Origin of the sequence: Klebsiella sp. R390, assembly GCF_051131745.1 — a bacterium.
GTDB lineage: Bacteria > Pseudomonadota > Gammaproteobacteria > Enterobacterales > Enterobacteriaceae > Klebsiella.
This window is the reverse complement of record NZ_CP180445.1, coordinates 742686-856576: the sequence shown is the minus strand read 5'-3', so window position 1 is coordinate 856576 and position 113891 is coordinate 742686. Positions and strand designations below refer to the sequence as shown.

106 protein-coding genes, 1 tRNA gene and 3 pseudogenes (2 of these 110 cut by a window edge) are annotated in these 113891 nt (G+C 56.4%); 63 read left to right on the top strand and 47 right to left on the bottom strand.

The window, feature by feature from the left end; genetic code table 11:
* Positions 1–82 carry the beginning of a 23S rRNA (cytosine(1962)-C(5))-methyltransferase RlmI gene (rlmI, locus tag ACMYSP_RS04015; protein ID WP_434585687.1) on the bottom strand. Its footprint begins 1121 nt before the window's first position, so the window shows 82 of its 1203 coding nt (coding positions 1–82); the start codon lies at positions 80–82; its stop codon lies off the left edge, out of view.
* Between the two features lie 190 nt (positions 83–272).
* Here rlmI and ACMYSP_RS04010 point away from each other — a divergent pair, with 190 nt between their 5' ends.
* The 3 genes from ACMYSP_RS04010 to yccX are packed head-to-tail and all read left to right on the top strand — an operon-like array spanning position 273 to position 1979.
* Complete coding sequence (locus ACMYSP_RS04010; protein WP_434585686.1) at positions 273–827, top strand: kinase inhibitor; 555 nt, start codon at positions 273–275, stop codon at positions 825–827.
* A gap of 30 nt (positions 828–857) precedes the next feature.
* Positions 858–1646, top strand: a complete 789-nt coding sequence (locus tag ACMYSP_RS04005) for a helix-turn-helix transcriptional regulator (RefSeq protein WP_434585685.1) — start codon at positions 858–860, stop codon at positions 1644–1646.
* Between the two features lie 51 nt (positions 1647–1697).
* A complete protein-coding gene (gene yccX, locus ACMYSP_RS04000) occupies positions 1698–1979 on the top strand; it encodes an acylphosphatase (RefSeq protein ID WP_434585684.1) in 282 nt (93 codons plus the stop codon).
* On the opposite strand, the gene tusE is transcribed toward yccX, so the two are convergent.
* Together tusE and yccA are read right to left on the bottom strand one after the other, a co-directional pair.
* Positions 1976–2305: a sulfurtransferase TusE gene (gene tusE, locus ACMYSP_RS03995; protein WP_434585683.1), complete on the bottom strand. Its 330-nt coding sequence runs from the start codon at positions 2303–2305 to the stop codon at positions 1976–1978. The two genes, yccX and tusE, sit on opposite strands and share 4 nt — an antisense overlap.
* A gap of 88 nt (positions 2306–2393) precedes the next feature.
* The gene (gene yccA / locus ACMYSP_RS03990) at positions 2394–3053 is read right to left on the bottom strand and encodes an FtsH protease modulator YccA (protein ID WP_123753653.1); all 660 of its coding nucleotides are present in this window, start codon (positions 3051–3053) and stop codon (positions 2394–2396) included.
* A 268-nt stretch (positions 3054–3321) separates the two neighbouring features.
* Here yccA and ACMYSP_RS03985 point away from each other — a divergent pair, with 268 nt between their 5' ends.
* From ACMYSP_RS03985 to ACMYSP_RS03970, 4 genes and pseudogenes are all read left to right on the top strand, one after another.
* A complete protein-coding gene (locus tag ACMYSP_RS03985) occupies positions 3322–4950 on the top strand; it encodes an ABC transporter substrate-binding protein (protein WP_434585682.1) in 1629 nt (542 codons plus the stop codon).
* A 144-nt stretch (positions 4951–5094) separates the two neighbouring features.
* Positions 5095–5182 (top strand) — tRNA-Ser (locus tag ACMYSP_RS03980).
* Positions 5183–5292: 110 nt separating this feature from the next.
* Positions 5293–5904, top strand: a pseudogene (locus ACMYSP_RS03975) (SDR family NAD(P)-dependent oxidoreductase); the annotation flags it as partial.
* Positions 5905–5910: 6 nt separating this feature from the next.
* Positions 5911–6111, top strand: coding sequence for a hypothetical protein (locus ACMYSP_RS03970; RefSeq protein WP_434587009.1), 201 nt, complete (start codon positions 5911–5913; stop codon positions 6109–6111).
* Between the two features lie 93 nt (positions 6112–6204).
* Here the strand turns inward: ACMYSP_RS03970 and ACMYSP_RS03965 are convergent, their stop codons facing one another.
* The 5 genes from ACMYSP_RS03965 to ACMYSP_RS03945 all read right to left on the bottom strand — a co-directional run bounded on the left by ACMYSP_RS03965 (position 6205) and on the right by ACMYSP_RS03945 (position 10839).
* Positions 6205–6480 carry a putative quinol monooxygenase gene (locus ACMYSP_RS03965; protein ID WP_434585681.1) on the bottom strand — a complete coding sequence of 92 codons (276 nt, stop codon included), beginning with the start codon at positions 6478–6480 and terminating at the stop codon, positions 6205–6207.
* A 27-nt stretch (positions 6481–6507) separates the two neighbouring features.
* Positions 6508–7746 (bottom strand): cytosine deaminase, encoded by a 1239-nt coding sequence (codA, locus tag ACMYSP_RS03960; protein ID WP_434585680.1) that lies wholly within the window; start codon positions 7744–7746, stop codon positions 6508–6510.
* Positions 7743–8978, bottom strand: a complete 1236-nt coding sequence (locus ACMYSP_RS03955; RefSeq protein WP_434585679.1) for a PucR family transcriptional regulator — start codon at positions 8976–8978, stop codon at positions 7743–7745. The genes codA and ACMYSP_RS03955 overlap by 4 nt, the downstream gene beginning before the upstream one ends.
* Positions 8979–8980: 2 nt before the next feature.
* Positions 8981–10243: a cytosine permease gene (codB, locus tag ACMYSP_RS03950; RefSeq protein WP_434585678.1), complete on the bottom strand. Its 1263-nt coding sequence runs from the start codon at positions 10241–10243 to the stop codon at positions 8981–8983.
* A gap of 197 nt (positions 10244–10440) precedes the next feature.
* Positions 10441–10839: a winged helix-turn-helix transcriptional regulator gene (locus ACMYSP_RS03945; protein WP_434585677.1), complete on the bottom strand. Its 399-nt coding sequence runs from the start codon at positions 10837–10839 to the stop codon at positions 10441–10443.
* 102 nt (positions 10840–10941) lie between these two features.
* On the opposite strand from ACMYSP_RS03945, the gene ACMYSP_RS03940 reads away from it, so the two are divergent.
* Positions 10942–11991: an NAD(P)-dependent alcohol dehydrogenase gene (locus tag ACMYSP_RS03940; RefSeq protein WP_434585676.1), complete on the top strand. Its 1050-nt coding sequence runs from the start codon at positions 10942–10944 to the stop codon at positions 11989–11991.
* Here the strand turns inward: ACMYSP_RS03940 and ACMYSP_RS03935 are convergent.
* Positions 11988–12224: a hypothetical protein gene (locus tag ACMYSP_RS03935; protein ID WP_434585675.1), complete on the bottom strand. Its 237-nt coding sequence runs from the start codon at positions 12222–12224 to the stop codon at positions 11988–11990. The two genes, ACMYSP_RS03940 and ACMYSP_RS03935, sit on opposite strands and share 4 nt — an antisense overlap.
* A 144-nt stretch (positions 12225–12368) precedes the next feature.
* Here ACMYSP_RS03935 and ACMYSP_RS03930 point away from each other — a divergent pair, with 144 nt between their 5' ends.
* From ACMYSP_RS03930 to ACMYSP_RS03920, 3 genes are read left to right on the top strand one after another with little or no spacing between them, the layout of a single operon-like run.
* Entirely contained in the window at positions 12369–12977 is a 609-nt protein-coding gene (locus ACMYSP_RS03930) for a methylthioribulose 1-phosphate dehydratase (RefSeq protein ID WP_434585674.1), read from the top strand.
* A gap of 51 nt (positions 12978–13028) precedes the next feature.
* A complete protein-coding gene (locus tag ACMYSP_RS03925; protein ID WP_434585673.1) occupies positions 13029–14510 on the top strand; it encodes an FGGY-family carbohydrate kinase in 1482 nt (493 codons plus the stop codon).
* Between the two features lie 11 nt (positions 14511–14521).
* A complete protein-coding gene (locus tag ACMYSP_RS03920; protein WP_434585672.1) occupies positions 14522–15550 on the top strand; it encodes a 2-hydroxyacid dehydrogenase in 1029 nt (342 codons plus the stop codon).
* Between the two features lie 41 nt (positions 15551–15591).
* On the opposite strand, the gene ACMYSP_RS03915 is transcribed toward ACMYSP_RS03920, so the two are convergent.
* The 5 genes from ACMYSP_RS03915 to ACMYSP_RS03895 are packed head-to-tail and all read right to left on the bottom strand — an operon-like array spanning position 15592 to position 21059.
* Positions 15592–16533: a carbohydrate kinase family protein gene (locus tag ACMYSP_RS03915; RefSeq protein WP_434585671.1), complete on the bottom strand. Its 942-nt coding sequence runs from the start codon at positions 16531–16533 to the stop codon at positions 15592–15594.
* An 11-nt stretch (positions 16534–16544) separates the two neighbouring features.
* Positions 16545–17546: an ABC transporter permease gene (locus ACMYSP_RS03910; protein WP_434585670.1), complete on the bottom strand. Its 1002-nt coding sequence runs from the start codon at positions 17544–17546 to the stop codon at positions 16545–16547.
* Positions 17546–18532, bottom strand: a complete 987-nt coding sequence (locus ACMYSP_RS03905) for an ABC transporter permease (RefSeq protein ID WP_434585669.1) — start codon at positions 18530–18532, stop codon at positions 17546–17548. Before ACMYSP_RS03905 ends, ACMYSP_RS03910 begins: the two co-directional genes overlap by 1 nt.
* Positions 18529–20034: a sugar ABC transporter ATP-binding protein gene (locus tag ACMYSP_RS03900; RefSeq protein WP_434587008.1), complete on the bottom strand. Its 1506-nt coding sequence runs from the start codon at positions 20032–20034 to the stop codon at positions 18529–18531. The genes ACMYSP_RS03905 and ACMYSP_RS03900 overlap by 4 nt, the downstream gene beginning before the upstream one ends.
* A gap of 44 nt (positions 20035–20078) precedes the next feature.
* Positions 20079–21059 carry a sugar ABC transporter substrate-binding protein gene (locus tag ACMYSP_RS03895; protein ID WP_174508535.1) on the bottom strand — a complete coding sequence of 327 codons (981 nt, stop codon included), beginning with the start codon at positions 21057–21059 and terminating at the stop codon, positions 20079–20081.
* Between the two features lie 413 nt (positions 21060–21472).
* Here ACMYSP_RS03895 and ACMYSP_RS03890 point away from each other — a divergent pair, with 413 nt between their 5' ends.
* Entirely contained in the window at positions 21473–23782 is a 2310-nt protein-coding gene (locus ACMYSP_RS03890) for a molybdopterin-dependent oxidoreductase (protein ID WP_434585668.1), read from the top strand.
* A gap of 223 nt (positions 23783–24005) precedes the next feature.
* Here the strand turns inward: ACMYSP_RS03890 and ACMYSP_RS03885 are convergent, their stop codons facing one another.
* Positions 24006–24860 carry a hypothetical protein gene (locus tag ACMYSP_RS03885; RefSeq protein ID WP_434585667.1) on the bottom strand — a complete coding sequence of 285 codons (855 nt, stop codon included), beginning with the start codon at positions 24858–24860 and terminating at the stop codon, positions 24006–24008.
* Positions 24861–25190: 330 nt separating this feature from the next.
* Positions 25191–26087 carry a LysR family transcriptional regulator gene (locus ACMYSP_RS03880; protein WP_434585666.1) on the bottom strand — a complete coding sequence of 299 codons (897 nt, stop codon included), beginning with the start codon at positions 26085–26087 and terminating at the stop codon, positions 25191–25193.
* 97 nt (positions 26088–26184) lie between these two features.
* Between ACMYSP_RS03880 and ACMYSP_RS03875 the strand changes: the two genes are divergently transcribed.
* Positions 26185–27243: an SDR family oxidoreductase gene (locus tag ACMYSP_RS03875; RefSeq protein ID WP_434585665.1), complete on the top strand. Its 1059-nt coding sequence runs from the start codon at positions 26185–26187 to the stop codon at positions 27241–27243.
* 26 nt (positions 27244–27269) lie between these two features.
* Here ACMYSP_RS03875 and ACMYSP_RS03870 read toward each other — a convergent pair whose 3' ends face one another.
* From ACMYSP_RS03870 to ACMYSP_RS03860, 3 genes are all read right to left on the bottom strand, one after another.
* Positions 27270–27833, bottom strand: coding sequence for an RNA polymerase sigma factor (locus ACMYSP_RS03870; protein ID WP_434585664.1), 564 nt, complete (start codon positions 27831–27833; stop codon positions 27270–27272).
* 5 nt (positions 27834–27838) lie between these two features.
* Positions 27839–28324 (bottom strand): hypothetical protein, encoded by a 486-nt coding sequence (locus ACMYSP_RS03865; protein WP_434585663.1) that lies wholly within the window; start codon positions 28322–28324, stop codon positions 27839–27841.
* A gap of 89 nt (positions 28325–28413) precedes the next feature.
* A complete protein-coding gene (locus ACMYSP_RS03860; protein WP_434585662.1) occupies positions 28414–29310 on the bottom strand; it encodes an AraC family transcriptional regulator in 897 nt (298 codons plus the stop codon).
* Between the two features lie 118 nt (positions 29311–29428).
* Between ACMYSP_RS03860 and ACMYSP_RS03855 the strand changes: the two genes are divergently transcribed.
* Positions 29429–30325, top strand: coding sequence for an SDR family oxidoreductase (locus tag ACMYSP_RS03855; protein WP_434585661.1), 897 nt, complete (start codon positions 29429–29431; stop codon positions 30323–30325).
* 224 nt (positions 30326–30549) lie between these two features.
* Entirely contained in the window at positions 30550–31173 is a 624-nt protein-coding gene (locus tag ACMYSP_RS03850; protein WP_434585660.1) for a TetR/AcrR family transcriptional regulator, read from the top strand.
* Positions 31174–31221: 48 nt separating this feature from the next.
* On the opposite strand, the gene ACMYSP_RS03845 is transcribed toward ACMYSP_RS03850, so the two are convergent.
* The 7 genes from ACMYSP_RS03845 to ACMYSP_RS03815 all read right to left on the bottom strand — a co-directional run bounded on the left by ACMYSP_RS03845 (position 31222) and on the right by ACMYSP_RS03815 (position 38029).
* On the bottom strand, positions 31222–31827 hold the full coding sequence (locus tag ACMYSP_RS03845; RefSeq protein WP_434585659.1) for a PqiC family protein: 606 nt from the start codon (positions 31825–31827) through the stop codon (positions 31222–31224).
* Entirely contained in the window at positions 31824–33458 is a 1635-nt protein-coding gene (locus ACMYSP_RS03840) for an intermembrane transport protein PqiB (protein ID WP_434585658.1), read from the bottom strand. The genes ACMYSP_RS03845 and ACMYSP_RS03840 overlap by 4 nt, the downstream gene beginning before the upstream one ends.
* Complete coding sequence (locus ACMYSP_RS03835; RefSeq protein WP_434585657.1) at positions 33455–34078, bottom strand: paraquat-inducible protein A; 624 nt, start codon at positions 34076–34078, stop codon at positions 33455–33457. Before ACMYSP_RS03835 ends, ACMYSP_RS03840 begins: the two co-directional genes overlap by 4 nt.
* Positions 34068–34694, bottom strand: coding sequence for a paraquat-inducible protein A (locus tag ACMYSP_RS03830; protein ID WP_434585656.1), 627 nt, complete (start codon positions 34692–34694; stop codon positions 34068–34070). Before ACMYSP_RS03830 ends, ACMYSP_RS03835 begins: the two co-directional genes overlap by 11 nt.
* A gap of 87 nt (positions 34695–34781) precedes the next feature.
* On the bottom strand, positions 34782–35444 hold the full coding sequence (locus ACMYSP_RS03825; protein ID WP_434585655.1) for a DUF3313 domain-containing protein: 663 nt from the start codon (positions 35442–35444) through the stop codon (positions 34782–34784).
* Positions 35445–35771: 327 nt separating this feature from the next.
* Positions 35772–36989 carry a M24 family metallopeptidase gene (locus ACMYSP_RS03820; RefSeq protein WP_434585654.1) on the bottom strand — a complete coding sequence of 406 codons (1218 nt, stop codon included), beginning with the start codon at positions 36987–36989 and terminating at the stop codon, positions 35772–35774.
* Between the two features lie 86 nt (positions 36990–37075).
* On the bottom strand, positions 37076–38029 hold the full coding sequence (locus tag ACMYSP_RS03815; protein ID WP_434585653.1) for a LysR substrate-binding domain-containing protein: 954 nt from the start codon (positions 38027–38029) through the stop codon (positions 37076–37078).
* Positions 38030–38185: 156 nt separating this feature from the next.
* Here ACMYSP_RS03815 and ACMYSP_RS03810 point away from each other — a divergent pair, with 156 nt between their 5' ends.
* From ACMYSP_RS03810 to ACMYSP_RS03765, 10 genes are all read left to right on the top strand, one after another.
* Positions 38186–39034 carry a transporter substrate-binding domain-containing protein gene (locus tag ACMYSP_RS03810; protein WP_434585652.1) on the top strand — a complete coding sequence of 283 codons (849 nt, stop codon included), beginning with the start codon at positions 38186–38188 and terminating at the stop codon, positions 39032–39034.
* Positions 39035–39057: 23 nt separating this feature from the next.
* Positions 39058–39729, top strand: a complete 672-nt coding sequence (locus ACMYSP_RS03805) for an amino acid ABC transporter permease (RefSeq protein WP_434585651.1) — start codon at positions 39058–39060, stop codon at positions 39727–39729.
* Positions 39726–40388, top strand: coding sequence for an amino acid ABC transporter permease (locus ACMYSP_RS03800; RefSeq protein ID WP_434585650.1), 663 nt, complete (start codon positions 39726–39728; stop codon positions 40386–40388). Before ACMYSP_RS03805 ends, ACMYSP_RS03800 begins: the two co-directional genes overlap by 4 nt.
* A 4-nt stretch (positions 40389–40392) precedes the next feature.
* Positions 40393–41211 carry an amino acid ABC transporter ATP-binding protein gene (locus tag ACMYSP_RS03795; RefSeq protein ID WP_434585649.1) on the top strand — a complete coding sequence of 273 codons (819 nt, stop codon included), beginning with the start codon at positions 40393–40395 and terminating at the stop codon, positions 41209–41211.
* Positions 41208–42152 carry a DMT family transporter gene (locus tag ACMYSP_RS03790; RefSeq protein ID WP_434585648.1) on the top strand — a complete coding sequence of 315 codons (945 nt, stop codon included), beginning with the start codon at positions 41208–41210 and terminating at the stop codon, positions 42150–42152. The genes ACMYSP_RS03795 and ACMYSP_RS03790 overlap by 4 nt, the downstream gene beginning before the upstream one ends.
* Positions 42153–42293: 141 nt before the next feature.
* A complete protein-coding gene (locus ACMYSP_RS03785; protein WP_434585647.1) occupies positions 42294–43148 on the top strand; it encodes an HNH endonuclease in 855 nt (284 codons plus the stop codon).
* A gap of 71 nt (positions 43149–43219) precedes the next feature.
* On the top strand, positions 43220–43567 hold the full coding sequence (locus ACMYSP_RS03780) for a DUF6404 family protein (RefSeq protein ID WP_434585646.1): 348 nt from the start codon (positions 43220–43222) through the stop codon (positions 43565–43567).
* 185 nt (positions 43568–43752) lie between these two features.
* Positions 43753–44232 carry an RrF2 family transcriptional regulator gene (locus tag ACMYSP_RS03775; protein ID WP_434585645.1) on the top strand — a complete coding sequence of 160 codons (480 nt, stop codon included), beginning with the start codon at positions 43753–43755 and terminating at the stop codon, positions 44230–44232.
* Between the two features lie 315 nt (positions 44233–44547).
* Positions 44548–45111, top strand: coding sequence for an RNA polymerase sigma factor (locus tag ACMYSP_RS03770; protein WP_434585644.1), 564 nt, complete (start codon positions 44548–44550; stop codon positions 45109–45111).
* 1 nt (position 45112) lies between these two features.
* The gene (locus ACMYSP_RS03765; protein WP_434585643.1) at positions 45113–45670 is read left to right on the top strand and encodes a carboxymuconolactone decarboxylase family protein; all 558 of its coding nucleotides are present in this window, start codon (positions 45113–45115) and stop codon (positions 45668–45670) included.
* Positions 45671–45799: 129 nt separating this feature from the next.
* Here the strand turns inward: ACMYSP_RS03765 and oqxB are convergent, their stop codons facing one another.
* Both oqxB and ACMYSP_RS03755 read right to left on the bottom strand, forming a co-directional pair.
* Positions 45800–48952, bottom strand: a complete 3153-nt coding sequence (gene oqxB, locus ACMYSP_RS03760; RefSeq protein ID WP_434585642.1) for a multidrug efflux RND transporter permease subunit OqxB — start codon at positions 48950–48952, stop codon at positions 45800–45802.
* A gap of 23 nt (positions 48953–48975) precedes the next feature.
* Positions 48976–50151, bottom strand: coding sequence for an efflux RND transporter periplasmic adaptor subunit (locus tag ACMYSP_RS03755; RefSeq protein ID WP_434585641.1), 1176 nt, complete (start codon positions 50149–50151; stop codon positions 48976–48978).
* An 850-nt stretch (positions 50152–51001) separates the two neighbouring features.
* On the opposite strand from ACMYSP_RS03755, the gene ACMYSP_RS03750 reads away from it, so the two are divergent.
* The 8 genes from ACMYSP_RS03750 to ACMYSP_RS03715 all read left to right on the top strand — a co-directional run bounded on the left by ACMYSP_RS03750 (position 51002) and on the right by ACMYSP_RS03715 (position 57246).
* Positions 51002–51358, top strand: a complete 357-nt coding sequence (locus ACMYSP_RS03750) for a helix-turn-helix domain-containing protein (RefSeq protein WP_434585640.1) — start codon at positions 51002–51004, stop codon at positions 51356–51358.
* Positions 51359–51668: 310 nt separating this feature from the next.
* A complete protein-coding gene (locus ACMYSP_RS03745) occupies positions 51669–52526 on the top strand; it encodes a transporter substrate-binding domain-containing protein (protein WP_434585639.1) in 858 nt (285 codons plus the stop codon).
* 10 nt (positions 52527–52536) lie between these two features.
* Positions 52537–53196: an amino acid ABC transporter permease gene (locus tag ACMYSP_RS03740; RefSeq protein ID WP_434585638.1), complete on the top strand. Its 660-nt coding sequence runs from the start codon at positions 52537–52539 to the stop codon at positions 53194–53196.
* Positions 53193–53834 carry an amino acid ABC transporter permease gene (locus ACMYSP_RS03735; protein WP_434585637.1) on the top strand — a complete coding sequence of 214 codons (642 nt, stop codon included), beginning with the start codon at positions 53193–53195 and terminating at the stop codon, positions 53832–53834. Before ACMYSP_RS03740 ends, ACMYSP_RS03735 begins: the two co-directional genes overlap by 4 nt.
* Before the next feature lie 31 nt (positions 53835–53865).
* Positions 53866–54651, top strand: coding sequence for an amino acid ABC transporter ATP-binding protein (locus ACMYSP_RS03730; RefSeq protein ID WP_434587007.1), 786 nt, complete (start codon positions 53866–53868; stop codon positions 54649–54651).
* The gene (locus tag ACMYSP_RS03725; protein WP_434585636.1) at positions 54648–55895 is read left to right on the top strand and encodes a M20 family metallo-hydrolase; all 1248 of its coding nucleotides are present in this window, start codon (positions 54648–54650) and stop codon (positions 55893–55895) included. The genes ACMYSP_RS03730 and ACMYSP_RS03725 overlap by 4 nt, the downstream gene beginning before the upstream one ends.
* A 2-nt stretch (positions 55896–55897) precedes the next feature.
* Entirely contained in the window at positions 55898–56599 is a 702-nt protein-coding gene (locus ACMYSP_RS03720) for a DUF1989 domain-containing protein (RefSeq protein ID WP_434585635.1), read from the top strand.
* A gap of 59 nt (positions 56600–56658) precedes the next feature.
* Entirely contained in the window at positions 56659–57246 is a 588-nt protein-coding gene (locus tag ACMYSP_RS03715) for a cupin domain-containing protein (protein WP_434585634.1), read from the top strand.
* A gap of 60 nt (positions 57247–57306) precedes the next feature.
* Here the strand turns inward: ACMYSP_RS03715 and ACMYSP_RS03710 are convergent, their stop codons facing one another.
* Together ACMYSP_RS03710 and ACMYSP_RS03705 are read right to left on the bottom strand one after the other, a co-directional pair.
* Positions 57307–57783 carry a nucleoside deaminase gene (locus ACMYSP_RS03710; protein WP_434585633.1) on the bottom strand — a complete coding sequence of 159 codons (477 nt, stop codon included), beginning with the start codon at positions 57781–57783 and terminating at the stop codon, positions 57307–57309.
* The gene (locus ACMYSP_RS03705; protein ID WP_434585632.1) at positions 57780–59099 is read right to left on the bottom strand and encodes a nucleobase:cation symporter-2 family protein; all 1320 of its coding nucleotides are present in this window, start codon (positions 59097–59099) and stop codon (positions 57780–57782) included. Before ACMYSP_RS03705 ends, ACMYSP_RS03710 begins: the two co-directional genes overlap by 4 nt.
* A 106-nt stretch (positions 59100–59205) precedes the next feature.
* On the opposite strand from ACMYSP_RS03705, the gene ACMYSP_RS03700 reads away from it, so the two are divergent.
* Entirely contained in the window at positions 59206–60120 is a 915-nt protein-coding gene (locus ACMYSP_RS03700) for a LysR family transcriptional regulator (protein ID WP_434585631.1), read from the top strand.
* A gap of 33 nt (positions 60121–60153) precedes the next feature.
* Here the strand turns inward: ACMYSP_RS03700 and ACMYSP_RS03695 are convergent, their stop codons facing one another.
* Both ACMYSP_RS03695 and ACMYSP_RS03690 read right to left on the bottom strand, forming a co-directional pair.
* Positions 60154–61653 (bottom strand): glycoside hydrolase 5 family protein, encoded by a 1500-nt coding sequence (locus tag ACMYSP_RS03695; RefSeq protein ID WP_434585630.1) that lies wholly within the window; start codon positions 61651–61653, stop codon positions 60154–60156.
* 85 nt (positions 61654–61738) lie between these two features.
* A complete protein-coding gene (locus ACMYSP_RS03690; RefSeq protein WP_434585629.1) occupies positions 61739–62338 on the bottom strand; it encodes a hypothetical protein in 600 nt (199 codons plus the stop codon).
* Positions 62339–62886: 548 nt separating this feature from the next.
* Between ACMYSP_RS03690 and ACMYSP_RS03685 the strand changes: the two genes are divergently transcribed.
* The 5 genes from ACMYSP_RS03685 (at position 62887) to ACMYSP_RS03665 (ending at position 74087) form a co-directional block, all read left to right on the top strand.
* Positions 62887–64125, top strand: a complete 1239-nt coding sequence (locus ACMYSP_RS03685) for an efflux RND transporter periplasmic adaptor subunit (protein ID WP_434585628.1) — start codon at positions 62887–62889, stop codon at positions 64123–64125.
* Positions 64122–67334 (top strand): efflux RND transporter permease subunit, encoded by a 3213-nt coding sequence (locus ACMYSP_RS03680; RefSeq protein ID WP_434585627.1) that lies wholly within the window; start codon positions 64122–64124, stop codon positions 67332–67334. Before ACMYSP_RS03685 ends, ACMYSP_RS03680 begins: the two co-directional genes overlap by 4 nt.
* Positions 67331–70432: a multidrug efflux RND transporter permease subunit gene (locus ACMYSP_RS03675; protein ID WP_434585626.1), complete on the top strand. Its 3102-nt coding sequence runs from the start codon at positions 67331–67333 to the stop codon at positions 70430–70432. Before ACMYSP_RS03680 ends, ACMYSP_RS03675 begins: the two co-directional genes overlap by 4 nt.
* 3 nt (positions 70433–70435) lie before the next feature.
* On the top strand, positions 70436–71821 hold the full coding sequence (locus tag ACMYSP_RS03670; protein WP_434585625.1) for an efflux transporter outer membrane subunit: 1386 nt from the start codon (positions 70436–70438) through the stop codon (positions 71819–71821).
* Between the two features lie 634 nt (positions 71822–72455).
* Positions 72456–74087, top strand: a complete 1632-nt coding sequence (locus tag ACMYSP_RS03665; protein WP_434585624.1) for a carbohydrate porin — start codon at positions 72456–72458, stop codon at positions 74085–74087.
* A 154-nt stretch (positions 74088–74241) separates the two neighbouring features.
* Here ACMYSP_RS03665 and ACMYSP_RS03660 read toward each other — a convergent pair whose 3' ends face one another.
* Positions 74242–75270 (bottom strand): AraC family transcriptional regulator, encoded by a 1029-nt coding sequence (locus ACMYSP_RS03660; RefSeq protein ID WP_434585623.1) that lies wholly within the window; start codon positions 75268–75270, stop codon positions 74242–74244.
* Positions 75271–75440: 170 nt separating this feature from the next.
* Between ACMYSP_RS03660 and ACMYSP_RS03655 the strand changes: the two are divergent.
* The 3 genes and pseudogenes from ACMYSP_RS03655 to ACMYSP_RS03645 form a co-directional block, all read left to right on the top strand.
* Positions 75441–75515 (top strand): annotated as a pseudogene (locus ACMYSP_RS03655) (hypothetical protein); the annotation flags it as partial.
* 33 nt (positions 75516–75548) lie between these two features.
* A complete protein-coding gene (locus tag ACMYSP_RS03650; protein ID WP_434587006.1) occupies positions 75549–76850 on the top strand; it encodes a PTS transporter subunit EIIC in 1302 nt (433 codons plus the stop codon).
* Positions 76847–78310, top strand: coding sequence for a glycoside hydrolase family 1 protein (locus ACMYSP_RS03645; RefSeq protein WP_434585622.1), 1464 nt, complete (start codon positions 76847–76849; stop codon positions 78308–78310). Before ACMYSP_RS03650 ends, ACMYSP_RS03645 begins: the two co-directional genes overlap by 4 nt.
* A gap of 206 nt (positions 78311–78516) precedes the next feature.
* On the opposite strand, the gene ACMYSP_RS03640 is transcribed toward ACMYSP_RS03645, so the two are convergent.
* Positions 78517–78729 carry a hypothetical protein gene (locus ACMYSP_RS03640; protein ID WP_434585621.1) on the bottom strand — a complete coding sequence of 71 codons (213 nt, stop codon included), beginning with the start codon at positions 78727–78729 and terminating at the stop codon, positions 78517–78519.
* Between the two features lie 222 nt (positions 78730–78951).
* Positions 78952–80274: a PTS sugar transporter subunit IIC gene (locus ACMYSP_RS03635; protein ID WP_434585620.1), complete on the bottom strand. Its 1323-nt coding sequence runs from the start codon at positions 80272–80274 to the stop codon at positions 78952–78954.
* Between the two features lie 527 nt (positions 80275–80801).
* Here ACMYSP_RS03635 and ACMYSP_RS03630 point away from each other — a divergent pair.
* The 7 genes from ACMYSP_RS03630 to ACMYSP_RS03600 all read left to right on the top strand — a co-directional run bounded on the left by ACMYSP_RS03630 (position 80802) and on the right by ACMYSP_RS03600 (position 89271).
* The gene (locus tag ACMYSP_RS03630) at positions 80802–82139 is read left to right on the top strand and encodes a maltoporin (protein WP_434585619.1); all 1338 of its coding nucleotides are present in this window, start codon (positions 80802–80804) and stop codon (positions 82137–82139) included.
* Between the two features lie 11 nt (positions 82140–82150).
* Positions 82151–84346 (top strand): CBM35 domain-containing protein, encoded by a 2196-nt coding sequence (locus ACMYSP_RS03625; protein ID WP_434585618.1) that lies wholly within the window; start codon positions 82151–82153, stop codon positions 84344–84346.
* A 148-nt stretch (positions 84347–84494) separates the two neighbouring features.
* Positions 84495–85664 (top strand): mannose-6-phosphate isomerase, class I, encoded by a 1170-nt coding sequence (manA, locus tag ACMYSP_RS03620; RefSeq protein WP_434585617.1) that lies wholly within the window; start codon positions 84495–84497, stop codon positions 85662–85664.
* Positions 85665–86444: 780 nt separating this feature from the next.
* Positions 86445–86840 carry a hypothetical protein gene (locus ACMYSP_RS03615; RefSeq protein ID WP_434585616.1) on the top strand — a complete coding sequence of 132 codons (396 nt, stop codon included), beginning with the start codon at positions 86445–86447 and terminating at the stop codon, positions 86838–86840.
* Between the two features lie 102 nt (positions 86841–86942).
* Complete coding sequence (locus tag ACMYSP_RS03610) at positions 86943–87224, top strand: hypothetical protein (RefSeq protein WP_434585615.1); 282 nt, start codon at positions 86943–86945, stop codon at positions 87222–87224.
* Positions 87225–87583: 359 nt separating this feature from the next.
* Entirely contained in the window at positions 87584–88003 is a 420-nt protein-coding gene (locus ACMYSP_RS03605; RefSeq protein ID WP_434585614.1) for a translesion error-prone DNA polymerase V autoproteolytic subunit, read from the top strand.
* 2 nt (positions 88004–88005) lie between these two features.
* Positions 88006–89271 carry a Y-family DNA polymerase gene (locus ACMYSP_RS03600; RefSeq protein ID WP_434585613.1) on the top strand — a complete coding sequence of 422 codons (1266 nt, stop codon included), beginning with the start codon at positions 88006–88008 and terminating at the stop codon, positions 89269–89271.
* A 101-nt stretch (positions 89272–89372) separates the two neighbouring features.
* Here the strand turns inward: ACMYSP_RS03600 and ACMYSP_RS03595 are convergent, their stop codons facing one another.
* Positions 89373–89864 (bottom strand): cold-shock protein, encoded by a 492-nt coding sequence (locus ACMYSP_RS03595; protein WP_154143332.1) that lies wholly within the window; start codon positions 89862–89864, stop codon positions 89373–89375.
* A gap of 213 nt (positions 89865–90077) precedes the next feature.
* Complete coding sequence (locus ACMYSP_RS03590; RefSeq protein ID WP_434585612.1) at positions 90078–90617, bottom strand: DUF2058 domain-containing protein; 540 nt, start codon at positions 90615–90617, stop codon at positions 90078–90080.
* 415 nt (positions 90618–91032) lie between these two features.
* On the opposite strand from ACMYSP_RS03590, the gene ACMYSP_RS03585 reads away from it, so the two are divergent.
* The 7 genes from ACMYSP_RS03585 to ACMYSP_RS03555 all read left to right on the top strand — a co-directional run bounded on the left by ACMYSP_RS03585 (position 91033) and on the right by ACMYSP_RS03555 (position 97512).
* Positions 91033–92049 carry an iron ABC transporter substrate-binding protein gene (locus tag ACMYSP_RS03585; RefSeq protein ID WP_434585611.1) on the top strand — a complete coding sequence of 339 codons (1017 nt, stop codon included), beginning with the start codon at positions 91033–91035 and terminating at the stop codon, positions 92047–92049.
* Between the two features lie 22 nt (positions 92050–92071).
* Positions 92072–93646 carry an ABC transporter permease gene (locus ACMYSP_RS03580; protein WP_434585610.1) on the top strand — a complete coding sequence of 525 codons (1575 nt, stop codon included), beginning with the start codon at positions 92072–92074 and terminating at the stop codon, positions 93644–93646.
* Position 93647: 1 nt separating this feature from the next.
* Entirely contained in the window at positions 93648–94679 is a 1032-nt protein-coding gene (locus ACMYSP_RS03575; RefSeq protein WP_434585609.1) for an ABC transporter ATP-binding protein, read from the top strand.
* Positions 94680–95152: 473 nt separating this feature from the next.
* Positions 95153–96205, top strand: a complete 1053-nt coding sequence (locus ACMYSP_RS03570; RefSeq protein ID WP_434585608.1) for a DarT ssDNA thymidine ADP-ribosyltransferase family protein — start codon at positions 95153–95155, stop codon at positions 96203–96205.
* Between the two features lie 56 nt (positions 96206–96261).
* Complete coding sequence (locus ACMYSP_RS03565) at positions 96262–96939, top strand: DarT1-associated NADAR antitoxin family protein (protein ID WP_434585607.1); 678 nt, start codon at positions 96262–96264, stop codon at positions 96937–96939.
* 14 nt (positions 96940–96953) lie between these two features.
* A complete protein-coding gene (locus ACMYSP_RS03560; protein ID WP_434585606.1) occupies positions 96954–97199 on the top strand; it encodes a hypothetical protein in 246 nt (81 codons plus the stop codon).
* Positions 97192–97512: a hypothetical protein gene (locus ACMYSP_RS03555; protein ID WP_434585605.1), complete on the top strand. Its 321-nt coding sequence runs from the start codon at positions 97192–97194 to the stop codon at positions 97510–97512. Before ACMYSP_RS03560 ends, ACMYSP_RS03555 begins: the two co-directional genes overlap by 8 nt.
* Positions 97513–97801: 289 nt before the next feature.
* Here the strand turns inward: ACMYSP_RS03555 and ACMYSP_RS03550 are convergent, their stop codons facing one another.
* The 3 genes from ACMYSP_RS03550 to hpxD form a co-directional block, all read right to left on the bottom strand.
* Complete coding sequence (locus tag ACMYSP_RS03550; protein ID WP_434585604.1) at positions 97802–98146, bottom strand: hypothetical protein; 345 nt, start codon at positions 98144–98146, stop codon at positions 97802–97804.
* 217 nt (positions 98147–98363) lie between these two features.
* Positions 98364–99338 (bottom strand): PDR/VanB family oxidoreductase, encoded by a 975-nt coding sequence (locus ACMYSP_RS03545; protein ID WP_434585603.1) that lies wholly within the window; start codon positions 99336–99338, stop codon positions 98364–98366.
* Positions 99339–99351: 13 nt separating this feature from the next.
* Positions 99352–100389 carry a molybdenum cofactor-independent xanthine hydroxylase subunit HpxD gene (gene hpxD, locus ACMYSP_RS03540; protein WP_123753723.1) on the bottom strand — a complete coding sequence of 346 codons (1038 nt, stop codon included), beginning with the start codon at positions 100387–100389 and terminating at the stop codon, positions 99352–99354.
* 127 nt (positions 100390–100516) lie between these two features.
* Between hpxD and hpxR the strand changes: the two genes are divergently transcribed.
* The gene (gene hpxR / locus ACMYSP_RS03535; RefSeq protein WP_434585602.1) at positions 100517–101425 is read left to right on the top strand and encodes a LysR family hpxDE operon transcriptional regulator HpxR; all 909 of its coding nucleotides are present in this window, start codon (positions 100517–100519) and stop codon (positions 101423–101425) included.
* Here hpxR and hpxO read toward each other — a convergent pair.
* Positions 101422–102576 (bottom strand): FAD-dependent urate hydroxylase HpxO, encoded by a 1155-nt coding sequence (gene hpxO, locus ACMYSP_RS03530; RefSeq protein ID WP_434585601.1) that lies wholly within the window; start codon positions 102574–102576, stop codon positions 101422–101424. The genes hpxR and hpxO overlap by 4 nt on opposite strands.
* Positions 102577–102976: 400 nt before the next feature.
* Here hpxO and uraD point away from each other — a divergent pair, with 400 nt between their 5' ends.
* The gene (gene uraD / locus ACMYSP_RS03525) at positions 102977–103477 is read left to right on the top strand and encodes a 2-oxo-4-hydroxy-4-carboxy-5-ureidoimidazoline decarboxylase (RefSeq protein ID WP_434585600.1); all 501 of its coding nucleotides are present in this window, start codon (positions 102977–102979) and stop codon (positions 103475–103477) included.
* Positions 103474–103800, top strand: a complete 327-nt coding sequence (gene uraH, locus ACMYSP_RS03520; RefSeq protein ID WP_434585599.1) for a hydroxyisourate hydrolase — start codon at positions 103474–103476, stop codon at positions 103798–103800. The genes uraD and uraH overlap by 4 nt, the downstream gene beginning before the upstream one ends.
* Before the next feature lie 40 nt (positions 103801–103840).
* Here the strand turns inward: uraH and guaD are convergent, their stop codons facing one another.
* Entirely contained in the window at positions 103841–105154 is a 1314-nt protein-coding gene (guaD, locus tag ACMYSP_RS03515) for a guanine deaminase (protein WP_434585598.1), read from the bottom strand.
* Positions 105155–105266: 112 nt separating this feature from the next.
* A complete protein-coding gene (locus ACMYSP_RS03510) occupies positions 105267–106760 on the bottom strand; it encodes an NCS1 family nucleobase:cation symporter-1 (RefSeq protein WP_434585597.1) in 1494 nt (497 codons plus the stop codon).
* A 144-nt stretch (positions 106761–106904) separates the two neighbouring features.
* Here ACMYSP_RS03510 and ACMYSP_RS03505 point away from each other — a divergent pair, with 144 nt between their 5' ends.
* The 3 genes and pseudogenes from ACMYSP_RS03505 to puuE all read left to right on the top strand — a co-directional run bounded on the left by ACMYSP_RS03505 (position 106905) and on the right by puuE (position 109312).
* On the top strand, positions 106905–107621 hold the full coding sequence (locus ACMYSP_RS03505; RefSeq protein ID WP_434585596.1) for a GntR family transcriptional regulator: 717 nt from the start codon (positions 106905–106907) through the stop codon (positions 107619–107621).
* Positions 107621–108495 (top strand): annotated as a pseudogene (gene hpxA, locus ACMYSP_RS03500) (allantoin racemase). Before ACMYSP_RS03505 ends, hpxA begins: the two are co-directional and overlap by 1 nt.
* Positions 108380–109312, top strand: a complete 933-nt coding sequence (puuE, locus tag ACMYSP_RS03495; RefSeq protein WP_434585595.1) for an allantoinase PuuE — start codon at positions 108380–108382, stop codon at positions 109310–109312. Before hpxA ends, puuE begins: the two are co-directional and overlap by 116 nt.
* Before the next feature lie 124 nt (positions 109313–109436).
* Here the strand turns inward: puuE and hpxZ are convergent, their stop codons facing one another.
* From hpxZ to hpxW, 4 genes are read right to left on the bottom strand one after another with little or no spacing between them, the layout of a single operon-like run.
* Positions 109437–109823 (bottom strand): oxalurate catabolism protein HpxZ, encoded by a 387-nt coding sequence (hpxZ, locus tag ACMYSP_RS03490; protein ID WP_434585594.1) that lies wholly within the window; start codon positions 109821–109823, stop codon positions 109437–109439.
* The gene (locus tag ACMYSP_RS03485) at positions 109820–111217 is read right to left on the bottom strand and encodes an AtzE family amidohydrolase (protein WP_434585593.1); all 1398 of its coding nucleotides are present in this window, start codon (positions 111215–111217) and stop codon (positions 109820–109822) included. The genes hpxZ and ACMYSP_RS03485 overlap by 4 nt, the downstream gene beginning before the upstream one ends.
* Entirely contained in the window at positions 111214–111402 is a 189-nt protein-coding gene (gene hpxX, locus ACMYSP_RS03480) for an oxalurate catabolism protein HpxX (protein WP_434585592.1), read from the bottom strand. Before hpxX ends, ACMYSP_RS03485 begins: the two co-directional genes overlap by 4 nt.
* A gap of 9 nt (positions 111403–111411) precedes the next feature.
* The gene (gene hpxW, locus ACMYSP_RS03475; protein ID WP_434585591.1) at positions 111412–112995 is read right to left on the bottom strand and encodes an oxamate amidohydrolase; all 1584 of its coding nucleotides are present in this window, start codon (positions 112993–112995) and stop codon (positions 111412–111414) included.
* Between the two features lie 288 nt (positions 112996–113283).
* Between hpxW and hpxU the strand changes: the two genes are divergently transcribed.
* Positions 113284–113891, top strand: the 5' portion of a protein-coding gene (gene hpxU, locus ACMYSP_RS03470; RefSeq protein WP_434585590.1) for a MurR/RpiR family transcriptional regulator HpxU. 232 nt of this gene lie beyond the right edge of the window; 608 of the gene's 840 nt are visible here — the first part of the coding sequence; it begins with the start codon at positions 113284–113286; the stop codon falls past the right edge of the window.

Genomic DNA, 113891 nt, shown 5'->3' with positions numbered 1-113891 from the left:
AGAACACCCAGGGATGGCGACGCAGCAGGGATTTCTCGCGTCCTTTGGATAACACTAAGCGGGGGAAAATGGAATCTGTCATGGGGCTACCTTTAAGCAACGGGAATGTCGGCACCGAAAAATGGCGCGTAGGTTAGCACAAGTGGCTGGCGCAAGCATCTTTCCACCGGTGGCGACAGCTGAGCGTTTCGGCACAAAATGCAGACGCTTCGGCACAATAAAAAACCGCGGTCGATCTTACAGTGTTTCCTCACCCAATGGAGGACAATACGATGAAAACAGGATCCCGGTTAGCAGCAATGTTGATAGTGGCTATCAGTGCCAGCGCAGCGGCAGCACCATTTCGCGTTACCAGCAGTGATATGCGCGAAGGTAATAGCCTGGCGGCGACTCAGTTGTTTCAGGGCTTTGGCTGTTCAGGAGGGAATATTTCGCCCCAGTTGGCCTGGGAAAATGCGCCTTCAGGCACCCGCAGTTTCGCGATAACCGCCTACGACCCGGATGCGCCCAGCGGCAGCGGCTGGTGGCACTGGACGGTGGTGAATATCCCTGCGGCGGTTTCTCACCTGCCTGCTGGTGCCGGAGATAAAAATAACGCTAAACTGCCAACTGGTGCGGTACAGGGCCGAAATGATTTTGGTTATGCCGGATTTGGCGGCGCCTGCCCGCCAGCCGGCGATAAACCTCACCGTTATCGTTTTACGGTGTGGGCGCTGGACACGCCAGCGTTACCCATCGATGCCCAGGCCAGCGGCGCGTTAGTCGGGTTTATGGTTCGCAGCCATGTTATTGCCAGCGCGCAGCTGACGGCAATGTCGGGGCGCTAAACGACAGAAAGCGATTTACAGAGAGTCCAGATGCGCAATATTCACTTTCAGCATAATGCATTGTCGGCGGCGGAAATAACCTCCCGTCGGCTCTATAAACTGCACCGCGTCAGGCTGTTTTCGCCGGCGCTGTGTCGGGTAAACCGTGGGAGCAAGATCATCGTGCAGGGTGCCAGCCAGATGCTGGCGACGCCGCAGCAACTGATCATCCTGCCCGCTGACATTGAGCTCGAAGTGATTAATCAGCCGGAGAACGGCTTATTTTGTTCCGATTTGCTCTCTTTGACGCCTGAGCTGTTGGCCGATTTTAAAGCGCGTTATCTGAGCGAGCCACCATCGGGTCGGCTGACGTCGCTATGTGCGCCGGTGACGCCGGAATTATCGTTTATGTGGCAGAACGTCCTGCAGGCGGTTCGCGGTGGATTATCGACGGAGCTGCAATATCATCAGGCGATGGGCCTGCTGCTGGCGTTGCAGCAGGCGGGGTACGCCGGGCCATTATTGCATGAGCGGCAACAGGATCTGACGGGCCAGGTACGGCAAATTATTATGCTGTCACCGGCGGACGAGTGGAGCGTGCCTCGGGTGGCGAAAATGCTGTTTCTTGGCGAATCGACGCTACGCCGCCGTTTACAGCTGGAGTCGCAAAGTTTTCGCCTGATTGTTGAGGAGGTGCGAATGGCTTTCGCATTAGGCCAGCTGCAATCGACTTCTCTGCCAATCGGCGAGATCGCTCGCAACAGCGGCTATCAGTCTGGTTCTCGTTTTACCGCACGTTTTCGTCAGCACTATGGCCTGCTGCCTAAGCATGTGCGTTAGCAAAAGTTTGCTATTCTCAGCATCAAGGGTAGCCACAAAAGGAGAGTAATCATGGCGACAATCTGCACCATGGCGTGGGTCTATGGTTCCGTACAGGGCGTGGGGTTTCGCTACTCGACGCAGCGGGAAGCGCTACGCTTAGGGCTGACGGGCTATGCGCGTAATCTTGACGATGGCAGCGTGGAAGTGTTGGCCTGCGGCGAGGACGAACAGGTGACGGCGTTAATAGCGTGGTTACAGGCGGGCGGGCCGCGTAGTGCGCGGGTCGACAGGGTGAATACTGAACCTCATCAACCCACCAGAGAATGGCAAAAGTTTGCCATTCTCTATTAGATGCATTTCACCGGTTTAGGCAGGCCAGCAACTTTAGTTGCCTGTTTGGCCGGGCCTTTCGGGAACAGACGGTAGAGATAGCGGCTGTTGCCTTTCTCTTCGCCAAACTTATTGGCCATCGCCTTCACCAACATGCGTATAGCGGGTGAGGTGTTAAATTCCAGATAAAAATCGCGCACGAAGCGCACCACTTCCCAGTGTTCAACGGAGAGGGTGATGCCTTCCTGTTCGGCGATAACCTCCGCCATTGCCTCGTTCCACAGCGTGGTATCTTTCAGATAGCCTTCGCTATCGGTCTCTATTTCATTGCCTTCAAAGATAAACATAATTCTTCACATACCGTCCAGACTGGCGGCAGTTTACCAAAAAATAAGGCCCCGCATAAGCAGGGCCTGTGAACTACGGTGGGAGAGGTTAGTCTCTGCTTGCGAAGCCAAGGATGCTCAGCAGGCTGATGAAGATGTTGTACAGCGACACGTAAAGGCTCACGGTAGCGCGGATATAGTTGGTTTCGCCGCCGCGGATGATGTTGCTGGTTTCAAACAGGATTGCCCCTGAAGAAATCAGGATAAACACCGCGCTGATTGCCAGGTGCAGAGCCGGCAGCTGCAGGAAGATGTTGGCCACCATACCGATAAGCACCACCACTACGCCGGCCATCAGCATACCGCCGAGGAAGGACATGTCTTTACGCGTGGTCAGCACGTAGGCCGAGCAGCAGAAGAACACCAGTGCGGTACCGCCCAGCGCCAGGCCGATCAGGTCACCCATGCCCGCGGACAGGTAGGCATTCAGCATCGGGCCAAGGATATATCCCAGGAAGCCGGTAAAGGCGAACGCCGCCAGAATCCCGGTCGGCTTGTTGGCCAGTTTATAGGTCAGGAACATCAGACCATACATCCCGACCAGCGTCAGAATCAGCCCCGGAGAGGGCAGCATCAGTACCGTACTGGCCGTCGCTGTGATAGCGGAAAATGCCAGTGTCAGACTGAGGAGGAAATAGGTGTTCCGCAGAACTTTGTGCGTGCTGAGCAGCGATGAACGGTCACGCGACGACGTAATTATACGATCCATGAGTCACTCTCTTATGACAGATGTAATTAATAACGAAGCATAAAAAAACCACGCCAGAAGCCATAGTGCTTTTACCCATCTTTACTTTGCCTTCCAGCGCAATGTCATAGCATTTTATTCTAATAAATGATGCTAAAGCGGTGCGTTTGTGCGTTTGGCATCAGGAACCAGATCGGAATCTGATAGGTTACTGAAAAATATTGCGTTATTGCCATTCTGTGGCTAAGTGTGGAGAGGGTACAAACGAAGCACACTAAAGGCAAGGGATATGAAATCACAAAATTATAATCACATCACACAAGCATTACTGGCTATCGGTTTACTTTGCTCGACGGCAACGGCTGTCGCCGCCCAGGTACCACCGGGTACGGTACTGGCAGAAAAGCAGGAACTGGTCAGAAATAACGGCAGCGAGCCGGCGTCGCTGGACCCGCATAAAGTCGAAAGCGATGTTGAGTTTAATATCATCAGCGATCTGTTCGAAGGGCTGGTTAGCGTCTCGCCAACAGGTGAGATTCAGCCGCGGCTGGCGGAGAAATGGGATAATAAAGATAACACCGTCTGGACCTTCCATTTACGTCCTGGCATCACCTGGTCTGACGGGACCGCCATCACCGCACAGGATATTGTCTGGAGCTGGCAACGTCTGGTGTCGCCGCTGACCGCGTCGCCGTACGCCAGCTATCCCGGTAATATGCACATCGTGAATGCGCAGGAGATTGCCGAGGGGAAAAAAGCGCCGGAGACGTTGGGCGTGAAAGCAATTGATGATGACACCTTTGAAGTAACATTGACGCAGCCTAACGCTGCGTTTCTGGCGATGCTGGCGCATCCTTCGCTGGTCCCGATTGATAAAGTGCTGGTAAACCGTTTTGGCGAGCAGTGGACCAAACCGCAGCATATGGTGACCAGCGGTCCCTATAAGCTTTCTGCGTGGGTGGTCAACGAGCGCATCGTCGCTGAACGTAACCCGCGCTATTGGGATAACGCGCATACCGTTATCAACAAAGTCACCTATCTGCCGATTCATTCGGAAGCGGCCGACGTCAACCGTTATAAAGCCGGCGAAATCGACATTGTCTATACGGTGCCGATCAACCAGTTTGCCCAGCTTAAAAAAACCATGGGCGATCAGCTGGACGTTTCGCCGCAGCTGGCGACCTACTACTACGAGTTCAATACGACCAAACCACCGTTTAACGATCCGCGCGTCCGCCTGGCGCTGAATATGGCGTTGGACAAAGACATCATCGCTGAAAAAGTGTTGGGGCAGGGGCAGCGTCCGGCCTGGTTGATCAGTCAGCCTGATATTGGGGGCGTAAAACTACAAAACCCGGATTACGCCAGCTGGCCGCGGGATAAACGGATTGCCGAGGCTAAAAAGCTGCTGACTGAGGCCGGGTACAGCGATACGCATCCGCTGGTGTTTAATCTGCTGTACAACACGTCAGAATCGCACCAGCGCGTAGCAATTGCTGCCAGTTCGATGTGGAAGAAAAACCTCGGCGTGGAAGCGAAGCTGCAAAATCAGGAATGGAAGACGATGCTCGACACTATGCACACGCATACTTTTGATGCGGTGCGCTACGCGTGGATTGCCGATTACGATGATGCAGCTACGTTCCTGAATAACTTCCGCACCGGCGATAGTGAAAACACCAGCCAGTACAGCAATCCCGCCTATGACGAGGCGTTGAAGAACGCAGCCAAAGCGCCGGATGTTGTCGCTCGCGGCAAGTTCTACCAGCAGGCAGAGGATTTACTGGGGAAAGAGGTGCCCGCGATCCCGGTCTATCACTATGTCAGGACGCATCTGGTGAAGCCGTGGGTCGGCGGATTTACACCGGATAAGCTGGGGTACTACTTCACGAAAGATATGTACATCAAAAAACATTGACCGTAGCCGGCCCGATTTGCGTATTTTTTTTATGCAATATGCCTATATTTCAGACGAATAACGCATTTTTGTTTGTTTTTGCGGCAGTTGAACAAAATCGGGCTTTACAGCCTACGCAGAGGTGTTTATAGTGCGCCCCATACCGGAAGCGTGGCCGAGCGGTTGAAGGCACCGGTCTTGAAAACCGGCGACCCGAAAGGGTTCTAGAGTTCGAATCTCTACGCTTCCGCCAAATATAAAACCCCAGGATAGTTAATATCCTGGGGTTTTTTCATTTCTGACATTTACCCATCCCCAGAAACACAGACAAGCAGACAAGCAGCGTTTTATATCGCGCGATAAATGGCACTAACTGGAAGATGTCACCCCGCCGCCTCATGCTATATATCCCCCGATACATACACATCGCAAAAAGGAAGCATGACTATGCTGAAGGGTAAAAGGGCGGTTATCACTGGTGGGGGCGGGGGATTTGGTCAGGCATTGTGCGTGTGGTTGGCGCGAGAGGGGGTCGACGTGGAGTTTAGCGCGCGGCGCATTGCTGATATTGAAAAAACCTGCAGCATCATTACAGCGGAAGGTGGTCATGCAAAAGGGTATATCTGTGATTTAACCCAGCCTGAATCTATTGCTCAGTTTGCGTCCCAACTCTTACATTCAGACAAGCCCATAGACATTTTAATCCTTAATGCTGCTCAGTGGTTGTCAGGGACAATAGACGAGCAACCGGACACTGAAATCCTCAATACCATCAGTTCAGGCCTGACGGGCTCAATACTACTCACACAGGCGTTGCTCCCAGGAGTAAGGCGCTCGGACCGCGCTGACATCGTTGCGATTATATCTGTATGCGGTATTGCGAATTTCACAGATTCCATTGCCCATCCTGCATTTTTTGCCAGTAAACATGGGCTTAGCGGTTTTACTACTAAACTGTCAAAACAATTATCCAAAGAAAACATCCGGGTAACCGGTTTGTATCCACCGGATTTTGAACTGACTGGGTTAGATGCGCCTGGCGATGAACAATGCAGAATGGGGGAGCGGATAATGAACGGCCGTTCTGTCTGGGAAACGATTCGTTTTGTGCTGACGCAACCTCGTCACTGCCATATTAGTAGCATCTACTTCCAGGGACCGACTCGCGAAGACTTGCAATAACAGGGGCTGAAATTCTACTGAGGAAGTTTAACTTCGCTGCAGGTGTAAAAAGCCGCCATGGGCGGCTTGTTGAAAAGAGCATCAGCGGTACGGCTATTCAACCTCTGAGATGTCATATTCCCGGGCAATCGCGCGGGTTTCACTTCCCCAGACTGAAGCCCTGGTTCTTGTCTGATGGGTGTCGAAGGCCGCCTGGTTGGTAAAAAGCTCTTCGACGTTCCAGATTAAAGGATCCGCCGTTTCCGTGACTTCAAATGACACGCATCCGTTTTCTTTCTTCGTCAGTGCCTTGTGCTCAGGAAGGTACTGGCGAACAAGCGCCGCCTCGTCGGCATTTTTACACACTAAACGGCCCGTCAGCTTAATCATTTTCATCCCTTTTGTTATGAACTTTTATCAGTTTGAATAGCAAACCTGCTCCGGCTGGCGCTGCATAATGATGTTGCCGTGACGAATGGAGGTCAGCACTTTAGCCTGGCGGCATACCGCATCATAATCATTTTCTGCATCAAGGATCAGCAGGTTCGCTGGACGCCCCTCGGCAATACCGTAGTTATCTCCCAGGCACAGCGCCCGGGCGCTGTTATCGGTAATGAGGTCGAGGCAGCGCTGCAAATCTTCATACCCCAGCATATGGCAGATATGCAGGCCGGCATCAAGAATGCGCATAATGTTGCCGTTACCCAGCGGGTACCATGGATCCTGAATGGAATCCTGGGCAAAGCAGACGTTAATCCCGGCGCGATCCAGCTCCGCCACCCGCGTCACGCCGCGGCGTTTTGGCCAGGTATCGAAGCGCCCCTGCAGGTGGATGCTTTCGGTCGGGCAGGAGATAAAGTTGATGCCCGACGCCTTTAACAGGCGGAACAGCTTCGAACAGTAAGCGTTGTCGTAGGAGCCCATCGCACAAGTATGGCTGGCGGTAACCTGCGCGCCCATGCCGCGAACCCGGGCCTCTTCTGCCAGGACTTCCAGGAAGCGCGACTGCGGGTCGTCGATTTCATCGCAGTGAACATCCACCAGGCAGCCGTGGCGCTGGGCCAGGTCCATCAGAAATACCAGCGAGCTGACTCCCTTATCGCGGGTGTTTTCGTAATGCGGAATACCGCCTACCACGTCGGCACCCATCTCAATGGCGCGGGTCATCAGCTCACGCCCGCCGGGGAAGGATTCGATGCCCTCCTGCGGGAAAGCCACGATTTGCAGGTCGATAAGATGGGCTGCCTCTTTTTTCACCTGCAGCATCGCTTCCAGCGCCGTCAGAGACGGATCGGTCACATCAATGTGAGTGCGCACGTGCTGCACGCCGTTATCGCGCAGCATGCCAATCGTTTTCAGCGCGCGCTGGCGCGTATCTTCCACCGTGACGCTCGCTTTACGCTGGCTCCAGCGGGTGATGCCCTCAAACAGCGTACCGCTCATATTCCACTCCGGTTCGCCTGCGGTCAGAGTGGCGTCGAGATGGATATGCGGCTCGACGAACGGCGGGATCACCAGCTTTTGCTGCGCGTCGATATCGCTGGCGCCAGCTGCCTGGACTGCGGATTGCGAAACGATGCTGCTAATGACACCATCCTGTAACTCAAGGGTATACAGCGCTGCTTTGTGGCGCAGGCGCGCGTTGATAATTTTCATGGTTGTTCCCGTAAATGGTTTTGCGACATACGCCAGATCGCTAAGGCGACAGAGGCGTTGAGATGAAATTGCGGATGACTGACCGGATAGCCGGTCAGTTTTTCAATGCGTTGGATACGCTGATGCAGCGTATTGCGATGAATACCTAACCGCTCGGCGGCCCTGACCACGTTGCCGTTCTCCTGAAGCAGCGTTTCCAGCGTCTCCATTAACAGCCACGGGCTTTTGCGGTCGGGTTCGATCAGGCAGCCGAGGGTGTCATGCATAAAATCGCTCAGCAGCGTAGGATCGCTGACGGCGGAAAGCAGTTTGATAAAGCCCAGTTGCTGATAGTCGCTGATGCGCTGGGCCGGGCGCAGGTTATCGCTGAGATCCAGCGCCTGGCGCGCCTGCGAGAGCGCGCGCTGATATCCCTGTAGCTGCTGTACTGGTGCGGAAAGGCCGCACAGCAGCGACAGCCCGTCATTGCCTTGTGCCAGCGCGAGCAACCACTGCTCTAGCCATTTTTTCTGTTGATAAAACTCGCCTTCCTCGTCCGGCAGCAGGAACAGAAACATATTGCTGCGCTCCACCAGCGGGAAAGGGTTGCCCTGCTGATTGAGCTGCTGCTGCAATCGCTGACGCACGGTGCGACGGGCCTGCTGTAGCCAGGCTTCGGCCTGCTCAGGCGGAGACTGGCGAAACAGCCGCTGTATTCCCTCCAGGCGCAGCGCCGCGACCCGAAACGGGCGGGTAAAATCCAGCTGCTGGTGGAGCGCGCGCTGGTGCAGGATTTGCAGGTCGGGATAATCGCCGGTGAGCAGCTGCATCAGAATATCGCGCTGTGATTGCAGGGCATTCTCGCTACGTACCAACGCGGTGCCGATGCGTTCCGTCACAATCACCATCTTCAGCAGATAGGGCTGTTCGATCAGCGGAATACCGAGTTCGTCGGCGAGGGCGATCAGGCGCGGCGGGATCGCCTGAATATAGGCGTCGCCGGTGAGGATCACCATCCCGGCGATCCCGCGCTGCTTGCCCTCCATCAGCAAATGGATCAGGTTGTCCTCATCGCGGGGATGGTTGATCCCGGTGATAAACACCAGTTCCCCGCCCATGATCCACTCGGCGATATTTTCATTTTCCGCCACGTAATACCAGCGAACCGCCAGCTGTAGCCCCTGTTTGCCTGCTCGCAGGCGCATGGCGGAGAGGCCGTCAAGGGCGAGAATTTCGCTGACCGTCAGGCTCATGGTTACTGCTCCGCGACGGAATCAGCGGCGGGTTGACGCTTGCTCAGACGAGTCAGGGCGATGTAGACCAGCGCGGAAACGGTAATGCCCACCAGTGGCGCAATCCACGGCGACAGGTAAGCCACCACCGCACCCACGGCGTAGGCGCCAAGCCCCAGCCAGTTAAAGCGCGGTAAACGGGCGCTGTGCAGCAGAGGGTAGCGACCGCCGCGATAAAACCAATAGTCGGCGAGGATCACGCCGCCGATAGGCGGAATAATGCTGCCCAGCAGGACCAGGAAAGGGATCAGCATTTCATACATACCGCCAATGGCCAGCAGAATACCGACGCCAGCGGCGGCGACGGTCAGCGTACGGCGGCGCTCGCTGCGTAGCAGATGGCAGGCGGCGGCAGAGACGTTATAGATTGTCGGTCCCTGAATCGTCAGCAGGTTGAGGCACAGCATCACCACCGCGGCAACGGAAAGCCCCTGCAAAATCAGCACTTCGACGATATCGGCCTGCTGATAGACGATGGCGCACCAGGCCCCGGCGACAATCATCAGCCCGTTACCGACGAGGAAGCTGCTCATGCTGGCGATAATGGCGGTGCGGCTGGAATTAGCCAGCCGGGTCCAGTTCGTCGCCTGGGTCGCGCCGCTGGCGAAGGTGCCGAACACCATGGTGATAGCGGCCGACCAGGTCATGGTTTCGCTCGGTTCGATTTGGGTCATCGCCTGCCAGCCACCGGCATGATGGGCGGCCAGGTACATCGACACCACCAGCAGAATAAACATCAGCGGCACCGAAATACGCGACAGCGCGTCCAGCCCCTTATAGCCCACCAGCGCGGTCACGCAGAACAGGATCCCGAACAGGATCATTAGCGGAATGGTCGCGACCTCGGGCAGGGCGAGGATTTTGACCAGTGAGATAGCGACCGTTGCCGTCCCCCAGGCGTACCAGCCCAGCTCGGCGAAGCCGAGAATAAAATCAGCAAGCTTGCTGCCGATTTCTCCGAAGCAAAAGCGGCCCATCAGTACGGTGTTCAGCCCGCTGCGCGCGGCGATCCAGCCGAGCGATGCGGCGTACAGGGCCAGCAGAAAGTTACCGATAACCGCAATCCACAGCAGATTTACGATGGAAAAAGAGACGCCAAGCTTGCCGCCTGCGAACATCGTGCCGGTAAAAAAAGTAAAGCTGAACAGGACCATGGAGATCGAAAATACGCCCTTGCGCCCGGCGGCAGGCGCTTCGACGAGCGGAAAATCATTGCTGTTTGACATAGTGGAACCTCTGAGTGGCTATCCGAATGGCGATGCAAAGGGGTAGCAAGAGGTATGCCAATAAAATCGGGGCAGGGTTAACACAATGCGTTGTGCACAGTGCACATAAAAAAGCGAAAACCCACAGGTGTTTGCCAGAATAGTGTGCACAGTGCAAAGTTTTGCACCGTCGTGGAGCAATTGCGGAGTGGCGATTTTCAGGACGACGCGCTTTTTTCCGTTGCCGCTTGGTAATGTGCTTCCATCTCATCCAGCGCGGCCTGATTCTCCAGCCCCCACTGATACATCTGCTCAATCGGCTGGGCGAAGGTTTTGCCCAAATCGGTCAGCGTATATTCCACCTTTGGCGGCACCACAGGGTAAACATGACGGCTAATCAAGCCGCGCATCTCCAGCTCGCGCAGGGTCTGGATCAGCATCTTTTTTGAGATCCCCTGCAGGCTGCGCTGAAGTTCAGCGGTGCGGCAGCGGTGGTTCGGCCAGTGCCACAGCGCGTGCAGCACCATGGAGGACCACTTTAGCGAAAAAAGATCCATCAACCTGCGCGGGGCGGAATCGGCATAGAAATAGAGTTTCCCCTCGACGATAACCGGCATTTTTGCTCCTCTTTTTTATGGTTACCAAATGGTAACTACTACCAATATGGAAACCTCCTGTCTATAGTGTGCGGCCTTTTTAAAGCCAGACCTGAGGTACAGATGAAGATTCGTGGAATGATGGCCACCGCTGCCGACCAGCCGCTGCGGGTGGGGGAAATGTCTCTGCGCGATGTTCAGGATAACGATGTGCTGATCGATATTCTCTACTGCGGCGTGTGCCACTCCGATCTGCATATGGCGCGCAATGAATGGGGCGTCAGCCAGTATCCGCTGGTGCCGGGCCACGAAGTTGTGGGGCGGGTTCGCCAGAGCGGTAAGGCGGCAACGCGCTTTTCGCCGGGTCAACTGGTGGGAGTGGGGGTGATGGTCGACTCCTGCGGGCAGTGTACCTTTTGCCTGCAGCAGGAAGAGCAATATTGCGACAGCGGTTTTACGCCGACCTATAACGGTAAAGACCGCTATACCGGCGAGCTGACTCGCGGCGGCTATGCGCAGAATATCGTCGTTGACCAGCGCTTTGTGGTGAGCGTTCCCGAAAACCTTGACCCGGCTGGCGTTGCGCCGCTGCTGTGTGCCGGCGTGACCGTCTGGTCGCCACTGCGCTACTTCGACGTGAAACCGGGAGACCGGGTCGGGGTGATCGGCCTTGGCGGCCTGGGGCATATGGCGGTCAAGCTGGCCCGCGCGTTGGGGGCGGAGGTGACGCTGTTCACCACCTCGCCGGAAAAAGGTGCAGACGCGCGGCGTCTCGGGGCAAGCCGGGTGGTTATTTCCCGCGATAGCCAACAGATGGCAGCCAGTGTCGCCAGCCTTGATATTATTCTCGATTGTGTTGCCGCGCCGCACGACCTTGACCCCTATCTGGCGGCCCTGAAGACCAACGGCCGCCTGGTGCTGGTGGGGATCCCCGACAGTCCTCACCCATCACCGGATGTCACGCCGTTAGTGTTCCGTCGCCTGAGCATCAGCGGCACTTCCATCGGTAGCATCCGGGAGACCCAGCAGATGCTGGATTTCTGCGGCCAGCACAACATTACCGCGGACATCGAGATGATTCGCGGCGAGGAGGTCGAAGCGGCATTCAGCCGGATGCTGAAAGGGGAGGTAAAATACCGCTTTGTGATTGATATGGCCGCCACGGCGCTCTAACCGCGACTGCGCCCGATTTCTGCGGGCGCATCCTGTTTCTTTCTTGCAGAACGATCCTCCATGGTTGCCGGTCGCTGATAGCGGGTAATGTTGGCTCCATGAAACCGACTAGTTGTATCGTTGTTGAAATTGATAATTTCATATGCATTTCTGATATAACCATTATCAATGTCAGTCTTTCCTGAAATATTGTTCACGTCAGCGAGCGGTGTTAGTATCGGATAAATAGCCATTTAGACGGCTAAAGAACCTTTCATCAGGCTATTTCATTGGCCATTTTGGACCAGGGCCGCGCGCTGTCGGTGTCCAAACTGCCTGCAACCATAGTGCCTGACCGTGAAGGTTCTCAAATCAACATCGCTAACTAAGGAACTGCTATGTGGCAAGAAAGACTCGCGCAACTGGTCACCACCTGTCATTGGATCGGCGCGAAAGGCTGGGCACCGGCTACCGGCGGCAATATGTCGGTGCGTCAGGATGAGACCTGGTGCTGGCTCAGCGAGTCAGGACGCGATAAGGGCAGCCTGACGACGGAAGATTTCCTCCAGGTTGAGATCGCCAGCAATAAAGCCCCTTCCGGGCGTAAACCTTCCGCTGAAACCGGCCTGCATACCCTGGTATATCGCCTGTTCCCGGAGGCCAACGTGGTGCTACACGTGCATACCGTCAACGCCACCGTGCTGTCGCGCATTGAAAAAAGCGGCACCCTGGCGCTGCAGGGCTATGAAATGCAGAAAACCCTGACCGGCCAGCACAGCCACCTCGATACCGTACCGGTGGCGATTTTCGATAACGACCAGGACATCGACGCCCTGGCGGCGCGCATTGAAGATTACGCGCAGACCAACCCGCTGCGTTACGGCTTCCTGCTGCGCGGCCACGGGTTGACCTGCTGGGGCAAAGATATTAACGAGGCCCGTCGCCAGCTGGAAGGGCTGGAGTTTTTGTTCGAGTGCGAGCTGATGCGTCGCCGCTACGAGCCGTGACCGGAGCCAGCACTATTAGGTTCTAAATCTCTCTCCACCAACGGGTCAGGCATGGATTTTTATCTCGGAATCGATATCGGCACCTCACGCGTTAAAGCGGTGCTGTTTGATGAATATTTTCAGGCGTGCGCCAGCGCGGCGCAGAATACCGGCCCACGACTGTCGGCCAACGGCTACGCCGAACAGGACATGGCCCAGCTGTGGCAGTCGGTGGTGGCGATCCTGCGCGATATTGCCCAGCATCCGGCGCTGCAAAACGGGCGTTTACGCGCGATTGGTCTGGCCGGGCAGGGCGAAGGTGTCTGGCTCAGCGATGCCGAAGGTGAACCGGTCGGGCCGGGGATCTTGTGGAGCGATACCCGCAGCCGCGAACTGATGAGCGAGCTGCTCAGGCGCCCCGGTTTTGACCGTCGTTTCTTCGACGATACCGGCACCCACCTGCAACCCTGCAACACCAGTATGCAGCTGTGCTGGCTTAAACATCATCAGCCAGAGCGGCTGGCGGCGGCCCGCTATCTGTTTTTTGCGAAGGACTGGATCCGCTTTCGCCTCACCGGCGTCGCGGCGCTGGATCTCACCGATGCCAGCACCTCTTTGCTCAATCAACACAGCGGGACGTTATCCACGGTGGTGCTGAATGAGATGGGGCTCGCGGATTTACAGCCGCTGTTCCCGCCGCTGCTGGCGCCGGATGCCCAGGCCGGTACGCTGCGAGAAGAGGTCGCCTTGCTGACCGGACTTCCCGTTGCCACGCCGGTAGCCGCTGGTGCGCTCGACGTGTGCAGCGCGGCGCTTGGCTGCGGCGCGGTGAACGACGGTGACATCTACACCATTCTTGGGACTACCTGCTGTACCGGTATCGTCTGCCATGGTCGTCAGACGGTTAACGAGGGGACGCGTTACGTCACCCATACCGAAGCAGGCCGCTTCATTAATCTGTTTCCGATGCAGGCCGGCACGCCGAATATCGACTGGCTCCAGCAGCAGATTTCGCTGAACCCGGATTTACAGCAGCTGGAACAAAGCATCGCCAGCGTCGAGCCGGGCAGCGGCGGGGTATTCTGGCAGCCCTATCTCAACGGCGAACGCGCACCGTTCTTTAGTCCCGAGGCGCGGGCCGGTTATTTTGGTATCAGCCAGCACACTACTCGCGCAGAGCTACAGCGGGCGGTGTTTGAAGGGCTGGCTTACGCCATCGTCGATTCGCTTCAGGGCTACCCGCAGGGCGGTGAGCTGTACCTGACCGGTGGCGGCGCGGCTTCTGCGACCTGGCTGCAAATTATTGCCGACTGTACCGGCAGAACGGTGGTCTCCAGCACCTTCAACGAACTGAGCGCGCGCGGTGCGGCAATTCTGGCGGCGCGCAGCGTCGATGCGCTAAGCCATTACCCGGCGCTGGAGCAGACGCGCTATCAGCCCAATGGGCAGGCGCATCGCCGTTACGCCGCGCTCTACCCGGTTTATCGCCTGCTGCGCGAGCAGATGCTCCCGGTCTGGCAGGCCCGCCATGAGGCGCTTCAAGGTCTTTCTTAGGAACAACGCATATGAAAATTGTTTTTACCGCCGAACACGCCGGCGATCTCAGTGCATTTCAGCAACTCGGTGAACTGCGGGTTGAAGGGTGGGCGCTGGGCAAGCCGAAGCTAAGCGCCGGCCAGCTGATCGAGCTGGCCCACGATGCCGACGTGCTGGTGACCAGCTACGATGATGTGACGGAGGCGGTGATCGCCGCCTGTCCGCGTCTGAAGGTCATCGCCTGCACCCGCGCCAATCCGGTGAATATCGATACCAAAGCCGCGCAGGCGCGCGATATCCGGGTACTTTATACGCCAGGCCGCAATGCCGACGCCGCCGCAGAACTGACGCTGGGGCTGATGCTGAGCCTGGCGCGACACATTCCGCAATCGCACGCGGCGCTGAAACGCGGTGAGTTCACTAACGCCGAGAACGCCGCGCAGGCCACCCAGAGCGGGCTGCGCCGTGATGTGGTGTGGGACGTCAGCCCGGAAAGCCCTTATGAAGTGTTTAAAGGCAGCGAGCTGCGCAATAAAACCCTGGGGCTGATCGGCTACGGCAATATTGGCCGCCGGGTGGCGCGCATTGCCCGTGCCTTTGGTATGGCGGTGCTGGTGGTGGATCCGTTTGTCGCCGCCGAGGATATCAACGAGCCGGGATTACAGAAAACGACGCTTGAGGCGCTGTTCCGTGAAGCAGACATTGTCAGCCTGCATCTGAGCAGCGGACCGCACAGCGATGGTCTGGTCAATGCGTCATTGCTCAATAGCATGAAGCCGGGCGCGCTGCTGATTAATACCTCTCGCGCCGCAGTGGTGAATGAAGAGGCGTTAATTAACGCGCTGCGCCACGGCCCGCTGGGCGGTGCGGCGCTGGATGTGTATCACCGGGAACCGCTGTGGCGCGACCATCCGTTTGTTACCGAGTTTGATAACGTGATTATCACCCCACATATTGCCGGGGCGACGCGGGAGAGCATCGCGAAGCATACGGCGATGATTGCTGCCGACCTCCAGCGCTATGTTGCCGGGGAGCCGCTGCTTTACCAGTGGGGCTAAGCTGCTTGTGCCGCCGCATGATGCGGCGGCGATGTTGTTTGTCAGTCGCGGTTTGCCACCATAAATGCCTGCGTCTGTTCCCAGTCAACCACCCCCGCATCCGAACCCATCCCGGTCGCCACCAACGCGGCGACGGCAGAAGCTACCTCACATGCCGCGTTGACGCTTAACCCACGGGCCAGTGCGGCAATAAAGCCGCCGCAGTAGCTGTCGCCGCAGCCGGTGGTGTCGACAGCATCAACCCGGAACGGCGCAATATGTTCAATGGCGCCATCGCGGGTCAGTAGCCAGGAGCCGTTCTCGCCATCTTTCAAAATGCAGGTTCCAACGCCAAGTCCGAAGAAGAAACGGGCGATTGCTTCCGGTTGCGTCTGCCCGGAGAGATACGCGGCCTCCTCAAGGGAAGGCATAAAGAAATCCACCGATGGCAGCAGCGGGCGCAGCAGATCCAGGGTGTGCTCGTCGGGGGCAATTAAATCGAAGCTGGTGGTCACGCCGCGGGCTTTCGCCGCCTGCAGCAGCTGCGCGCTTTGCCCGCTGTCCATCGCGGCCAGCAGGCCGGTGCCGCCGTGGTGCAGGAAGCGGCAATCAAGAATATCGGCGAACTGGTCTTCGCTAACGAAAAGGGCATCGGAGGCGCCCCGGCAGTGCAGCGCCGGGCGCTCGCCGTTGGGACGAATGGGCAGGATCGTCGCTGAGGTTTCCTTCAGCGTCGTGCGCTGGATCAGCGAGCAGTCGATGCCCAGCCGGGCATAGCTGGCGAGGATAAAATCGGCTTTTTCGTCTTCGCCCAGACAGGCCACCGCGGCGGTACGGATCCCCAGCTTTGCCGCGTTGATATTGGCCCCGGCGGCGGTGCCGGCGGGGTTAAGGCGGATCTGTTCGATAAAGGCCACCCCGCCGCGCGGTGGGATGTCGCTAACCGGGCGACCGGCGATATCAAGAATAGTCAGGCCGACAAAGACGGCGTCAAAAGTTGCCATACGTGCTCCACTTAACGATGCGTTTGACGCAGGCGCGCCTGCCAGAAGGAGAGGGCCAGCGCCACCACCAGAATCACGCCCACCAGGGCATCTTTCACGAGGTAGTTCAGCCCCATCAGATTCAGGCCGTTATCAATAATCGCGAGGAACAGCACGCCGCCGAGGGTGCCGGCAATGCTGACCCGGCCCAGCCGGTTGAAGGCGGTGCCGATAAATACCGCGGCGATAGCGTCCATCAGATAGGCCTGGCCGGCCAGCGGCGTAAACTGCCGCAGGTTGGCGGAGAGGATCACGCCGCCGACGGCGCACAGGGCGGAGGCCGCCACCAGCACCCACAGCATGGTCCGGCGGTCGCGGATCCCGGCGATTCGCGCCGCTTCGCCATTCTGGCCGATCGCGCGAACGTATTTGCCAAACAACGTTCGTTCGGTTATCAGCCAGGCCGCCAGCCACAGCACCAGAACAATCACCACCGGCGTAGGAATACCGGCGATATTGCCGACGGCCAGATCGTGATACTCCGGCGCCATCCGACGGAAAGAGATAGAGCCGCCGCCGTCGGTGTAGATGCGCTCGGCGCTGCTGGCGATAAACCAGGTGCCAAGGGTGGCAAGGAACGGGCGAATCTGGCAGATAAGGATCAGAAAGGCGTTCAGCAGGCCGATAATCACTCCGCCGAGCAGCGCGCAGCCGACAGCCGCTTGCCACGGCAGGTGCCAGGTTTTCAGCGCCACCAGCGCAAAGGCCGCGCCGAAATCCAGCGCCACGCCGACGGAGAGGTCAATCGCTCCGGCGCTGACGATAAGGGTCATCGCCATCGCTACGATCAGCAAAATGGCGCTGCCTTGTAGCAGGTTGGCCCAGTTATCGAAGGTCAAAAATACCGGGTTGGCCCAGCCGAACAGGGCAATCGCCAGCAGGGTAATGACGCCGAATCCTGCCCGCGATAGCCATGCCAGCGGGCTGCTGCCGGTTTGCCCCGTTGATGGGGTTTTGAGCGTCAACTGGCTCATCAGTTGCCTCCTTTATGTCTGACCGCCGACGCCGCCAGCACCACGAGGATCAGGCCGCCTTTGATCGCCCCCATCCAGAAAATATTCACCCCCAGCAGGCCCAGCCCGTTAGAGAGTGCGTTGACCAGTACGGCACCGAGCAGCGCGCCCCAGATGGTGACCACGCGACGCCGCGAGAACGCCGCGCCGATAAAGGTGGCGAGAACGGTTTCCAGCAGCAATGGCGTTGCCGTGCCGCTGGAGCTGCCGGAGCCCTGGCTGAGCAGCGGCATAATCGCCAGTCCGGCGGCGACCCCCGCCAGCAGCCAGACAATAATGGTCAAACGGCGCACGTTGAGTCCGCTCATCTGCGCCATATCGCGGTTGCCGCCAACCGCCTGTAAATGCTGGCCGAAGCGAGAGTGATGCAGCAGAAACTGAAACAGCGCGAAGACCGCCAGCAGGTAGATCAGCGGCCACGGAATACCGAACAGATCGTTATCGCGAAAGGCCACCATCAGCGGGTCATTGACCGCGATACGCCGCTGGCCGGTCAGCAGGTCGGTCAGCCCGGTGAAGGCGACCGAGGTCGACAACGTCGCCAGCAGCGGCGGCAGGCCCGCCGCCAGCACCAGCGTGGCGTTGACCGCCCCGCAGGCCAGACTGACGGCAATCAGCAGTAATAGCAGCAGCAGGTAAGGGGTGTTCCACTCCGCCATACCGAGGCTGAGCAGCGCCACGCCGAGCACCGCAATGGCGGGCAGCGACAGGTCAATTCCGCCGGAGACCACATCATCGCCGCCGACGGCTATCACGCACACCAGGCCGAAGCAGAGGATCGCCAGCGGCACGCTCTGCACCAGCATCATGCTGATATTTTGCCAGCTTAAAAAGAACGGCGACTGGAGGCTGAGCCAGACCAGCAGCGCAAAAAAGAGAATCAGAGGGAATTTTTCGATAAGCGTCGTGAGCCCCGGAAGGGGGCGACGCTGGATACCAGCACTCATACCTGTTGTTCCTGTCCACCGTTAATCGTCACCAGTAGGGCGTCCAGCGTCAGCCCCTGGGTCGGGAGATTGGCGACCAGCTCGCCGCGCCACATCACTAGGATGCGGTCGCAAAGGCCCAGCAGTTCCGGCGCGTCGCTGGAAGAGACCAGCACGCCGCGACCGCGATCCGCCAGTTCACGGGTGCGCTGATAAATATCGCTGCGTGCCCCGATATCCACCCCGAGGGTCGGTTCATCGAGAATGAACAGCCGTGCGTCGGTACCCAGCCAGCGGGCGAGAATCGCCTTTTGCTGGTTGCCGCCGCTCATCAAGCGCACCGGCAGTTCCGGGCGGCCGGGGCGGATGGAAAGTTGCTCGATCCAGCTGCGCGCTTTTTCCAGCGCCCGCCCTCGACGTTCCCAGCCGAAGGTGGCGGTGTCCGGCAGCGAGGCCAGATTAATATTATCGGCGGTGGAAAAGGGGAGGATCAGCCCCTGATGGCGGCGGTCGCGGGGTACCAGCGCCAGCCCGGCGCGGGTGGCCTGATACGGCGTTCGCAGCCGTTTCAGCTGGCCGTCGATGCCGATCGTGCCGCTGCGAGGGCGGCGTAGCCCGTAAAGGAGATCGACCAGCACGTCGCGCCCTGCACCCAGCAGCCCGGCCACGCCGACAATCTCACCGGGCTGAATATCAAAGGTAATATCGTTTAATTGCTGGCCGTCGCTAAGGTGGCGCACGGAAAGCACCGGTGCGGCGGCATCGACTTCCTGAGCGCTGCTTTGGCGCGGGGTATACAGCTGTTCAATATCGCGACCGACCATCATTTTTATCAGCGCATCGGTATTTTGCAGGAGCTGCTGGTCAGGATAGCCGACGACCTCGCCGTTACGCAGCACCGTGCCGCGATCGCACAGGGCTGCGATTTCGTTGAGATAGTGAGAAATATAGAGGATCGCGATCCCCTGTTCCCGCAGGCGCAGGATCGCCGAGGAGACCAGGCTGGCTTCCTGGGCTTCCAGCGGCGCGGTGGGTTCGTCGAACACCACCAGCTTTGCGGCGCCATCGATCAACGCCCTGGCTATCTGCACCAGTTTGCGTTCGGCGAGGCTGAGGTCGCGGATCAGGCGATGCGGGTTGATGTCCAGCTGCCAGCTGTCGCGGAAAAACGTCTCGGTAGCGGCATTCATTCGCCGCCGGTCCAGCGCGCCCCAGCGGGTGCGGTACTCCTGACCCAGAAACACCGATTCCGCGACGGTAAAGTGCGGGATCAGGTTAAGTTCCTGGTGAATGACGCGGATGCCCAGCGCTTCAATCGCCGCAGGATTGCCGAGCGGCAGAGGCACGCCGTCGAGGGTGGCGTTGCCGCTATCGGCCTGGTACACACCGGCGAGAATCTTTATGAGGGTGGATTTTCCCGCGCCGTTCTCGCCGATCAGACCGTGAATTTCACCGGGGTTCAGAAGCAGCGTGACCGCATTTAATGCAGTCACGTTGGCGAAGGTTTTGCTGATCTGGTTCATCGCCAGACCAGCGGCGGGATGGGTCCCGCCGGAGGATTGAGTTATCACTGCAGTTCGCCATATCCCAGCTGTTTGTAGACCGCTTTCGCCTCCTGCGGACCTTTCACCGGAACAACCGGAATAAAGGTCTGCACCGGCAGCTTCTGTTTGTCGAAGTAGCGGGCGACGTTATCAGCCGAGGTCTGGCCAATCAGGTGCGGCTGCTGGGCGACGTTGGCGACGAACGGGCTGTCCGGCTCGGCCATGATTTCCAGCGTTTCAGGACCGGCATCAATGGCGGTGACCTTGACGTCTTTATCACGTCCGGTTTCTTCCAGTGCCTGGACGATACCGATAGCTGGCTGATCCCAGCAGGCAACGTGAATGGCGTCGAGTTTACCTTTCGGGTACTGGCTCAGCAGCTCGAGGGTTTTCTTACGCGCATCTTCCGGCGAGTTGGCAAATTGTTCCGCCAGCTCCGGTTGAATAATATGAATATCCGGGTAATCCTTAAGGACATATTTCCACTGATCGTAACGAATGCCGCAAATACGCAGGGAACTGGAGAACGCGTTAAATACGGCAACGTTACCTTTGCCACCTAACTCATCGGCCATATAACGACCAATGGTCGACCCCAGAGTGTAGTTATCGGAAGTGGTGTTATTGACGGAGTATTTTGATACATGGTCAACGGTAAATACCGGAATGCCCGCATCGCGCAGCGCTTTGAATTTAGGTTCAACGGCGCTATCGCCCAGGATGCTAATTACCGCATCGACTTTACGCGACAGTAAAATATCATGGTTGTTAGCATGAACCTGGTTATCACGGCCGCCGTCGACGCCGATCACTTTGCCACCCAGTTTCTCGACTTCTTCGGTAGCGCCTTTATAGGCTTCACGATCCCAGAAGTGCTGGGTGCCGACAACGGCGACGCCGATGGTTTTTCCCTGAAGTGATAAGGCTTCTGCCGCCAGGGCGTTTACGGAGGCGAGCGAGAGCAGACCCAGCGCGATGGGCAATAATTTCATTTTCTGCGACATTCTTATTATGGTCCTGTGATGGAGGAGGCAGCGGAGCAGTAGCATGACAATAATCGCCACTCAACCTCAAATACAAAAAATATATAAGCTATATCAACAATGGTATATCGAAGAATTGTCTGAGGAAAACTTAAATTTGTCACCTGTAACCTGAAAATATTTCATGATGTGGGTTAATCCATTTTTATTTTGTGGATTTAAATTGCTTGCATGCCTTATTAATTCAAATAAAAATTACGCTTTAATTATAATTATTCTGTCGCTGTAATATATCGCACTCAGGAATAATACAGAGTTGTTCTGCGTGAATAATCCTTCCTGTGTAGCAGATTATAGGGTGATGCGTGGGTTATTCCCATGATTATCACCCTTTATTATGGCGGCCGTTATCGGGCGGAAAGCACACAGGCACTATGAGAAAACAACACAACCTGACCGTGATGCATTGGGGAACCTGGCTGGTCCAGACCCGTGACGGCAACATTGACTCAGTGACGCCGGTGCCGTGGGATAAAAACCCCTCACGTATCGGGCAGTCGCTCCCCGACGCGGTCACCAGCAAGACGCGAATTCGCCGTCCGGCGGTGCGTGCCGGCTATTTGCAACATGGCCCGGCTTCGCGCGAGGGGCGCGGCAAAGAGCCGTTTGTTGAAGTGAGCTGGGAGGTGGCGCTCGACCTGCTGGCCCGCGAGCTGAACTCGGTCAAAACGCGCTGCGGCAATGAGGCGATTTTCGGCGGCTCCTACGGTTGGGCCAGCGCCGGGCGTTTTCACCATGCCCAAAGCCAGCTGCACCGTTTTCTCAAGTCCTTCGGCGGCTACACCGCCAGCACCAATACGTACAGCAGCGCCGCGGGTGAGCGCATTCTTCCGCATGTCCTTGGGCCGCTGAGCCCGCTGCATCGTCAGCACACCCATTTCTCCGAACTGGCGCGGGAGTGCCAGCTGTTTGTGGCGATTGGCGGACTGCCGCTGCGTAATTCGCAGGTTAACGGCGGCGGTGCCAACGACCATATGCTGAAGTACTGGCTGGAGAAGATGCAGAAGCGGGGAACGCGCTTTGTGAATATCAGTCCGGTGCGTAACGATTTGAGCGCCGTCGAGAGCGCCGAGTGGCTTGCCGTGCGTCCGGGGACGGACACCGCTCTGTTGCTGGCGCTCTGCTACGTTCTGATTAACGAATCCCTGTACGACAGCGACTTTGTCGCCAGCCACACGGTGGGTTTTGCACCGTATCGTGCCTACCTGATGGGAGACAGCGATGGTGTGGCAAAAACGCCGGCGTGGGCGGCGGCCATTACCGGGATTGACGCGCAGCAGATTACCGCGCTGGCGCGTGAAATGGCCAGCCAGCACACCATGGTGAATATTTCGTGGTCGATACAGCGCGCGCGGCAGGGCGAGCAGGCTTACTGGGCGACGGTGGCGCTCACCGCGTTGCTGGGGCAAATCGGTACGCCGGGCGGCGGCCTGGGCTTTGGCTACGCCTGTACCAATCTGGCGGGAGCAGCGCGTAAGGCCTTTTCCGGGCCGCGACTGCCGGCCGGCAAAAACGCGGTGAACAGTGTGATCCCGGTGGCGAGGCTTTCCGATATGCTGCTGCATCCGGGCGAAGCTTATCAGTTTGACGGCCAGCATCTGCGCTATCCCGATATTCGCCTGGTCTACTGGGCGGGCGGTAACGCGTTTCATCACCATCAGGATATCAACCGCCTGTGTGAAGCCTGGCGGCGACCGGAAACGGTGGTGGTGCACGAACAGTACTGGACCGCGCAGGCCAAATTTTCCGATATCGTTCTGCCGGTTACCACCTCGCTTGAGCGGGAAGATATCGGTAGCGGCGGCCACGACGGGTTTATGATTGCCATGAGCGCGCAAATCCCGCCGGTGGGCGAAGCGCGCGATGATTATGCGATTTTTTGCGACCTGGCCGAACGGCTGGGCTGCGGCGAGTGCTTTAGCGAAGGTCGTGATGCCGGGCAGTGGCTGCGGCAGATCTACGAAGAGTCGCGACCGCGGGCGCGGGAAGAGGGGATTGAGCTGCCATCGTTTGAGGCGTTCTGGCAGCAAGGGGTACTGGAGTACAGCGCGCCGGAGCAACCCCAGGTATTTCTGGCGGATTTCCGTGCCGATCCGCAGCGCTACCCACTCTCCACGCCGTCCGGCAAGATTGAGCTCTTCTCCGAAACGATTGCCGGATTTGGCTATCGTGAATGCCCCGGCCACCCATGGTGGGATGAACAGGAGGCGGCCTGGCAACGGCAGGAAGCGGCGCGCTGGCCGCTGCATCTGCTCTCCAGCCAGCCGCGCACCCGACTGCATAGCCAGTACGATCACGGCAGCGTCAGCCGGGCCACCAAAATTCAGGGCCGCGAGCCGCTGTGGATGCATCCACAGGACGCGCAGGCGAGGGAGATCGGCGAAGGCAGCGTGGTGAAAGTGTATAACGCGCGCGGCGCGATTCTGGCTGGTGTACACCTGAGCGAACAGATTTTGCCGGGCGTGGTGCAGATGTCGACCGGTGCCTGGTACGACCCTCTGGACCCGAATGAAAAGGGGTCGCTGGACAAGCATGGCAATCCTAACGTGTTAACCGAAGATCGCGGTAGTTCACGGCTGGGTCAGGGCTGTAGTGCGCAAAGCTGCTGGGTGGAGATTGAACCGTGGCGCGAGGCGCTGCCGCCGGTGACCGCCTTCGACCCGCCAGCATTCGTCAGCGTGTAGAGGGGACGGAAACGCCTGAGCGTTTTGATGCAGGGATTGTCCGGTGCGGCCGACATGTCGCACTGGACATTCCTGAGGTGGGTCTGGTGTTTACCACCATCCGGCTGGGGGCGAGTTGCGGATGAATCCGGCGCCTGGAACAAAGGCCGCTTCAGATGGCAGAAGGTGATGTTATGCTCTCATTGCCCTTCTTTGGTTTATCGTTTCACCCTCGACTAAATATCTATTTGACATTAGCAATAACAATAATATTTCCAGAAAAAGGCCCAGCTGTCGGATTTGAGGCTGACAATGTCGACGCAATAGTGACATTCTTGAAGTCATTAACATGAATAACCGGAGACAAACTACCATCAATGGTGATTGTCGAGATTATACCATTCCCTAGTTCTACCGGCTGATTCAGAAGTCTGAATTCCACTGCCGCTGGCTTTGTGCATTTGAGGGCAACGGTCGTCGTTTTAATGTTCCCGTTGACTTCCACATCGACTAACGTTCCGTGGTCTATGGTGCTTGAGCCTATTATATCGAGGTCGCATTTTGCCGGGTCAGGAATTTGTGGAATATTACTGCAAGATAACGGGTCTGGCATAACATCGGTTTCGGTATACGTAGTCTGTGTTGCTACCCGGGATACCACGGTGCACGATTTTATCAATGCATAATAAGAGGCTGGTGTATAATGCGCCCATATTCCTGTGCCGTTTACACCCGCAGTTTTGCCATATTCTTGTGCCAGCGTAACCCACGTATCCTCTGGTTTTATCCGGATCATGGTTCGACCACCGCCATACAGTGTATCCCAGTAGTCCCGATAAGAGGTTTCTTCAGCATCAGCGTATTCGCGGCCCTGTATCGCAGGCCCATAATATCTATACCCGTCGTCGTAGGGGTGTAAACTCGTTGGGTAAGCGGCACCAGATTCTATTGTGGCCCAGGTCACAGACAGGTTCGACAGAATAGAGTATTTGTCGACCATAAAGGCATCAGCCACAATAACCCTAGGTTCGCAATGGAGCGGCTTTGTAAATGTAAACATCGCTACCAGGAAAACAGGAACTATGATTTTATTATTCATAATTGATATTAAATTAATTAAATGGTTATCATGTGGGTGTTTCTTAGAATTTTACCCCAATGAATATATTGAAAATAATTTCCGCCTGCGTTTTATGTTTATTTTTGGCTTTAATTGCGATGCGCCAGAGGTTAATAATCTATCCGCAATTTTTTTATTTTAAAAGCAGTTCCTAATCAAAATATACATTTCAAAAACAAAGCCCAATTGCAAAACTTATATTTACAGCTGGTAGCATTAACTATTGAAAATACACTCGGGAGTGGTATTAAATTTTGTCGATTTAAAGGCGTATTTTGTGACTCCCCCACCTGAGTGGATCACTAAAGTTTAGCGTTCTTCTGACATGCTGATTATGCCCGCCAGCACACCTTCAATCACGCTGATAATGCTCCTGACCCTCTGGGGGATGAAACGGGCGTCGGGATAGACTGCGTAGAGGAAGCGATCGGGTAGCCGGTAGGCGGGGAGAACCGGAACCAGCCTGCCGGCCTGCAACGCTCTGGCGGCGAGGGGCCGCTGCATGCCGCCGATGCCGATGCCTGACTCAATCGCCTGTAACAACGCGTCGCTGGTGTTGGCCCGAAACACGGTATTCACGCTCACCTCGAGGGTTTCATCGCCCGACACTAACCGCAGCGGCGCTTCCTGCGCGATGCCGCTGAAGCGCACGTGTGGATGCGCCGCCAGTTCGCTGACCGAATGTACCGGTTTACCACCAGGGGCGGCATAAAGCGGGGTTTCAATGCGCGCCAGTGCCCGTGCCGCATGCGTTTGCGGAGGTTCATGGCTGAGCCGTAGCGCAACATCGACGCCTTCCGTGACCAGATCGGCAATGCGGTCGTCCAGCGAAAGCGTCAGGTGTAAATCCGGGTGCATCTGCTGCAACGTCAGCAGGTGCGGCAACCAGATCTGGCCCAGGCCGCTGGGGAGCTGCAGGTGAACCGTGCCTTGCCATTGCGGGTCGGCAGGGTTCAGGCGTCTTTCTGCTTCCCGCATGGCGTCCAGCAGCAGGGTCATATCACGGCGATAGCTTTCCCCTTGCGCCGTCAGCGCCATCGCCCGCGTGGTCCGGTGCAGCAGGACTACGCCCAGCTCCTCCTCAAGCGCGGCGATTTGCTGACTGACGGCAGACTGCTTGATACCGCTCTGGCGGGCAGCGGCAGAAAACGAGCCCGCTTCGGCAACGCGTAAGAAGGTGGCAATGGCGTTGAGCTTATTATTCATTTAATGATTCTGCTTATAAGTGCCATCAGTTTTACGGGATATCTGTAGAAAAAATAATAGATCACACTGTGTCTGTCACCCTTTCTGGAGAGTCACCATGAATAAGATGCTGCCACAAAACGTTGCGTTGGTTGCCGGTGCCAGCGGTATTGTCGGACGACAGTTAGTCAACACGCTGCTACGCCATCAGTGGCAGGTTATCGGCCTGAGCCGCCAGGGGACCTCCCATCCCGATAATATTCCGTTGGTTAACGTCGATTTGCTGGATGCACAGCACAGCGCGCAGATGCTGCAACCGCTGAATAATGTCAGCCATATTTTTTACAGCGCCTGGGTGAACGCCGCCAACTGGACCGAGATGGTTGAACCGAACGTCACCATGCTGCGCAATCTGGTCAGTAATATAGAACAAACCTCGCCGCTGCAGACGGTAAGCTTAATGCAGGGCTACAAAGTCTATGGCGCCCATCTTGGGCCGTTCAAAACGCCGGCGCGTGAAAGCGATCCCGGCGTCCCCGGCGCGGAATTTAACGCCGCTCAACTCAACTGGCTCAGCGAGTTTCAGCGGGGAAAACCGTGGCACTGGAATGCCATCAGGCCGGGTGTTGTGGGGAGCGCGGTGCCGGGTAATACCATGAATCTCGCGCTGAGCATCGCCCTGTACGCCTCGCTGTGTAAAGCGCAGGGGCTACCGCTGCGTTTTCCCGGCCCGGAAGACAGCTGGCACAGTATTGTTGATTATACGGAGGGCGGGTTGCTGGCCGAGGCGACGCTGTGGGCGGCTACCGCGCAGCGCGCGGAGAATCAGGCCTTCAACGTCAATAACGGCGATCTGTGGCGCTGGAGCGAGCTATGGCCGCGCATTGCCCGTTGGTTTGAGCTGGAGAGTGCGCCGCCGGTCAGGCTGTCCTTTCAGCAGTTGTTTCACGACTACCGGGCAGAATGGCGCGATCTTGCCGGGGAAAGGGGGCTGGTGGAAGCGGAGATCCTGCGGCTGAGCGACGGGACGTTTGCTGATTTTGTCTTTGGCTGGCATTACGACATGTTTGGCGACGGCAGCAAACTGCGCCGGGCGGGCTTCACCCGGATGCAGGCCACCGATGAGATGTTCTTTGCGCTGTTTGCGCAGCTGAGGGCCGCACGGGTTATTCCTTGAGAGCGCGTGCCGGCGTGGATCGGGGGTTACTCCCCGATAAGCTCATCATAAAGCGTACGCAGGCGCGTGCGCAGATAGAGCACGGCTTTGTGTTTACGCGATAGCAGCGCCTGAACGCTAACGCCGGTTTCCTCCGCCAGCGCTTTAAAGCTGTAGCCCTCCAGTTCGGTTTTCTCGAATACCTCGCGTTGGGCTGCAGGCAGTTCCGACAGCGCCTTATTCAGTTCTGCCCAAATCATCTCGCTCAGCCAGGCCTCTTCCGGCGACTGCGGGACCCCAAACAGGGTCTCCGCCAGTTCGTCTTCGGGAAACGACGCCTCGTCTTCGCCATCGGCAAACCAGGCCGACAGCGGGAGTTCACGCTTTTTCCGCGAGCGGTCGGTCATCTCATTGCGTGCGGCGCGGAATAGCCAGGCGGCGACGTTCTCCACCGGTTGTTCCACTTTCATCAACTGATACGTGACTTCCTGCAGAATATCGTCCGCATCATCGCGTACCGCCGTCCGGCCGCGTATAAACGCCGATAGCTTAGCTCTGCAGGCGGCAAGGGCCGAGAGCAGCGGAGTGTCTTTCGCTTTTTCAGCGCGCATACCGCTTACTCGGTTCCTGCGGGTTTCTGCGCGTTTGTCTCTTCCGGCTGCGGCTGGGCGGTGGGTTTAGCGTCCTGAGACTCAGGCTGGCCGTCCGGTGCGCACTGTCCGTCGCGATGACGCGCGAAGCCGTGCCAGCGGTGCTCATGATGACAACCAGCGGCGCGACGATGCTGCATAAACTGCTCGCGCTGTTCCGGGGTCATCTGCATCCAGCGTTCATGCATCCGCCGACGGGCGCCAAACATTCCCGGGCGCATGCCCAGCCCGCCAAATAAGATCCGGCACAGCACCAGCAGACCCAGCGCCTGCCAGAAACCAATACTTTTGACGCCAATCAGCGCGGGAAGCACCGCGTTCCACAGCGACATCACCAGTAGCCCCAGAGCCACCACCAGCACCACGCCAATCACTATCGGCTTCGCAATATGGCGACCGCCAAACCCGCGACCGTGTCCCCAACCCTGTCTACGCATATCAAAATCTCTCATGGCTTTCACTCCTCAGTGAATCACTAAAAATAGCTTCTGCTGAGGTAGACGAATGAGGCGCGGAAATATTGTCGGGAAAATAATTTTTTTTAACGATGCTGCCTGGGAGAGCAGCCCATCACGCGTTTAAAGGCTTTACCGAAAGCGCTTTCAGACTCGTAGCCCAGCGCGTTGGCAATCTGCGTGACCGAATCTTTGGTATTTTTCAGGCGATCGCAGGCCAGCAACATTCGCCAGTGGGTAAGGTATTCCATCGGTGCGCTGCCGACTTTGTCTTTGAAGTGCCTGGCAAAGGTTGAGCGCGACATACCGACTTTTTCGGCAAGCATTTGCAGCGTCCAGGGATGGCTCGGGTCGTTGTGCATGCAGCTGATGGCGGTGCTCAATGGCTTGTCAGCCAGCACAAAAAGCCAGCCCACTTTGCGACTGTTTTCAGCGTACAGATGCAAACGCAGCGCCTGTATCAACATGGTGTAAGCCATCTGCTGGACGATCAGCGCGCTACCGGGCTGCGGGTTAAGCACCTCTTTCGCCATCTGCTCAAGCGACCAGCGCATCGCTGCCTTATCGGCCTCTTTCTGAATATGCACAATCGGCGGCAGCGCCCCTAACAGCATACTGGCATGATGGCCGCAGAGAACAAAATGGCCGCCAACGACAAAGCAGCCGTCCTGCCCACCGCCATCGGCCGGGTTGCCCAGCCGCTTTTCAGCAAGAATAGTGGCAAAGTCTACAGGCGCAACCGACAGGCTGGTGGCAAGGGTAAACGAAGGACCGGGAGGCAAAAGGTAGCAATCACCGGCGGTGAGCAGCACGTTGTCAGCGACGCCCTCGACGGACAACCAGCACTGACCGGACACCACGGTATAACACTTGATGCCCTCATGGTAAGGCCAGGCAATGGCCATGTTTTGGGTCAGCGCTAGCCCGCCTGAAGCGTAGCTCTGCGGCTTGAGCAACGATAAGAGTTCTGAGAGCGGGTCCATACAACCTCGGGACGATCGGACGATTAATAGCGACTTTCAAGCATAGATCGTATTAACGCCGGCCCCTATAGTCGTTGTCAATGGGCGCGAAGCCTTCTCTGACCTGAGGTGTTTACCTATGCGTATTTTTCTTACCGGCGCGACCGGATTTATTGGCGCAAACGTTGCCCGCGCGCTTATGGCGGCAGGGCATCAGGTGCTCGGTTTAACACGAAGCGCTGAAGGGGCTAGACAGCTGACGGCCAGCGGCGCCGAGGCGCATTTTGGCAACATAGACGATCTGGCTAGCCTGCAGCGTGGAGCCAGTCTGGCAGATGGCGTGATTCATACTGCCTTTAATCATGATTTTTCTACCTTTGTCGCTAACTGCGAAAATGACCAGCGGGCGATCGAAGCCATGGGCGCAGCGCTGGCAGGCACGCAGAAACCGTTGGTTATTACCTCCGGCGTGGCGATGGGGTCGACCGGCCACCATGCCGTGGCGACAGAAGCGTGCTTTAATCCAGAAAATCCTAACCCGCGCCGGGCGTCAGAGTTAGCCGGGATTGCCGTTGCACAACGTGGTGTCAGCGTCTCGGTGGTGCGTCTGCCGCAGGTTCATGACACAAAGAAACAAGGCTTAATCACGCCACTGATCGAACTGGCCCGCCAGAAAGGGGTTTCCGGGTATGTCGAAGACGGGCAAAACCGCTGGTCGGCGGTATCCGTCAGCGATGTGGCGCAGGTCTATGTACGTGCGCTGGAGAACAATATTCCTGACGCGCGTTATCACGCGGTGGCAGAAGAAGGGATCCCGATGCGCACCATTGCGGAAGTGATTGGTTATATTCTGAATGTACCCGTTAAGCGTATTGCCGCTCAGGACGCCAGTGCGCATTTTGGCTGGATGAGCATGCTGATTGAACATGATATGTCTGCCTCCAGCACCCTGACCAGAGAACGCCTGGGATGGCAGCCTGTAGGCCCCGGGTTGATTGAAGACCTTTTAAAGATCCGTTCGGTAAGCGAGAACTAGGCACTAAAACCGCAACCCCGTGCTTTCATTGTTGGCAATGGGTTGCCAGCAGATTGTCCGCCTGGCGTAGGCCCGATTCATATCCTGATACATCATTGCCTGTCCACAGGTCACACTACGGGCTCCTCTGCGGGGCATTTTACGTCCCGGCATGGCATAATAAACCCATACTGTACGGTGTAGTTATGTTTACGCATCGCTTTAAAACCAGCTAAGGGTTCAACATGAAGGTACTGACGCAAGCGCGCCGCCAGGGGATCGTGGCCGCCGCCGCGGAGGTGTTTACGGAGATTGGCTACGAACGCGCTTCCATGGATGAAGTGGCCAGACGTGCCGGTGGCTCCAAGGCCACGCTCTATAAATACTTCTCCTCAAAAGAGGCGTTGTTTGAAACGGTCGTGCGCAACTGCAGCGCCCGTTTTCTTACCGAAGCGGCAAACGGGCTGACTCAGCCGGAAAACCAGCACTTATCTCTGGAACAGAAGCTCATTCGCTTTGGTGAGGATATGCTGCGGGTGGTGACGTGTGATAACCAGGCCCTGCAAATCTATCGCGTCGTGCTGGGTGAAGCCGCACATTCCGATATCGGGCAACTGTTTCTGGAATCTGGCATCCGCCAAAGCATGGAGGCGCTGGCTCAGGAAATGAAAGCGGCAATGGAACGAGGTGAACTGGCGCCAGCGGACCCGATGCTGCGGGCTATCCAGTTTACTTCACTGATTAAAGCGGAAAGCGAGATCCTGTTTTTCATGCGCCAGATGCCTGATTTCACGCAGGAAAAAGTCAGTGATATGGTCATGAATGGCGTGCGGCTGTTTCTTGATGGCGCCGTTAAAACGCCGGAGTAACCGGCATATGTCAACCGGGTTCACGGCCCCGAACCCGGTTGACGCTCGCTAACTGCGGCGACAGGCGGCGCTGCCGGTCGCCATCCATTGGACTGCGGTCTCTGCGGTCTGAGTTGCCAGGCGCTCAACCACGCCTTGCCATGCGGCAAACATTTGTGCTGGATCGCCGGAGACGCTTTGCGAAAGATGGCTGCGGCATACCAGCCGACGATTTTCACCCCCTTGCGATGTCGACAGGCTCCAGTCAGCATCCAGACTGACAGCATTGCCGGGCCAGCTGTCAAAACGACGAATCTGCAACAGCACCCGCACCACCGGCTTGCTGTTATCGCGTGCGATCCCTGCCACATCCTCGGTGTTGAGCTGCTGCGTCATGGCGAGGGACAGCGCCGTCTGTAGCTCATCGCCCAACGGACTTAACCAGCGATCGTTGTCCAGCACCACCACGCGACTGTCGCTCTGGCGGACCACCACCTGTTGGCTATCCAACTGGGCCGGAACGCCGACGGGCAGCACCGCAATCGCAAACTCTGATGGAGCGGCCACGCGGGATACAGGGGCAGGGCTGACCAGGGTGTGGTAACGCACCTGGGGAGATGAACAGCCGGCCAGCGCGCAGGTGATGCTGATGACCAGATACAAAACCGTTCTCATGGCTGCTCTCCTTCTTTACGCGAACGGGGATCGTCCAGCGGCGCGTCGGCGGCGCGGCCTTGCAATAATGATTCCGGGTGGCGGTCCAGCTGATTTGTCAGGCTGCGCACCGCCCGTAGCGTACGGGTAGTTTCCTGCAAGGACTGCAACAGGTTAATCATCAGGGGTGAATCTTCCGCCAGCAGGTTCTGCACGCCTTGCGTTGTTTGCTGTGTTTGTTGCATCAGGCGGTTGGCGGCGGGCAGAGACTGGCTGTTCACCATGCGCAACGTTTTATTCAGTTCTACTAGCGTGTTGTTCATGTTATTTCCGATTTGATCCAGCGGCATTTTGTTGATCTTCCTGGCGATATCCGTGAGCTGATCCTGCAGGATAGTCAGTCCGCCATTGACGGTAGGCAGTTCAACCGGGCGTTTTGTCGCGTCAAATTTCACTTTCGGTGCATCCGGTATGAAATCGAGTGAGATATAAAGTTGCCCCGTCAGCAGACTGCTGGAGGTGGCCTGCGCCCGCAGCCCATGCGCGATCATCTCGCGGGTGAAAATGACAGTGTTGAGGTCAGTGTCGCCCGTTGGTTCGGGGAGCTTCTCGAGCACATGGCCCATCCGCGAGGGATAGACCTCAATATCCACGATGGTCGGAAAACGGTATCCCTCGGGGTTATAGTCGAGTTCAACGGAGGTAACGCGTCCGATCCGCACGCTGGAAAACTCCACCGGCGCCCCCACGTTCAGGCCATGTAAGGTGTGCTCAAAACGCAGCTGAAAACGCACTGGCGGCCCGTCCGCAGGTGCCATTGCGGTTTGCTCATCCGCAGCCAGTTTGTAACGGGTTTGCTTGTGGAGCACGCCCTGGGTCGGGTTATCCGGACTGGAGAAGGCGATGCCCCCGGCCATGATGGCGGCAACGGTCTGGGTTTTAAGCTGAAAACCGTCGCTGCCAACCGACAGATCCACGCCGCTGGCATTCCAGAAGCGCGAATCCGCGGTGACCAGGCGGTCATAGGGAGCATCAATAAAGACGTTGAGATCGATCCCTTTACCGTCTTTACGCAGCTGGTAGGAGGTTATCCGCCCGACCGGAATGCGGCGATAGTAAACCGGCGCGTTAATATCCAGCGAGCCAAGGTCGTCCGCTTCCAGCATAAACTGGCTGCCCGCCATGTCGTTGACGATAGCCGGAGGCGTTTCCATGCCGGTGAACCGGTATCTGCTCTCCGCGGATTTCCCTCTGTCCGCGCCGATATAAGCCCCGGACAGCAGGGTATCAATGCCGCTCACGCCGCTGATTCCGACCCGTGGCCTCACCACCCAGAATCGGGTGTCGGCGCGCGCCAGATTCTGCGCGTTTCGCGCGAGAGTGACCCGCACCAGCACCTGGCTGTTATCGGGGCTGAGGGTTATCTCCTTAACTATCCCAACGGTGACATCTTTATATTTCACCGCGGTTTTACCGGCTTCGAGACCGGCAGCACTACGAAAGGCAATGACAACGTCAGGCCCAATGGTTAAGCGCGCCTGGATAACCATCGATATCGCGACAACAAACGCGACAACGGGGAGCAGCCAGATCAGGGCATTGCGCCAGCGCCCGTAATAAAAAAGAGGAGTACCCGAAACAGGACGCTTCATTGCTTGTCTTCCCATAGCGTTTTTGGTTCAAAACTCAGCGCACACAGCATGGTCAGAACGACCACCAGGGCGAAAAACAGGATCCCGACACGAGGTTCGGCTTCACTCAGCGGGCGAAACCGCAGCAGGCAACACACCACGGCAACGACAACCACATCCAGCATTGACCAACAGCCAATCCACTCGGTCAGCCGGTAAAGCCAGGTCCGTTCGCGTCTGGCCCAGCCACTCTGGCGGGACGCGGAGATCAGCAAGACACCCAATGACAAAAATTTCAGACACGGCACCATCACGCTGGCAACAAAGATGATGGCCGCGATGCCCCATGAACCGCTGTGCCAGAAGGCGATAATTCCGGAAAGGATGGTGCTTTCGCTGCCATGGCCGAGCAGCGTGGTGTACATCACCGGCAAAATATTGGCGGGCAGGTACAGGATCACCGAGGTTAACAGCAGCGCCCAGCTAAGATGTCGGCGTGCTGGCCGGTGGTTGGGCAATGTCGTCTGACAACGAGGACATTTTTTGTCCTCGTCGGAGGCCATGTCGTCAGCACACACCAGCCCACAGAGCGTGCAGCGACACAGTTGCATCTGGCGGGCAAAAGGGGCCTTAATGGTCATGGTTTTGCTCCTCGAACGACAGCAGATCCCACAGTGGATGCAGATCGTGGCTGTTGATGAAGACCACCAGCACACAGGAGAGGGCCAGCGCCCATCCGCCCGGCCCTACTGAGACATCCAGCAGTGCTGACAGCTTGATCCCGGCAATCAGAAATCCCAGCATGCCAACTTCCACCATGCTCCAGGGATGCAGCCATTTGAGCACCCGCATGGTGCCGACAAACGCCGGTGCCGGGCGGGAGAAATGCGCAAAGCTCAGCAGCCATGCCATTAGCATTACCTGTAAGAAGGGCGCGACCAGCAGAAGAAAAAGGGTGCCGACTGCCATCACGAGATGGCTGTCACCGGCAGTCAGCGCCCAGGCCACATTCCACAGCGTGGCGTCGTTCACCATCCCGTGAAATCCGACGGAGATCACCGGGAAAAGGGCGGCGATCGCCAAAGCCACGGCCGCCGTTATCATCAGGGGCAGCAGATGGCCAGGCACACGCCGGCGACCACGCCATAACACGGCGTGACAACGCTGGCAGAGCGCAATTTCGCCCGATACGCAGGGCAATGTCTGGTAGACGCTATCGCAATGCGGGCAGATAGTCAGATGCAGGAATGTCTTCATAGCAGCGGGTCGCCAGGAGAGAATTCATAGGGAAAATGGCAGCCGGTTTCACTTGAGCGCTTCCGGCTGCATGCGCGGTCTGGGAGGCTACTGGAGCAATTCCGCCAACTCTTCCGCCCCTTTTTCAATACCCACTTCAGCAGCGCTCAGCGAGCCGATGCTGGCAGAGATGTTCATGGCATTCGGATACTGCCGGGCGACGTACGCTTTCAACAGATCGTGGCTGTTCGCGTCATAAATTTCGACGGCATAATCCACCGAACCGCTCATTAGCCCCTGGCCTCCGCGTATCGATTGCACGATGTTATAAGGCCCGCCCGCCAGATCGAATTTAGTAAAGGTGCCCACCACCTGCGGCGTGGTATCGGCGCCCGTCAAAGTCAACTTCAGCCTCAGGGTGTTTGCCGCAGGGGCGGTGACCGCTTTAAAACGAGGGCTTAATGCTTTGCTGAACTGCTCCTGCATGTGGGTGGCGAGCAACTGGCGATCGGCCTGCGCCATATCATCAAACTGTCCATCGTGGCCCTGATAAATTTTTACCGGGTCAATAATAATGCTGTCGTACTTGCGCCAGTCGACGAGAGGCGAATAACGATAGGGCATGCGATCGGCATTATCATCGGTGTTTACGGTTAACTTCGACGCCGAATCGATGCCGCTGTAACGCACGGGCTCCTTACCAGCGCACCCCACCAACAGCAGGGGGACAGCGACAGCCGCCAGCCCACCGATTTGCCTTAACGTCTTCATGTGCAGATCCTTTCGTTGTGGTTAAGGGCCGCGTGAACCGACAAGCCCGCAATAGACACCATCATGTTCACTCTTATGTGAACTGTACGGTTTAGTTTTGATCGCATGCATAAGCGTGTCAACTTAATTGTTTGCTGAAACTATTCCGTCTGGAATGAAGGTAGAGAGTGAGTAATGGCCTGTAGTGAAGGGCGGGGCGAACTATCGTACAGGCGCTAGTCGCCTCTCGTGGCTGCACATTGCGAATATTGATTGGTAAGGATTATTAAGAAGCAGCCGCCCCTGAATTTTTTTATTAAGGGGCAGCGCAGGCGTCATCCGGCATGTTTATTGATTGACGGTGATAATGTTGTGCTCTGGTCCATAGGGGAACTGGGTGATGTTATCTGCTGCTGTTTCGGTGACAACCAGGATATCGTGTTCACGATAACCGCCGTGTCCCGGCATGCTCTCTGGCAACATGATCATCGGTTCCATCGAGACAACCATCCCCGGTGCCAAAATGGTTTCAATATCCTCGCGTAATTCTAAACCAGCTTCGCGACCATAATAGTGGCTCAGTACGCCGAAGGAGTGGCCATAGCCAAAAGTCCGATACTGCAGCAGGTCATGCTCGCGATAAATCTCATTGAGCGAGGCGGCAATATCGCAACAACGGGCGCCTGGGCGGATAAGTTTCTGACCACGGCGGTGTACTTCGCAGTTGATCTCCCAGTGACGCAGTTGCTCGTCACTGGGCTGACCGAGGAACAGTGTTCGCTCCAGCGCGGTATAGTAGCCGGCAATCATCGGAAAACAGTTCAGCGATAAAATATCTCCTTGCTTCAGGCGACGGGTCGTCACCGGATGGTGGGCGCCGTCGGTATTCAGGCCAGACTGAAACCACGTCCAGGTATCGCGCAATTCAATATGTGGCAAGCGTTTCGCTATTTCCCGGGTCATCGCCGAAGTGGCCGCCAGGGCAACTTCATACTCCGGAACGTCCTCGGCAATAGCTGCGACGCATGCTGCGCCGCCGAGGTCGGCGACCTGAGCACCAATTTTAATCAGTGCAATCTCTTCCGCGGACTTAATCATGCGCATCCGCATCGTCGCCGGGGCAATATCCATAAACTCTGCCTGGGATAAGTAATGGCAAAATTTAGCGCGCTGTTCGATCGTCACATGATCGCCTTCAAGGGCAATCCTCCGGCTATCTTCAGGAACCACTTTACGCACTGCGCGGTAATAATTATCACGCTGCCAGTCCGTATAAATGATATTTGCGCCGTAGCTACGGCGCCATCCCTGACCTCCGTCAATATTGGTGGTAATTAAAAATGACTGACTCGGAGTTACTACCAGGGCATACTGGCGGCCAAAACTACAATATAAAAAATCGCCGTAATAATTAATATTTTGAATCGAGGTTAAAATAACTGCATCAATGCTGTCTGCTTCCATGGTGGCACGTAATCCCGATAGTCGGCGCTGCATTTCATGGGTGCTGAAGGTTCCTTTAACTTTTTGTCCATTAGCTAATTCAATAATATCTGGCATGCTCATAATAAACTCCGTCGTTGATAATGGCGTGTTGCCATCATCTGGAAAAAGATATCTTGCGACAAACGGAGATTATTAATTTACCGTCATTAGCCGGCCTTATGCAGCGTATATTCACCGAGGATTTGCGTTCGCTCTGCAATATGTTGTGCGGTTTCTTCCGTCAGCCAGTTAATCAACGCCCGAACGCGTGGCCGTTTCTCATTATTGCGCGGGCAGGTTAACCACACCTGCCCGTCTTCGACGATATCGGCAAAAGGGCGAATCAGTGCACCATTGCTCACTTCCGTCGCACACAAAGAGTGACGACTTAAGGCTATTCCTTGCCCGGCACAGGCGGCCTGGAGTACAAGATCGGCACGCGAGAAGCCGGTTCCCGCCTCGACATTCAGGTCATACAGCCCGAGGCGGGCAAAATAAGAACGCCAATGGGTGCTATAGGCATTTTGCGGCATGGAATCATGCAGTAAGCGCAAACCGCGGAGTTCGCTGTAACTGTGCAGATGCCGGGTTTTCAACAAATCCGGGCTGATCACGGGATAGATCACATCGTTGAACAGATGCCGCTGGATTAGATTTTTATCGTCAACCCAAAAAGGGGTAATGGCGATATCGACCACGTCAGATTTAAAATTGGCGGGTGTCATATCGGCATCAATTTCCAGGCTGATAGGGTACTGCTCATAAAACTGATGCAATCGGGGAAGCAGCCATTTGGTGGCAAAGGACGGCATAACCCGAATCTTTATGGTGCCCTCAAGGGTTTCTTCACCGGTTTGGTGCAGTGTCGTTTCGAGGATGGTAAAGGCCTGACGCACCCCGATAAACAGCTGTTCACCCTGCGGAGTTAAGCGTAGCCCTGCGGGCGTGCGGTGAAAGACCAGGTAGCCAAGCTGTTGCTCAAGCGATTGAATTTTTTGGCTTACTGCACTCTGCGTAAGAAAAAGATCCTGCGCGGCACGGGTAAAACTGAGATTACGCGCTGCGGCATCAAAATAGCGCAAACCGTCGAGGGACGGCAAACCTGGTTTACGTTGCATCATCGGTTTCCCTGTTGCTAAATAACCTGCAATAAGCACTATTCATGCCAAAAACACCATTAGCCGTGCTAATAGTTATCAGTTAGAAACCACCGTTTGTCGCCGCTCAGCGAATGAATAAATATTATCAGCGTCATTCAAACTTGCGGAGAAACCCTGATGAAAAATAAACTGTGGCTGTTACTGTCAATGTCTGTTGTACAACTTTCGCCATTATTGATATCTACGGCTCAGGCTGATTTGCTGGATGATATTAAACAAAAAAAAGAAATAGTGATTGCCACTGAAGCGCGTTATGCCCCTTTTGAAATGCTTGAAGATGGCAAAATAGTCGGTCTGGGAAAAGATATTCTCACGGAAGTGATGAAAGGCTTACCCGGGGTGAAAGTGGTTCAGCTGGATATTCCATTTCAGGGGATTTTACCCGGTCTGGAAAGTAAACGATTCGACTTTGTAGCGACTTCTTTAACCATTACCCGCGATCGTGAAGCCAAATTCGCCTTTACCGCTCCCTTTTCTGACGCCAGCGTGGCTATTTTGAAACGCAAAGGGGATAGTCGCATTAATAGCGCTAAAGATCTTCAGGGCATGATTGTCGCCAGTCAGGCCGGGGCGCCGCAAATTGCGGTGCTAAAAGAATATGAAGCATCGGTACTTAAACCCACCACCGGTCACGGCGTTAAAGAAATAAAAGCCTTTATTGATTATAACGAAGCCTACGCGGCATTAGCGGCGCACCGTGTTGATGCGGTTGTACAATCGTTGCCGAACCTCGCGCCGTTGGTGAAGACCCGTGGTGATACGTTTGAAATTGTACGCCCACCGTTTGGCCCGGCCACCTGGTATGCATGGGCCGGAAGAAAGGATGCGGATAGCGCCTCACTGGTCAAATTTATCAGCGACGGCATTGTGCAGTTGAATAAATCGGGAAAACTGGCGCAGCTACAAACGAAGTGGCTGGGTTTTTCTATGGCCGTTCCTGAGCAAGTGCCGACCCCGGCAAATTAATTTGATGGATACTGGAGGGCAATATGTTTGATATTTCAGTGGTGTTTCCCTATTTCCCTCAGCTATTAATCGGCGTGCTCAGTACTCTGGCGGTATCGCTGAGCGCGATTGTCATAGGATTGATTCTCGGTTGGTTAATTTGTCTGGGGTTAAACTCTCCGCGACGTCTCGTGCGCTGTTTTTGCAAAACCTATGTCAGTTTTTATCGTGGCACACCGCTACTGGTTCAGTTGATATTAATATTTTATGCTTTGCCCGCCGTAGGGATCACCCTTTCACCATGGCTGGCAGCGGTTGTGGCTCTCTCATTAAATACCGCTGCCTTTCAAGGAGAGATTCTTCGGGCCGGCTTTAAAATGTTGCCCAAAGGCCAACTGGAGGCGGCACGAGATTTTGGTTTTTCAGCGGCGCAAACGCTGTTTTATATTCAGATGCCGCAGGTGTTGCGCACCATGATGCCGGCTTTGATTAATGAAACCATCGATATTATCAAAAATTCGGCATTGGTCTCGGTGGTGGCGGTCCATGAGTTGATGAGAGTGACTCAGACGCTGGCCTCAACCACCTATCGGCCGCTGGAGTTTTATACGGCATGCGGGCTCCTTTATTTTCTGACTTCGTGGGGGCTGAGTATTGTTGGCGCCAGGCTAGAGAAAAACCGCTCATCTTCGGCTCAAAAGGTATTAGCACAATGAATGTTGAAATACTATTTACCTATAAAGATGCCATTGCCGCCGGTATTTTAATGACCCTAAAAATGAGTCTCGGCGGTATCCTGCTGGGGTTGGCGATCGGGCTGTGTTTTTTTCTTCTCGAAAGACAAAAGCCGGCGTTATTCAATGTGATATATCATGCATGGATTAATATTTTTCGCGGCACGCCGTTACTGGTTCAACTCTTTTTAGTCTTTTATGGTGGCCCCTATATTGGTATTAATCTCGAGGCGCAACAGGTCGGCGTACTGTGCCTGGGGTGTTATGCTTCTGCTTATTTTGCGGAAATATTTCGTGCGGGTCGTAATGCTGTCTCTGGCGGGCAGGTGGAAGCGGCAGCAGACCTGGGTTTAAGTCCGTGGCAGATATTTTATTTTATTGTCTGGCCGCAAATGCTCGCGAGAATTATTCAGCCATTGATTGGTCAGAGCGTTATTCTGGTAAAAGAGTCGTCGGTGCTATCCATTATTACGGTCGGTGAACTTACCAATACCGCCATGACCATTGCCAACCAGACCTATGCGATGGTTGAAATCTACGCCTTAATGGCCATTGTCTATTGGGGGATCGCGGTCGGTATCTCCCGTTTGGGTAATAAAATAGAGCGCCATTATTCTTATTCTCAATTAAATCGAGGTTAATACTATGCGTGATTACGCCATTGAGATTAACAATCTCAATAAACATTATGGCGAAAACCATGTTTTACGTGGTATTGATGTCAGCATTACTCCCGGAGAAGTCATTTGCGTGATTGGCGGCTCAGGGTCGGGTAAATCTACGCTGTTACGCTGTATTAACTTTTTGGAGGATTATAGCTCCGGCGGCATTGTGGTGAATGGCGAGTGCGTCGGCTATGAACCACTCGGCGGTGAGAAACGCCGGCGTTTAAGCGACAAGGAAAACCGTCAAGCGTTACGCAACGTCTGTATGGTCTTTCAGCAGTTTAATCTGTGGCCGCATATGACGGTACTCGATAACGTAGCCACGCCGTTGCGGCGAGTTAAAAAGGTCTCCCGTGAAGCTGCCTATACCGAAGCGAAAACGCAGTTGGCGCGGGTTGGTCTGGCAGACAAAGCCGATAGCTGGCCCGCTATGCTATCCGGTGGTCAGCAGCAGCGTGTTGCCATCGCCCGGGCATTGACCATGAAACCCGCCATTATGCTGTTCGATGAACCGACTTCAGCGCTTGACCCGGAGCTGGTCGGGGAGGTGCTAAAGGTCATCCGCAATCTTGCCGATGATGGTATGACCATGATGATTGTGACCCATGAGATGGGGTTTGCCGCTAAAGTTTCCGATCGGGTGCTGTTTCTTGCCGATGGCTGCATTGAAGAGCAGGGACCACCAGCGCAACTGTTCCATCAACCGAAAAGCCCGCGATTGCAGTATTTTTTGTCGTCGTGGAGTGAACGCCAGTCGGGGGCAAAATTGCCTGAAACAGCGCTGCAGGAGTCAGCATGAAGCAGGGGATTGCTTGTGGCGTGCTGGCAGGTGCATGTTGGGGGTTCATCTTCCTGCCACCGATGCTGTTACCCGAAGCATCGCCGTTGCTGCTAACCTGCGGGCGCTTTGTAACCTATGGCGTGCTGGCGGCAATTTTAATTATTCCGCAATGGCGCAGCATTGCTCGCGTCTGGCGGCATCGCGATCTGATGACGCTGATCCGTCTTTCACTGCTGAGCAATGTGTTTTATTTTCTGCTGGTCGCGGCGGCTGTGCAGCAGATTGGCATCGCCGCGACCTCGTTAGTGATTGGCTTAATACCGGTGATGGTTCCGTTGCTTGGCCGTAGAGACCAGCATGCGCCGCCATTCAGGCAATTAGTGCTGCCGATGGCGGCGATCGTCGCCGGAGTGGTGCTGATTAATCTGCATGCGCAGCAGTCGTCCGCGCACCCAATGACGGGGGGGAAACAGCCGATGTTGGGGATGCTTTGCGCCTTCGCTGCATTGCTGTGCTGGAGCCGTTACGCAGTGGAGAACTCCCGTAGTCTGAAAACGCTCCCTTACAACAGCAACCAGTGGTCGCTGCTGATTGGCTTGTGTACCGGAAGCCTCTCGCTATTGCTGTGGCTCATCGCCAGTATCTGTGGGTTTTCCAGTGTTGATTTATCGTTACCGAAGGAGGCACAAACGCTCTTCTGGGCGATGAACGTGGTGCTGGCCGTGGTCTCTTCATGGCTGGGGTATCTGGCGTGGAATCTCTGTTCCCGGCGTCTTCCGGTATCGTTGACGGGGCAGATGGTGGTCTTTGAAACCCTTTTCGCGCTGTTATACGGTTTCATCCATCTTCGGCGTTTTCCGGACCTGCTGGAAAGTACCGCCATCCTGCTGTTACTGGGCGGGGTTCTGGCCGCGGTACATTGCCATCAGCACCACCGCCGCGTTCAGGCGACGGTATAGACCACCGTCGTCGGTGAATATGATAATGAATGATATTGAGTGACATTATTTGTAGGGTAAGATAATTATCGGATGAACATAGGTTCAGATAATCATATATTTATTATTTGCTAAATTTACCCGCTGGTATAAAACACAGACATGGCTTACAAAACCCAAAAACAGGCTTTAGATAGCTTCCGTCGTCGTTACAGTGAAGATGAGTATACGTGCACTATAAGCAAAATTATTATCGGCTATGTTTATGTTGCTACACCGATAGCTAAGGCGAAAGCGAAGTCTAACCCTCATTCTGAGACACCTGTCTCCAGGAGGGAGGCTACTGTTATTCGTGAATCATTCGCCGCTCCAGCTATTAAAGCGAAAGAACCTCTGGCAAAGGTTAACTCGTTCGCTACTGCGGCGTTGAGTAAAGCACAAACTCAGGTGGTTAAAAAAACAGCAAAAATAGACGATGAACCGACTTCAGATGAGGCGATTAAAGCCGTTATTGCCAGTCGGGCCAGGCGTAAAAAACCTGTACCGTATGTCCGAGAGGAGTTCACGTCAGTCTCTACGTTAAATATCAATCAACATGATACCGATCGACCCCGTTGTATCTATTGTGGTGATTATCGTTCGGGTATCGTTCGTGACCATGTGGTGTCTGTTGCCTGGCGAGGTGGTGTGCGGCACTACGACCGCAGCCACATCGTCCCCTCATGTCCACAATGTAATAGTCTGTTAGGGGATAAGCCCTTACATAATATTGCGGATCGTGCAGCCTTTCTTATAAAAGCGATAGCGCATCACGAGCGGAAGTATCTGTCTACGGTAGACAGAACCTCAGAAGAATTAGCTGAAATGGACCACTTCCTGGCTATTTCAGTGAAAAGTGCACTGTATGAAAAGGGCGTTGCTTTACTGCGCATCGAATATGCAAAACAAGTCGCAGCAGGATATTATGACTACGCGACAATTAAACACCTGGTGAAGCAGGGAAAAGAACTCTCTTAAGCGTTAATATCTCACGTCAATGGTGATTCCGCGATGCTCATTCCGCGCCAGAGACAGGAAAGGATGCAATCATGGCATTTGAAGATCAGAAACAAAAAGCAATGGCGTTGATGCAAGAGAAAAAAATGTGGCGCAGCAACTATGCGCCGCCACTGTTACGTCTGCTGTGGAAAGCCGGATGGAAAATGCCGCCGCCGCCGTTTGCGCCGTTCTGGCTGAATATGCTGTTCTTTGCTGGCTGGTTTGGCCCGTTATGGGGACTCTTGATGTGGTTTAGCGACTGGCGAGATCATGGCCATAGCGTCACCTATGCACTGTACCTCAGCGCCTGTTCCGGGATGCTATTTGGCTTTTTTATGGCGCTATTCCATGCCTGGCGTAAACGCGCGAACAACCTGCCGGACTGGAAGCAGCTTTAGCGCGTCACGCCCGTTAAGGAATACCCCGGGTGGTCACAAATATGGCACGGAAAGCTTGTTTTACGCCGCATCCCCGCAGTAGATAGCTTCAAAATAATGACCATGTTTGTTATATTGTTGCTTATTGATTATCCACCTCTGCGGTGCCAAAAAGAACAAGATTCACCGCGACCCAGGAAGACAACATGTTAGATTACCGCTTCCCGACAGCTTTGCAGATGGTTCTTAGCGTAGCGATGGCGGAGGAAATGGGTGAACGTTCGACGAGTTCGATTCTGGCCTATGGCCTGGAAGCCAACCCGAGCTTAATCCGCAAACTCATGGTGCCGCTCACCCGTGATGGAATTATCGTCTCCACGCTGGGGCGCAACGGTTCCATCCATCTTGGCCGTCCGGCAGAAAGCATCACCCTGCGTGATATCTATATCTCGGTTATCGAAGATAAAAAACTGTGGGCATCCCGGCCAGATGTGCCAGCGCGTTGCGTGGTGAGCGCCAACGCCTGCTGGTATTTCAAATCCATTGCCGATGAAGCCGAGCAAGCCTCGCTGGATGTGCTGGCCCGCCATACCGTGGCCAGCGCGCTGGAAAAAGTCAAAAAGGGCGATACCAGCGGATGCGTCGCGGTGCCGGAACTGGAAACCCGCGATAAAAAAGCCCGCTAGCATGGCTTTAGCGTAAAAAAACGCTTTCACCTGAAGTGCCCCACGCCCGTAGATAAATCTGCCCACGAGGCGTCTATGGGCACACCGCGTTTTCATCTGAATGTAAGAAAACGCCTGACGACCCGTTCATCGAGCAGGGCTGTCACTACGGCAGTAATCATCTGGCTCCGGGCATGGACCCTCCTGGCAACGGCTGGGGCCAGGCAGTAGCACCATCATCCTTCAGTTCACTCAATTCTTTGCCCGCCATGAATCCTTTTGCGATTTTTTACACTCTTAATCAGAAATGGACAGACATCCGGGAGGTCAACCATCGTGATTCAGACAAAAACTGCATTAATAGAAGCCGCCTGCTCGGGCAATGAGCTGGCACTTTCGCAACTATTAATCCTTTGCCAGCCAGACTTAGCACGGTTTGCCCGGCGAACCTGCTCAACCAGCGAGGATGCAGAGGATGCCGTACAAATTGCGCTGTGGCAGCTGCATAACAAGATCGGGACGCTCAAAACCGTGGCGGCATTTGCCAGTTGGCTGTTTCGTATTGTCGAACGTGAATGCTATCGATTATTCAGAATGGGGCGTACTGAGCCGCTTTCTGCATTGCCTGACGATATTGTTGCCTCTGCGACAAATGAGGGACTGAGAATGGATTTAATTCGGTCAATTGCTGCTCTGCCGCCCGCTTACCGCTGCGTCTTTGTGATGCGTGATGTTGAGGAATGGACGACCCCGGAGGTCGCAGAACAACTTGGACTTAGCCCGGAAGCTGTCAAAAGCCGTCTGCACCGTGCCCGCCTGATGATTCGGGACACGCTCAGCGCTGGCGGGTACCGTCCCACTGAAAGTCCCGTACAACCCCCCTCGTCATCAGGAGGCTGACATGTCTTGCTCTCTATCTATAACCCCGCATCTCCTGCGCGGCGTGGGGGCCGTTGGACTATTGACTGGCGGTTTTTTTATGGCCACCACTCAGCCTCTCTTCCTGCTCGCCGCGTTAGCCGGTTCCGTGATGCTGCTGCGGGGATGCCCGCTTTGCTGGGGCGTTGAGTTGGTCAAAAAGATAAAATATTTGTCTCTTCTGCGAAAAAAAAAAGGTATCGCCACCATGAGTTACTACCAGTCACCCGACGATTTTCAACATACCGCGTTGCTGCTTGAACTGGCTCCCCAGGAAGGCCGCGCATTTATGCATTTCGACCATGCGGTCAGACGTGAAGATGGGCATCTTCCCCCAAAGACGCGTGAATTCATTGCGCTGGCCGTGGCTCTGACTACTCAATGCGCCTATTGTCTGGATGTCCACAGTAAAAGAGCCCGGCTCGCCGGAGCGACCCGTGAGGAACTGGCAGAGCTAATATCGATTGCCGCTGCAGTCCGTGCGGGGGCGACTATGGGGCATGGACTGATGGCTTTACGGCTGTTCGGGACCGAGCAGTAAATGGGCTGGTTCCCCCTGTGGGCGGTACCCTGGCAGGGGGATAATGAGTCCGCGTTGCTTTTCAGCTTTATAAGGTACGAAGTTCATTCGTAGTATGGGCATCCTTGCCCATACTAACGCCGGAAAGATTTAATCGGCGACAACCTCCGTGGCCGTTTTGCCGCGCGCAACGAGCTTACGCAGCGCGACGTAAAACACCGGGGTCAGGAACAGACCAAACAGCGTCACGCCAAGCATCCCGGAGAACACCGTGATCCCGGTAACGCCGCGCACTTCCGCACCTGCACCGTGGCCGAGGATCAGCGGGATGGTCCCGGCAATAAAGGCGATAGAGGTCATCACAATCGGGCGCAAACGCAGGCGACAAGCTTCCAGCGCCGACTCCATAATGCCTTTCCCCTGGAGTTCCAGCTCACGCGCAAACTCAACGATCAGAATCGCGTTTTTACAGGCCAGCCCCATCAACACCACCAGCCCGACCTGTACGAAGACGTTGTTATCGCCCCCGGTTAGCCACACGCCAAACAGGGCAGAGAGCAGGGTCATCGGCACGATGAGGATCACCGCCAGCGGCAGGGTCCAGCTCTCATACAGCGCCGCCAGCACCAGGAAGGCCAGCAGTACCGCTACCGGGAAGACAATCAGCGCGGTGTTCCCCTGGGTCGCCTGCTGGAAGCTCAGGTCGGTCCATTCAATATTCATCCCGTTTGGCAGCAGTTGTTTCGACATCTCGGCCACCTGCGTCATCGCCTGGGCCGAGGAGAGCACGCGGGGATCGGCATCACCAATCAGATCCGCCGCCGGATAGCCGTTATAGCGGATCACCGGGTCCGGTCCGTAGGTGGTGCTGATATTGACCATACTGCCAATCGGCACCATTTCGCCCTGGCTATTACGCGTGCGCAGGTTTGCAATATCCTCTACGCTGTCGCGGTACGGCCCGTCGGCCTGAGCCATCACGCGCCAGGTACGGCCAAACTGGTTAAAGTCGTTCACATAGGACGATCCCAGATAGGTTTGCAGCGTGCCGAACAGATCGGTCAGCGACACCCCCTGGGCTTTGGCTTTATCACGATCGACCTGCACCTCGAGCTGCGGCACGTTGGCCTGATAGGTCGAAATCGGGAAGTGCATCCCCGGCGTCTGCATGATCGCCCCGGACAGGGTGTTCACCGCCGTTTGCAGCGTGCCGTAGCCTAAACCGCCGCGGTCCTGAATGTAGAGCGAGTAACCGGAACCCTGACCCAGCCCCAGAATCGGCGGCGGCAGGATCGAGAAGCCAAAGCCCTGCTGGATCTGCGCGATTTTGGCATTGATCTCGGCGTTAATCTCCGCCGCCGTATGTTTACGCTGATCGAATGGCTTCAGGCCAAAAAATACCGTGCCGGTGTTCGGAGTATTGGTGAACTGCAGCGCGTTCAGCCCGGGAAAGGCCACCGCGTAATCCACGCCTTCGGTATTCATCCCGATTTCGCTCATCTGGCGGATCACCGCATCGGTGCGCGACAGCGACGATCCTTCCGGCATTTTGACACCGCCAATCAGGTAGAGCTTATCCTGGGTGGGAATAAAACCACCGGGAACGGCTTTAAACATTACGCCAGCGGCGCACAGCAGTAGCACATACACGACAAACACCGCGCCACGCCGTCCCAGGGTTTTACCCACCAGCGCCTGGTAACCGTGCGAACTGCGCTGGAAGAAACGGTTGAACGGGCGGAACAGCCAGCCGAGCAGACGGTCGATCAGCCGGGTAGGGAGGTCCTTCGGCGCACCGTGCGGTTTCAGCAGCAGGGCGGCCAGCGCCGGGGAGAGCGTCAGCGAGTTGATGGCAGAGATCACCGTCGAAATGGCGATGGTCACCGCAAACTGCTTGTAGAACTGCCCGGTAACGCCGGAGAGAAACGCCATCGGCACGAACACCGCGCACAGCACCAGGGCGATAGCGATAATCGGCCCGGAGACCTCACGCATCGCCTGGTGCGCCGCCTGCAGCGGGGCCAGCCCCTCTTCAATATTACGCTCGACGTTTTCCACCACCACAATCGCATCGTCCACCACGATCCCAATGGCGAGGACCAGCCCAAACAGGCTCAGCGTGTTCAGCGAGAAGCCGAGCAGGTAGAGAATGCTGAACGTCCCCACCACTGAGACCGGGACGGCAATTAGCGGGATAATCGATGCCCGCCAGGTTTGCAGGAACAGGATCACCACCAGTACCACCAGCACCACCGCTTCCAGCAGGGTTTGCACCACTGCACGAATCGAATCGCGCACGAACACGGTGGGGTCATAAGGGGCGGCCCACTTCATGTCTTCCGGGAAACGCGTGGACAGTTCGTCCATTTTGGCGCGTACCGCATTAGACAAGTCGATGGCGTTGGCCCCCGGCGACTGGAAGATACCGATCCCAACGGCGTCTTTATTATTCAGCTGGGAGCGCAGGGCGTAGCTGCCCGATCCCATTTCGATGCGCGCGACATCGCGCAGACGCACCAGCGAACCATCCTGGGCCGTTTTAAGAATAATGTTGCCGAACTCCTCCTCGGTATGCAGGCGCCCCTGGGCATTAATCGAGATCAGGAAATCGCTCTCTTTTGGCAGCGGTTCCGCACCCAACTGTCCGGCGGATACCTGGACGTTTTGCTCCTGCATCGCGGTGACCACGTCCGAGGCGGTCAGCCCACGGGCCGCCACTTTATTAGGATCTAACCACACGCGCATGGCGTATTCACCGGAGCCAAAAATCTGGATCTGCCCGACGCCAGGCAGACGCGCCAGCTCATCTTTCACCTTCAGCGTGGCGTAGTTGCGCATATAGAGCGAGTCATATTTGCCGTTTGGCGAGAACAGATGGACCACCAGGGTCAGCGTCGGCGACTGTTTCTGGGTGGTGATCCCCAGACGACGAACGTCTTCCGGCAGGCGTGCTTCGGCCTGCGACACCCGGTTCTGCACCTGAACCTGTGCCTGGTCAGGGTCGGTACCTGGGCGGAAGGTCACGGTGGTGACCAGCACGCCATCGGATCCGGCGACGGATTTCATGTACATCATGTTTTCGACGCCGTTGATCGCCTCTTCCAGCGGCGTCGCCACGGTCTCAGCGATCACTTTCGGGTTGGCGCCGGGGTACTCCGCGCGCACCTGTACGCTGGGCGGCACGACGTCAGGGTATTCACTGACCGGCAGCAGTGGAATGGCAATGAGCCCGGTAATAAAAATCAAAATCGACAGCACCGCGGCGAAAATCGGCCTGTCGATAAAAAAGCGGGAAAAGTCCATGCGTCGGATTCTCTGGTAAGGGATCAGTTAAGGGCAGGGCTGGTGGTCATTGCCACGGTTTTTGCGTCCACCGGCATGCCCGGCATAAACACTTTTTGCAGGCCGTCGACGATGACTTTATCGCCTGGGTTCAGCCCCTGCTGGACGATGCGTAAACCGGCAGCCAGGCGACCTGGCTTAATATCGCGGCGCTGCGCCTTGCCCTCTTTATCCACGATGTAAACGTATTTGCGGTCCTGATCGGTCAGCACCGCTTTGTCGTCTATCAGCGTGGCTTTGAATTCGGCGCTGCCCGGCAGACGCACGCGGGCAAATAATCCCGGGGTAAACAGCCGCTGGGTGTTATCCAGCAGCGCACGCATGCGGATCGTGCCGGTGCTCGGCGTTAACTGATTATCAAGAAAGTCGACTTTTCCCTGATGGGGGTAACCGTCCTCGCCAACCAGGCCAATCTCCACCGGCAGCGCCAGATGGTTGCTGGCGGCACCCTGACCGCTACGGGCGAGGTTTTGATAGTGAAGATAGGTCGACTCGTCCACGTCAAAGTAGACGTAGACCGTCTTCTGCGAGACGACGGTCGTGAGTACGCTGGCGCTGTCGCCTGCCGTCACCAGGTTACCGCTGGTGATCAGCGCCCGGCTGGCCCGGCCATCGATGGGGGCGGTCACCCTGGTGAAGTCCAGGTTCAACTGGGCAGCATCCGCCGCCGCCTGCGCGGCGCGAATATCAGCCTGGGCCTGGGTGGCGGCCGAACGGCGTTGTTCCCACTCTTCACGGGATACCACGTTCGTATTGATTAATTTGTCGGTACGATTGGCCTCGCTACGTGCCAGGCTGGCCTGGGTTTTGGCTCTGGCCAGCGTGGCCTGCGCCTGCTCCAGCGCGGCGCGGTAGGTGCGGTCATCAATAGTGAACAGCACTTCGCCTTTTTTCACTTCCTGGCCGTCGGTGTAGTTCACTTTCTCGATGTAGCCGGAGACGCGCGGACGAAGCTGCACGCTCTCGACCGCTTCAATCCGCCCGTTAAAACTATCCCATTGGCTAATGGATTTAACCACCACGTCGGCGGCGCTGACCACAGGAGCCGCGGGGGCGGCGTTCTGCGCGACGCTGTTGTCGCAGCTGGCAAGCAGCAGTGCGATGAGTGCGCCCCCTGTTAAGCGCAGAGGAAAGTTAACCCAGTTTTTTTGCAGGCTCATTATTTTTATTCCGATGATTATTGCCGCCGGGCAAGACGCCGCGAAGCACGCTGCGCCACTTCCTGTGTCCGGTCGGCCTGAGGTCATTTGTGCCGTTCATCGCCACAAAACTGTAACAGTTACGATTACACTATCCCGGCGATTGTAGGAAGGTGCCAGATTAAGTGCAATAATAATTGTTTCACTTTAAGTGCTGTTTTTTTGCCGACGCTGTCAGGTTTGTCACATATCGGCAGGCGCGGGGAGATCGCTGTTAAGCCTGGAGGGGCGTTTTACGGTGGTTTGTACGAAAGTTTGTGCGTGGAATGTTCCTTTCACCACCTGTCCCGATATCCCATGCATACATTTTTGCCGCTGAAAAAGCCATCAGCCATGATATCGCGACGGAACAGCCGCGGGATGGCAGCGCTGGGGTTAAGGCGCGTCAGGAAAACGGGCGGGAACGCAGGTGCACATCCAGGACTGACCACCAGGACGGTGGTCAGAGGGTCGGTCGAGACAGGGACGTCGAGTCCGGCCCGGTCCGCCAGATGAAGCCGGAGTGGAGCATACCGCGTAGCGGCCGTTTTCAGCGCAATGCCGGGGGTCATGGGGGGCGAGCGAAACGCCCCCCATGCCGTTCACCCGCCGCGGGGGTGAGAAAAGTGCCAGATTCACCGTGAACGGAACATGCCACAAAAGTGAACAGAACATTCCACTCACAAACTTTCGCGCAAACCACCGTGTACCGGCATAGTGTCAGATGGCCGGTTTTTAGTGCAACAATAAAACTTGCAATTAACACAAAAAACAGCCACTTTTAAATGCAATAAATATAAATACTTTTATGCTGTGCACAGGGGGACCCAACATGAGCACCGGCACTTTTATGCACGATTTACTCGACTGGATTGATAACCACCTTGAAAGCCGTCTCGATATTGACACGGTCTCCAGGCGGGCAGGGTATTCAAAATGGCACCTGCAGCGGATCTTCAAAGCGCATACCGGTCACGCTATTGCCGAATACATCCGCGCCCGCAAGCTACAAAAATCGCTGGAGCGCTTAACCGACAGCGACGAGCCAATCCTGAACGTGGCCATCGCGCTGGGCTTTGACTCCCAGCAGTCCTTCAACCGCAGCTTCAAGCGCCAGTACGGCCAGGCGCCGGGCGTCTGGCGCCGTAATCTGGCCACCGCCACGAACCCGGCCTGCCAGCACCGCTGATATCAGCCTATCCAGGGATTAAAAGCGCTCGGGGCTAAGGCCGTGCGCGCTTTCGGAGGGCATTGATCCGATCCTCGCCGGCGGCTTACGCCTGTGCAACTGCACCGTTAACGTGCAGCCTCAGCATTGAATGTGTGCAGGGCGCTGCGGTGCGCTCGTTTTCCCGTCCTGGCTCATCCTCATTTTTCTTGTTGATTATCAAACTGTTATTTTTTTAACCGACCAATGTCCCTCATTGGCATGTTTCATGCTCTTATCATTCTGTTCAAGTTACTTGACTAACGTTCAAACAACTTTCAGAGAGCGAACCATGAAACCGACCCGTTTTTCCGTATCTGCCTGTGGGGCAATGTTGCTGTCCGCCAGCCTGTTTTCGTCTGCCGCTTTTAGTGCCGATCTTCTGCAACGTGTGAAGGAGGCGAAAGTCATCACCGTGGCGACCGAAGCGCGATATGCCCCGTTTGAATATGTTGATAACGGCAAAATCGTCGGGTACGACGTGGATTTGATGAACCATATCCTCGAAAAGTCGCTGCCTGGGGTGAAGGTGAAACAGCTGGATCTGCCTTTCCAGGGCATTCTCCCGGGCCTGGATGCCGGGAAGTTCGATTTTGTCGTCACGGCGGTAACCGTAAACAAGCAGCGGATGGCGCATTTCGCTTTTACGGCTCCGATTGCGGAATCCACGGTTGCGCTGCTGAAACGGGCAGATGATAACGCTATTAAGACCCCAGCAGACCTCAGCGGCAAAGTGATCGGCTCCCAGGCCGGTTCGGGCCAGCTTCAGGTATTGCAGTCCTTCGACAGCGCGCTGCGGGCGCAAGGCAAACCAGGCATTAAAGAGATCAAACAGTACGTCGCTTTCGATGAAGCTTACGCCGATCTCGCGTCTCACCGTCTGGACGGCGTCGCTCAGTCTCTCTCAAACCTTGGGCCGCTGATCAAAACGCGCCCTGGGGTCTTCGCCACCTTACCGGAGATGATCGGTCCACAGACCTACTTCGGCTGGGTAGGGCGCAAAGACGCGGATAGCGCCTCGCTGGTGAAAACGATCAGCGACGGGATCGTCGAGGCCAATCGCGACGGCACGATGAAAGCGCTGCAACAAAAATGGTTCGGCTTCACCATGACCATTCCGGCAAGCGACATGCCTGCCCCGGCGCTGTGAGTCATTGACGATGACGGATTTCATCACCAGCTTTGTCCGCTGGCTCCCGGTACTGCTGGAGGGGGCATTAACGACGGCAACGCTGTGCCTGACGGCGATGGCGGCCGGTTTTTTAGTGGGGACGGGCGTCTGGCGGCTGTCGATAAGTCCGTCACGGCGGTATCGCATTGTGGCCCATGGCTGGGTCAGCCTGTTCCGCGGCACGCCGGTGCTGGCTCAGCTGTTGCTGTGCTTTTATCTGCCTTCCTGGTTCGGGCTGGATATTCCTGGTTTTGTGGCAGCGGCGCTTGCTCTGACGCTCAATACGGCCGCCTACCAGTCGCAGATCCTGAAAAGCGGCTTTGCCAGCCTGGCCCCAGGCCAGCTGGAGGCGGCGGCTATCTGCGGCCTCACGCCGGCGCAAATTTTATGGCGTATTCAGATACCGCAGGTGGTGCGCGCCACGTTGCCTTCCTTGATCTCAGAACTGATTGATGTGGTGAAGGCCTCGGCGGTGGTGTCGGTGATTGCCCTGACTGACCTGATGCGCGTGGGGCAGCAGCTGGCTTCTTCGACCTACCAGCCGCTGCAGGTGTACCTCGCCGTCGCGCTGGTCTATCTGCTGCTTACCAGCCTGCTGGCCCTGCTCGGGCGTCAGGCGGAGCGTCACTGGCAGAGGGAGCAACGATGAGTGAATTGATGCAGTATCTGCCCGAGTATCTGCAGGCCCTCGGCGTCACGTTGTGGCTGAGCCTGTGCGCCGCCTGCGGCGGCATGGTGGTCGGGTTTATGATGCACAGCCTGTGCCGTCACCATGCGCTGGCCTTTCGCCTGTGGCGCACCTACGTCTGGGTCATTCGCGGCACGCCGTTCCTGGCGCAGCTGGCGGTTATCTATTTTGGGCTGCCGTCGGTCGGCATCATGCTCAGCGCCGTCGAGGCGACGATCCTCTCGCTGCTGCTCTATAGCGCAGCCTACTTTAGCGAAATCTTTCGGGCGGCGTGGAACAGCATCCCGCCCGGACAGCGGGAAGCAGCGCTGGCTAACAATATCTCTTCGTTGCGTTGCTTCTGGCATATCCAGACGCCGCAGGCCCTGCGCTTTGCCCTGCCGCTGCTCGGTAACCAGTTTATTTTGACCATCAAAGAGAGCGCGATCGCCTCGGTCATTACGGTACCGGAATTGACCATGACCACCAGTCAGATTGTCGCCAATACCTATAGCTACGTTCTGCCTTACACCCTGCTGATTATCAGCTACTGGCTGCTGGCCCAGGGAGTCAGCCTGAGCGTCAGAACGTTAAGCCACGTCCTGAGAACCGGAGAATAACGTGAGCAATACATCCGCACCTGTACTTGAAATGCGACATGTAGGCAAGTCATTCGCCGACCATGTGGTTCTGCATGATTTCAATCTGAGCGTCCACCACGGGGAGATCGTCACGCTGATCGGCCCCTCGGGTTCCGGCAAGACGACCGCCCTGCGCTGCATGAATTTTCTCGAAGCCTACGATCGCGGGGAGGTGCTGATCAAAGGGCAGCTCCTTGGTTATTCCGGCACTCAGCGAGGCCCGTCCTGCATTGACAGCGCCAGCCTGATTGCGGAAGTCCGTAAGCCGCTGGCCATGGTCTTTCAGCAGTTCAATCTCTGGCCGCATATGACGGTGCTGGAAAACGTCACCGCGCCGTTGGTGCTGGGGAAAAAAATGCCCCGCCATGAGGCAAAGCAGGCGGCCTTATCCGCACTTGCCCGGGTGGGGATGGCGCAAAAAGCCGGCGACTGGCCGGTACGCCTGTCCGGCGGGCAGCAGCAGCGAGTCGGCATTGCCCGTGCGCTGGCGCTGAACCCGGAACTGCTGCTGCTGGATGAGCCCACCTCGGCGCTTGATCCGGAACGCGTCGAAGAGGTGCTCGACGTCATCCGCGACCTGGCCGGGCAGGGGATGACCATGGTGATGGTGACCCATGAAATGGCCTTCGCCGCACATATCTCTTCGCGGCTGGTGTTTATGGCCGACGGACAGATTATCGAAAGCGGGACGCCGCGGCAGATGTTCACGCGCCCCCAGAGCGAGCGGTTGCGCAGCTTCCTTGCGCCGCTGTTTCGCCGTCCCTTACAAACCGAAGAGCTGGAGAAATTAGCATGATGGAAGCCAGCTTACAGGTCGCTCAGCATCTCGATGATGCGTGGCTGCAACAGCAGCTGGCGGAGCTCGCCGGGTTTGGCAAACTGGCCAACGGCGGCGTGGACCGCCAGGCGCTGAGCGATGTGGAACTTGATGCGCGGGCCTGGCTTATCGGCCTCGCGCGTGAACTCGGCTGCGAGATCTACTGCGACGCGGCGGCAAACCTGTTTTTCCGCCGCCCCGGACGCAGAGCGTTGCCACCGGTCGGCACCGGCAGCCATATCGATACCCAGCCCTGCGGCGGCAACTACGATGGTTGCTACGGCGTGATCGCCGGGCTGGCATGCCTGAAAGCGCTGAATGACGCCCAGGTGGTCACCGAACGCCCGGTCGAGGTGGTTATCTGGACCAACGAAGAGGGAACCCGCTTCGCGCCCGGCGCGATGGGATCCAGTGCTTTTGTCGAACCCGCGCGGCTTGCTGGCTATCTGGCGGCTATTGGGGAAGATGGCGTGCCCTTTAACGAGGCGTTAGCGCGCCATCGGCAGCGCTTCCCGGAGATACCGCCGCGCCCAGATCGTCAGCTGGCCTGCTTTGTGGAACTGCATATCGAACAGGGACCGGTTCTGGAGGCTCATGATTTGTCGCTGGCGGTGGTGCAGGGTATTCAGGGCGTGCGCTGGTATCAGGTGACCTGCCAGGGCGTATCGGCCCATGCGGGAACGACGCCGATGGGCCTGCGTCAGGACGCGATGAACCTTGCGCGAGAGTTGGTGGACCACATTGAACGGACGATGGGCGATACCGACGATGCGCAGCTACGCATGACCTTCGGCCGCTGGCAGGTCACCCCTAACGCTATCAACACCATTCCCTCTCAGGTGAGCTTTACCCTGGATTTTCGCCATCCCGCGGATGAGACCTTGCTCCGGCTCGATGCCCTGATGGCCGGGCTGACCAGTGAACGGGTGACCGTCGATACGCTGTTAGCCAAAGCGCCGGTGGCGTTTGAACCGTCAATCAATCAGGTGTTAACCAACACCGCAAATGCGCTGGATATTGCCCATATGGTGCTGCTGTCCGGAGCCTTTCATGACGCGATGTATCTGGCAGAACACTGTCCCACCAGCATGTTATTTGTCCCCAGCCATCAAGGCATTAGCCATAACCCGGCTGAATTTACCGAACCACGCTCGTTGGCCGCAGGCGCTCGTACATTAGCCTGCGCCCTGACCGAGCTTTCCGCTACTTTTGAAGGAGTTTAACCATGACCACGACGACCCATTATCCCGCTTGCTGTGACCACGACAATGGCGACGCCCTCGGCGTGAACCCGACGGCGACGACCCCGATCTCGCCGGATGGTACGCCGGTGATTAACGAACTCTACACCATCCCGCCATGCTGCGGTCGCGCGGTGCTGCTGAAAAAAGGTCAGGTGATCCGCATCATCAACACCCCGGGGAGCCAGGTGTGCGATACCTGGTTTTTCAATCACGCCGATCTGAGCGAGTTTGCCTCGATGGAGCACACCCGCGCGTTTATCGACAAAATCATCCCCAAGCCGGGCGATGTGCTGGCGACCAACCACCGCCGGGCCATCGCCACCCTGCTGACCGATACATCGCCGGGTGTGCATGACACGATGATCGCCGCCTGCGATCTTTACCGTTACAGCAATATGGGGATCACGGAGTACCACGATAGCTGCGCCGACAACCTGCGGATGGCGCTGCAGGCGATTGGGCTGCGCGCTCGTGAAGTACCCCAGCCGCTGAACCTGTGGATGAATACGCCGGTCAATCCGGACTACACCATTTCCTGGTTGCCTACGGTCAGTAAAGCGGGTGATTATGTAGAGATTCGTGCTGAACTGGACTGCGTGGCGGTGATGTCCGCGTGCCCTCAGGATATCGTGCCGATTAACGGCTGTTCACCGCAAGAGGTCCAGTTCATCGTGATGGCGTGATGGATAATGTCCGGGCCCGCCGCAAGCGGGCCTGTTGCTGGATTGAATGAAACTCATACATGAAAAATACGACTGAACTGAAATCTTCGGGAACGCGTCTCGGCATGCGCTTGCGTCATGCCAGGCTGGTGCAGGAAATGACGCTTAAACAGCTGGCGCAGAAGGTGGGGTGCTCGGAAAGTTTGCTGTCAAAGCTTGAGAATGAAGCAGCAAGCCCGTCGCTGGCGATGCTGCATCGGTTAGCCAAAGCGCTGGATACCAGTATTGCCGATCTGATGGCGGAAGACTGGGTGGCTGATGCGCCGATCCTGAAGCCCGAACAGCGCCAGCGTAAGCGCTTCCTGCAACGTAACAAAAAGGGCGGCATTGAGCTGGAAAACCTCACCTGGCACCACAAAGGCGGGCTGCTGCAGGGCAATATTCATATTATTGAGCCCGGCGTAGAAAGCGATGGCCTGATTGAGCACCATGGCGAAGAGATGGGCTATGTGCTGGAAGGCGAAGTGGAGTTGCGGCTCGGCGACGACGTATGGCGCCTGACGCAGGGGGATTCCTTCTATTTTCCAAGCCAGGTGCCCCACGGGTACCGTAATGTAGGTACCGTGGTGGCGAAAGTTCTGTGGGTAAACACTCCCGTCACTTTCTGATATGCCCCGGTTGTCATTCAAAGCACGCCGCCCGCTCCCAACGCTCGTCGCCGGCGTACTTTAGCGCGTCAGCCAGAACTCGCGTTGTAAGGCCAGGGTTTCTTCTTCGAGCTCCGCCACCGGCCCGAGCAGCGAAATCGCTTTCTGCCCGTGGCTGAAGACCCAGGAGGCCGGAACGCTCATCGTCGGGTTCTCCTGGTGGCTGCCGGTGCAGGCCAGCAGCTGTTCTTCACTCATGCCGTAAACCACCCGGCCAATATTGGCCCAGTAAATGGTACCCGCGCACATGCAGCAGGGTTCGACCGCCGTGTAGAGCGTGCATTGCCAGAGATACTCCGCCGGGTAGTTGCTGGCGGCGATGCGCGCCAGCGTCGACTCCGCATGGTTAACGGTATCAATGTTGCACTGGGTGAGCAGCACGGTGTGGCCATCCGGCGCCACCAGCACCGCGCCGAAAGGGTGTCTGCCGAGGGCAATCGCCCGGCGGCCCACCTCGTTGGAAAGTCTGAGAAACTGAATATCACCAGGGGTAATCAACGTGCTGTCTCCGTGTCAGATGTGCGCCGATGAAGCAAGGCATTCAGCAGGACGGCGGTGAAGCCGCCGATAAAAATCCCGCTGTCCATAAACAGTTTTACCGCGGGCGGAAGGTGCTGAAACAGGGCCGGGAAGACCACAGGCAGCACGCCGACCGCAATGGATACCGAGACGATCAGGATATTTTTCTCATCGTCAAAATCGACGGTTTTTAACTCCCGTACGCCGGCCGCCAGGGTCATCCCAAACATCAGTACCGCCACGCCGCCAAGCACCGGGCTGGGAACGATCGCCACGATGGCGCCGAGCTTGGGAAACAGGCCCAGGGCCACCAGAATCAGTCCCGCGGCGATCAGGACGCTGCGGCTGGTGACTTTGGTCAGCATCAGCAGACCGGCATTTTGTGAGAAGGCGTTGTAGGGGAAGCTGTTCAGGCATCCGCCGACCAGGGTCGATAGCCCATCGGCGCGGATCGCGTCTGCCAGACGCCGGGAGGTGGTGGGCTGGCCAATCAGCTTATCTATCAACAGAATGTTGCCCGTGGTTTCGGTCATGACGATCAACATCGACAAGCACAGCACCACAATCGGCGCGAGCGAAAACTGGGGCATCCCAAAGGCGAACGGCAGGCTGAAGCCCACCCAGGAGGCCTGCGTTACCGCGTCGAAATGGGTTAAACCGCACAGCCAGGCGCCCAGCGTGCCGATCAGCAGCCCGAACAGGATACTGAAGTTACGCATCACGCCGCGGGTATTGCAGTAAAACAGCAGGGTCACGACGAGGGTGGCAAAACCGAGCAGTAGATTATGCGGCTGGGCAAAATCGGGCGCATCCGGGATCCCACCACCCAACCAGATTGCCGCGGCCGGCATCAGGGAAATACCAATCAGGGAGATGACGCAGCCAATCACCAGCGGCGGGAAAAAGCGCACCAGGCGGCTAAATACGGGGGCCACCAGCAACGTGAACAGACCGCAGGCGATGACTGAACCGAAGATAGTGGCGATGCCGTACTGCTGTCCGATCATCAACATCGGCGCCAGCACGATAAAAGAGCATCCCTGGATCAGCGGCAAGCGACTGCCGAAACGCCCAATGCCTATCGCCTGCAAAAGCGTGGCCAGCCCCGAGGTCAGCAGGCAGGCATTGATCAGGGTAATGGTTTCGCTGCTGCTCAACTTCAACACGGCTGCCAGAATCAGCGGGACGGTAACGGTGCCGGCATACATCACCAGGACGTGCTGGAGTCCAAGAGAGGCAGTGCGTTTTACGCTAAGCGAATGAGTGGTGCTGTGGTTTTCTACAACGGTAGCCATGGTAATCCCCTGAAAATACGCGAAGGAAGAGGTCGCCACTATATGTGGGTAAACGTGATATAAGTTAGTCAGCTGTTTTCAGTTTTATTGAAATCTGGGGGGTAAAATGCGCTATTCATTGGAGCAGCTTATGGTCTTCGAGCAGGTTGCCCGCTCCGGCTCGTTTTCCGCCGCCGCCCGGGTACTGAAGCGATCGCAGTCGTCGGTGAATATGGCGATGAGCAATCTTGAAGACGAGTTTAATGTCCGTTTATTTGAGCGCTCGCCGCGCCAGGTCACGCTGACCGGGGAGGGAACGGTGCTGCGTGAATACATCAAAACCGTGCTCGAACAGTGCAACATGCTGGAGCAGCGGGTCGGTGCCTACAATGTGCAAACGGAAGCCAGCCTCACCCTGGCGATCGAGGTGCCTTACCCAACCATCGCCCCGGTTTTATATGAATTTGCTATGACTTTCCCTCAGGTTGATATCCATATCCGCGAGCCGCATCAGGGGGATGTGACGGGGCTGGTGAGCAGAGGAGAGGTGGACGCCGGGATCGTGATTTCGCGCAGAATTGATGGCGATCGGCTGCAGTTCGTTCAGTTAGGCAAGGTCATTATGGTGCACGTGGTCAGCGCCTCGCACCCACTGGCGAGCCAGGGGCCGGTCTCTTTCGCCGATCTGCATCGCTGGCGCCATATCACCTTTGGCCCCCAGGAACAGCACATTGCCACCACCGAATATCTTGGCAGCCCAATGTTGTGGCGCGTCGAGAGCTATAACGCGATGATTGCAGCGGCCAGCGCGGGGCTCGGCTGGGCCTCCCTCCCACGGTTATTTGTCGAAAAAGAGCTTCATGAAGGCCAGTTGGTTGAGCTGCGACAGCAGGAGTATCCCCACACCGACTGGGTGGTCGGGGTGGATTTGCTGTGGTCGAAGCACAAACGGGTGGGCAAATCGCTGCACTGGCTCCGGGATCGTCTTATCCAGCATAAAATCTTTGAGCAGGATAATAGCGGCAACCGCACCACGTTATAATCCGGCGCATGGCCCGGGCCGCGATAGCGTATTTTACTGCCGAGCAGACTGACCGGGCGGGAGCAGGGTGACCTCGAGGGTTTCGGCGATCGTCTGACCATCATTTTTCAGCACCTCAACATGGAACGTTTTCTCTCCATAGCCGAGCTGTGCGGTGTTGAGGGTCACCGTAAAATATCCCTCGTGCTGCGTCTCGCGTAAGGCGAACGGCTTACCATCGACGGTCAGCACCACCTTCTGAGGCTGGGTGCCATAGAGCATCGGATAGACGCTGACGGCCAATTCGCGCGTGGTAACGGCGCGTCCCGCTAGCGGATAGGCGAAGTAGACCTTATCGTGAAACACCGGGTGTTCACCAGCAAAGGCTTTGGCATAGGTCTGTAACATTTGCACGGTAGCGGAGTGGTCGTTACGTATCCGATAACCATCGTAATCCGGGTAAACGCCACCGGGAGATTGCGGGTCTTTTCCAGAGAGGATCCAGAACATGGTACCCGCCATGCCGTGGGTCAGGGCAATGCGATTCCAGCGCTCGTAGATTAAGGTCCGGTTATAGGGGGACGTGGCGCTAATGCCGTACTCCTCCAGTACCATCGGCTTATTGGCTTTTTTCGCCGCGGATATGTGGTCGAGGATCCACTGCGTTCCCCACTGCTCTGCATTGGTTTTGCCCCACTGGTCGGTGTAGAGATGTATGGGCTCATAGTTGATATTGGGGAGCTGCACGATCCGCTGCCAGTCGACGCCTTCTTTACCGTTATAGGTCCAGTCCGTGCTGTCAGGACGGTTGAAGAACCCTTCAGAACCCAACGAAATAAGATGGCGGGGCGCCAGTTGACGAACATAATCACTCATCTCCCGCGCCCAGTTAACCAGCAGGTCACCCGAGGGATCGCTGGCCGCCCGGGGTTCATTGGCGAGCTGAAACGTCATGATAGTCGGCTCTTGCTGATAGGGGATCCCGGTATAGCGGTTGACGTGGGTGAGCAGAAACTTGACGTACTGCTTATAGGCGGTAATCAGGCGCGGATCCCGGTAAAAATCATCATGTTCCGTGGAGCCAATCCACGCCGTATATTGCGGGATCCCGCCAAAATCCGGCCAGTTGTTGGTTAACACCAGCACGATCCTGATGCCTTTTTTCTTCGCCTGGCTGAGGGTGTAGTCGAGCCTTTCCAGCGCGCTGTTGACCCCCGCGGGCGGCGCATAAACCCCTAACGTCGGCTGCAGGGTATAAGGTGTGCCGGCAGAACGGTCAACGCCATCCATAAAACCCCAGATGCGGATGACTTTCAGATCCATCGCCACGGCGCTGTCCAGCACATCGTCGATCGCCTGGTCAGATTTATAGTGCAGATAGTAGTTGTTGGTTCCCATAAAGCGAAACGGCTTACCGCCAAGGGTAAACTGGCCGCCATGCTGCTCGACAAATTCGCTAATCGGCAGATTCTGTGAGCATACTCTGAGCGGAAACAGCAGTGACAAAGCAAGGCAGGGCAGGGATAACCAGGTTTGATATTTTTTCAGGCGCATCGGTTTATTCTCTGGCTGATGGCGACGCTCGGCGCTGCAAAGTACCGGGATGCTTTGCAGCGCAAGTCAACGGAATAATAAAAAATTATTTGCTGAAGGTAATATTGTCGAGATACACCGGGCCGCTATATTTTAATTTATTCCCGACTATCCCGATTGCCACATCCGGGCGGTGTGAACCATCGCCGAGATTAATCACCACATGCTGTTTGAGGTAGGTCTTCCCGGATAAATTTACTTTTTCCATCCCGGCGATATCGCGATTATTTTTGTCCAGATCTAATTTGACCCAGCCGTCACGCAGGGCGGCATACGGGCGAAGCCCGCCCGCGCTGATATTTTCTGCCGGGAGCAAAATATCAAACGACAGTTTGCGCATCTGCGCAAAGTCGGGGATCCCGGCATTGTATATTTTCACCTCTTCCCAGTCGTGCCGGCCGGCCCATTCAACGTTCAGTTTCAGCGTCGGTTTACCGGTATCCTGGCTGGATTCGAGCGCCGGACTTCCCCATTGTGCCTGCCAGGTGCCTTCCTGTTTCCATCCCGCCGTCCCGTGGTCAAAGTGATAGCTCAACCCCTGAGCGGTGGTCGTCACATCGACGGGCGCTGCGGCAATGCTGGCAGGGCTGTACAGGCTATTCAGCACAAGGACGCCGGCAGAAAACGCAATTACTCTTTTTTTCATGAATGTTTCCTTGTCAGGAGCAGAGAGGCGATGTATCAATGTTTGGATTTAATGTGATCCGTTTTGGAGAGCGCTTTCCATGCTGGCACAGTTGCGGGAGAAAATGTTATGAAAATTGCCGGTCCGTGATATTTGTCACGCTCTTAAGTGCGGCTGCCGCGTGAATAACGGACGATGTTGCGATCGCTCGCGTGGTTATTGCCTGGCGGTGGGTCGCGTGGGTTCTGCCGCGCCGCGCTAACCTTCACAATGTAGCCATATTCTCCTCATAATTTCTGAATATCATGCTCAGGCATTTTTTTAATAAACCCTGTTTTCTCAACGCCAGGAATATCTGCGAAATGGTGATTTATCATCCTTGTGGTTAATAACCAGAACTCAGCATCAGCAGATGGCGATGAATAAAATCAGCCGGGTTTGTTTTTAATATAAAAGCCATTTGACGCCCGTGGCGTTAAATATCGATAGCGCTATCCACTACCGAATACCGCTACGTCGCAGGATCGTAGCCTCCGTTGCGCGGTGATTCCCCTTAAAAAATGAAAAATATGACACAACAAAACTCTTCCAGGGCGGCTGGTTTCAACTGGATTAAATGGTCATTGCTGTTGGTGGTGGCGCTGGTGATCGCTGGCGTGATATGGCGCTTGCTGCCGCAGGCCGGTGGCCCGCCTGGGGGCGGTCGTCCTCCATTCCCCGGTGGCCCGGGAGGCCCAGGCGGCGGGATGATGAACAGCGGGGCGACCCTCGTACATAGCGGCACCGCACAGGTCGCCGACGTTGCGGTTTACCTCAACGCTCTGGGGACGGTGATCCCCAATATGACGGTGACCGTTACCAGTCGGGTGGACGGGCAGCTGGAGAAAGTGAACTTTATCGAAGGGCAAAAGGTGACCGCGGGCCAGCTGCTGGCGCAGATTGACCCCCGGGCGTACCAGGCGACGCTAAACCAGTACCAGGGGTCGCTGGCAGAAAATAAGGCCTTGCTGCAGAGCGCCGAGCTGACGCTGGCGCGCTATCGCAAACTGTATGCGCAGGACTCTCTGGCGCGCCAGGATCTGGATTCGCAAATTGCCACCGTCGGTCAGTATCGTGGCGCGGTGATCTCCAGCGAGGCGCAGATCGCCAGCGCGAAGCTGAATCTCGACTACTCGCGGATCACCGCGCCGGTCTCCGGGCGCGTGGGCCTGCGCCTGGTTGACCCGGGCAACATGGTTCTGAGCTCCAGCAGCACCGGCCTGGTGACGATCACCCAGATGCAGCCGGCGGCGGTGACCTTCAGCGTGCCGCAGAGCCACATCCCGGAGCTGGTGGCGGCGCTGCATAACGACCGGACTCTGCCCGCCACCGCATTCGACCAGGACGGCAGCAGCGTGCTTGACGAAGGGACGGTGAAGTTTATCAGCAACCAGATTGATACCAGCACCGGCACCGTGACCCTCAAAGCGATGTTCCCGAATCTGCAAGAAACGCTGTATGCCAATCAGTTTGTTAATCTGCGCCTGCAGTTGCGCACGCTCAAACAGGCCACGGTGGTGCCTTCCCAGGCCATGCAGTTAAGCAGCGACGGCAACTTCGTCTACGTGATCAACAAAGACAATACGGTGACCCGCAAAGCGGTGACCCCAGGCCCGACCTGGCACAACAACCAGCAGGTGGTTCTCTCCGGCGTGGCACCGGGGGATCGTCTGGTGACCGAAGGCATTGACCGTCTGAACAACGGCAGCAAAGTGTCGGTGGTCGATGAGCATCAGGGCCAGGGCAACGCGGCGGTCAGCGCGAAATGAACCCGTCTCGTCTTTTTATCCAACGCCCGGTCGCGACCATTCTGCTGATGGTGGGCGTGCTGATGAGCGGTATTTTCGCCTACCATTTTCTCTCGACCTCGGCGCTGCCGCAGGTCGACTACCCGACGATTCAGGTAACCACGCTTTACCCCGGCGCCAGTCCGGATGTGATGTCCTCCTCGGTCACCTCGCCGCTGGAGCGCCAGCTGGGGCAGATGGCCGGCCTGAGCCAGATGACCTCCACCAGCTCCGGCGGGTCGTCGATCATCACCCTGAAGTTCTCCCTCGACCTGTCGCTGGATGTTGCCGAGCAGGAAGTGCAGGCGGCGATCAATGCTGCCGACAGCCTGTTGCCGAGCGATCTGCCCAATCCTCCGACCTATAAAAAGGTTAACCCGGCGGACAGCGACGTGATCACCCTCGCTGTCAGCTCGGATACCCTGCCGTTAACCCGCGTCCAGGATCTGGTCAATACCCGAGTGGCGCTGAAGCTGTCGCAAATTTCCGGCGTCGGGATGGTGACCCTGGCGGGCGGCCATCAACCGGCGATCCGCGTCCAGATGGACCCGAAAGCGCTGGCCGCGCACGGTCTGACGCTGGAAGACGTGAATACTCTGATCGGTAACAGCAACGTTAACGGGTCGAAGGGGGGCTTCGACGGTCAGTACCATTCGGTCACCATCGATGCCAACGATCAGCTGCGCACCGCGCAAGAGTACGGCAACCTGATTCTGACCTGGCAGAACGGCGCGGCGCTGCGCCTGAAAGATATCGCCCATATCGAGCAGGGGCCGGAAAACAAGTTTCAGTCCGCGTGGGCCAATAGCAGCCCGGCGATTGTGATCGGCGTGCAGCGCCAGCCTGGCGCGAACGTTATCCAGGTGGTGGACGCGATTAAAGCGCGACTGCCGCAGCTGCAGGCGGCGCTGCCGGACGGCGTGAAAATGACGATCCTGTCGGACCGCACCCAGACCATTCGTGATTCAATCAGCGATGTACAGTTTGAGCTGATGCTTTCGGTCGCGCTGGTGGTGATGGTCACCTTCCTGTTTCTGCGCAGCGTAGCGGCAACGCTGATCCCCAGCATTGCCGTGCCGCTGTCGCTGGTCGGCACCTTCGGCGTGATGTATCTCGCCGGCTTCAGCCTCAATAACCTGTCGCTGATGGCGCTGACCATCGCCACCGGCTTTGTGATCGACGATGCCATTGTGGTGGTGGAGAATATCTCCCGCCGTCTGGAAGAGGGTGAAACCCCGATGCAGGCGGCGCTCAAAGGGTCGCAGCAGATTGGCTTTACCATCATTTCGCTGACCTTATCGCTGATTGCGGTGCTGATCCCGCTGCTGTTTATGGGGGACGTCGTCGGGCGGTTGTTCCGCGAATTTGCCATTACCCTCGCGGTGTCGATTCTGGTGTCGATGGTGGTATCGTTGACCCTGACGCCGATGCTCTGCGCCTACTTGTTGCACCATATTCCGCGGGAAAAACAGTCCCGCTTCGCCCGCAAAGGCGGCGAATTGTTTGATACGTTGATCCACTATTACGACCGTATGTTGACGGTGGTGCTGAATCATCGCCGGCTGACGTTGCTGGTGGCGATGGCGACCTTTGTGCTGACCGCCATCCTCTATCTGTTTATCCCCAAAAGCTTCTTTCCGGTTCAGGATACCGGCCTGATTCAGGGGGTGACTCTCGCCGCGCAGGATGTTTCATTTGATGAAATGGCGAAGCGTCAACAGGCGCTGGCGCAGGTGATGCTGCAGAACCCCTCGGTGGAGAGTCTCTCTTCAACCATTGGTATCGATGGCAGCAACACCAGCCTCAACAGCGGGCGGCTGCAAATCAACCTGAAGCCTTTCGGCCAGCGTGAGGATAAAGCTGCGGCGATTATTCAACAGCTGCAGCAGGCGGCGAAGCAGGTGGTGGGTATTCAGCTGTATCTCCAGCCCGCGCAGGATTTGACGGTGAACGATCAGGTAACGCCGAGCCAGTATCAGTTCACCCTCGACGATGCCGACAGCGAGAATCTGCTCAACTGGACGCCGCAGCTGATCGCCGCGCTGCAAAAGCGCCCGGAATTTAATGGCGTGGTCAGCAATCTGCAATCGCAGGGGCGGGTAGCCTATGTTGCTCTCGACCGCGATAAAGCCGCGCGCTTCGGGATCACCGCGTCTGATGTCGATACCGCGTTGTATAACGCCTTCGGCCAGCGTCTGGTTTCGACTATTTTCACCCAGGCGAATCAGTACCGGGTGGTGCTGGAAGTGGCGCCGCAGTTCCAGCAATCACCGGCTTCTTTTGAGGATGTCTGGCTCCAGCCGTCGACGAGCAGCGACAGCACCTCTTCTTCTACATCGACGTCGTCGTCGTCATCTTCTTCATCATCAACGTCGTCTTCGTCGTCAACATCGTCTTCCTCTGACGCCTCCGGCAGCAGCGGAATGGTGAAATTAACCGCCATCGCCACCATTCACCAACGCACCGGTTCGCTGATGCATATGCGTCTTAACCAGTTCCCGGCGGTGATGGTCTCATTCAACCTCAACGACGGCTATTCGCTGGAGGAGGGGCAGAAAGCGATCGCCGACGTGAGTGAGCAACTGAAACTGCCGTCCAGCATCACCCTGCGTTACCAGGGAGAGACCGCGGCGTTCCAGAGCGCCAGCGGCAACACCCTGTGGCTGATCCTTGCGGCGCTGCTGACCATGTACGTGGTACTGGGCATCTTGTATGAAAGCTTTATCCACCCGATCACCATTCTGTCCACGCTGCCTTCGGCGGCGGTGGGAGGGCTGCTGGCCTTGATGCTGGCCGGGTCTGACTTCAGTCTGATTGCGTTGATCGGGGTGATTCTGCTGATCGGGATCGTGAAGAAGAACGCCATCATGATGATCGGCTTCGCGCTGGAGGCGGAATACCAACAACGGCTCAGCCCACGGGAGGCGATTCACCAGGCCTGCCTGCTGCGCTTTCGGCCGATCATGATGACCACCATGGCCGCGCTGCTCGGCGCGTTGCCGCTGATGTTAGCCTCCGGATCCGGCGCGGAGCTGCGCCAGCCGCTGGGGCTGGTTATCGTCGGCGGTCTGGTGGTCAGCCAGCTGCTGACCCTGTTTACCACCCCGGTGATCTACCTGTTATTCGACGGTATCGCCGCCCGCAGTCAGGCGTGGGTGAAACGTAAGCAACAGGCGCAGATGAAGGGATGAACATGACCCGGTTGTTTATTTTCCGCCCGGTAGCCACGCTGCTTCTGACCCTGTCGGTGCTGCTGTTGGGGGCGCTGGGCTATCGGCTGCTGCCGGTGGCGCCGCTGCCGCAGGTCGATTTTCCGACCATCATGGTCAGTGCCAGCCTGGCCGGCGCCAGCCCGGAAACCATGGCGGCGACCGTCGCCACGCCGCTGGAACGCGCTCTCGGGCAGATCGCCGGGATCACCGAGATGACCTCCAGCAGCTCGCAGGGGTCGTCGAGCATTATTTTGCAGTTCGATCTGGATCGCGATATTAACGGCGCCGCCCGTGACGTGCAGGCGGCAATCAATGCCGCCCGCAGCCTGTTGCCGAGCAGCATGGCGTCGCTGCCAACCTATCGCAAAGCCAACCCCTCCGACGCGCCAATCGTGATGCTGGCCCTGACGTCGTCCTCGCGCACCCCCGGCGAACTGTACGATCTGGCGGAGAGCAAAATCGAGCCGTCGCTGGGGCAGGTGAAAGGGGTCGGCGAGGTTTCATTGATGGGCAGCGCGTTGCCCGCCGTGCGTATCGACCTGCAGCCGCAGAAGTTAACCCACTACGGTATTTCGCTCGATAGCGTCCGCAGCGCGGTGGCGAACAGCACCACTAACCTGCCGAAAGGGATGCTGCAAAACAGCAACCAGTCGTGGGTGGTGGACAGTAACGGCCAGCTCAACAAGGCCGCCGACTATCGTTCTCTGATAATCGCCTACCAGGATGGCAAGACGCTGCGGCTGAGCGATGTCGCCACCGTTTACGACTCGGTCGAAGATAAGTATCAGGCCGGCTTTCTCAACGGCAGTCCGGCGGTGATGGTCGGCATCATGCGCCAGGCTGGTGCCAACATGCTCGACACCATCGATGCAATTAAAGCGCAACTGCCGGGGCTGGAGAAGAATCTGCCTGCCGATACCCGGCTCGAAGTGATTGTGGATCGCTCGACGACCGTGCGCGCCTCGCTGTACGACACCGAAGAGACCTTGCTGATCGCCGTCCTGCTGGTGATTGCCGTGGTGTTCGTCTTCTTGCGTAACGTGCAGGCGGTGGTGATCCCGGCGCTGGCGCTGCCGGTGTCTCTGATTGGCACCTGCGCGGTAATGTATCTCCTCGGCTATAGCCTCGATAACCTGTCGCTGATGGCGCTGATTATCTCCACCGGCTTTGTGGTCGATGACGCCATCGTGGTGCTGGAGAATATCGCCCGTCATATCGAAGCGGGACTCAGCCCGGTGCGCGCCGCGCTGCGAGGGGCGCGGGAGGTGAGCTTCACCGTCTTCTCAATGACCATCTCGCTGGTGGCGGTGTTTATCCCGATTCTGCTCATGGGCGGTATCGTCGGGCGTCTGTTCCGTGAGTTTGCGGTCACGCTCAGCGTGTCGTTACTGATCTCGCTGTTCGTCTCCCTGAGCCTGACGCCAATGCTGTGCTCGCGGCTACTGAAGAAAAAGCCCTCGGTCAGCCAGCGCCGCCACCCGCTGTACCAGTGGTTTGAGCATCAGCTTAACCGCCTGTTAAGCGGTTATTCGCGCGGGCTGAACTGGGTGATGGGGCACCAGAAGCTGGTAATGCTGAGCCTGCTGCTGACCGTGATCCTCAACGTTTTTCTCTACGGCGTGGTGCAAAAAGGGTTCTTTCCCAACCAGGATACCGGCCTGCTGATGGGGGCGGTGCGCGCCGACCAGAATATCTCCTTCCAGGCGATGGCGCCGAAGGTGCAGACGTTTGCCAGCATCATCGCCGCCGACCCGGCGGTAGAGAGCGTAATGTCGTCGATGGGCAGCGGCATGTTCGGCTCGCGCAACACGGCGAACTTCTTCGTTAAGCTCAAGGATTTCAACCAGCGTGACGCCACCGCGACCGAAGTGGCTAACCGGCTAAGCATGCGGGCCAGCCATACCCCCGGAGCGCAGATGTTTCTGATGGCGGCGCAGGATTTGCACATCGGTGGGCGTAGCGCTAACGCCAGCTACCAGTACAGCCTGCAGGCCGACGATCTCGATCTGCTGCGCACGTGGACGCCGAAAGTCCAGGCGGCGCTGGCGGCGATCCCGCAGTTCAACAGCGTGGACTCCGACTCGCAAACCGGGGGGCAGGAAGTGGTTATCCAAGTCGACCGCGACCGCGCGACCCGCCTGGGCGTGAATGTCAGCATGCTCGACACCCTGCTGAATAACGCCTTCAGCCAGCGGCAAATCGCTACGCTGTATCAGACGCTTAACCAGTACCACGTAGTGATGACCCTGGCCGACGGCTACACCCGCGATCCGGCGATCCTGCAAGAGCTGTTTGTCATCAACGACGACGGCGATCGGGTGCCGCTGTCGGCGTTTGCCGATTTTAGCGGGGGCAATGCGCCGCTGTCGGTGGCGCACCAGGGGCAGTCGGCGACCAGCACCGTGGCGTTTAACCTTAACGATGGGGTCACGCTCGAGCAGGCGCAGACGTTAATTAAACATGCGATGGCCCATATCGGCCTGCCTTCGTCGATCCAGGCCGGCTTCCAGGGGACCGCCAAAGCCTATGAGGAGCTGGCAGCGACCATGCCGTGGTTGATTGTCGCGGCGCTGGCGGCGATTTATATCGTGCTGGGGATGCTGTATGAAAGCTATATTCACCCGCTGACTATCCTCTCCACGCTGCCTTCGGCGGGCGTTGGCGCGCTGCTGTTGCTGCTGCTGACCAATACCCAACTGACGGTCATCGCGCTAATCGGCATCATCCTGTTGATCGGTATCGTCAAAAAGAACGCCATCATGATGGTCGACTTTGCCCTCGATGCGGAACGACGGTTGGGCATGACGCCGCAGCAGGCGATTGTGCAGGCCTGCCTGATGCGCTTTCGTCCGATCATGATGACCACGCTCGCCGCCTTCTTTGGCGCGTTACCGCTGGCGCTAGGCAGCGGCGGCGATGCCGACTTGCGCAGCCCGCTGGGCCTGGCGATCGCCGGGGGCCTGGCCCTGAGCCAGCTGCTGACTCTGTTCACCACGCCGGTGGTTTATCTCTGGCTCGACACTCTTAATCGCACGACCCGCCGTCAGTGGCAGCGCGTGCGCCATGCAGGATCCTGAACAATGAAAATGTCGTTATCGATAACGTCGACCCTTTGCCTGTTGGTGCTGGGCGGCTGTACCGTTGGCCCGGATTATCAGCGACCGACTATGGCGGTGCCGCTGCATTACAAAGAAGCTCGCCACTGGCAGCAGGCCACGCCGCGTGACGATCTCAGCAAGGGCACGTGGTGGGCGGTATATCACGACCCTGAACTGGACCGTCTGCTGCGTCAGGTCAGTATCTCTAACCAGAACGTGGCAAACTATGCCGCCCTGTATCGCCAAGCTAACGCGCTGGTTTCCGGGTCGCAGGCCGATCTGATGCCAACCGTCGGGTATGATGCCAGCACTACCCGGAGCAGCAGCCACAGCAGCGGGGGAAGAACCACCAGCAATACCCATCAGGCAGAACTCAGCGCCAGCTGGGAGCTGGATCTGTGGGGCAAGCTGCGGCACACCGTTGAAGAGAACCGTGCCAGCGCCGAGGCCAGCGCCGCTGAGCTTAACAACGTGACCCTCAGCGCCCAGTCCGAACTGGCGCAGGACTATTTCCAGCTGCGGATCATGGACGAAAAAATCGCCCTCAGCCAGCGCAGCATCGCCGCCTACGAACGCTATCTGACAGTGATAAATAATAAATACCAGGTGGGTAGCGAATCACGGGCCACCCAGGCACAGGCGCAGATGCAGTTAGAAAGCGCTCGCGCCTCGATGCAGGATTATCAGTGGCAGCGCGCCCAGCTGGAACATGCGATTGCGTTGTTGCTGGGGCTTGCCCCGGCTCAGTTCAGCCTGCCGGTGGCAAAACTCACTGCCACCTTGCCGGCGATCCCCGCGGCGATGCCTGCGCAGCTGCTGCAGCGGCGGCCGGATATCGCCGAAGCGGAACGCAACGTCGCGGCGGCCAATGCCGCGGTGGGGGTAGCGATTGCCGGTTATTATCCGGATCTCTCCTTAAGCGCCAGCGGCGGCGTCAGCGCCTCATCGCTGCAAAACCTGCTGTCGTTGCCGAACCGCGTCTGGTCGCTGGGGCCGTCGCTCAGCGGTACGCTGCTGGACTTCGGTGCAACGTCGTCGGAGGTCGAGCAGGCCCGCGCCGCCTATGATGCAAAAGTCGCCAGCTACCGGCAAACGGTGCTGGAAGGGCTACAGGAGGTGGAAGACTATTTGGTTGAACTCGATACCCTGCAGGGGGAGGTAGCCTCGCAGCAGCGTGCCGCCACCGCGGCCCAGACCTCGGCCAGCGTCACCCGCAACCAGTACGACGCGGGGATGATCGACTATCTCGATGTTGCCACTACCGAGAACAGCAGCCTGACCGAACAGCAAAGTCTGTTGTCGTTGCAAAGCACCCAGTGGACCGCAAGCGTGAAGCTGATTGCCGCCCTTGGCGGGAGCTGGGAATAACCCGCCCGCGAGGCGTGGCGGTGCAACCTCGCCGTGCCTCGCACGCCCCATCGACCATTATCGCTGGTCATTATCGACCGTTTCCTCTGATATACCCTCTGGCAGTCCTCGTCAGACAGCGCATGCGTTATTACTGTCCGTCACCCATCGGCCACTTATTATCACTATCAGCGTATTAAGCATATTCATATAGGACGTTCGCAATAGCGCAATTTTATAAATCATTTTCAATAGTCGATACCCCATCACGCGATCTTACTTTTTGCTATTGAAAGCTGCCCTTTGAGTATTGTTTCGCCTTTTGCAATAGATATACTCGGGCTTATAAGGTCGCGCCTTAATTTTACTCGGCAATATTGCAATATAAGTTATTGCAATGACGGGCGCGCCAGATATTAAGAGGATGGCATATGAATAGATGATGATGGTTGTTCTGTCTGGCATCGCACCCGGCGCGTTTTATTCGCACGAAAGGTATTCGGGTATGATTGCTATAAATTATTGCTATTTTCCCGCTGATAATAACTTCCCGCAATGATGGTAGCGCGTGGGGTTTTATTATCGCGACGGTCTTTTTACGCCTGATTTTCAGTGCTGGCAAATATAATCATACTTAGCTGACAGTGGAAACAATATGTCTTACACCAATAAATTCTTATTTTCTTCTTTTGTTATTATATTGCTGTCTGAGCACGCGGTTGCCGCTACATTAACGGTAGAGCAGCGTCTGGCTATTCTGGAAGAAAACCAGCAGCAATCCCAGAAGGTTATTTCACAGACTAAATCCGAGTTGCAAAACGCATTAAAAGAACTGGCTGAATATAAACGCAAAGAGGCGGCATTCGAGCCATTTATGCCCAAAGAAAAAGCGATTCACACCGCTAACGTAGACAGTCATGCCCAGGTCGCCAAACGCATGGCGCAAACCCAGGACGATCTCATGAAACCTGTGGCGCAGGATAAAGGCAAGAAAGCGGTGGCCGACATGGATATCGCTGAGCTTGCCAAAGCGATTCAGGACGATATCGGCTTCTCTTTCCACGGCTATTTCCGCACCGGATGGGGGACGGCGAGCAACGGCAGCCCGCAGAGTTGGGCGGTCGGGGCATTAGGCCGCTTTGGCAATGAGCATGGCAGCTGGTATGACTTAATGTTCGCGCAAAAGTTGTACGATCAGGATGGTCGTAGCGCCCGCGCGGTGGTGATGATGGACGGCAACGTGGGGGAGGCCTATGTGAAGGAACCCTTTGATTCCGATAGCGAAAACATGATGCAGTTTTCTGACATCTATCTGACAACCAAAGGGTTTATCCCGGCTATTCCTGAGGCCACGCTGTGGGTCGGGCGCCATAAACTGAAGGCCCAGGAATTCAAGATGCTCGACTTCTCCTACCACAAAGGGGCGATTGCCTCCGGGGTGGGGGTGGAAGATATTCCGCTCGGCGGAGGAACCCTCGCGGTGGGGTTGGGAAGGGAGGATCTGGATAATTATTCCAAGGATATGAGCAGTGTCCAGGAGGTCAATACCAATAGCCTCGATGTCCGCTTCCGTAATTATCCGATTAACCAGAATACCACCTATGATATTTATGGCCGCTATGCGATGGCGAATAAAAGCGACAGCCAGAGCGAGTCCCAAAACAGCGGTGAGTATTATAAGATGAAAGATGCCTGGCTCCTGACCGGCATTATTAATCATCAACAACCGCGCAAGGCGTTTACCGAATTAAGTGCCCAGGTGGCAAATAACTCGTTTGCCAGTAGTTTTTCGCGCCTGTATGACGCGAATGCCAACTATGGCGTTGGCCGTTATTATTATGGTGAACAGACCAATGGCATCGCCTGGCGGGTGGGGATGCAGGGGGAGTTTTATCCTACACCAGATGTTATTGTCGCCCACACCTTGCTGTACTCGTCGGGGCGTGATGTTTACAGCTATAACACCGGGGCGCATACCGCATTTCGTAGCCTGCGTGCCGTAGTCCGGCCTGCCTACATCTTTAATAAATATAATCAGTCAGGCGTTGAGCTGGGGTATTTTACCCAGACCAATAAAAACGACAATGTTGATAAGACGGAGTCAGGGGCAAAAGTGACGCTGTTCCATGAACTTAAACTGGGCACCAGCACATTCAGTTCGAATATGGATATTCGCTTCTATGCGACCTGGCTTAAAGTGATCAATAACCAGCTCGATGACTACACTTTTGACGACGATAAAAACAATCAGTTTAGCGTGGGGGTACAGACCGAGCTCTCCTGGTAACCGCCGCCAGGCGAGGTCGCCTCTCTCCGTCACTTTTCCCATGAGGACTGCAGGTTCACGGTGCGAACATCACCCCGCTAGCGGTGCGGTGATGTTCTTTTTGGCGTTGTCCTTGGCCATGCGGTGTTGGCTCCTTATGCTCAGGTTGGCTCCGCTAGCGATACTGGCTACTCTTTTTAGCGTTTGCATCGCTGGTGTGCTGATCACGATAGTGCTTTGGCGTGGTCGCGAAGTGCTCTTTGAATTTTTTATAGAAGGCATTCTTATTGTAGAAGCCCACCATTTCGGCGATGTCATGAATGGGATGGGCTGAGTTGGTCAGATAGGTCGCCGCGACTTTCATGCGCTGCAATAACTGGATTTCTTTAAAGGTTTTTCCGGTTTTTTCTTTAATCAGGTGTGAGAGATATTTTGGGTGGTAGTTGAAGTGCTCGGCCAGCGTGGTCAGGCTGCAGGTCAGGTGGTTCTTTTCGATATAGCTAATGATACTGATAATTTCCCCGGTCTTGTCCATGGAAAGCTGAATCAGCTGCCGGTCTTTGTTGGCATGGAAGATACGTAATAGCTCAATAAAGATAATCGACAGGTATGAGTCGATGAGTTCACGTGAATACAGACTGTTGCTGCCATATTCTTCAATGGTGTAGAGGAACAGTTCATGAATTTTTTGGCTGTTTTGTGTATTAAAAATCAGGTAATTATCGTGGGTCGTGGTGTTGGAGATGGCATTAAGAATAAACCCTGTCAGAATACTCTGCTGAGTCAGCCGGCTGAGGAAGTAATTTGAAAAGAAACTGTTGCTCAAACTGATGTTGATGACAATATCATTTTCCCCGGTGATTTTTTTACTGCGCACTACGTCAGTGTCAAATATACAAACATCATTCTCATTAAGGGTTATTTCTTTACCGTCGATCACATAGGTACAGGAGCCGGAGTAGATATAGTTCATATTGACATTGGTATGGATGTGTGGTGGTACCTGAGTGAAGCGTGAATCCTTGCTGATCTCTATCTCGGTCTGGCTGACCCGCGGATGTTCAAAGCGGTAAACCTGTTGGTCATTGATATTTATCTTATTGATAGTTTTGTATTTGTGGCTAAGCGCACCTGGATTATCAAGATAGAATTGCTCACTTTTCGTGATTTCGCGCAGCTGATCGTCGAGATTGTGGTTGTGCATCACATTACCTTACCTTTTGTCACTATGATCAATCCGTTTGAATATTGTTTATGTCCTGTTAATTCATATAATCGAAGATAATTCAGGGAAAAGCAATTTAAAACACAGCCGGATGTCAGTGATAAGAAAAATATATCGCCCATCAACACAATATTATTCGGAAGACAACGATGAATTATCAGCAGCTTGCTAAAGATATAATTGAAAGAATCGGTGGTCTAAATAACATCAAAGATGTAACCCATTGTGCAACGCGTTTGCGTTTTACGCTAAATACGATGGATCCAGTTGATAAAACAACGCTTTCGGCGTTACCTGGGGTTCTTGGTGCGGTCGAAAGCAGCGGTCAGTTTCAGGTGATCCTCGGGCAGCAGGTGGGGCATGTTTTTTCCGCCATTACACAATTAAAAAATACGATGAATCCCGCAGGATTTGCGGTTGACGGCCCCTCAGTGGCGATTAATAGCAGCACTCTGAAGAAAAAAGAAAACGGTATATCCAGCCTCCTTGGAATTATTTCGGGAATTTTTACGCCGATTCTCCCTGCCATCAGCGGGGCGGCAATGATAAAAACATTGCTTATTGTTCTGGTGATGCTTGGGGTGATGGATAAAACATCACAAACCAGTATGGTGCTGAATTTCGCGGCGGATACCACATTCTACTTTCTGCCGATTATGCTGGCTTATACCGCAGCGATGAAATTCAGCATGAACCCGTTTGTGGCGATGACGCTGGGCGGCATGCTGCTGCATCCCACCTTTACCGCGCTGGTGGCCTCGCATACGCCCATCAGTTTCCTCAATGTGCCGGTATCGCTGGTCCATTACGGCTCCACGGTTATCCCGATCATCCTGGTGGTATGGATTGCCTCGTGGGCGGAAAAGCTGGCTGAAAAACTCTCTCCGGGCGCGATCCTGTTCTTTATGAAACCGTTCCTGACCCTGTTAATCATGGTGCCCCTGGCGTTAACGGTCATCGCCCCCTTTGGTGATTACATCGGTAAAGCGCTGGGGGTTGGGATCTCCTACGTCAACGACCACTGCATCTGGCTGCTGCCTTTTATCATGGCGGTGTTCTCGCCGATTTTCATCATGACCGGGATGCACTATGCGGTCACCATGCCGATCACCTTCCAGTCCTTAGCGACCAATGGTTTCGACATGATTGGCGCGGGGTTCTTAGTCTCAAATATTGCGCAAGGTGCCGCCGCGCTGGCGGCTGCACGATTTGCGACAGATCGAGATTTTAAAGCGCTGGCTAACGGCGCCGGATTTACCGCATTACTAGGGATTACGGAACCGGCACTGTACGGCGTCAATTTGAAACTGAAGAAGCCTTTCTATGCCGTCTTACTCGCCGGGGGAATTGGCGGGCTGTTCGTCGGCATCATGGGCGTTAAGCGGATGACGCTGGCGCCGACAGGACTCACCACGCTGCCGGTCTTTATTGACCCTGGCAATAGCATGAATATTGTTTACGCCATTATGGGGGCCGCCATCAGCTTCTGCGCAGCGTATTTATTAACCACCGTATTAATGAAATATGAGTTAAGTCATAAAACAGGAGACATTAAGTGAAAACAGGTTTTGACGCGGATTTTTTATTTGGTGGTGCGATTTCAGCAGCGCAGGCCGATGGGGCATTTACAGCAGACGGGAAGGGCCTGGATACACAGAATATTCGTTATTTCGACCCCGCATGGAACCGCGCAGAGCGCGATCATAACCGTAATATTAATATGACCACGGCGCGTTTCAATGCGGCGCTGAAGGCGATTGAACCCGGGCACTATCCTTTTACCCGTGGTGTCGATTTTTATCATCGTTATCAGGATGATCTGGCGTTGATGGAAGAGATGGGGATGAAGGTTTTCCGCACGTCTATCGACTGGTCACGTATTTTTCCAGACGGTGATAACGAAACGCCTAACCACCAAGGGATTCAGTTTTATATCGACCTGTTTGACCAGTGCCACCAGCGCGGCATGAAAGTGTTTGCCACCATCCTGCACTACAATATCCCGCTGAACCTGGTGACTGAATATGGCGGCTGGAAAAACAGAAAGGTGGTGGACTTCTATCTGAAGTTTGTCCGGGTATTATTTGAATCCCTCGGGGATCGGGTCGATTTCTGGTTACCGTTCAATGAGATTAATGCCGGGAAATTTAACCCCTATAACGGCGTGTGCCTGATTAAGGATCAGGAAGAGGATTACGAGTCGGCGATTTTCCAGTGCCTGCATCACCAGTTTATTGCCAACGCGCTGACGATCAAACTGGCCCGCGAGATCCTGCCTGAAGCCAAAATTGGCGGCATGATCGCCCGCTTTACGACCTACCCGGCCACCTGTAAACCGGAAGATGTGCTGGAGACGTTGCATAAAGAGCAATACTCCAACTATTTCTACACCGATATTATGGTGCGAGGGGAGTACCCTGCCTATATGGCACGCTATTTCCACAACAACGGCATTGTCATTCAGAAAGCGCCCGGGGATGATGCGCTGTTGAAAGCATATACCATTGATTTCCTTAGTTTCTCCTATTACATGTCGATGGTGGCAACCACCGACAAAAACTGGGAAACCACCGGAGGCAATCTGGTCAGCGGCAACAAAAACCCGTACCTGAAGGCGAGCGACTGGGGCTGGCAAATTGACCCCATCGGCTTACGCATCACCTTAAACCAGTTTTACGACCGCTACCGTATCCCGCTGTTTATTGCCGAGAATGGCATTGGCGCGGAAGATGTGCTGGAACAGGACCTGGCTATCCACGACCCGTATCGTATTGCGTATCTGCGCGAGCACGTACAACAGATGAAAGAGGCGGTGATCGATGGCGTCGAGCTGATCGGATACACCATGTGGGGGATTATTGATATCGTCTCCTGCGGTACGATAGAGATGTCAAAACGTTATGGCGTCATCTATGTCGATCTGGATGACCAGGGCAACGGCAGCCTGCGTCGCTATAAGAAAGACTCGTTCTTCTGGTACCAGAAATGTATTGCCTCTCACGGCGAAGACCTTAGCTAAGCGGCATTCACCCCAAAGCGGCAGAGCGGTTCTGCTGCTTTGTCGGATGGTGAGGCCGGTGCAGCGGGGGCTGGTGGACAATAAATTATAGTTGCCCCGACGCACGCTCCGGCACGGGGGGCATGCTGGCGGGCGGGGCAGTGTTTCCACGATTCAGCGGCGGTGCGGGTGACCCCAGGCACAGTCTCTGTGACATGGCATGTTTTTCATTTTTGCTGTTTAACCGTCTTCGTCGGTGGGCAGCTGTCGGTACCCTGCATAATGACTTTTTCATTTTGCGCGCCGGTACCATAGATGCAAATTTTACCCTCATCGGTCTGGACTTCTTCCTTGAGTGGCAAAATAACGTCCTGAGCAATGGCATTGCATGACATCGCCGCAATAAACGCGAGGGTTGTCACTGCTAACGTTGGTTTCATCGGTTTTCTCCTGAGGTAAATCTCATCTTGAGATCTTCTGCATAATCATAGTGTAAGGGGATATCTGGTTTTATGGTGGTGTGACGACTGCTGAGCAGAACGGGTGACCACGTTCTGCAACAAAGAGAGGCAAAAGCCTCTCTTTGAATGGGGGTGACGAACGGGATGAGCGGATGCTGCTGACGGTATCTATTGTGTGTCGCATCCATCATCCCGCTTTTGTTACGTGCGCTGAGCTGACGCTTCAGCCTGGGCGAGCGCATTTTTGTGCTCTTGTGCCAGCAGCTGTTTTTCGTATGCCTTCAGGAAAGGCAGGTACATTGCGGCTGATGTCGCCATACATATCAGGCACATAATGACAGGGCTAATGCTCCAGTTCGCGGCCCAGGAGGCGCCAATTGGGGCCGGCGTTGTCCATGGCGTCATGGAAACCACCCGGCTGACTAAGTCGAAGTCCAGAGCAAACCAGGCGAGCGTGGCGTTGACCATCGGCACCAGTACGAAAGGCATAAAGAACAGCGGGTTCATAATGATCGGCGCACCAAACAGAATAGGTTCGTTGATATTAAATAAGCCCGGCACCACGCCCATACGGCCAATCGTGCGCAGGTGGATAGCCTTGCTGCGCAGCAGCAGGAACGCTAGCGGTAAGGTGGATCCCACACCGCCAATCAACAGATAGTGATCCCAGAAACCCTGCACATAAATGTGCGGGATCGCCGAACCTGCCGCCATCGCGGTCTGGTTAACGGAGAGGTTCGCCATCCAGAACGGGTTCATGATCCCAGTGACAATTAAGGCACCGTGGATACCGGCAAACCACAGTACCTGGCAGACCAGCACCGAGAGCAGAACGGCCGGCAGCGTATCGGAGGCGGCGACCAGCGGTTTCACCAGCGACATGATCGCTTCCGGAATAATCATCCCCAACTGTGCTTCGATAAACAGGTTCAGCGGGTGCAGGGTCAGCACGACTGCCAGCACCGGGATCAGGATTTCGAACGATCGTGCCACCCCGGCCGGGACTTCAGGCGGCAGGCGAATGGTGATGTTATGCCGTTTCAGGAAGGCATACAGCTCGGTGGAGTAAATCGCCACCAGGATGGCGGTGAAGATCCCCTGGCCCGAAAAGTAGGCCGTGGAAATATGACCATCCTTGAGTGGGGCGGCCACCAGCAGGAAGGCCATGAGCGACAGTATGCCGGCGGTCAGTGAATCGAGATTGTGATGTTTTGCCAGGCTGGCGGCAATGCCGACAGAAATGAACAGGGTCATGACCCCCATGCTGAAATTAAACGGCAGCATGAGCGCATCGCGATGGGTCAGAGAAAATTGCAGCCACGCTTGCGCAAATCCCCAGGTGGTATCCGGTGAGAACGGCGGAAAAATAAAAACCAGCATAAAGGAGCCGACGATCATAAACGGCAGGGCAGTAATAAAGCCGTCGCGGATCGAGGTGACATATTTCTGCTGCCCGACCGCGCCGGCCATCGGGGTAATTTTCTGTTCAATGACGTTAATGAGTTTCGAATACAGAGCGCTCATCGCTTTTCCCTTGTTATTTGTTATCTATCAGGGACAGGACATCACCGAGAACTGCCCCTCGTTTCTGCCTGTCAGCACCCATCATGTGATGGGCATCTACCGTGATGCCCTGTGTATCGTTCTGTTTGGGCAGGTCACGTTATGTCTTCACCCCTTTTTCACCCGCAGCCTGGCAGGTATCCCGGCAGAGCAGCACCCAGGATCTTTTCCATCACAATGCCTTCACTGGCTGGTCTGGACTATAGCTATTGCGAGATGTAACGGAAAGCGCTTTCCGTCAGTGGATGGGTTAATTGTGATTAAGATCACCAGAAATAATGAATTGCGTACAGTCTGCTGCCATTAATAACGAATGTAAGCATTTTTATGTGATTTCAATCACGAAAATATTCTTTTTTATCTCGGATGTGTGATTTGAACCGGTAAATATGGAAAGCGCTTTCCGTTTGGGGATATACATTTCCTTTTTTGAGCCGTACATTTCCACTGCAACGTTAAGCAGTGCAAATAATAAACAAAGGGATCATATGAGAAAGCTAATTAAATCAATACCTCTGTCCTTGATCGCCGTAACGGTAATGAGCAGCTACGCCAGCGCAGATGATAAATACGATTTTCAACTGCACGGGTACATGCGTTCCGGGATTCTGGCTAACAGCGACGGAAACCGTGCTAACTCCGTGGGGTTAATGCCGGATGGCAAATGGCGTCTTGGTAACGAAGAAGACACCAAAATTGAACTGATTCCGACGGTGACGCTGAAATCAGATACCGGTGCGGTCGCCCGTATTCAGGCCAACCTGACGCACCAGACCAAATGTACCGCTGACTGGAACTGTCGCGATGACGACGGTCATGACGTTCAGTTCCGTGAAGGTTTTGCTGAACTCAGCAACCTCGATTTTGCTCCGGACGTCACCTTCTGGGCCGGTAAGCGCTACAGCAGCTCCAACACCTCCAGCCACCAGTTTGACTGGGAGTACATCCAGTACAACGGGACCGGCGGCGGTTTTGACAATATGGACCTCGGGTTCGCCCGTTTTGATGCCGGGGTTTATGCCTTCTCGCCAACGGATGAAACGGATGCCTACCCGGTTGATCAGGGTGACAAGGGCTATCCGGACGATTATTCCCTTAACCTGTGGTTCAAGAAAATTGGTGGCACCGGCCTGGACCTTGAATTTATCGGTCACCATATGAACCGCAACGAAAACCATCCGACGGCGGCAGAAAAAGGCTACGGCTTTACTGGCGTGTACAACTTTGATGGTTTCTATGGCCTGACCGGCGGGTATTCCCGCATTGCCTTCCAGTACGGTAAAGGGCTGGCCGCCGCTGACTCGCTGGGTAAAAACGGCTGGGGCTGGGCGAACCTTGAAGATACCCAATCCTGGCGTGTGGTCCTCGATAACCTGGCGACGATGGGCGATCTGGAAATCTCTACCTTCGCGTTCTACCAGAAAGACAAAAATTACCGCTGGTGGACCAGCGATGAAAATGGCTGGGGGCGTTCCATGTGGGTCGCCGGTATTCGACCTTACCACCAGATTACCAAGAACTTCGCCATGCAGTACGAGCTGGGTTATGAGTATCTCGACGACAAAAACTACATGGGGGTCGATGGTAAAGGTAAGGGCGGGCTGACCAAAGTGACCATCGCGCCAACGCTGACCTTTGATTCCGGGTTCTGGGCGCGTCCGCAGCTACGCTTCTTCGTCACTTATGCCAAGTGGGATAAGGGCGTATCTGATGCGCTTGATGGTAGCTACGACTGGAGCACCGGCAGCATCACCTCGGGCAGTTATACCCGCTCGGGGAGTTCTGACACCCTGAATTTTGGTATTCAGGCTGAAGTCTGGTTCTAAGGAGAAGAACAATGTTTATCCCCGTAAAAAAAATCCTGTTGGTTTCACTGCTGTCAGCACTGGGATGTGCTGGCGCAATGGCGGCGGAACAGTCGCATTTTGAACACTTCATCACCCGTGATGGCGCGCAACTGAAAGATGGCAATCACCTCTTCCGTTTTGCCGGGATCCATGCGCCGGAACTGCATCGCATCGAAGACGATGCGCGTGGAACCTGTAAAGCTGACCCCCGGGGATGGGGGCAGTACTTTAAGTGGCCCACCGCTGACGAGCAGGAAAACTGGATCAAGGCGATGGTAAAAACGGGTGCGAAGGCACAGCGTGTTTATGTGCTCTCCGTGCAGCAGGAAAATGACAAAGCCTGTGGTCGCGAAACGCATATCCTTGCGCCCGAAACGCCTGACGGTATGCCACGGCTGAACGAAACGGCGATGAAGGTGTACGACAACATGATTGCCGAAGCGGACAAGCAGGGCTTAAGGCTGATTCTGCCGTTTATCGACCACTGGTGGTGGTGGGGCGGGCGTGAGCAGCTGGCGGCGTTTTACCATGAAAAACCAGAAGATTTTTATCGTACAGACAGCAAAACCTATAAAGCGTATCAGGACATTATTCGTCAGGTGATTACGCGCGTTAACAGCGTTACGGGTCGTCACTATTACGATGAAAAGGCCATCATGGCCTGGGAAACGGGTAATGAACTGGAAGATACCAATGCGAGCTTCCTTAAAGAGACCGCCGCCTGGATCCGCAAATGGGCTCCGCATCAGCTGATTGTCGACGGAACCTATAAAAAGATTAATGATTTTTCCATCAACGATCCTAACGTCGACATCGTCAGTAACCACTACTACACCAACGCGGGCAACAACCATCCCGACCAGGTACGCAAAGATCTGGAGGCCATCGGCGGTAAAAAGGTTTACCTGGTCGGCGAGTTTGGTCTGCTGGACCACAAAGAGCTGAACAACATCATGCAGTCTATCGTGCATACCGATGTTAATGGGGCACAGGCGGCTGGTGGCTTTATCTGGGGATTCCGTGGACATCGTCATGACGGCGGATTCTACTGGCACAAAGAGTATACCGGCCACTATAGCTACCATCTGCCGGGCTTCCCGGTAGAAGGTAAAGCTAACCAGGAAATGGACGTGGTCAATCTGGTGCGCAATGCGTCCGCGCAGATGGCCGGTCTGAGCACCGCGCCTGCGCTTCCCGTACCGGAAGCACCGAAGCTGAGAGCGACGGATTCACCTTTTGCTATCAACTGGATGGGGGCGCCGGTCGGTCGTTATTACGATATCGAGCGGGCCACCAGCGCCAAAGGGCCGTGGAAAGTGGTCGGGAAGGATGTCTCTGATGGGGTCAATGAGTGGGATCCGTCAAAAATGGCGCTCTTCCGTGATGACTACAGCAGCCTGCAATTAGGGAAAACCTACTACTACCGCGTCATTGCGAAGAACGAAAGCGGTGCGTCAGCGCCCTCTAACGTTATCAGCGTTAAACACACCCAGCAAAACCTGGCGCCGGTGGTGACGTTGAGTGACGCCCTGACCACCACTCAGGATAAAGGCGTTCCGCTCGTTGCCACATGGAGTGACGACGATCTCCCTGCGCGCCACGTCACGGTGGCGTGGAGTACCGGTGGTAACGACAAGGCGCATGTGTGTGACAGCAGCAAAGCCGAAACCCGGGCCTGGTTCTCCGCTCCTGGCGAGTACGACCTGACCTTTACCGCCAACGATGGCCTGCTGAAGGCGAGCAAAACGGTGAAGGTGTCGGTCAGTGAACCTGCTGGCAAGCTGCCTGCCGATTATTGCAAATTTGGCAGCGAGGTCCTGGATGTTAAACAGGGTGAGCTGAACGTCGTGAAAAGCAGTGAAAACCAGCTGGCTATTGCTGACGATGGCTTCCTGGGACCTTTTGCCAATGATGGCGATAAGGTGACGTGGAAGGTGAGCGCCCCCTGGGAAGGCAAATACGCCCTGCATGTGAAGTTCAATGCGAAGTGGGGAGGTAAGAAAAACTCCTTCGTGGTTAACGACGGAACGCCGATCGGCATTGAGTTCCCGCAGACGGATGAAAAAGGCCAGCAGCTCGTCGTGCCTGTCACCCTGAAGGCCGGTGAAAACGTGGTGAGCTTCGGTAAGTTTTCAGGCGACTGGGGCTATATGTTTATTCAATCTATTGCCGTGACTGCTGAGTAATGGCTTTGGCTGCGTCCATTGGGCGCAGCATTTTTTTATCAGGAGGGGTTATGACCCGGTTCCCATTGCACGATAACGCCCCGTTCTGGTTTTCAGAACGGGCATCCCGTCCTCGCTTCATCCCCGGTGTATTGATTAAGGTGGCCTTATGACTCAGGTATTTTACCGTCTGCGCAACAACATTAAGAACTATGCCTGGGGTAGCCGGACTGCTCTGAATACACTCTTTCATGTGCCGAACCCTGACGATCAGCCGCAGGCCGAAATGTGGATGGGAACGCATCCGGCGGGATGCTCTGAGGTGGAGTGTGGGCAAAGCGCCAGGTCGCTGCAGACCTTAATTGCAGAGGATTTGGCCGCCATGCTGGGCGAACATGCCGCCATGCGCTTCGGGCAGCTTCCTTTTTTGTTGAAATTCCTTGCCGCCGACAGCGCGCTGTCTATTCAGGTGCACCCCAATAAAAGGCAGGCGGAAGCCGGTTTTGCCCGGCAGGGGAACCAACCGGGAGAAGCCTATAATGACGACAATCATAAACCTGAGCTGGTGTATGCCCTGACGCCATTTATGGCCATGAATGGCTTTCGCCCCTATCAGGAGATTGTGAACCATTTTCTGCGGCTCAATGCGCCCGAGCTGACCGGGGCGCTGACCGAACTGCGTAGCAATATGACCGCCGACGGCTTGATGCATTTTTTCCTCAGCCTGATGCAGCTGGATCCGGCGCAGCGCGAAAGCGTACTGGCTCGCTTGTCCGAATGCATTGATAACGGAGGCCTCAGTCATCTGACTCCGTTTATTACCCGGCTTCAGCGCGACTATCCAGGCGATATCGGCACTCTGGCTCCCCTGTTTTTGCACTGCATTACGCTTAACCCCGGCGAAGCGATGTTCCTGTGGGCCGGCACGCTGCACGCCTACGTGAGCGGAACCGCGGTTGAAGTGATGGCCTGCTCCGATAACGTGCTTCGGGCCGGGTTGACGCCCAAAAATATCAATCTGGCAGAGCTGGTAAAATGCACGGTATTTACGCAGACGCAGGCCGACAGCCTTAAAATGAGCGCCGAGAGCGTCGACGTGACGCATCGCTACCCGATCCCTGTGGAGGATTTTCAGTTCAGCATTATCGACCGCTGCCAGCAAAAAATCATCCCGGTCACCAGCGCGCAAATACTGCTGGTATTACAAGGCACGGCGACCCTGTGTCACCCTTGCGGTGACACGCTCACGCTCTCTGCCGGGCAGTCTGCTTTTATCCCGTTTTTGGCGCAGGGATACCAATTGTCCCTGGAGGGAAAATGTTGCCTCGTGAGCTATTAACGGCGGCGTGAATCTGCCGGCATTTATTTTAGCCTTTATGCTTCATCCTTAACCTTTCATCTTTATCCCTCATTCCGGACAGACCTGTCCGGTTTTGGCCACACTGCCGTAGGCGGTGCTGGCCTGTTTTTAATCGTGTTATATCAATAACCCCAAACAGCGGTCGTGGCAGTGAATAATAATAGGCTGCATTTAATTAGCGTGGTAAATATCATGCGCTCATAGGATTCGTCTTAAATAAATACAGAGGGAAGCTTTTTTAACGGTGATTATTAAGAAAATGTAATGATTTCGGCCGCCAGCGTGGAAAGATATTTAAAGCATTAAAATAAAAATAACAAAATAATCGATGTAATATTATCAAGTTAATAACAAAAAAAGCGGCATGTGGTTTAACTTCTTTTAAAACAATGAGTTAAAACAGAGTTTTCAGCCAGGTCTGACCTCTTTTCTTGTTTTGCTATGTCAAATAAGATGCGGTTGTCCAACATAGTCTGTTGAATAAATTCGCCGGGTTTGCAACGGTACTGGTCAGATTAAAAATAAAATAAGACAGGGTTAAAAATGAAAAAGAGAGCAATAGCAGTGATGGGGGTGATGGTCAGTTCATTATTTCTTTCGGGGTGTGTCATCGCGCCCGCAAAGGAGGGGCACCGTCACCATCATGCAGACAAGATGATTACGCGCGACGGGGTTTCTTTGCCGGACTGCGAAACCTTACCTGATGCCAGTCAGGCCGATAATGGCTCGCGTTGTTGGTACCGTTGAAAGGGTCAGTAAATGAAAGCGAAATATATTATCAGTGTGGCGCTGGTTGCTGGCTCATTGTTTCAGCCGGTATTTGCGATCAGCGAAGCTTATCGCGCACAGCTGGAACGTTCAGGATGTACTCAAGTGAGTGACGCAAATGGTACATGCCATGTCGGGCGCGCCTCGCACCAGTATCAGGACGCGGACAACCCTAAGCGCAACGCCACACGCGAAGCTGCAGAAGATATTGCACACGATCTCGATGCCAATATTGCCGGGATGTATCAGGGGCAGGCCGTCGATTTTATGGAAGAGGAAGGCTGGCATTCCATCAATGACGAACATACCCGCTGGAAAAAATCAGGCTTCACGGTGGCGTTTGATATGACCACCTCCGGGAGATTAGCCGGAGTCACGGTGCAATAAAAAATGCGGCCGTGAATGGTGACACAGGGATGTGATATCTCGACTGTGTATTTAACGTGAGTGTTTATACTCGAACGATCACGAGTATATTGAGAAAATATCATGTCTGAGGAAGTGAAGATAAAAAGAACGCTTCTCGGGAAAATATTTCTATGGCTGTTTATTGCATTTTGTATCTGGTTTATCTATTTCACCCTGGATGAAGGGGTATTCCTTTTTAGTGAAATGAATAATGGTGTGTCAATTGAAATGTTTTCAACAGAGCTTTCTATCGTGCTGGTGATTACGGTGGTGCTATTTATTTTGGGGGCGGCGATCGGTTTTTTGGCGTGGCTGACGCGGCCGACGGCAGAGCAGGAGTCCCGGGATCATTTTTGGTCGTGAACGATACTAACGCTGTTTAAGGGGGACAGTGCAGCGTGAGTACAGGGCGCGGATCAACATAGCGCCGTGATGATGAGGCGAGACTATAACGATTATCCTGTTAACCCGGTTAGCAGGATGATTCGCGTCGGCGGCGATCCTGCTGGCTCGTCAGATCTGCGGTCATCCGGCCCGTCTGGTGGTCCCGTCGCTTACTTCCTCAGCAGTCAGTCAGGCACCCGCGCAGCAGTAAGATTTTTCTCGCCAATAGCATCAATATGTTACGTCTGTCTGGGAAATTGATAGTCGTAGCCTATATTGACCTGTCGACTTGATAAAACTACTGTATATATAATCAGTATTTATTTGGTGGGTTTATCATGAAGTTTTACACGCCAGCCGAGCTGCACCAGATAGCTCCGCTCCCTTTATTCAGTGACGTTGTGCAGTGCGGCTTTCCCAGCCCGGCGCAGGATTATGTCGAAAAACGCATCGACTTAAACGATCTGTTGATTAGCCACCCCAGCGCGACCTATTTTGTGAAAGCCGCAGGGGACAGCATGATTGACGGTGGCATCGGAGAGGGCGATCTGCTGATCGTCGACAGCTCACGCAAGGCCGCACATGGCGATATTGTGATTGCTGCGGTGGACGGAGAGTTTACGGTCAAGAAATTGCAGCTCTGGCCGCTGGTACAGCTGAATCCGATGAACAGCGCCTATTCCCCGATCCTCGTTGGTAGTGAAGAGACTCTCAATGTCTTTGGCGTTGTCACCTACATCATTAAATCTGCAGGCTGAATATGTTTGCGCTCTGTGATGTTAACGCGTTTTATGCCAGTTGCGAGACGGTTTTCAGGCCGGACTTAAGCGGCCGACCGGTGGTGGTGCTGTCAAATAACGACGGCTGCGTGATCGCCCGTTCTGCCGAAGCGAAGCCATTTGTGAAGATGGGCGAGCCGTACTTTAAACAAAAAGATCAGCTCCGCCGACATGGCGTTATCTGCTTTAGCAGCAATTATGAGCTCTACGCGGACATGTCGAACCGGGTCATGACGACGCTGGAAGAGCTGTCTCCGCGCTGTGAAATTTACAGCATCGATGAGGCCTTCTGCGATCTTACCGGGGTGCGTAACTGCCGCGAACTGAGTGACTTTGGCCGGGAAATTCGTGAAACGATAGGGCGCAGGACCCATCTCACCGTCGGCGTCGGCATCGCCCAGACTAAAACCCTGGCCAAGCTGGCCAACCATGCGGCAAAACAGTGGCAGCAGCAAACGGGCGGCGTGGTGGATTTATCGAACCGGGAGCGCCAGAGAAAACTGATGGCCCGCCTGCCCGTCGGGGAAGTGTGGGGCGTCGGCCGCCGCATCAGTACAAAGCTCGAGACTATGGGGATCAAAACCGTCCTGCAACTTGCGGATACCGATATCCGTTTTATCCGCAAACATTTCAACGTGATCCTTGAGCGAACGGTGAGAGAGTTGCGCGGTGAACCTTGTCTGGCGCTGGAAGAGTTTGTGCCACTGAAACAGGAGATTATCTGCAGCCGATCGTTCGGCAGCTATATCACGGCGTATCCCGAGATGCATCAGGCGATATGCAGCTACGCGTCGCGTGCCGCAGAGAAACTCCGCGCCGAGCATCAGTACTGCCGGTTTATTTCGATGTTTATCAAAACCAGCCCCTTTGCGCAGAACAGCCCCCATTACAGTAACAGCGCGTCGGTAAAGCTGCTCACGCCGACGCAGGACAGCCGGGATATTATTGCGGCGGCCATCCGCGCACTGGACTCGGTCTGGAAAGAGGGGCATCGCTACCAGAAAGCCGGGGTTATGCTGGGGGATTTTTACAGCCAGGGGATCGCTCAGCTCAATCTTTTCGACGACAACGCGCCGCGCAAAAACAGCGAGAAACTGATGGCGGTACTGGACGCTCTGAATGCGAAAAACGGGAGAGGTGCGCTCTATTTTGCCGGGCAGGGGATACAGACCGGATGGCAGATGAAACGTGACATGCTTTCCCCGCGCTACACTACCCGCTATAGCGATCTGCTGCAGGTGCGCTGAAGGGCCATGCCGTCATGGCGGTGGAGAGAAGCGTAGTGTCTGCGGGCGGATGATGTCGCCATCCGGCGCAGGACGCGCCCGGGATGGCGGCACAGAAACCGTTAACGGTTTAAGTTTTTGAGCAGTTTGACGGTCTCTTCGATGTCAATCTCATCTTCCGAGAAGATAAGGGTCGTGCCCTGGAAGGTGGTGATCGCCAGCTTTTTCAGCGAACGCATCTCGCCCGGCTTCGCGGCGGATTTGGGTCTGATATTTCCCATCAGCATCCCCACCGACAGTACCGCATTCTCTTTATCAACAGAGGCATCGGCCGGGACTTCTTCGCTGTACACGAGGTAAGACTTGATCGAGGTGATCTTCAGGCGCTCGCCGGCAATATAGAGATTTTTGCTCTCCGGGACGACCTTCACCGCATAAGCGGACAAGCCTTTATTATTGGTGGTGGGTTCAAAGGTCACCGCCGCATCTTTCTTAATCAGGTCAGGGTTGGCGACCTTAATCACATGAAAATAACGGTTATCACCGTTTTCATCTTTGATAAATCCAAAACCTTTATCTTTAAACCAGGTTGTGATCGTGCCATTCATCGCCATTATCGCCTACTTAATCGTTTATCTACTCAGTTTTTGCAGCGCGCAGTGTAAAGCACAATGCCTGCGCAGACCACGCCTTTGGCTTAAGTCTGGACGATAAATTTGTGCTGCGCGAGTGGCTAACGGCGAAGAGTGGGGCCGCCAGCCGTTGTTTTGTTGATTTTGACCCGCCGGGGTTGCTAGATGGCTGGCAGAGCGCTCAGCCATCGCCTGTTACCACATCAAATCATCAGGAATTTTAAAATCAGCGTACGGATCGTCTTCATCCTGCGCTTCCTGAGTCAGGTCGCTATTGAACACAATGCTGTTGGCGTCACGCTGGGCAATCTTATCGGCCACGCTGGCAGGGATAATCGCGTATGCGCTCTCGCCATTGGCGTCAGTGGTCAGGCGCGCGATGGCAAGCCGGCCATTGGTGAGCTGCGCCTGGGTCAGTTTGTCCACCATCATCTGCTTGATTAAGTTACCGTCGGTGAAGTTAAACGTAATATTGCCCTTTGAAACGGTGATGCGGTTCATTTCAATAAGCTGTTTTACCTGCGCTTTATACTCTTTCGATAACGTCGCCTGCTTTTGTTGTTCACTCAGCAGCTTGTCGCGCTCAAGTTGTGACTGCTTATTTTCAGCGACCGCCGCACGGGCCTCACGGGCCTGAACGCGTGATTTTTTCGCCGTTCTCTGGACCTTAGCCGCCTTCTTGCTGGTGACTAATCCTGCTTTGAGCATCTGTTCTTGTAAGGTAAGTTTTGTCATCGTCGCTTCTGAACCCGTTGAATAATGCAGGGGATTATACCTGCAATTTTGACAGCTGTAACAGGTTCCAGCCAACGAACCTGCGCTGTGGCTGCCTGCCAGGCCTGTCGATCGCCACCGTGCTCAGGGGGACAGGACGATGCAGAATTGCGCGTGGACGGCGATAATTGTTATCGCGATCATATTTTTTCATTCTGCTGATAATAAATAATATCGTCTTAAGGTTATTTTAACCTTTCCTTTTTCTTATTTTGAAATAAAGCATTTTCAGATAATCAAATTATTAAGCACGGTATATTTAACTGTTTTCTTTTTATGGGAATTGTTTTCATTATCATTCCCATTTCACTGTGTTTTAATCCTTTTCGGCCAGGCTATCGGCGGCCATTTATTCAAACATACTAAGGATTAGCATATGAATTTTCGCCTGTCGTCCTACTGCTCCGTCGCGCTTGTCGCCTCATCGTTATATCTTGCCCCTCAGGCCATGGCGGCTGACAGCGCTGAAGGCATCGTGGTGTATAACGCCCAGCATGAAAACCTGGTGAAGTCGTGGGTAGATGGTTTCACCAAAGAAACCGGCATTAAAGTGACCCTGCGTAACGGTGGCGACAGCGAGCTGGGAAATCAACTGGTGCAGGAAGGGAGCGCGTCGCCGGCCGATGTCTTCCTGACGGAAAACTCCCCGTCGATGGTGCTGGTCGATAACGCGAAATTGTTTGCCCCTCTTGATGCCGACACCTTAAAACAGGTGGCGCCGGAATATCGTCCTGCCCACGGCCGCTGGATTGGCATCGCGGCACGCAGTACCGTTTTTGTCTATAACCCGGAAAAAATCAGTGAGTCTCAACTGCCTCATTCGCTGATGGACCTGGCGAAACCAGAATGGAAAGGGCGCTGGGCCGCATCCCCGTCAGGTGCCGACTTCCAGGCCATCGTCAGTGCGATGCTTGCGCTGAAAGGCGAGAAAGCCACGCTCGACTGGCTCAAAGCGATGAAGGCGAATTTCGTGGCCTATAAAGGCAACAGCACGGTCATGAAAGCCGTGAACGCCGGGCAGATTGATGGCGGCGTGATTTACCACTATTACCGCTTTGTCGATCAGGCAAAAACCGGTGAAAACAGCAAAAATACCAAACTGTATTACTTTAAACATCAGGACCCGGGTGCCTTTGTCAGCATCTCCGGCGGTGGTGTTCTGGCGTCCAGCAAACACAAAGAGCAGGCTCAGGCCTTTATCAAGTGGATCACCGGTAAACAGGGTCAGGATGAGCTGCGAACCAATAATGCATTTGAATATGCCGTGGGCGTCAATGCAGCATCGAACCCGAAACTGACGCCGCTGAACGCGCTGGATGCACCGAAAGTTGAACCTTCTTCGCTGAACAGTAAAAAAGTTATCGACCTGATGACGCAAGCTGGCCTGCTGTAATCCCCGGTGAAGTGAATACCTTATGTCTGGTCTGAGTCTTACACTCGGAAATAAAGTTCGACGCCTGCCTGAGCGCAGGCGTCCTGCGTTTCCGATGGTTGCATTAGCAATCCTGATTTCATTGTTGTCGCTCCTGCCGTTAGGTTTTGTTATCGCCGTGGGTATGGATACCGGTTGGGACACCATTAAAGCGCTGGTCTTTCGCCCGCGCGTGGGGGAACTGCTTGGCAATACGTTGTGGCTAAGTGTCTTAACCGTCCCGACGTGCATTGCGCTCGGCGTCACGCTGGCCTGGCTGACAGAGCGCACGACTCTGGCAGGGCGGCAGATATGGTCGGCGCTGGCGGTTGCACCGCTGGCGATCCCGGCCTTTGTCCAGAGCTACGCCTGGATCAGCGCGGTGCCATCGCTGCACGGTCTTTCCTCCGGCGTATTCCTCTCGGTGCTGGCCTACTATCCTTTTATTTATATGCCGGTGGCGGCGGTGCTTCGTCGCCTTGACCCGACCCTTGAAGATGTCGCCGCCTCGCTGGGCACGCCGCCGTGGAAGGTTTTCTTCCAGGTGGTATTACCCCAGCTTAAGCTGGCGATTTGTGGCGGCGCGCTGCTGGTGGCGCTGCATCTGCTGGCGGAATACGGCCTTTATGCAATGATCCGCTTCGATACCTTTACGACCGCGATTTATGACCAGTTCCAGTCCACCTTCAGCGGTCCGGCGGCGAATATGCTGGCCGGCGTGCTGGCGCTGTGCTGCCTGGCGTTTTTAATGCTGGAAAGTGCCGCCAGAGGAAAAGCACGTTATGCCCGGATTGGCGCCGGCGCGGCGCGGGAGCAGAAACGCAAAAAACTGAACCTGGCGGCCACCGTTGCGGCACAGGCGCTGCTGCTGGCGCTGATCCTGCTGGCGCTCGGCGTACCGCTGATTGTGCTGGGACGCTGGCTGTGGCTGGGAGGCATTGCCAACTGGATGAGTGCCGACCTGTGGTCTTCCTTCCGCCAGACGCTGATGCTCGGCGCCAGCGGGGCGCTTTTGACCACCGCCTGCGGGATCCCGATTGCCTGGCTGGGGATCCGTTATCCGCGCCGGGTATTTCGCCTGCTGGAAGGCTGCAATTACCTGACCAGCTCGCTACCCGGCATTGTCACCGCCCTGGCGCTGGTGACCATCACTATCCACTATGCGCGGCCGATCTATCAAACCGAGGTCACGCTGTTTCTGGCCTATCTGCTGATGTTTATGCCCCGTGCGCTGATTAACCTCCGTGCCGGGATCGCCCAGGCACCGGTGGAGCTGGAGAATGTGGCGCGCAGCCTCGGAAGAAGTCCTGCTCGGGCGCTGTGGAGCATCACGCTGCGTCTCGCCGCGCCGGGGGCGACGGCCGGTGCTGCGTTGGTATTCCTTGGCGTCAGTAATGAACTGACCGCCACGCTGCTGCTTTCCCCACTGGGAACCCGCACGCTCTCCACCGGGTTTTGGGCGTTAACCAGTGAGATCGATTATGTCGCGGCGGCACCCTATGCGCTGCTGATGATTGCAATTTCGCTACCGTTGACCGCTCTCCTTTATCACCAGTCGAAAAAAATGGCAGGTCTGTAACATGCTGGAATTAACCGCTGTCTCAAAATCTTTTGCCGATGCGCAAGTGCTGGATAACCTTTTTCTGACGGTGGCCGCCGGCAGCCGCACGGCCATCGTGGGCCCGTCGGGCTCTGGAAAAACCACGCTACTGCGGATCCTGGCCGGATTTGAAACACCCGATTCCGGGCGCATCGTGATGCAGGGGAGAACACTCTCTGGCGACGGGGTCTTTGTGCCCGCGCACCAACGTGGGATCGGGTTTGTACCGCAGGAAGGGGCGCTGTTTCCCCATCTCAATGTCGCGGACAATATTGCCTGGGGTTTAGACTGTGGCCGGCAGGAAAAGCGCCGTCGGGTGGCGGCATTGATGGAGATGGTGTCGCTGGACGCCCAGCTGGCAACGCACTGGCCGCATCACATCTCTGGCGGCCAGCAGCAGCGCGTTGCGTTGGCCAGGGCGCTGGCACAGCAGCCATCGTTGATGTTATTGGATGAACCTTTTTCCGCGCTGGATACCGGGCTGCGCGCCACCACCCGCAAGGCAACGGCCGATTTGCTCGCCGAAGCAGGCGTCGCCGCGATCCTGGTGACGCACGATCAGAATGAAGCTCTGTCATTTGCCAGCCAGGTGGCGGTGATGCGCCAGGGGCGCTTTACCCAGGTTGGCAGCCCATTTGAGGTTTATTCCCGGCCCGCCGATGAAGCCACAGCGCTGTTTCTCGGGGATGCGGTGATTCTGCCGGCGGAGCTTTACAACGGGCGGGCGCAGTGCGTCATTGGTGAACTGCGTACCGATAATGATATAGCCAGAGGGCCGGGGCGGGTCATGCTACGTCCGGAACAGCTGGTCATGACGCCTTGCCAGACGAATGAAAGTGACATCCGCATTCTCGACGTCGATTTTTCCGGACAACTGTCGATCCTGACGCTGGCGGTCGCGCAGCAGTCTGAGACGCTACAGCTGAAAACCGTCAGTCGTGCCGAATGGATACCGGGCTGCCGGGTACGCATTGATGTGACCGGTAAAGGCCGGGTATTCATCAACAGATAGCGTTAGGATTTTTCTTAGGTTAATTATTCTGCCGATGCTCATCGGTTAAATGATTGATATTGTTTTATGTTGCAATGGCGCCGAAAGGCGCTATTTATGGATTAAAAAGCGCGATTCTCATCCTGTGGCAGGGCGTCTGTGACAGGCGCCACCGCTTGAGTTCCCTGAGGGGATAGATTATCGTGGGGAACCGGCTGTTCATTCGCTGCCCAGTCTGTTCGGACTGCTGAATAACAACAAAACCAATAAGACAATACTCATTTACCCTCATAACTGAGGGGCGTGATGCTATTACACACAATAATATAATAAGAGCCTGTCCCAGTAGACGTATATTGTTGCAGCCAGTCTGGACGCGGACAGCGCGGAACAACCGGCGCGTACACGAAGTACGTGAGGATTGTGAACGCGGCCCAGGGCCAAAGTGGCAAATAAAATAGTCTACTGGGACAGGCTCTACTGTAGGGGTTCATATGTGGACTGTAATTGGCATTTTTTTAGTCCTCGCGTTTATCGGTAATTTAATCAAGAAAAAAGAAACGCCAGCTACTAAATCAGGTAGCCGGACGGCAGAACCGATCGTTGATGTTGAAAAGAGAAAAGCCCATAGCCGTCAGGTGGAACGCGTCATGCCGCCGGTCGCGACGCCGTCGCTGTTTGATAAACACCCCCGGGAACCGCAGCCGCCACGCCCGTTAATCAGCAGCGTTAATCATGCCGGTCCCTGTATTACGATGACCGACGCGTTGAATATGCTTATGCATATCAACGGCTTTAAAGAATATATGCTAACGCGCTATGCGATAACCGGTGAAACCCATCTGGCGCCAGCCTATACCTCAGATCTGCATAATGCATTTATGCAACGGGTGGCGAATAAACCGTTCTATGCGATTCAAGCGTTTAACTGGGCGAGGGCGATTGATTTTAGTGGGGTGAAGCGGCGGAATATTGCCGCGCTTTATCACTTTAGTCATCTGACGAATCTGAAAAATATATTTCAGTCAGGAATAATGACCCGCCAGCAGCTTGATGAAGGGAAAAATACTTTTCATTATAATGACGAATTACGGCTGGAAGGGATGCGAAATTCTATTTCCCTGTCATTAGGTCAGGTGAATAAAAAAATGCTCTACAAATATTCCCAGGCACTGCGGGACCACAACTGGGTAATCCTGAAAATTAAAAAAGAGTTAATTAGTGGGCCAACCCAACCTTCTTTCGATCATCAGACGTTGCTTAACCAAGCCGTTTTTTGCCACAGTAATGCCGCCTCTGGTGGGGTGAGGTCGATAAGCGTGGAGCAGCGCCAGAAACATCAGGCCTTTCAGGCCATGTTTAGCGGCAACAATAACGACGATTCTGGCGATCGGCCCTATGATATCCAGGCGGAAATTTTGTATTGTGGGGCGATCCCGGTGTGGTTTATTAGCGAGGTTATTTTCTATTCCGCGGAGAATATTCCCTCATGGTTACGCGATTGTCCGGTGAAAATCGTGGTTGACCCTTCACATTTTGCTTTTTAGGTGACTTTATGGCCGTGCGCCCCGTATTTATCCCGACCCGAACAGGGGCAGCCCTGGTGGAGATCGTCAATGTGGATTTCAGCTGGTCGCCAGGCCTTGCGGTCAGCCAAAAACAAAAATCCATCGCTGCGCTGCACGAAAGCTATCGCATGGATCATCCGGAGGCCAGAATCCTTGAGGTGTCCAGTAAATCGCCAGAGACGCTGGGCGTGCAGCTCAGCGCCTTTAATATGGGTGTTCAAAGCAACGGCGGGCAGTTCATCAGCGTCGAATCGCTGTTCCAGTCATCAAAAGTGTTTACCGATAACGGCACGGTGCGCGGGCCGTTTCGCGAACTGATGCGCCTGTCGCCGAAAGAGGCCAAGCGCGCGGACGTGCTAAAAACATCGGGCCAGCTGGCCCAGTTTTCGTTTCAGCCGAATGAAGCGCGCGAGGCTATCATCTGGCCGCTAGAGCCGAAAACCGCCTTTTACGACTGGCTGTATCTCAACGCCCTACAGCATTCCCCCTGTAAAGAACAGGTGCTGGAATATACGGCTTTTACCGATATCGAATTTAATCCGCAGAAATCGGTGAACTGTCAGGCCTATTCCGTGGCGCTGTGGTGTGCGCTGCGGCAACGCAAGATCTTGACCACGGCGATCCCGGCGCGTGATGCGTTTATCGAGCTGATCGAACGGTTCACGATCTACAACACCAGCGACGGCGATCTGCGCAATATGCGTCTTTTCTAAGAGCGGGAGAGATTATGGAAAAGCAACTACGCACCGGCGATAGCAACCTGCCGGCAACGACCGCGGCGGATACGTTTGCCGATATCCCCGATGAACGCAAACGGGCGATCCGTGAAGAGGTGATGCAGGATTACTTTAAACGCGTTGCGGCGGTAAAAAAGCAGCTGGATGCCATGACCGTGGCGCAGCGCGAGATGTTCCACCGCAGCCTGGCAGAAAGCCTGGCGCTGGTGGGGAAAGGGGATACGGCTAATGAGTGAAAATAAAATTCTGGCCGCCGTGGCTGAGTCGCTTAAGCAGACGCACAACGCGGTCAATCAGGCCAACAACGCCCTTGGGGTCATCGCCCGGGAGTTTCTGTATCGCTCGATGCTGGAACGAGAGCTGTCATCGGAGTTGATTGCGATGGAAGCGGCCATGAAAGGGGTGCAGGAGAGTATTCGCCGTCAGCAGGAACTGGATGCGACCCTGGCGAAAATGGATCCTCAGAGCCGCGTTGATTTTAAAGCTATGCTCGAAGAGAACCGCGCCAGAATCGAAGCGTTACTGAATGACAAACTGCCCCGCAAGTGAGCAGTGCGATAAACCAAAAAAAGCCAGCCAATTTCTGGCTGGCAAATACTCGGATATACCCGTCATACTTCAAGCTGCATATGCGTTGGCTACACCCGCTCACCCCAGTCACTTACTTCAGTAAGCTCCTGGGACTCACGGCTTTGCCGTCTTTATGCAACCTGAATTATTTAGGGTGCAGATACACATTTATGTTTGATGTTCAGCGTCGTGCCTGAACACCTTTCTGGATACTGCGGCACGCACGGCAATATCCAGAAAGCTGGTCAGTGATGCGGCATTGCCGCCATTAGTCTTCGGGCAATAGCTTTTTACAGTGGTAAATAAAGGCGCTGGAACGCTGGGTCAGTGCCTCAATCTCCCGCGGTTTCATACCATTGCGTAAATAGGCAATGATCAATTCCCGGTCGGCCGCTACATGGGCCCGGCAGTTATAGCGCGAGGCCGCTTGCTGGTCTTTTTTCTGCTGCAGTAAGGTGACGATCTCCTGCTGTTTTTGCCTGGCCAGGCGGGCAACTTCGTGGTCATCGCATCGTGCCATGTCGGCCCACAACGCCAGCGCGCGCCGTAATAATCCCTGTTCCTGCAGGCGCTGAGCCTGAACCTGCATCTCTTGTGCTCGACTTATCATCATGGTGACACCGGCCTGTGTAGTGAGGGTTAATTTGTCATACAAATATGATGATAACAGAGTTAGAAATGAAGTGAATAATTTTTATGTTAATCATGAATAAATGGAATGATTTGGCAGGAGCTTGATTTTACGAGGGTTGATACGCAGACAGGGCGCTGCCTGAGACACTTTTCTGCGATGTCATCAGGCAGCGGGAAAGCAGGGGCTGAAAAGACGGTTATAAATCAATCACTAAATTTGCCGAACGACTGCGGGAGCAGCACAGGGCAATCTGCTGCGCGCTGGCAGATTTCTCGGCGTCCGACTGCACCGTATCGCGATGATCGGCCTGGCCCGCCACCACCGGCGTCAGGCAAGCGCCACACAGGCCCATCTCGCACGAAAGCGGGACGGCAACGCCGTTGTCCTGTAGCACCTGAGCAATGGTTTTATGGCCCGGCACCGGCCATGTTTCTCCAGAGGAGGCCAGGGTGATGGTGAAGGTGTCGTCGCCGTCGGTTCCGGCGGTGGGCACCGGCGGCTGGAAGGCTTCGCTGTGGATCTGCGTCGCGGGCCAGTTTTTTTCCACCGCACACTGGCGGGCGGACTCCATAAAGCCCGCCGGGCCACAGAGATACAGATGGTGCCCGGCGTGCCCTTCGCCGAGGATATTGTGGAGGTGGGTCCGCGGGCTCCCTCCCTCGTCTGAGCAGTGGATTGTGCAGCATTCATCGCCGAAAGTTGCCATCATTTCTCTTGTAAATGCTGCATGATCGCGACTTTTCACGAAGTAATGCAGTGCAAACGGAACCCCAGCCGCCTGTAGGTGCAGCGCCATGGTATACAGCGGGGTGATGCCAATGCCCGCCGCCAGTAGCGTCACCCGGCCCGCGGGCTGCAGGGCAAACAGGTTGCGCGGCGGCGAGATTAGCAGCGTCTGGCCCGGGCGCAGCGTCTCATGGATATAGCGCGACCCGCCGCGGGAGGCGCTATCCTGCGCCACGCAGATCAGATAGTTGTCGCTTGCGTCATCGCTATGCGCGCCGGTCAGCGAGTACTGGCGGATAATCCCGCAAGGCAGATGCACATCGATATGCGCCCCAGGCTGCCAGCCGGGAAGCGGCTGGCGGTTCTGCGCTACCAGCCTGATGGCGAGGCTTTTGTCCCCCTGACGCCACAGGCCATCGACCACCATCTTCAGTACGTCACTCATAATGATCCTCCACTTACACCAGGAAAAACTCACCAAAGCCCATTTTCTTCAGGCCACGGCGATAGGCGATGGAACTACGGTCGGCAGGAATATGCGCCTCCAGCGTCAGGTCCAGCGGCAGCCTTTCCGGGCGCTGGGTCTCGACCATCAGTCGGTCCTCTTCGAACACCCGCAGGTTGAAGGCATGGACATCGGCGACCGGCACGTGCAGGTCAAAATTGCGTGCAATCGGCGCAAACATCCGGGTAACCCGCGACGACACCGGCGAGGCGGCATTCATGATCACCAGCCGGGCATCGCCGGGGAAGTGGATCGTCAGGGTGGCGGTAAAGGGCAGGTGCATCTCGAAATGGCGCAGCCACTGGAAGCCATCCGGTGCGCGAAACTCAGAGCTGGCCGGGTAGTTGCCGACGGAGCTCCAGTAATCGGCAATAAAGCCAAACGGCGTCTCCTGTGGGTTGTAGGTCGGCACCACTTGGTTATCCGGGTCCGCAAAGGTGTCGGTATGGATCCAGGCGAAGTGGGCGACGTCAAGAAACCCCTCAACCTGGCGCCCGGCGAAGCCGTTGACCTCGAAGGCCGGGCAGGTGATTTGCTGAAAGCCTTCGTCGTGCCAGTGGGGCATCGTCGGCAGCGGCATCGGGTTTTCCGGGTCGAAGGCCAGGCAGGTCCAGATAAGGCCATAGCGCTCTTCCACCGCGTAGCTGGTGAGATGGAGCTTGGCCGGAATCGGCTGGTCGGGGCTGGAGGGAATACGGTTGCAGCGCCCGTCCTCGCCAAAGCGCAGACCGTGGTAGGGGCAGACAATCCCTTCTTCATCATGGAAGCCGAGGGTCAGCGGCACGCCACGATGCGGGCAGACGTCGCGGGCGACCACGACCTGGCCCTTGATGCGGTAGATAACTAATTGTTCGTCCAGCAGGATGGCTTTTACCGGCGCGGCGCCAATATCCTCGGCACGGGCAACCGGGTGCCAGCATCGGGCGAGGCGCAGCCAGTCTTGCGGGTCAAACGTGCAATGGGCGGGTGGGGTTGGCGTGGGTCTGTTCATGGGTGTCCTTCCTGCTCACAAAAATAGAATTGTTTAATTGTTGTGAGTTAATTGTTGTCATATTAGGGTGTTGACATCCATCAGCATTAATTCACTAATGCGTTGCAAAAAAGTGTACAGGTGAGGCATGAGTCCATTTTCGCGTTTTGCACTCTATTTTGCCGAGGTGGCCCGCAGCGGAAGCCTGCGCCGGGCGGCTGAAAAGCTGCACATCTCGGCATCGGCGATTAATCGCCAGATCCTGCAGGCCGAGGAGGCCTTCGGCACCCCGCTGTTTGAACGTCTGCCGGAAGGGCTGCGGATGACCACCGCCGGTGAACTGCTGTATGACAATTTGCTGCGCTGGCAAAAAGAGTTTCGCCTGACCCGGCAAAAGTTTGATGAGCTACAGGGGCTTAAGCGTGGCACGGTCAGCGTCGGCATGGTGCAGGCGCTGGCCGAGGGGAGCTTTGCCGCGGCGCTGGCCGATATCATCGGCAACTGGGAGTGGCTGGAGCTGGTGCTGCAGGTGGCCGACAGCCATACGGTCAGCGAGAAGATACGCCAGGCCGACCTCGATTTTGGCCTGATCCTGGACCCGGAAGGGCAGGCGGGACTCAGCGTCCTGGCATTTGTTGAACTGGAAATGGGGATCGTGATGCGCCCGGACCATCCGCTGGCCGGGGCGGCGGCACTGTCATTAGGTGAACTCAGCCAGCAGCGCCATATCGTGCCCGGCGCGCCGCTGATTGTACACGAACGCGTCGGGATGCTGTATCGCCACTACGATTTTATCCCGGCGAACAGCATCAGCTGTAACGACATCCGGCTGATTAAGTCGCTGGTCCTTAAAGGCAGCGGCGTGACGGTGCTGAGCCGGCTGGACGTGCTGGACGAGGTGAGAAACGGCCAGCTGCAGTTTATCCCGCTGCGCAATAAGTTGCTGCGTCCCCTGACGCTGGCGCTGTGTTCGGCGCCATCGCGCCAGCTGTCGCGTCCGGCACAAATGGCGATTCAAAAATTGACGGCGGTGATGGAAGAGATGCAGACCGTTTAGCCCAGCGGACCGCCCTGAATGGTGTCGCACAGACCGTTGATGATCCGCTCGCCGGTCTCCTCTTTCAGCTCCTGATACCACGCCTGGGTCAGGGCCATATCTTTGCCGTGGGTGATATCACAGCGCTTGCGCGCCTTAAGCACCAGGTCGCGCACCCGCTCGCAGCGCAGGGCCTCGTACTGCTGAAGCGCCACGGTGATATCGCGGTGCGTGCGGAACATGTCGCCAAGCACCACCGCATCCTCCATCGCCGCGCAGCCGCCCTGACCAATATCCGGCGTCGTGCTGTGCGCGGCATCGCCGAGCAGCGCCACCTTGCCGCGCACCAGGCTGTCGAAAGGCTCAATATCATGGATTTCAATACGGTTGGTGGTGTGCGGATCCAGCGCCGCAATCAGCCGTTGCACCGGCGGCGCCCAGCCGTCGAAGTAGCGGGAGAGGTCGTCTCGCAGGGTGGCGCGGTCTTCGGCCAGCCCCAGCGGCAACGGCACATCGAAGAAGAAATAGAAACGACCGTTTGCCACCGGCATCAACGACACGCGTTTGCCGTCGCCGACGAAGGTGGTCCACTGGTTGGCCGGGGCAATCTGCTCATCTATCGTCACCAGACCATTCCAGTTCACATAGCCGGCATAGCGGCGCTCGGGAGTATAGCCCAGCACGTACGGACGCAGCGCCGAGTGGCTGCCATCGGCGGCGATCAGAAAATCGCCGTGAGCCGTGCTGCCGTCGGTAAACCAGACCGTTACCCCGTTGGCGTGTTCTTCGGCCCGGGTGACCCGTTTACCAAACTGCACGGCGTCGCGGCCCCAAAAGTCGAGCATCTCCCCTTGCAATTCGCTGCGGGAAATGGGGCTGGGGCGACCGCCGGTGCGCTCCACCAGCGGCGCCAGGCTAAAGCGGGTCAGGGTTTCGCCGTCGTGACTGGCGTTATAGGCCAGATAGTGCATCGGGCCGCCGTAGGTATCGATGATGTCACCCATCCCCAGGCTTTGCATGCACTTCACGCCGTTGGGCCAGATAGAGATTGCCGCTCCGACCGGTTTAATCTCTTTGACCGCCTCAAACACTTCGCACTCAATTCCCGCGTTCTTCAGCGCGACGGCCGCGCTCAGGCCGCCAATACCGGCGCCGATGACTAATGCTTTCATGCTCTTCTCCATTTATTGCGTCGTAAAGGCGTTGAGCAAATTGCGTACCAGCTTGACGATCCCGCGCTGGCCGGGGCGGACGGGGCATTGTGCCGGGGAGTGCACTTATCTGGTGCGTTATTGCATGGCAATTGCCATTTTTTGAATCAAAAATTTCTGATTGTCGCCGTCGGTATCGAATGTTTCACGGTCAGCCATGGTGGTGTGAACGACTTTTGCGCTACATTTATCGCTATTGTGTTGATAATTAAAATGTAATGCGGTGAGGGATGCGGGGCGACGGCGAGGGCGCGACTCTGGCCTGCTTTGTGCACTGAGCAGACGGCGTTTTAAACAACCCGCGGGAATGATCATGTCCGATAATAATAATGACCGCTGTGGCGGCGGTTAAGGAGTCACGATGATTGCGCTTCACCAATTTAATCAACTTTCTCCGCAGGAGGCCGCGAGCCTGCTGGCCCCCTGTGTTGCCCTCGACGCCTGGGTCGCGGCGCTGGTACAGGCCCGACCCTATCCCGATCTTCAGGCGTTGCTGGCGGCGGCCGAACAGCAGGCCGGGCAGTGGGGGGAAGCGGAACTCGATCAGGCGCTGAGCGCCCATCCGCGCATCGGTGAGAAGCCCGCCGGGGCGCGTGCCCATGCGGCGCTGTCCCGCCAGGAGCAGGCGGCGGTGAACGACAACGACGCCACGCTGGCCGAAGCCTTGAAAGTGGGCAATGCCCACTATGAAGCGCGTTTTGGGCGGGTCTTTCTGATCCGCGCGAAGGGCCGCAGCGGCGAGGCGATCCTGCAGGCGCTCACGCAGCGTCTGAACCACAGCGAGGCAGAGGAAGTACAGGTTGCGCTGGCGCAGCTGCGCGAGATTACACTTTTAAGACTGACGGGAGTCATTGGCGAATGAATACGTTAAGTACCCATATTCTGGATATTTCTACCGGCCAGCCGGCGCAAGGGGTGGCGGTGCATCTGATGCTCGGCGGGCAATCTATTGCCAGCGGAATAACCGATGAGAATGGCCGTATTGCGACGCTGGCCCCCGGTATGCTGGTGGCCGGACGCTATCGACTGGTAGCGGAAATCGGCGACTGGTTTACCCACAGCGGCCGCGAAACGCTGTACCTGCGTGCGCAGATTGACTTTGCGATTAGCGCTGAGGCGGATACACATTTTCATTTACCGTTCGTGATTGCCCCGGGCGGTTGGTCAACCTACCGGGGAAGTTAAACCGGCACGGCCCGGCAGCGCCGCCGGGCTGGTTATCTCGCTACGCCTCGCTGTGCCAGACGCACTCGCCATTGACCCAGGTCTGGCGAATGTTGCGCTCATCGCCCAACGTCATCAGCACGAACAGCCGCTCGTAAATATCCTGGCAGCGCGACATTCTCAGGCGCTGCAGTGGGGTCACCGTCAGGTCGACCGCGATAAAATCCGCCTCTTTGCCCGGCTGGAAGTTGCCAATCTTGTCGTCGAGTCGCAGCGCCCGGGCGCCTCCCAGCGTCGCGTGGTAAAAGGCTTCACACGAACGCAGGCGATAGCTTTGCAGCTGCGCCACTTTGTAGGCCTCGCCCAGGGTACGCAGCATGCTGAAGGTGGTGCCGGCGCCCACGTCACTGCCGATACCGATACGCACCTTGTGCTGCCAGCTGGCGGGTAAGCGGAACAGGCCGCTGCCGAGAAACAGATTGGAGGTCGGGCAAAAGGCCAGCGCCGAGCCGGTGTCGTGTAGGCACTGCCACTCTTTTTCCGCCAGATGGATCCCGTGGGCAAAGACGCTGCGCTCACCGGTCAGGCCGTAGTGATGATAGACATCCAGATAATGCTCGTGCTCCGGCCACAGGCTGTTCACCCACGCCACTTCCGTGAGGTTTTCGCTGAGGTGGGTATGCAGCCAGGTATCCGGGAACTCCTCGCGCAGTTGCTGAACCGCCGCCAGCAGTTCCGGGGTTGAGGTTGGGGCGAAACGTGGGGTGATGGCGTAACCGAGGCGGCCGCGATGGTGCCAACGCTGGATCAACTCCCGGGTTTGCTGGTAGCTCTGTTCCGCCGTTTCGCTCAGATAATCCGGCGCGTGGCGGTCCATCATTACTTTCCCGGCGAGCAGGCGCATATTCAGTCGCAGGGCTTCAGTGAACAGCGCATCGACCGATTCAGGATGCAGCGTACAAAACACCAGCGCGGTGGTGGTGCCGTGGCTCAGCAGCTGGTTGATAAAAAACTGCGCGATGTCGGCGGCGTACTCCTCATCGCTGAACTGGCTCTCGACCGGGAAGGTGTAGGTGGTCAGCCACTCCAGCAGCTGTTCGCCGAAGGCGCCAATCATCTCGGTTTGCGGGTAGTGCACGTGGGCATCGACAAAGCCTGGCAGCAGCAGCTGTCCACGGAGGTCGAGGTAGCCTTTTTGCCCGTCCAGGTGGGCTTCCCCCTCCTGCCAGGGCAGCAGGGCCTGAATTTTGCCTTCGCGGATAAACAGGACACCATCATCAAGGTAACGCCCGTGGCGCGCGATATCGTCGGCGCTGTCGGCGGGTTGGGCGATGTCGAAAAAAGCGCCGCGCACGGCGGAGTGGTATTCAATCATAAAGACAACGTTTCCTTTATCCACAATAGAGGGGCAGGATTGTTGAGCAAAATTGATGCCAGTTTGCCCGTCAGGAAGCGCCGCGGCGTGCAGCCGCGGCAACGGCGGAGGATTACTCTTTCTGTGCAAGCGGGCGGGCGGTGACGTGCGAGGGCACATTCACGCGATCGTCGCGGGCAATCCAGCGATAGGCCGAACCGCTCAGCAGCACGCCGATAAACCAGCTGAAGTTGGCCACTTCATGCAGCGCCGGGATAAAGCTTATCACCAGACCGATCGCCACGGACGGCAGCAGCGCGGCAATGGCCTTGGGGTTAAAACCGTTGCGATACCAGTAGCGACCGCTCGGCGTCGCGTTGAACAGGTCATCGACGGAAACCTGTCCGCGCTTGATCAAATAGAAGTCGACAATCAGGATGCCGAACAGCGGGCCAATAAACGCCCCTAAGACATCCAGGGTGTAGTGGATAAGCTCCGGCGAGTTGAACAGGTTCCACGGGGTCAGCAGAATCGAGCCGACCGCGGCGATCATCCCTCCGGTGCGGAAGCTGATTTTCTGCGGCGAGCAGTTGGAGAAATCGAACGCCGGGGAGACGAAGTTGGCGACAATATTGATGCCGATGGTGGCGGTAATCATCGTCAGCAAACCAATCGCCACCGCCAGATCGTTGCCGACGCGGCTGACGGTTTCAATCGGGTCAGTGATCATGCGGCCAAACAGCGACTGGGTGCCGGAGACAATCACCACGGTGACGATCGAAAACAGCAGGAAGTTAAACGGCAGGCCCCAGCGGTTACCGCGGCGGATCTCGCCCATGCTTTTGCCGTAGCGCGAGAAGTCGCCGAAGTTAAGCAGCGGACCGGAGAAGTAGGAGACTACCAGCGCGGTGGCGGTGATCATCTGCCAGGTCTGCTCGCCGGTGGTCAGCGATTTACTGGCGAGAGTAAAGGAGATCCCGTCAAAACCGGTCTTGTATACAATCCATCCCGCCAGCGCCAGCATCACCACGTAGACCGCCGGCCCGGCAATATCAATAAAGCGCTTGATGGCGCTCATGCCGTGCCAGAACACCATCGCCTGCAGCAGCCACATGGTGGCGAAGCAGAGCCAGCCGAGGTGCGACAGGCCAAGGAAGGAAGCCTCGGTTAAGCTCGCCAGCGCGGGCCAGAACTTGAGCATGACCAGCATCAGTGCGTTGGCCGCCAGGTAGGTCTGAATGCCGTACCAGGCAAAGGCGATCAGGCCGCGGATCACCGCCGGAATATTAGCGCCAAAGACGCCAAAGGCCTGGCGGCAGATCACCGCATAGGGGACGCCGGCCATCTGGCTTGGCTTCGCCACCAGGTTGGCGCACAGCTGTACAATGCAAATCCCAACCAGCAGGCACAGCAGCACCTGCCAGCTCGCCAGCCCGAGCGTAAAGAAGCTCGCCGCCACGACGTAGCCTCCCATGCTATGGACGTCCGACATCCAGAACGAAAATATGTTGTACCAGCTCCAGTTCTGGTCGCGGGTCGGCGCCAGATCCTCATTACAAAGCCGTGGACTGTAGCCGGCGGTGGAATCAGCGGCCGTATTCTGCTGGGTATGTTGACTGTTTGGCATGAAACCTGCTCCTGTGAATGAAACCCCTGATTAGGGTGTTGCGGATGCTGTTGCAGGATCCAGGCCAGAATAGTGAATTTTGTATACAAGAATTTTATTTCATGTATACGATTAAGTCTCGAAAGGTAAATGTGGAGCGGGTGAATGCGTAATGAACATCGTCAGCAGGCCGCGGCAGCGCTGCATGACAAGGATGAAACCATCTATCAGGCCCTGATGACCGCGATTGTGGAGCATCAGTTGCCGCCGGGCAGTAAATTGCCGGAAGAGGCGCTGGCGGAGGTCTTCGGCGTAAGCCGCACCGGGATCCGTAAAGTGCTGCAACGACTCGCGACTGTGCAAATGGTCACCATCACGCCCAAACGTGGTGCACAGGTCGCCAGCCCGACGGTCGAAGAGGCCCAGGCCATCTTCCGTACCCGCATGCTGCTGGAGGTCGCCAACCTACCGGACGTGCTCGCCCATTGCCAGCCGCCGCATCTGGCGGCGCTGGAGGCCATCACGTTGCAGGAACAGCAGGCGCATGACGCCTACGACGGTCCGGCGGCGATCCGTTACTCTGCCGAATTTCATATTCAACTGCAGGCGATTTCCGGCAACCCGGTGCTGACCGACATGGTGACTCGCCTGAGTCAGCGCTCTTCATTAGCGATTGCGACCTGGGGGGCGCCGTGGCGTCAGGGGTGCCGGTGCAACGATCACGAGCGAATCATTCAACTGCTGCGGGAGAAGGCGTTGCCGCTCCTGAGCGACGCGCTAACGCACCATTTTGAACATATCGTCGCCAGCCTGTGCTTTGAGCGCGATGGCGAGTCCCTGCCGGACTTCGCCCGCCTCTTCGCCGGGAACAAGGAGCAGTGATGACCGCGATTTGTATACAAGTGATTAATCCCAACACCGACGCCGGGATGACGGAGACTATCGCCCGTGCGGCCAGAGCCGTGGCGGCGCCGGGAACCGAAATCCTTGCGGTCTCATCGCGGGAGGGGGTGCCGTCGATAGAGGGCCACTTTGATGAGGCCATTGCCGCCATTGGTGTGCTGGAACAGATTCAGGCTGGCCGCCAGCAGGGGGTTGCGGGGCACGTTATCGCCTGCTTCGGCGATCCGGGGCTGCTGGCGGCCCGCGAACTGGCGCAGGGGCCGGTGATCGGCATTGCCGAAGCGGCGATGCATATGGCGACGCTGGTCGCCACGCGCTTTTCCATCGTCACCACGCTGCCGCGAACGCTGATTATTGCGCGTCACCTGCTGCATCAATATGGCTTTTATAACCACTGCGCCGGGCTGCACGCCATCGACCTGCCGGTCCTGGCGCTGGAGGACGGCAGCGGGCTGGCGCAGGAAAAAGTGCGTCAGCGCTGTATTCAGGCGCTACGGGAAGACGGCTGTGGCGCGATTGTGTTGGGCTGCGGCGGCATGGCGACGCTGGCTCAGGAACTGACGCGGGAGCTGCAGGTTCCGGTGATCGACGGCGTCAGCGCGGCGGTGAAGATGGTGGAGTCGCTGGTATCGCTGGGGCTGTCGACCAGCAAGCAGGGCGATCTGGCGTTTCCGGAAGCCAAAACGCTGAGCGGACCATTTCGGGCATTCAATTCGTTTTAACGGTAAGGGGTGGAGATGACGTTTTCCGATCAACATTACCCGCGCGATCTGCGGGGATACGCCGGGCAGCCGCCGCATGCGCAGTGGCCGGGACAGGCGCGCATTGCTGTGCAGTTCGTGCTCAATTATGAGGAAGGGGCAGAGAACCATGTGCTGCATGGTGACGCCGGCTCCGAGCAGTTCCTCTCCGATATTATCGGGGCCGCCAGCTATCCCGATCGCCATATGTCGATGGACTCGCTATATGAGTACGGCAGCCGGGCCGGATTCTGGCGCATTCACCAGGAGTTCAGCCGCCGCGGGTTGCCGTTGACGGTGTTTGGCGTGGCGATGGCCCTCGCGCGTCACCCCGAAATCGTCGCCGCCATTAAAGCCGCCGATTATGACGTGGTGAGCCACGGCTGGCGCTGGATCCACTACCAGCATATGGATATCGACAGCGAGCGCGAGCATTTGCACAAAGCGGTGCATATCCTGACCGACCTGTTTGGCAAAGCGCCGACGGGCTGGTATACCGGGCGCGACAGCCCCAACACGCGTCAGCTGGTGGTGGAGCACGGCGGCTTTGCTTACGACAGCGACTATTACGGCGATGACTTACCGTTCTGGACCGAGGTGGCCTGCAGCGATGGTTCATGCAAGCCGCACCTGATCGTGCCCTATACCCTTGACGCCAACGATATGCGCTTCGCCACCGCCCAGGGATTTAATACCGCTGAGCAGTTTTATACCTACCTGAAAGACAGTTTCGATGTGCTGTACGAAGAGGGGGAACACGCGCCGAAGATGATGTCGGTCGGGATGCATTGCCGGCTGTTGGGCCGACCGGGGCGTTTCCGGGCGTTGCAGCGTTTCCTTGATTATGTGCAGCAGCACGATCGGGTGTGGGTGTGCACCCGTCAGCAGATCGCCGATCACTGGCGCGACGTGCACCCGTACCGGCCATAGCCGACAGGCGGATGCCCGTTCCCGGGTTACGCCGCACGCGGCTGACCCGGGCTACTGCTGCTGGGATGGGGTTATGTGGGTAGCCCGGCTAAGCCTCGCGCAAGCCGGGGAAGGCGCTGCGGGGTTAACTCATCAGGCTGACCTGGGCGGCAACAATCCGCCAGCCGAAAGGAAAGCGCACCCAGGTCTGCTGCTGGCGGCCGATACGCTCGCTGCCGTCGCGGGTAAACTCGGTACTGCACACCGCGTAATCCTCGCCGAAGGTCACGATTTCGGTGTGGTGCAATTCACGCTGTAACCCCGCCGACGGGCGCGCGGCACGAAAGGCGCGGATCTCATCGATGCCGTAGAGATTCTCTCCGGCCCCCAGGCGCACGGTTCGTTTGTCATGCCAGAACAGCTCATCCAGCACCGCAATATTGTTGCTGACCAGCGCCTCTTCATAACGATAAAACGCCGCCGTGACTTCGGCCAGCACCAGCGGGCGGTTAATATTATCCTGATTCATCATGCTGCTATCTCCGCAGGTTGGGCCCTGGTGAGACCCATTGTTTCCAGAACATGCGCCGCGCGCAGGCAGGCCTGCTCATTAAACGGCGCGGCAATCAACTGTACGCCAATGGGCTGCCCGCTGGCCGTGCGCAACGGCACCGTCACCACCGGCAGGCCGAGGAACGAAATCGGCTGGGTGAGCATGCCCATACTGGCGCGTACCGGCAGCGACTGGCCGTTGATCGCCATGGTTTGCTGACCGATTAGGGTCGCGCTGCACGGGGTTGCCGGGGCGATGAGCACCTCGGCGTGCTCGAACAGCGCGGCCATCGCCTCCCGGGCATGACGGCGAAAACGCTGCGCCTGAAGATACCAGGCGGAGGGGATCATCGCCCCGGCCAGCAGCCGCTCCCGGGAGTGCGGCTCAAAGCGCTCCGGCTCGCCGCGTAGGGCGGGGAGATACTGGTTACCTCCTTCGGAGGCGCTGATAATAAAGGCCGCGGAGCGGGAAAGCTCGGCCTCAGGGAACTGTAGCTCCCGATCCGCGCCGAGGGCCTGTGCCACCTGAGCCACGGCGGCGCGGGCGTCACTGTCGCACCAGGTGGTGAAGTAGCCGCCCAGCACCGCGCAGCGCAGGCCGTCCAGCCCGCGTTCAAGCAGCGGGCTGGCAGGTGCCGCGGCACGATCGGCCTGGGCATCATCATCGGGATCCCGCCCTTGCAAGGCGTCATACACCGCCGCCAGATCGCCGACGTGACGGGCAAACGGGCCGATGTGGTCGAGGCTGGCGACAAACGGATGGCTGCCCGCCCGCGACAGGCGACCAAAGGTCGGTTTCAGGCCAAAGATCCCGCACAACGAGGCGGGAACGCGGATTGAGCCATTGGTATCGCTGCCCAGCGCAAAGTGGACCAGCCCGGCGGCCACCGCCGCCGCTGAACCGCCGGACGAGCCGCCGGCGATGCGTTGCAGATCGTGGGGGTTATGGGTGGCGCCGTAGTGGCTGTTTTCGGTGGTAAAACCGTAGGCGTAGGCGTCCATATTCACCATGCCGCTGAGCAGGCCGCCTGCTGCCTGGATTTGGCGTACCGCCCAGCCGTCGGCAGCGGCTGCCGGACGATCGCTGAACAGTTGGGCGCCGGCCAGGGTGGTTTCGCCTGCGACATCAAACAGGTTTTTCACCGCATAGGGAATGCCGGCCAGCGCCGGCAGCGGCTGCTTATCCCGGCGCAGGGCGTCAATGCGGTCGGCTTCGGCGAGCATCCGGCTTTCGGTAACCTGGGTCCAGGCGTTGATCTGCGGGTTCACCCGCGCAATGTCGTCGAGGCTATGGCGGGCAATCTCTCTGGCGCTCAGTTCGCCGGCGGCCAGCGCGCGCTGGATCCCGGCAATGGTCATCTGATTGAGCTTCATGCTTTGTACACTCCGGCAATTTCCTGGCGCTCCGCCAGCGGGTAGGCCATCAGCGGTTCGGCCATTGCGGCAATGCGGCTGAACTGCAGTTGCAGCTCGTCGCGGCGTGGCGCATCCAGCTCGAGGCCAAGGATCTGTTCCATCTGCGCCAGATAAGCGCTCCAGTCAGTGATGGGTTGCTGCATGGATATCTCCTAATAACCGGCGGCGGAGCCGTTGCTGCGGGGATCGGATGCCCCTTCAAACAGGCCGTTGGGGTGACGCACGATGGCGCCCGCATGGCCCATGGCTTCGCTGTAATCGGCCAGCACGTCAACATCGTGGCCCAGCGCCCGCAGGCGGCTGATGGTGTCAGGGGCGAAGCGGCCTTCCAGCTTCAGCGAATCAGAGGTCTGCCCCCAGGTGCGGCCCAGCAGCCAGCGCGGGCGTGAAATACTCTCCTGCAGCGGTACGCCCTGCAGGATGTAGCGGGTGAAGATGGCGGCCTGAGTTTGCGGCTGCCCGTCCCCGCCCATGGAGCCATAGACCATCACCCGACCATCGTTGAGGCGGGCGGCGGCAGGATTGAGGGTATGGAACGGTTGTTTACCGGGCGCCAGCGCCAGCAGGTGCGCGGGGTCGAGACTGAACGAGGCGCCGCGGTTTTGCCAGACGATCCCGCTTTCCGGCAGCACCACGCCGCTGCCAAACTCGTGATAGAGACTCTGAATAAAGGAGACCGCCAGCCCGCTGCTATCGATAACCCCCATCCAGACGGTATCGCCGGGGCCTTTGCCGGCCCCCCAGGGGGCGGCCTGCTGGTCGTCAACCTGCGCGGCCAGCTGCTGTAGCACCTGCGGCGCAAGCAGGCTCTGGATATCCACGTCCAGATGGCGCGGGTCGGTGATATGGGCATCGCGCAGGCCAAAGGCCAGCTTGGTCGCTTCGACAATCCGGTGGACGGTCTGCGCGTCATCGGCATCGTTCATCGCCAGCCGATCGGTGATCCCGAGGATCGCCAGAGAGACCAGCCCCTGCGTCGGCGGTGCCAGATTCCACAGTTCGCCCTGCTGATGCGTAAGCTTGAGCGGCGCCGGGCGGCGGGCGTGATGCTGCTGTAAATCGTCAAGGGTGATGGGCAGACCATGTTGCGCCATGCCTTGAGCCAGACGGGTTGCCAGCGGGCCACGGTAAAAACTGTCGAGGCCGTCATCAACCAGCTGCTGTAACGTTGCCGCCAGCGCGGGCTGACGAAAACGGCTGCCGGTTTCCGGCGGCTGTCCGTTGACCAGAAAGGTCTCCGCGAAGCCTGGCAGGTGCTGAAGTTCGGCCAGTTTGCTGGTGGTGGCGCTGGACTGCGAGGCGGTCACCGGCGTGCCGTCGGCGGCGTAGCCAATGGCATCCGCCAGCAGACGAGCCAGCGGCAGCGCGCGACCGGTCAGGGACTGCGACACCTTCAGCGCTTCATCCCAGCCGCTGACGGTACCGGCTACGGTCAGCGCCGCCTGCGGCCCGCGGTGCGGAATATGCGCCAGTCCGGCATAGGCCTCCGGCGTCGCCAGCGATCCCGCCGCGCCGCTGGCGTCAATGGCGATCGGTTCACCTTCCGGTGGCACAATCAGCCAGAATCCATCGCCGCCCAGTCCGTTCATATGCGGGTAGACCACCGCAATGGTGGCGGCAGCGGCAACCATCGCTTCTATTGCACTTCCGCCTTCCCGCAGGACGGCAACTGCGCTCTGGCTGGCCAGATGATGGGGAGCAACCGCCATCCCGTGGGCGGATACATGACTCTGCATGGGTTTTCCTCGTAATCGAATCGTAAGGTCAGGTTTGCAAAAGCTGTTCCACATTGAGCGTAAAGTTTCATCGCCCCGGGGAAACCCTATTTTTAGTAAACTGGCATGCATTGTGAAAGGGCTTGCATGTATATAACCTTCATCCTTCAAGTTGCCTGGGTGTTGGCCGCACCCGTTCACCCCAGTCACTTACCTGAGTAAGCTCCTGGGGATTTACGGCTTTGCCGCCTACAAGCAACTCGAATTATTTTGGGTATAGTTTGATGAAACAAAAGTTACAGAGGTTTTATGGAGCAACTAGATGAACGCCTGAAGGGACAATATGCGTCACTGTCGCCTCAGGAACAGCGGGTCGCCGATTTTATCTTCGACCATTTTGATGACCTGATCAGCTATAACAGCGCCGAGCTGGCGCAGCTGAGCGGGGTGTCAAAGGCCACGGTCAGCCGCCTGTTTAAGCGGCTGGGCTACGAAAAATATAAGGACATGCGCGACGAGCTGCGCACCCTGCGCCAGAGCGGTATGCCGCTGACCGACCAGCGCGACGCGGTGCAGGGTAACACGTTGCTGGCGCGGCATTATAAACAGGAGATGGCCAACCTGACCCAGTGGGTCAACACGCTCGACGCACAGCAGTTTGCCGAGGCGATAAGCGCGATGGTCAACGCCCGGCGGATTATCATCATCGGGATGCGTAACTCCTGGCCGGTGGCGCTGCACCTGCGCCAGCAGCTGCTGCAGGCTCGCGGGCAGGTGCAGGTGCTGCCGCAGCCGGGACAGAGCTTAAGCGAAGAGCTGGTGGATCTGTCGCCGGACGATCTGGTGGTGATGGTGGCCTTTCGCCGTCGCCCACGTATTATCCGCCCGCTGTTACAACAGTTGCAGCAGCGCGGTAT

Excerpts from the sequence above, each read along its gene's own strand:
- tusE (WP_434585683.1), bottom strand. The coding sequence starts at position 2,305 with ATGTTTATCTTTGAAGGCAATGAAATAGAGACCGATAGCGAAGGCTAT.
- ACMYSP_RS03555 (WP_434585605.1), top strand. The coding sequence starts at position 97,192 with ATGAGTGAAAATAAAATTCTGGCCGCCGTGGCTGAGTCGCTTAAGCAG.
- ACMYSP_RS03775 (WP_434585645.1), top strand. The coding sequence starts at position 43,753 with ATGTTAGATTACCGCTTCCCGACAGCTTTGCAGATGGTTCTTAGCGTA.
- ACMYSP_RS03865 (WP_434585663.1), bottom strand. The coding sequence starts at position 28,324 with ATGAGAGATTTTGATATGCGTAGACAGGGTTGGGGACACGGTCGCGGG.
- hpxD (WP_123753723.1), bottom strand. The coding sequence starts at position 100,389 with ATGAACAGACCCACGCCAACCCCACCCGCCCATTGCACGTTTGACCCG.
- ACMYSP_RS03720 (WP_434585635.1), top strand. The coding sequence starts at position 55,898 with ATGACCACGACGACCCATTATCCCGCTTGCTGTGACCACGACAATGGC.
- uraD (WP_434585600.1), top strand. The coding sequence starts at position 102,977 with ATGATTGCGCTTCACCAATTTAATCAACTTTCTCCGCAGGAGGCCGCG.
- ACMYSP_RS03925 (WP_434585673.1), top strand. The coding sequence starts at position 13,029 with ATGGATTTTTATCTCGGAATCGATATCGGCACCTCACGCGTTAAAGCG.
- hpxR (WP_434585602.1), top strand. The coding sequence starts at position 100,517 with ATGAGTCCATTTTCGCGTTTTGCACTCTATTTTGCCGAGGTGGCCCGC.
- ACMYSP_RS03885 (WP_434585667.1), bottom strand. The coding sequence starts at position 24,860 with ATGAATAATAAAATCATAGTTCCTGTTTTCCTGGTAGCGATGTTTACA.
- ACMYSP_RS03670 (WP_434585625.1), top strand. The coding sequence starts at position 70,436 with ATGAAAATGTCGTTATCGATAACGTCGACCCTTTGCCTGTTGGTGCTG.
- ACMYSP_RS03920 (WP_434585672.1), top strand. The coding sequence starts at position 14,522 with ATGAAAATTGTTTTTACCGCCGAACACGCCGGCGATCTCAGTGCATTT.
- ACMYSP_RS03985 (WP_434585682.1), top strand. The coding sequence starts at position 3,322 with ATGAAATCACAAAATTATAATCACATCACACAAGCATTACTGGCTATC.
- ACMYSP_RS03545 (WP_434585603.1), bottom strand. The coding sequence starts at position 99,338 with ATGAGTGACGTACTGAAGATGGTGGTCGATGGCCTGTGGCGTCAGGGG.
- ACMYSP_RS03790 (WP_434585648.1), top strand. The coding sequence starts at position 41,208 with ATGAAGCAGGGGATTGCTTGTGGCGTGCTGGCAGGTGCATGTTGGGGG.
- ACMYSP_RS03860 (WP_434585662.1), bottom strand. The coding sequence starts at position 29,310 with ATGGACCCGCTCTCAGAACTCTTATCGTTGCTCAAGCCGCAGAGCTAC.
- ACMYSP_RS03870 (WP_434585664.1), bottom strand. The coding sequence starts at position 27,833 with ATGCGCGCTGAAAAAGCGAAAGACACTCCGCTGCTCTCGGCCCTTGCC.
- ACMYSP_RS03580 (WP_434585610.1), top strand. The coding sequence starts at position 92,072 with ATGTCTGGTCTGAGTCTTACACTCGGAAATAAAGTTCGACGCCTGCCT.
- hpxX (WP_434585592.1), bottom strand. The coding sequence starts at position 111,402 with ATGCAGCAACCCATCACTGACTGGAGCGCTTATCTGGCGCAGATGGAA.
- ACMYSP_RS03690 (WP_434585629.1), bottom strand. The coding sequence starts at position 62,338 with ATGAAAAAAAGAGTAATTGCGTTTTCTGCCGGCGTCCTTGTGCTGAAT.
- ACMYSP_RS03700 (WP_434585631.1), top strand. The coding sequence starts at position 59,206 with ATGCGCTATTCATTGGAGCAGCTTATGGTCTTCGAGCAGGTTGCCCGC.
- ACMYSP_RS03780 (WP_434585646.1), top strand. The coding sequence starts at position 43,220 with ATGGCATTTGAAGATCAGAAACAAAAAGCAATGGCGTTGATGCAAGAG.
- ACMYSP_RS03945 (WP_434585677.1), bottom strand. The coding sequence starts at position 10,839 with ATGCCGGTTATCGTCGAGGGGAAACTCTATTTCTATGCCGATTCCGCC.
- codB (WP_434585678.1), bottom strand. The coding sequence starts at position 10,243 with ATGTCAAACAGCAATGATTTTCCGCTCGTCGAAGCGCCTGCCGCCGGG.
- ACMYSP_RS03695 (WP_434585630.1), bottom strand. The coding sequence starts at position 61,653 with ATGCGCCTGAAAAAATATCAAACCTGGTTATCCCTGCCCTGCCTTGCT.
- ACMYSP_RS03505 (WP_434585596.1), top strand. The coding sequence starts at position 106,905 with ATGCGTAATGAACATCGTCAGCAGGCCGCGGCAGCGCTGCATGACAAG.
- ACMYSP_RS03550 (WP_434585604.1), bottom strand. The coding sequence starts at position 98,146 with ATGATGATAAGTCGAGCACAAGAGATGCAGGTTCAGGCTCAGCGCCTG.
- ACMYSP_RS03835 (WP_434585657.1), bottom strand. The coding sequence starts at position 34,078 with ATGACCATTAAGGCCCCTTTTGCCCGCCAGATGCAACTGTGTCGCTGC.
- ACMYSP_RS03665 (WP_434585624.1), top strand. The coding sequence starts at position 72,456 with ATGTCTTACACCAATAAATTCTTATTTTCTTCTTTTGTTATTATATTG.
- ACMYSP_RS03905 (WP_434585669.1), bottom strand. The coding sequence starts at position 18,532 with ATGAGTGCTGGTATCCAGCGTCGCCCCCTTCCGGGGCTCACGACGCTT.
- ACMYSP_RS03575 (WP_434585609.1), top strand. The coding sequence starts at position 93,648 with ATGCTGGAATTAACCGCTGTCTCAAAATCTTTTGCCGATGCGCAAGTG.
- yccX (WP_434585684.1), top strand. The coding sequence starts at position 1,698 with ATGGCGACAATCTGCACCATGGCGTGGGTCTATGGTTCCGTACAGGGC.
- ACMYSP_RS03750 (WP_434585640.1), top strand. The coding sequence starts at position 51,002 with ATGAGCACCGGCACTTTTATGCACGATTTACTCGACTGGATTGATAAC.
- ACMYSP_RS03785 (WP_434585647.1), top strand. The coding sequence starts at position 42,294 with ATGGCTTACAAAACCCAAAAACAGGCTTTAGATAGCTTCCGTCGTCGT.
- ACMYSP_RS03625 (WP_434585618.1), top strand. The coding sequence starts at position 82,151 with ATGTTTATCCCCGTAAAAAAAATCCTGTTGGTTTCACTGCTGTCAGCA.
- ACMYSP_RS03735 (WP_434585637.1), top strand. The coding sequence starts at position 53,193 with ATGAGTGAATTGATGCAGTATCTGCCCGAGTATCTGCAGGCCCTCGGC.
- ACMYSP_RS03510 (WP_434585597.1), bottom strand. The coding sequence starts at position 106,760 with ATGCCAAACAGTCAACATACCCAGCAGAATACGGCCGCTGATTCCACC.
- ACMYSP_RS03940 (WP_434585676.1), top strand. The coding sequence starts at position 10,942 with ATGAAGATTCGTGGAATGATGGCCACCGCTGCCGACCAGCCGCTGCGG.
- ACMYSP_RS03815 (WP_434585653.1), bottom strand. The coding sequence starts at position 38,029 with ATGATGCAACGTAAACCAGGTTTGCCGTCCCTCGACGGTTTGCGCTAT.
- ACMYSP_RS03910 (WP_434585670.1), bottom strand. The coding sequence starts at position 17,546 with ATGAGCCAGTTGACGCTCAAAACCCCATCAACGGGGCAAACCGGCAGC.
- ACMYSP_RS03895 (WP_174508535.1), bottom strand. The coding sequence starts at position 21,059 with ATGTCGCAGAAAATGAAATTATTGCCCATCGCGCTGGGTCTGCTCTCG.
- ACMYSP_RS03605 (WP_434585614.1), top strand. The coding sequence starts at position 87,584 with ATGAAGTTTTACACGCCAGCCGAGCTGCACCAGATAGCTCCGCTCCCT.
- ACMYSP_RS03855 (WP_434585661.1), top strand. The coding sequence starts at position 29,429 with ATGCGTATTTTTCTTACCGGCGCGACCGGATTTATTGGCGCAAACGTT.
- ACMYSP_RS03915 (WP_434585671.1), bottom strand. The coding sequence starts at position 16,533 with ATGGCAACTTTTGACGCCGTCTTTGTCGGCCTGACTATTCTTGATATC.
- ACMYSP_RS03595 (WP_154143332.1), bottom strand. The coding sequence starts at position 89,864 with ATGGCGATGAATGGCACGATCACAACCTGGTTTAAAGATAAAGGTTTT.
- codA (WP_434585680.1), bottom strand. The coding sequence starts at position 7,746 with ATGAAAATTATCAACGCGCGCCTGCGCCACAAAGCAGCGCTGTATACC.
- oqxB (WP_434585642.1), bottom strand. The coding sequence starts at position 48,952 with ATGGACTTTTCCCGCTTTTTTATCGACAGGCCGATTTTCGCCGCGGTG.
- ACMYSP_RS03615 (WP_434585616.1), top strand. The coding sequence starts at position 86,445 with ATGAAAGCGAAATATATTATCAGTGTGGCGCTGGTTGCTGGCTCATTG.
- yccA (WP_123753653.1), bottom strand. The coding sequence starts at position 3,053 with ATGGATCGTATAATTACGTCGTCGCGTGACCGTTCATCGCTGCTCAGC.
- ACMYSP_RS03955 (WP_434585679.1), bottom strand. The coding sequence starts at position 8,978 with ATGAGCCTGACGGTCAGCGAAATTCTCGCCCTTGACGGCCTCTCCGCC.
- ACMYSP_RS03825 (WP_434585655.1), bottom strand. The coding sequence starts at position 35,444 with ATGAAGACGTTAAGGCAAATCGGTGGGCTGGCGGCTGTCGCTGTCCCC.
- ACMYSP_RS03840 (WP_434585658.1), bottom strand. The coding sequence starts at position 33,458 with ATGAAGCGTCCTGTTTCGGGTACTCCTCTTTTTTATTACGGGCGCTGG.
- ACMYSP_RS03680 (WP_434585627.1), top strand. The coding sequence starts at position 64,122 with ATGAACCCGTCTCGTCTTTTTATCCAACGCCCGGTCGCGACCATTCTG.
- ACMYSP_RS03880 (WP_434585666.1), bottom strand. The coding sequence starts at position 26,087 with ATGAATAATAAGCTCAACGCCATTGCCACCTTCTTACGCGTTGCCGAA.
- ACMYSP_RS03715 (WP_434585634.1), top strand. The coding sequence starts at position 56,659 with ATGAAAAATACGACTGAACTGAAATCTTCGGGAACGCGTCTCGGCATG.
- hpxZ (WP_434585594.1), bottom strand. The coding sequence starts at position 109,823 with ATGATGAATCAGGATAATATTAACCGCCCGCTGGTGCTGGCCGAAGTC.
- ACMYSP_RS03845 (WP_434585659.1), bottom strand. The coding sequence starts at position 31,827 with ATGAGAACGGTTTTGTATCTGGTCATCAGCATCACCTGCGCGCTGGCC.
- manA (WP_434585617.1), top strand. The coding sequence starts at position 84,495 with ATGACTCAGGTATTTTACCGTCTGCGCAACAACATTAAGAACTATGCC.
- hpxO (WP_434585601.1), bottom strand. The coding sequence starts at position 102,576 with ATGAAAGCATTAGTCATCGGCGCCGGTATTGGCGGCCTGAGCGCGGCC.
- ACMYSP_RS03705 (WP_434585632.1), bottom strand. The coding sequence starts at position 59,099 with ATGGCTACCGTTGTAGAAAACCACAGCACCACTCATTCGCTTAGCGTA.
- uraH (WP_434585599.1), top strand. The coding sequence starts at position 103,474 with ATGAATACGTTAAGTACCCATATTCTGGATATTTCTACCGGCCAGCCG.
- ACMYSP_RS03850 (WP_434585660.1), top strand. The coding sequence starts at position 30,550 with ATGAAGGTACTGACGCAAGCGCGCCGCCAGGGGATCGTGGCCGCCGCC.
- ACMYSP_RS03640 (WP_434585621.1), bottom strand. The coding sequence starts at position 78,729 with ATGAAACCAACGTTAGCAGTGACAACCCTCGCGTTTATTGCGGCGATG.
- ACMYSP_RS03570 (WP_434585608.1), top strand. The coding sequence starts at position 95,153 with ATGTGGACTGTAATTGGCATTTTTTTAGTCCTCGCGTTTATCGGTAAT.
- guaD (WP_434585598.1), bottom strand. The coding sequence starts at position 105,154 with ATGATTGAATACCACTCCGCCGTGCGCGGCGCTTTTTTCGACATCGCC.
- ACMYSP_RS03745 (WP_434585639.1), top strand. The coding sequence starts at position 51,669 with ATGAAACCGACCCGTTTTTCCGTATCTGCCTGTGGGGCAATGTTGCTG.
- ACMYSP_RS03650 (WP_434587006.1), top strand. The coding sequence starts at position 75,549 with ATGGATCCAGTTGATAAAACAACGCTTTCGGCGTTACCTGGGGTTCTT.
- ACMYSP_RS04010 (WP_434585686.1), top strand. The coding sequence starts at position 273 with ATGAAAACAGGATCCCGGTTAGCAGCAATGTTGATAGTGGCTATCAGT.
- ACMYSP_RS03590 (WP_434585612.1), bottom strand. The coding sequence starts at position 90,617 with ATGACAAAACTTACCTTACAAGAACAGATGCTCAAAGCAGGATTAGTC.
- ACMYSP_RS03875 (WP_434585665.1), top strand. The coding sequence starts at position 26,185 with ATGAATAAGATGCTGCCACAAAACGTTGCGTTGGTTGCCGGTGCCAGC.
- ACMYSP_RS03740 (WP_434585638.1), top strand. The coding sequence starts at position 52,537 with ATGACGGATTTCATCACCAGCTTTGTCCGCTGGCTCCCGGTACTGCTG.
- ACMYSP_RS03830 (WP_434585656.1), bottom strand. The coding sequence starts at position 34,694 with ATGAAGACATTCCTGCATCTGACTATCTGCCCGCATTGCGATAGCGTC.
- ACMYSP_RS03765 (WP_434585643.1), top strand. The coding sequence starts at position 45,113 with ATGTCTTGCTCTCTATCTATAACCCCGCATCTCCTGCGCGGCGTGGGG.
- ACMYSP_RS04005 (WP_434585685.1), top strand. The coding sequence starts at position 858 with ATGCGCAATATTCACTTTCAGCATAATGCATTGTCGGCGGCGGAAATA.
- ACMYSP_RS03755 (WP_434585641.1), bottom strand. The coding sequence starts at position 50,151 with ATGAGCCTGCAAAAAAACTGGGTTAACTTTCCTCTGCGCTTAACAGGG.
- ACMYSP_RS03600 (WP_434585613.1), top strand. The coding sequence starts at position 88,006 with ATGTTTGCGCTCTGTGATGTTAACGCGTTTTATGCCAGTTGCGAGACG.
- ACMYSP_RS03805 (WP_434585651.1), top strand. The coding sequence starts at position 39,058 with ATGTTTGATATTTCAGTGGTGTTTCCCTATTTCCCTCAGCTATTAATC.
- ACMYSP_RS03585 (WP_434585611.1), top strand. The coding sequence starts at position 91,033 with ATGAATTTTCGCCTGTCGTCCTACTGCTCCGTCGCGCTTGTCGCCTCA.
- ACMYSP_RS03935 (WP_434585675.1), bottom strand. The coding sequence starts at position 12,224 with ATGGCTATTTATCCGATACTAACACCGCTCGCTGACGTGAACAATATT.
- ACMYSP_RS03630 (WP_434585619.1), top strand. The coding sequence starts at position 80,802 with ATGAGAAAGCTAATTAAATCAATACCTCTGTCCTTGATCGCCGTAACG.
- ACMYSP_RS03810 (WP_434585652.1), top strand. The coding sequence starts at position 38,186 with ATGAAAAATAAACTGTGGCTGTTACTGTCAATGTCTGTTGTACAACTT.
- ACMYSP_RS03725 (WP_434585636.1), top strand. The coding sequence starts at position 54,648 with ATGATGGAAGCCAGCTTACAGGTCGCTCAGCATCTCGATGATGCGTGG.
- ACMYSP_RS03930 (WP_434585674.1), top strand. The coding sequence starts at position 12,369 with ATGTGGCAAGAAAGACTCGCGCAACTGGTCACCACCTGTCATTGGATC.
- ACMYSP_RS03900 (WP_434587008.1), bottom strand. The coding sequence starts at position 20,034 with ATGAACCAGATCAGCAAAACCTTCGCCAACGTGACTGCATTAAATGCG.
- ACMYSP_RS03660 (WP_434585623.1), bottom strand. The coding sequence starts at position 75,270 with ATGCACAACCACAATCTCGACGATCAGCTGCGCGAAATCACGAAAAGT.
- ACMYSP_RS03795 (WP_434585649.1), top strand. The coding sequence starts at position 40,393 with ATGCGTGATTACGCCATTGAGATTAACAATCTCAATAAACATTATGGC.
- hpxW (WP_434585591.1), bottom strand. The coding sequence starts at position 112,995 with ATGCAGAGTCATGTATCCGCCCACGGGATGGCGGTTGCTCCCCATCAT.
- ACMYSP_RS03685 (WP_434585628.1), top strand. The coding sequence starts at position 62,887 with ATGACACAACAAAACTCTTCCAGGGCGGCTGGTTTCAACTGGATTAAA.
- ACMYSP_RS03820 (WP_434585654.1), bottom strand. The coding sequence starts at position 36,989 with ATGAGCATGCCAGATATTATTGAATTAGCTAATGGACAAAAAGTTAAA.
- ACMYSP_RS03560 (WP_434585606.1), top strand. The coding sequence starts at position 96,954 with ATGGAAAAGCAACTACGCACCGGCGATAGCAACCTGCCGGCAACGACC.
- ACMYSP_RS03965 (WP_434585681.1), bottom strand. The coding sequence starts at position 6,480 with ATGATTAAGCTGACGGGCCGTTTAGTGTGTAAAAATGCCGACGAGGCG.
- ACMYSP_RS03800 (WP_434585650.1), top strand. The coding sequence starts at position 39,726 with ATGAATGTTGAAATACTATTTACCTATAAAGATGCCATTGCCGCCGGT.
- ACMYSP_RS03635 (WP_434585620.1), bottom strand. The coding sequence starts at position 80,274 with ATGAGCGCTCTGTATTCGAAACTCATTAACGTCATTGAACAGAAAATT.
- puuE (WP_434585595.1), top strand. The coding sequence starts at position 108,380 with ATGACGTTTTCCGATCAACATTACCCGCGCGATCTGCGGGGATACGCC.
- ACMYSP_RS03730 (WP_434587007.1), top strand. The coding sequence starts at position 53,866 with ATGCGACATGTAGGCAAGTCATTCGCCGACCATGTGGTTCTGCATGAT.
- ACMYSP_RS03890 (WP_434585668.1), top strand. The coding sequence starts at position 21,473 with ATGAGAAAACAACACAACCTGACCGTGATGCATTGGGGAACCTGGCTG.
- ACMYSP_RS03675 (WP_434585626.1), top strand. The coding sequence starts at position 67,331 with ATGAACATGACCCGGTTGTTTATTTTCCGCCCGGTAGCCACGCTGCTT.
- ACMYSP_RS03610 (WP_434585615.1), top strand. The coding sequence starts at position 86,943 with ATGTCTGAGGAAGTGAAGATAAAAAGAACGCTTCTCGGGAAAATATTT.
- ACMYSP_RS03485 (WP_434585593.1), bottom strand. The coding sequence starts at position 111,217 with ATGAAGCTCAATCAGATGACCATTGCCGGGATCCAGCGCGCGCTGGCC.